Raw genomic sequence first — 115,343 nt, 5'->3', positions numbered from 1 at the left:
AGACCCGGTGTCTGAACCAGGAACGACTCGAATGAACAATAAGATCCAGGAACGATTCAACGCCTTGCTCAGCCATAAGGCTGTCGAGGCCGGAACTCCCCCCGTACTGACCGAGGCACTGGCCGGCCGGTTGCTCGACCGACTGGCACAGTTGCGCCTGTTTGCCCATGCCTACCCCTTGCTGACCAACCTGACCCACGGCCGTGTCACCCCTGGCGACCTGCTGGATTTTGCCTATCGCCACGAACTGCAGGGCCTGAGCCTGCACCTGCTCGACGGTGAGGAAAACAGCCTCAGTCAAATGACAACCGCGCAGCTTCTGGCGTTCGCTGCCAAGGCCAATGCACTGGGGCTGGATGTGCATCTGGAAATCAGCAGCACGCTGAAAAAAGATGTCGATCAAGTGATCGCCATTGCCAAGGCGCTGGGCACCCGCAACATCCGTGTCTACTCACGCTACGAAGGGGCGTTGTCCCGGGTCATGGACGTGATCGAGTCAGACCTGCACTACCTCGCGCAACAGGCAGACGAGCACGACCTGTTCTTCGACTTCGAACAGCATGAAGAACTCAAGAGCGCCGAAATCGCGCAACTGCTGAACCGGCTGAACCACCCTCGCCTGCACGCGCTGTTCGACTTCGGCAACATGATCAATGCCTGCGAGCAGCCCCTGGCGGCACTGCGCACCCTGGCGCCGCACATACGCCAGACCCACCTCAAGGGTGTGCGCATCGTGCCTGAACAAAACGGCTTCGGGCATTACGGTGTGCTGCAAGGCTGTGACGAAGACGACCTGCCCAACGCACGCATGTTGTTCGAATTGCTGATGCTCGGCGAATCATCCCCGCAAGTGATCGCCTTCATTCTGGAGCAGGAAAACCACTACGTCGCCCCGGCGTTCCGCCAGCTCGACGAAGCCGCCGACCCGTTCATTGCGTACCGGGAAATGAGTGAAACAGCGCTGCCGGAAGGCTTCTCGCTGGAGCGAATGCTGGCCGATGAGCACCGTTGGGCAAACAACCAGGTCGCCTACGTACGAGGTCTGCTGGCCGAGTTCCGCACCCTGGCCGAGTTGACCCTGGCCCATTGCGCTAACGCCTGAACCTGACGTGCCGACCGGCACTGCCTACCCAATAACGCCTGGAGAACAATAATGACATCCCATGACAAGGCCAAGTGGCTCAGATTCCTGATTCTCATCCTCGGTGGCGGCACCATCTACAAGCTGGCGAATCTCAAAGACGCCTTCTACATCCCCATGCAAGAATTCATGGGGCTGTCCCACACTGAAATCGGCGTGCTGCTGAGCGCCAACGCCATCATCGCCACCGCGCTGTTCGTGGTGGGCGGCATGCTTGCCGACCGGTACGACACGCGCAAGCTGATCCCCCTTGGCTTGATCGGTACCGGCGGCCTCGGGCTTTACCTGGCGACCTTCCCGCCCTTCAGCAATCTGCTGGTGGTGTTCTGCCTGCTGGCCGTGTGTGCCGACTGCCTCTTTTGGCCTTCGCTGCTCAAAGCCATCCGCAACCTTGGCGACGATAAGGAACAGGGTCGCCTGTTCGGCCTGCTCGAAGGCGGGCGTGGCGTCATCGATACCCTGGTCGCCTTCTCTGCGCTGGGCGTCTTCGTCGCCATGGGCTCCGGTGAAAACGGTCTGAAATCGGCGATCCTGTTCTACTCGGTCATCGACATTCTTGCCGGTACCCTGACCTGGCTGCTGCTCAAGAGCGGCAAAACCCAGTCGACCGCCAAGCCGAAGAACGGGTTGTCGAACCTGTTCGAGGCCATCAAGGTGCCGGGCATCTGGCTGGTCAGCCTCAACGTGTTCATGGTCTACATCGTGTACTGCGGCCTGACCTATTTCATTCCCTACCTCAAGGAAATGTACGAGCTGCCCGTGGCCCTGGTGGGCGCCTACGGCATCATCAACCAGTACTTCCTCAAGATCCTGGGCGGCCCTGCCGGTGGCTTCATTGCCGACAAACAGTTCAAGAGTTCCAGCCGCTATCTGAAGTGGGCATTCCTGGCGTTGTTGCCGCTGATGGGTGTCATCATGCTCATCCCGAAAAGCCCGGATTTCATCTACGCAGGCATGGCGGCCACCCTCTCCTTCGCGCTGATTGTCTTTTCCATGCGCGGCGTGTTCTGGGCACCCATGGGTGAAGTCGGCATTCCCCAGCACATCACCGGTTCAGCCTTCGGAATCGGTTGCCTGATCGGCTATGCGCCGGGCATGTTCGCCTACGTCATCTATGGCGCCATCCTTGATCACTTCCCGGGTCAGCAGGGCTACAACTACGTGTTCTCGTTGATGAGCGTATTGGCCATTGTCGGGTTCATGGTGTCCAGCCTGCTGTATCAAGCGGTCCGCAAGAATGCCACGATCACTGGCAAAGTCAGCGCCGCGCAAGCCTGAACATAGACGGTGCATGCAGTGCGGCGGTAACCGGAGTCTTTCGGTTACCGCCGCGCTGTGCTGCCATCAAAAGGCGAAATCGGCCTCGTCCATGGCCATCAGGCAATGGGCTCCGCCCCGCAGGCTTTCGCGGTGGCCACTGGCACGGGGCAGCACCCGGCGCCAGTAAAAATCCGCCGCTTGCAGCTTGGCCCGATAGAACCCGGGTTCGTCGGTACCAGCATCCAGTGCCGCTTGGGCACGCACAGCCGCCTGCAACCACAGTCCGCCCACCAGCACGTAAGCGCTGTACGCCAGGAAGTCCACCGACATGGCGCCGATTTCCTGCACATCACGCCGACACGCCTCGACCACCTCGGTACCCAGTTCACGCCACTCGGCGAGACGCTGCTGCATTGCCTCGGCCATTTGCCTCAGCGCTGCTTGCGAGCCGGCCGCGTCGACATGCACGACCAGCTCATCGATCAAGGCGCCCAGTTCCGTTGCGCCGTCGCCCAGCACCTTGCGCCGCAGCAGATCCAGCGCCTGGATACCGTTGGTACCTTCGTATAGCTGAGTGATGCGGCTGTCACGCATCAACTGCTCCATGCCCCACTCGCGGATGTAACCGTGGCCGCCGTACAACTGAACGCCCAGGCTGGCGACTTCCTGGCCGACGTCGGTAAAGAAGGCCTTGACGATCGGAATCAGCAGCGCTGCCCGACGACTCGCCTTCTGGCGAGCCTCGGGTTGCGGGTCGCCGTGTTCGAGGTCCAGTTGCAGGGCGGTGTAGGCCGCGAGCAAGCGGCAACCTTCGCTCAAGGTTTTTTGCGTCAGCAGCATACGCCGAACATCGGGGTGCACGATGATCGGGTCGGCGCTCTTGTCCGGCGCCACCGGGCCGCTTATGGCCCGCGATTGCAGGCGCTCACGGGCATAAGCGAGGCCACCCTGGAAGGCGGCCTCGGCGATGCCCAGTCCCTGCAAGGCAACCTGGAAGCGTGCATCGTTCATCATGGTGAACATACAGGCCAGCCCCTGATTCGCTTCACCGATCAACCAGCCTTGTGCGCCGTCGAAGTTCATCACGCAGGTGGACGCGCCCTTGATGCCCATCTTGTGTTCCAGTGCGCCACAGCTCAGCGAATTGCGCGGCCCCGGAGTTCCATCGGCAGCGGCAATGAACTTGGGAACCAGGAACAGGCTGATGCCCTTCACCCCGGCCGGTGCATCCGGCAAACGGGCAAGGACCAGATGAACGATGTTGGCGGTCAGGTCCTGCTCGCCACCACTGATGAAAATCTTGCTGCCGCTGACCTGATAGCTGCCGTCGGCTTGAGGTTGGGCACGGGTTCGCAGCAGGGCAAGGTCGGTACCGGCCTGGGGCTCGGTGAGGCACATGGTACCGGACCATTCACCGCTGACCATTTTCTCCAGGTAAGCCTGTTTGAGCGCCTCGCTGCCATGGTGATGCAGAGCCAGCACCGCGCCTTCGGTGAGGCCGGAATAAATGCGAAACGACAACGAGGCGGCCATCAGCATTTCGTGGAAGCTGGCCGAAATCAGCTGCGGGAAACCCTGGCCGGCGAACTCCAGCGGTCCGGTCATGCTCGCCCAGCCGTTATCAACGTACTGCCGGTAGGCGTCGCGAAATCCCTGGGGCGTTGTGACGTGGCCGTCGATCAACTGACAGCCCTGCTCGTCACTGTTGCGGTTCAGCGGCGCGACCACTTCGGCGGCGAAGCGGGCGGCTTCTTCGAGGACGCCGTCGATGGTTTCCCGGTCCAGCCCATTGTTCAACCGCGCGCAATGGCCGCTGACATCGAACAGTTCGTGCAGCACAAAACGCATGTCGCGCAGGGGAGCTTGATAATTCATGTCGGCCTCATGGGTTGGCGCAGTGGAAAAGATTGCCGTCACCCTAAGCAGGCGCCTACTATTTTTGAAATTTCATTTTTATATGCCTGGTATTTGTAATTTGAATTTAAAAAGCTTCGATCTGAATTTGCTCCGGGTGCTCGATATGCTGCTGCGCGAACAGAACGTGTCGCGAGCGGCCGAGCGCCTGGCCCTCAGTCAGCCCACCGTCAGCAACGCCCTCGCCCGCCTGCGTTCACTGTTCGACGATCCCTTGCTGGTGCGGGTTGGCCGCCACATGCAACCCACCTCCCGGGCGCTGGCGCTTGAAGGGCCGATTCGCGCGGCCCTGCAACAGATCGAACAGACACTCAATGCCGGGGAAACCTTCGACCCACGCCTGAGCCAGCAACAGGTGCGCATCGCACTGACCGACTTTGTCGAACAGCTGTGCATGCCGCCCTTGCTGGCACGCCTGGGAGAGCTGGCGCCAAACCTGCGTATCGACGTTGCTCACCTGGCCCCCAGCCTTCCTGCCGAGCTGCTGGATCGGGGTGAACTGGACATGGTTCTGGGACGCTTCGAAGAAGTGCCAGCGCGTTTCACCCGCCGGACCTGGCACAGCGAAACCCTGCGGCTGGCCGTGCGCAAGCAGCATCCGCTGGCACACGACACACTCACACTGGATGACTTTCTGGGGCTGCGCCATCTCTGGGTGAGTGGCGGCCAGTCGCGGGGCATGGTCGACCAATGGCTGGGCAAGCAAGGCCTGTCGCGCAAAATCGTCTACACCACGCCCAACTACCTGCAGGCGGCGCACCTGGTCGCCCATTCAGACTTGAGCGTCGTCCTGCCGACCCAATTGGCCAATCAATTCGCGCAGTTGCTACCGCTACAGGTGTTCGAACTGCCATTCGACGTCGGCTCGTTCCACCTCGAACTGGTGTATCTGGCGCAACGCCAACATGAGCCGGCGCTGGCATGGCTGATCGAGCAAATCCTGGCGGTGCGGCCGGCTTGAACGGACGCCCGGCATAACGCCTTGCCTGAGCCAACGCCTGGGGTTTGCCGAAGTGATTTTTCGGTTGCGCCAGACAACACCAGGAACAACGTCAAGAGCGACGAATTTCCAACGTAGCGCGTAACCCTCCAGGGCTGCGGTTCTCCAGTTTGATCTGCCCGCCAAAGCGATCGGCAATGGCCTTGACGATAGTCAGCCCCAACCCTGCACCCTGATGATTTCCGCTGCTGTAGAAACGCTCGAAAAGCCGTTCACGATCCTGCTCATTGATGCCCGGCCCCTCATCTTCGACAGTCAGTTCGTAGCTATTTTCCTTTTCTACGAGCCTGACGGTGATCACTCCGTGCCGGGGAGAGAAATTCGCCGCATTGGTCACCAGGTTGTTCAAGGCAATATCGATCGCAGCGGGGTCGACTCTGGCAAGACTGATGTCGTCCCTGACATCAAAAACCAGCTCAAGCCCCTTGCTCAGTAGCCAGGGCGTCAACTGAACCAGGCTTTCGCGAACGGTGCTGGCCAGATCAATAGGCACAGGCGCTTTAGTCCCTGCTGTAGGTTCTATACGAGCCATCGTCAGCAATTGGTTAACCAGTCGGCTGGTACGGTCCACGCCGGCAATCAAGAATTCGAGCGATGCGCGACGATCCGCTTCACTCCCCGCCGCCATCAGGTTTTCAGCGTGGATCCTGAGCACGGCCAGTGGTGTACGCATTTCGTGGGCGGCGTCGGCGATAAAGCGTCGCTCGCGCCCCATGACGTCCTGAATTTGCGCGAGCATACGATTGAGGGCGGCCTGCATGGGCTCAAGTTCAGTGGGTAGCGGCGTCAATTGCAAGGGTTCGAGTGAACCGGGATGCCGGGCCCGCAGCGTTGCAGCCATATTGACCAGTGGCTTGAGTCCCCAGCCGATGGCCAGCCAGATCATGGCGGCCAGCAACAAGCTCCCCAGGATATTGGGCCACAGTGTGTGGCGTACGATGCGGTCCACCAAGTCCATTCGCACGTCGTCCCGTTCGCCCACCCAGATGCGCAGGTTGTTCTCCTTGTCTACAAGCAGGAAGGCACGCCAATGCCGGTTGTTCAGGTCGACTACATCGCTGAAACCTGGTGTGACCGCGGGTGTGCTGAAGGACGGAGAACTGGCCGTATGTACCAGCACTTCGTTCCTGGCGTTCCAGACCTGAAACGCAATTTTCGTTTCATACGGATGCCCCTCGCCCCCGGGCGTCGCCTCGTTCAGGGCCTGGTTGAAAGCCTTGTACAGATCCGCGTGTTCCTTGCTCACCATGGGCATACGCATGACGCCTTGTAGCAGGCGAGCGTTCTGGGCCAGATGGGCATCATAGACTTCGGCGATTTCGTGGTTGCTGTCGTGCAGATTCAACACACTGATCACGGCCAGGCCAGCGAGCATCAGGCCGATGATCAGGACCAGGGTCCGACGCCGGATAGAGCTCATCGACGCTCCTCCACCAAGTAGCCGATACCACGGACGGTGCGGATCAGATCGGTGGAGAACTTCTTGCGCAGGTGATGGATGTGCACTTCCAGGGTGTTGCTTTCGGCCTCCTCGTTCCAGCCGTACAGCAACTGCATCAAATGATCGCGAGTCATTACCCGACCCGGTGGCGAGAGCAGTTCGTGGAGCAACTGGTACTCCTTAGGTGTCAGGGCCACTGGCTCGCCTTTGTAGCTGACTTGCTGGGTGCCGGGGTTCAGGCTGATACCTGCGTGCTCGATCAGCGATTGTCCACGCCCGGCACTGCGACGAAGCAACGCACGTATGCGCGCCTTCAATTCTGCCAGGTCGAAAGGCTTGATCAGGTAGTCATCGGCGCCGGCATCCAGACCCGCGATACGGTCTTCGGTGGCATCGCGCGCGGTCAGGATCAACACCGGCAGATTGGAACCGCTGTCACGCAAGCGCCTGAGCACTTCGAGACCGTCCATGCGTGGCAGGCCAAGGTCGAGCACCGCCAGATCGAAGATTTCACTGCGCAGCGAGTGCAAGGCGCTGTTGCCGTCCTGCAACCAGTCGACGGTATAACCTTCCCGGCTGAGGGCCTGATGAATACCCTCGCCGAGCGCCACGTCATCCTCTATGAGTAATAAGCGCACAGGGTCTCCTGTCAGCCGAGTTTCTTGTTCACATCCACCAACAGCGTCTCGATCTCCTTGCGGCGCCCGGCGTCAGCGCTCTCGCGGCCAGGACGAGGCGCAGCCTGCAAGGCTTTTTGCAGCGCTGCCCTGGCTTCAACATAACGCTTCTGACGGTAGAGGTGATCGCCCCAGAAGTACAGGCTGTCGATGCCGTTGGGGTTCATTTGCAATGCCAGCTTGAGCAACTGTTCGGCCTTGTCCGAATCGCCGAAACCGATGGGCCAGCCCGGTACGCGGTCATAGAGGGCCCCCAGACTGGTATAGGCTGAGCCTTGCAGGGCCTTGGGGTCCAGAGTCAAGGCTGTTTCCAGATCGGCTTTCGCATCCTTGACCTTGCTCAGCGCACCCAGCCCACCCTGTGCGCCCGCCCAGCTACTGGTGACGATGCCAGACCAGATCCAGGCCTCAGCCACCGTTTGGCGCTCCTGCTTGAAACTCGAAGCCTGAGCGGCCAGCTTTTCAAAAGCCGCGGTCCGTTGCCCCTCGGGCAACTCGTATTGAATGTGCGCCCAGCTTTGCTGGATACCGTTGAGGCGCTGCTGGTCGGCGGGGTCCAGCGCCCAGACGCTCTGGCTCATTGCGCCAAGCAGTAGGCAAGCGATGATCTTTCTCATGGTTTGACATTCTCCTGGTCGGGTTTCTGGCTCAGGCGGCGGATCAGGGGCAATTGTTTGCGCAACCCACGGTCCACCAGATGGGGCAAAAAGCTGTTCAGGCGTACAAAAAAACGTTCGGGCCAGCCCAGGTACAAGTCGCGACGGTCACCGGCAATGGCGTGAATCACTGCGGCCGCCACGGCTTGCGGATCGTCGACATTGGTCTTGAGCGCATCATTCAGCGCCTGGGCCGCCGGGCTGTTCATGCTGGTACGGGTCGCTCGCGGGGCGACGTAAAGCACACTGACCCGAGTGTCGGCCAGCTCCCGGCGCAGGGCCTCAGAGAACCCGCGCAGGGCAAACTTGGTGGCGCAGTAACTGGCGTAGCCGGGGTAGCCGATGGAGCCATAGGTCGAACCGACGTTTACCACCATGGCACTGGCGGCTTGCTTTAGCTGCGGCAACAAAAGTTTTGTCAGGCACATGGGCGCACTGATGTTCACCGCGAGCATCGAATTGATCTCGCTGTCGTCCAGCTGTTCGAGCATGGCGAAATGATTGACCCCGGCGGCATTGATCAGCAGGTTGATGCCACCGGTGCCCTGGGCCTGCGCCAACACCTGACGGCGGTCGGAGAGCAACGTCAGGTCCGCACGGACCCAACTCAGGTTACCGGGATAACGCTCAAGCAGCGGCACCAACGGTTCCCGATGCCGAGCCACGGCCAGCACCTGGGCACCACTGGCGCACAGTGCGGTGGCAATGGCCAGGCCGATGCCGCCGCTGGCACCGGTCAACACGACGCGAGCTTCAGACAGGCGCATGCAGATTCTCCCCGTTACGCGGCAAGCCACGAAACATATCGGTGTAGAGCCGGTACACCACTTTGGAGGCGTGAATGACGGCGGCCTGGTCGCCCGGGTCATCCAGACGGTTCATCAGTCGACGGTAGGTCTGCATATGTTCGATATCCAGTGAGCCGTGGGAACTGAGGTAGCTGAAGGCGCTTTCCGGCAAGTCCAGGCGCCGGCGAATGCTGCCGGCGGCGTGTGTGGCCAAGGCGATGCTCGTGCCTTCAAGTACGTTGACCATGCCGAACAGACCCACCGGATTGTCCCTGGCAATCAGATCGTAAAGGAAGCTGACCATCAATTCGATCGGCAATGACGGGCGTCCATCCCGTACAGCGGCTCTGTCACCGCCGCAGGCTTCAATATCATTGAGTACCCATTGTTCGTGGCCGTATTCGTCCTCGATGTATTCACATACCGCTTCGCGCAGCCATTCCAGACGTGATGCCAACCGCGCACCACAGGCCATCATCAACGGCACGGTATGGCGCACGTGGTAATAGGCCTGAGCCAGAAAGGCCCGGTAACTTTCCAGGCTGACGTCGCCCTCCAGCGCATCACGGATGATCGGCAGGTTGAACAACTCAATGCGTTCTTGCTCAGTGGCTTTTTGCAACGTGTCAAAAAAACTCATGGTGCGGATTCCTCGGAAAATGCAGATTCGCTCAATTGCCCCCGGTAGCGTTCGACGATGGCGTCACGGCGGGGCCGGCCATTGGCGGTGAGCAAGCCGTTGGTGGCAGTGAAGGGTTGGTCGAGCCGGCTCCAGTGGTGGACCTGGGCGTACTCGGGCAAAGCCTCGTTGGCCTGGGCCACGGCGGCGGCCAGTTGTTCGTCGGTGCAGTCCGGGCGATGGGGCCAGAGCAGCGCATGGTTGTGAGGCATGGCCTCGCCATAGACGAAGGCCTGGGCGACAGGCCCGCGCTGGGTCAATTCGGCTTCCACCCACTCGGGGTTCACGTTGCGCCCGAAACTGGTGACGAACTGATGTTTCTTGCGTCCCTTGAGGTAGAGAAAACCCTCGGCGTCGAACTCGCCGAGATCACCGCTGGGCCACCACTGGGCGGTGTGCGGCGCCTCTCCCAGATAGCCCAGCAAGGTTGAACCCTTGATCAGCACTTCGCCGTCCTCCGCCAGGCGAATCTCCACATGGGGCAATGGCCGTCCGACACTGCCGGGGCGCCGTGCTTGCGGGCGATTGAGGCACACGACCGACGCGCACTCCGACAGCCCATAACCTTCATGGACGGGGATGCGCACGCGTTGGGCGCGATGCAGTAGATCTTCGCTGACCCGGGCGCCGCCCACGGCGGCAAAACGCAGGTGCTGTGGGTCGAAAGCCTTTTGCTCGGCAGCGTTGACCAGCATCAGCAACAACTGCGGTACCAGAACCAGACTCTGGGGTGATCGGCTGGACAGGCAACTCAACAATGTCGGCACATCCACACCGCTGGCGCCTTCAATTCCCAGGGTTTTCGGGCCGGGCAGGCTCAAGGTAGCGCCGGCATACAGTGCGGCGTAACAACCGATGTTCTCCAGCAAAATGGCCAGCGGCAGCAGCGCCAGATGGTGTTGCGGATCGGTGGGTTTGCTGGCCAAGTCCAGCTCACGAGCGACCCGCAAAATGCTGTCTGCACTCAAGCACACGCCCTTGGGTGTGCCTGTGGTGCCCGAGGTAAAGGTCAACTTGGCGGTGCCTTCAGGCATCCGGTTCGAGCCACTGAACGTGCGGCGCCAGAACTCGCCGCACTTCTGATATCCAGCCGCTTGCAGTTCATCCTGCAGTTGCGGCTCGGCAATGACGAGCTCGGCCTGGCTTTGCTCCAGGCAATGCCTGCGTTGCCCCGGACTGAAAAAAGGCGGCAAGGCCACACAGGTCAAACCCTCGAACAACGCGGCCAGGTCCCAGAGCAGAGCCTCGACGCCATTGTCCAGCGTCAGGGCGACCACCCTGACCCGTTCATCGCGCAGGCGCTGCTGGCGAAAAATGACCTCGGCATACAGCGTGGCGTAGTCCAGCTTCAGATGATCGCCCCACAACGCAATGGCGTTGGTTTTTTGCTCAGCATGATTACGCAGGGTCTGTTTGAAGCGCTCCATTTCAGGCGACATGGCAGGCCCCTTCAATAGAGGTCGGCAAGCCCAGGCGACTGAACAGGCCAATGTTGCGCAAATGAATGAAACCGGAGCGAACATTGCCGAAATGAACCCACGGTTTGCTTTCGTAGTAACTGCCCCAGGCGTGGCGGTCCTCGCCCAGACGCGCCGGGTCGGCAGCACACAGGGTCACGGGCTTCAAGCCAAGGCGGTGAAAGCTATTGACCAGCCCCAGGTTCCCGGTGAAGGCAACCCATTCCAGCCCCCCCATGGCCAGCAGGTAGGTCATCGCGATGATGCTCATCCGTGCGCTGCCGGTGTCGCTGGCAGCCAGATTGCCTACCTCTACGATGGCTGAGCGGCTTACGGTCTGGTCGGCCGCGGCACTGATCAGCGGATCGATCGCATCGTCCAGGTAACCTTCCAGGTACAGCGGTCCGCTGCGCGCCAGACGCACGCCAATCACCGCGCAAAGCGCGCCGGACGCCTCGCTCATGCCAAACAGCTCCGGCATGAAGTGGCGAATATCGGCACCGTGGGCCTTACGAAAGCGTTGCTGGATAAAGGCTTCGAAGGCGCTTCGTTGCGGGGCGTCCGGCAAGGCCCTGACGAGATACATCTGCTGCGCTTCGGTCAGGCCAAAGTGCAGCGGCAACTGAACGTTCCAGTTGAAATCGGACATTGAAAACATCTCCCCCGGATCAATTGGGGAGAAGTATCAAAGGCATTTCTTAACGAAGTCTGAAGGTGAAAAAACGATTGTCGCCTTGGGTGACAGTCCGTAATGACATGCCATGGCCTGCTTCAGGAACGGACTTAGGCCAACAAATACAGGGGTTTAACCGGAGCCCCCGACTGGCTGGCCACAGTTACTCATGGCGCGGACGCTTATGCGCCTTCCAGTTGATCGCGCAAAAACTCGATGAAGCGCTGGGTTTTCGCCGGCAACAGGCGCGTCTCGGTCAGCGCATACACTGAAACCGAAGTGGCGTGCCATTGAGGCAAGACCTTAAGCAGCTTTCCATTGATCAGGTCTTGCTCAGCGATGCTCTCGGGCAGCAAAACGATACCCAGGTCCAGTGGTCAGTATCCCTGCCCTCACGCACTAGTCACTTCTGCCAACAGCGGCCGCCGATGAAGTCGGGACGAATGAAAGCAGCCGGTCATCGATACATTCAGAAAACAGCCACTTCTCCTGGCCCAGACGCCCCGCACAATCGCACCCTTTATTGGGGGATATTCCCCGTCATCGGGGTATTCATCCTGGCTGCTCATACGCCAGTTTGAAGCCCGCGGACAAGGGGAGCGTGGCGTAGAGCCATTAGTCACCTCCTGTCACTTTCGGCGGGAAATTTGCATCGTTCCCATCCCGGCTCGAAATCAAACGTTTCGCCAGCCGGGCCAGGAGCCGTGGCTCGTTGCTCATCTATTGCCACGCTCCGAGGAACCCGTCAGAGGTGTTTGCGATGAAACAGGACACCGGAAGGTTGAATCCTAGTCTTTTGTCCAAAACCAGGCTGGCGCTGAGTATCTCTGCTGCCGCGATCATGTTGGGGCTGGGCTTGTCCCAGACCCAGGCAGTCCCCCTCGACAACACCGATCCCCCGCCTCCTACCGACCCATCGGCGTTCACCAATCCGCCCGCCGACCCCAATGCCGCATTGAGGGACTTGCTCAAGCAGCCTCCCGCAAACGTCGGCGCCTTCGACTTACCCAATGGTGTGGCCGGTAACCGCCAGACCCCCTTGGTCGACAATGTGCTGCCACCCGATCTGCAACCCAGCTTCAATATCCCCACTAACGGTAATGCCAGCCCGGTGTTCGGGGTTCAACCGTTCACACAGAAGCTTGAGCTTTTCGAGGAGTTCGGCTCGAACAAACTGGATGCGGCCGACCCTCCATCACCTGTTCCGTTTCCGGTTCCGACGCTGGGGCCCGCACCGGCGCAGGATCCCTTGAAGGTGGCGCGTAGCGGCCCGTCGCCGGCTGCGCTGGATGCCTTTCTCAGGCAGCCAGCTTTGACGCCCTTCCCGACAGAGTTCTCCAATGTACTGGACCGCAACCCGTGGAAGGCGCAGATCGAGGATTTCCTCAATCGCCGAGTCGATTCGCCCGCAGAAGGCCGGCCACCGGGAAAAGGTTGGTCGCACCAGCGTTTCAATGAGTTTTTCCCGCGCAACGCCTTCAAGACTGTGCAAGCAGGCGCGCACGTCAACAGCGGCTTGCGTGATCGTATGCAACGGCATAACTACGCCGTGGGGGAATTTGCGCCAGGCGGGCTCTATCACAACACCAGCGGCAACCCGGCCAACGAGGGCACAACCAAGGGCATACAAGTGCAATTTCACGACAACTTCCCTGTCCAGGACCATAATGCGCTGTGGACATTCGACGGCACCTTTCCGCCCAAACTGCTGCAAGTACGCTATGGCCAGGCGATGCTGATGCGTCATTACGATGCCTTGCCCATTGACCCATCGGCCAACCGGGGCTTTGGCCTGCACACCATCACCACCCACGAGCATAACGGCCACTCGCCCGCGGAAAGCGATGGCTTTGCCAACGCGTTCTTCTTCCCGGGCCAGTACTACGACTATCGCTGGCCGATCCAGTTGGCCGGTTACGACAGCATCAACACCAGCGCTCAGGATCCGCGTGCGGCGTTCCCGTGCGACCCCGGTGAAAAGCTTTTCGTCAACGACGCCAACCCCGGCTTCAAGACTTGCGACCGCGGCACCATCAAGATCCGTGGCGACTGGCGCGAAACCATGAGCACCCACTGGTTCCACGACCACATGCTCGATTTTACCGCGCAGAATGTCTACAAGGGCAACGCCACGATGATGAACTACTACAGCGCCGTGGATCGTGGTAACGAGTCGGTCGACGACGGGGTCAACCTGCGCCTGCCCAGCGGTTCGGGGCTGGGGTGGGGTAACCGCGACTATGACGTCAACCTGACGATCGCCGACAAGGCCTGGGACAAGGCCGGCCAGTTGTGGTTCAACCCCTTCAATACCGACGGTTTTCTCGGTGATCAGGTCCTGACCAACTGGGAGTACAAGCCCTTCCTGGACGTGCGTGCCCGCCGCTACCGTTTGCGCATTCTCAACGGATCGGTTTCTCGCTACTTCAAGCTGGCGTTGGTGCGTCAGGTCAATGGTAATGGTGGCGAGTTTCCTGGCCCGAAAAGCTCCGGGGTTTCATACAACCGGGTGCCGTTCCACATGATTGCCAACGACGGCAATATCATGGAGCACGCGGTGCCGTTCGATGGCAGCCTGGACCTCGATGGCGACGGCGACACACAGGACCACAATGCCATTTTGCCGATACAGGGCATTGCCGAACGCTATGACATCGTCGTCGACTTCGCGAAAAACGGCATCAAGCCAGGCGACAGGATTTTCTTCGTCAACATCGAGGAGCATGAAAACGGCAAGCGTCCCGAACGTGACATTCCATTGGCGGATGTACTCTCCGGGAAGTACCTGCCCGTTGTCAGGCAAACCAGCCACGGGCCACAGTGGGTCAACGGTGACCCGGGCGTGGGCGTGTTCATGCAACTGAACGTCCAGCCTTACACCGGCCAGGATGTCAGCATGAATCCGGTCGACTTCGAGCCCGCCAAGCCTGGCAAGCCCGAGGGCAAGTTCATGATCCCCCTGCCCTTGCACCGTGATGACCCTGCCGATATCGCCCGGCTTGCCCAAGCGCGGCACCGCACCTTTATCTTTGGCCGCTCCAACGGCACGGATTTCAAGCCCTGGACGATCAAGACCGATGGCGGCGAAGGTTTCAACATGGACCCGCGCCGGATTTCAGCCGCGCCACAACTGGCCACTGGCCCGACACCGGCAGGGTTCAAGGGTGAAGGCACGCTGGAAATCTGGAAGATCGAAAACGGCGGCAACGGCTGGAGTCACCCGGTGCATGTGCACTTCGAGGAAGGGATCATTCTCACTCGAGGTGGCAAGACACCACCCGAATGGGAAAAAGGAGCGCGCAAAGATATCTACAATATAGGTCGTCATCCTGAGAGCCTCGACAATGTCGAAATGGCCATCCGCATCCGTGAGTTTGCCGGTACCTACATGGAGCACTGCCACAACACACAGCATGAGGACACGTCGATGCTGCTGCGCTGGGACTCTGAGCACCCGGGCCAGTTCCAATTGATGCCCACTCCATTGCCAAGCTGGGACGGCGTGAGATTCGTGGCCTCGGTTGCGTTACCGACATTCCGTACGGGAGATGGTGTGGGGCCACAGGTCGAGGTCGACAATAACCAGGAAGATGGCAGTGGCAGTGGCAGTGGCAGCGGCAGCAGTAGCAGTAGCGGTAGCGGTAGTAGCGGCAGCGGTGTTAGCGGAGGCAAAGGCTAGCGTCGTCTCTGCTCAACTACCTGAGCAATGCGGTGAAGTTGACCGAGCGTGGGCACATCCTGGTTAAGGTGTGCCTGCGTCAGGCCCGCTTGAAAGTCGACGGTGTGGACATGGTTGGCAGACTCCGACGGGTACTGGGCCGGCACAGTCTGCATGTTGATTTGCTGCACAGTTACCAGCCCCACAAGAGCCACTTGCTACAACGCGAGTTACTGGATGCAGTAGCTGTCCGTGACGCGATACCTGTTCGACGATGGTAATGACATGTTCATTCTTTGTAGTAAGCGCTAGCGTCGTCGAGTTTCAACTTCGCGGGTACCACTCGCTTCGCCGTATCGGATCCGGTCGACAGGGGTACGCTCTGCGTGACATTGGCCATCCGGGTGATTTCCACCTGCAGCTTATCCTTGCCGAGCAGGTAGTCGGCCAGCTTCTGGGAAAACGGCCAGTAGTTCAGATCGGCTGTCAGGGTCAGCGGTCCGACGGCGTCGGCCGGCACCAGGAAGGAGAACTCCCCGATATTGTAGCCCTTGGGCAGAATGCGATTGTCCGAGAGTATCTGCGTGGCATTCCAGACCTCGACGTCCAACGGATTGCCGTTCTTGTCGCCTATGTGCACTTTGAAATTTCGCGTGTTGACTTCGGTCTTGCCGTCCTTGATCGAACCCAGGCGATAGAGCTCGCGACCACTGGCATCCTGCACCCGAAAATCGATCCACATCTCCCGCCCCTCGGGAAAGCCGGTTGGCAGCTTGTGCCCTGCGCCGACGTTGGTCACTTTGACGGCTACCGAGGCGTATTGTCCGGGAATGATGGCGGCCGGCAGTTGCTGGAACGTTATTTGCGCCGCGCGCGCGAGCATGTCGCGTGCGCGTTGCGCGCCCTCCTCCTGACCAAGGTGCTTGAGCATCGTCGCGTTGGCTCCGCTGAACCAATGCGAGGCGACCTCCTTGCGGTCCGGCCCCATGATCGCGGCCTTGCCCGCAAAGCCCGGCATGTGGCAACTCTGGCAGGTCACATTGTTAAGGCTGTAGGTGCTCTCCTGCCATTCGTCATAAGTGCGCTCCACCGCCACGCTGCTGAACGGGTGCGTGACGTTGTGGCAGGTGCCGCAAAAGTCCGAGCGCGTGTGCAGAGCGGAATACACGGTGTCGTGATAAGGCGAAACGGCATCCTTGCGCGGGCCGAACTTGGTCGGTTTGCCGTGCGCTCGCGGGCTCAGAACATAGGCGCCGTTATCGAGGCCCGTGCGGGCACTGATGTTGTGGCAGGTGTCGCAATCGACCCCGGGCATCGGATGATTCTTCGCACTGTCTTCAATCGAGGAGCGGTTGACTTGCGAAGTGATCTGCCCGGTGGTGAGACCGATCGGGGTATGGCAGCCGGTGCAGAAGTTATCGACCTTGCCCTCGGTGGCCGCACTCGCACGCTTGAGCAAGGCCCGATAGATGGGCTCATCCCAGGCCTGGGACATCATCGACGAGCGCCACTGCCTGTAGATCTCCGTATGGCAAGCGCCACAGACCTGGGCATTGTCGAAGTCCTTCACATTCAAGACCAGGTTGCCGGTGGTATTGGCCCGATGCGGAAAGAACGGCATCGCGCCAATCACATGCATGAGCCTGGAGCGTGCCGGCTCCAGCCACTTCTCATTGTTTTGATTGTCATCGCCCTGAAGTTCGTCAGCCGCCACCAGCGTTACCGTCAGCAGGCAGGTTAGAAAGCACAACCGGTGCAGTGCTACCTGCGCACACGTATGTCTGGAGTGGCTCATAAGCATTTCCCCTGGACGGTTGCAGAGGATGACTGCAGTACTTCTATTGAGTAAGCCCGTTATTGAGAAGCCAGGGCTACTTCGTGATGCAAACCGATGGCTACAGGCAATCACTCAATGGAGTACTGACAGCTCCACAGCATCCCGGCCCTGCACCTTGCATGAACGGGACAAGCTCACTCAGCAATTACTCTGCCAGCGTTGTATAAAATAGGCGCGGTGACCTGAAAGATCCGCAAACATTGACCAGCGATTGAAGTAACCGGTTAATGAACATGCGAATACCGCTGAGCAATAGCCCCCATTAGTGGGGGGCTCACTCCGAATCGGGGGGTGTCAGACGGGAGGGCCAGGGTTTCTCTGCGGGGTGCGCCTCGCAAATCCGGGGCCACTCACTTTACTCGATACGACTTACTCTCTGTCCTTGGTCGATCGAATGAGATTGCCCCGTAACTTCACAATGGCCTTCTGCATCTGCACGAAGTCGTCGGGATCAAGACCGGTTTGCGGGAAGCCGTCTTCGGTGAGACCTTCGCGCAGTTTTCGTCCCTCTTTGGTCAGACTGATCCGCACCTGGCGTTCGTCTTCCGGGTCGCGCTGGCGCATTAAATAACCCATCGCTTCCAACTTCTTCAGGATCGGCGTGAGGGTATTGGATTCGAGAAACAGCTTTTCGCCGAGGCTGCCAACGGTCTGGTTGTCTTCCTCCCACAGCGCAACGAGGGTGATGTATTGCGTATAGGTCAGGCCGAGCCGTTCGAGCATCGGCTTGTAGGCCTTGCCGAAGGCCAGGTTGGTGGAATAGACCGCAAAACACAGGAAGTCGGTGAGTTTGAGATCCAGGGCGGATGTCTTGTCGGTGTTTTTCATGGGCGTTCTCCTGGCTCAATCTTGCGAGACCGAAACTATACGTCGTACGCGATGGTATCGGAAGTGCGTATAAACGCCGACGGCCAGCTCACCGGGGAAATCCCCGGTGAGCTGGCCGTGTAGTGGGTTATGCCGTCAGGACGTTGATGTCGACATCAATATTGCCGCGTGTGGCCTTGGAGTAAGGGCAGATTGCATCGGCGTTGTGGGCCAACTCGGTCGCCACTCCCTGGTCCAGCCCCGGCACCCGCAAGGTCAGTCGGGCCTGGAGGAAGTAAGCCGCGCCGGTCTGGCCCAGGTCCACTTCAATGTCGACGGCGGTGTCGGTCGGCAGTGTCACCTTCATCTGTTGGGCGGCCAGCCCCACCGCCGCGATGTAGCAGGCCGACCACGCTCCGGCGAACAGTTGCTCGGCTTTCGGGTGCGGCTGGACGGCGGTGAGCACGTGTGCCGGTGTATCGCTGCCGGGGGACGACAGCACGATATCGAGGTTGCCGTTATGACCGCGCGAGGTGTTGCCCGCGCTGTTATGAGTGGTGTGGGTTTTGCCGCTGGCCAGTACTTTTTCGATCTTGCTCATGATGATTCCCTCAGGATTACAGTGAGTTATGTTCGTGCACGCTTTTATCGCATGCGATGTTAGTGACGCATCCAGGCATCACGCCGTAATAACGTTCAGGGCAACGTCGATATTGCCGCGTGTGGCTTTGGAGTAAGGGCAGATGGAATCGGCAATGTGCGCCAGTTCGGTCGCGACATCGTGTGCCAGCCCTGGCACTCGCAGGGTCAGTCGGGCCTGAAGGAAATAGGCCAGACCAGTCTGGCCCAGGTCCACTTCGATGTCGACGGCCATATCCGTCGGCAACACGATATTGCGCTCCTGGGCCACCAGCCCCACTGCCGCGGTGTAGCAGGCAGACCAGGCACCGGCAAACAGTTGCTCGGCTTTCGGGTGCGGCTGTGTAGCGGTAAAGACGTGGGCCGGCTGGGCGGAACCCGGTGACGACAGTTCGATATCGAGGTTGCCGTTGTGACCGCCGACACCGCTGTGGGTGGTGTGGGTTTTGCCGGTTGCCAGTACTTTTTCGATCTTGCTCATGGGGACTTCCTCAGGACTTGATATTTCGTGCGATTATATCGCATGCGATATTAGTGATATTTAAAAAGACAACGTTCATCAATTGGCGTGTGCAATGATCCAGTTGTTGCCGTTTTGGCCATGGGAAGCGTGAGCGGTTGAGATAAACATTGTGCGGCGGCTTCCGGTGTTCATGGCTGAGTCTCCAAACGGCAGGGGTTGTCATTACTTTTAATCGCTACCGATTAAATCGTATGCGATGGATGAATATTCAACCAAAGCCCCAATGATGTCAAAGTTTATTTTGTGCCTTGCCGATGAGCGGTAGACGCGAGATCAACCTCGCTACCCTCTCCCTTGCGGAAAGGATGATTGGCTTCTCACCGTCCGGTCCTCCGGAGCCCCCGGTTACGCGCATCGGATCGCTTTCACCCATGACGATCAGCGCTTTGGCGCGGAAATGAAATGGACGTTTTTCACTCGAAAAAAAACCGGCCATTCGAGCCGGTTCTTTGATTTCCTGAGCCCCACACACAAAAAACCCCCTCACAAGGAGGGGGTCTGATGTTTGAAAGGTTCAGACAGGTTCACCCGTCTTTTCCTGGAGTCTCGTCAGTTCAGCGCAGCGCAGGAATACCCGCAAACAACCACGAAGTTTCTTGAACCGGAGTTGCTTCGTTGCGCTTACGCGCCCACTGGGTCAGCGCCACCATCATCGCAAAGCCGAGCACGATCAACACCGGATAGGCCATCAGCAACTCGGTGAGCGAATACTTCCAGGCCAACGGTCGACCGACACCGAGCATGGCGGCATACAACCAGGACACGCCCGACAGTGCGCCAGAGAACAGGGCAAACATTCGCACATTGATCTGTAGATCAAGCAGCGAACCGGCCTTCAGCATTGCCGGCAATACATAGCGGTGCAACAGCATGCCGTTGAACGTCAGCAACAATACAATAATAACTTTTGCTTGAAGTTTCGGATTGGCAAAATAGGTCATGCCTTTTTCAAGGTAATCAATACCTATAATCGCAGCTCCGGTGACCCACAAGAAGATCAACGCATTGGAAACAGACTTCTGAAGACTGGCCATATGTTCATTATCGTGCCCCGACGACACGCGACCTTTCAATAAGTCCTTTACCATTGCCGCGTCGCTGGCAAACACCAGGCCAATAGCTACGCAGCAAGCCAACAGGTGAACGTACACAACGCCTAAACGCAAAAACTCCATGGATTCTTTCTGGCCGATCAGGCCGATAATTGTACTAATATCCAAGATTACATCTCCACTTATTGCGGCAGTGCAAATTGACCATGCCCCAGGCATGCGAATTAATTAATTAATTGCGCCTGCACGATCAAGTTCGCATTGATTGAATCAACTAAATAATTTGGTATTACAAGAGAGAGCGACTCGCCCAGCAAGTCAGTGATGACGACATACTATCACTCCAGGTCTCAGGTAAAAAAAATCCCCATGCGCATTCCATTCAATGCAGATGAGGTATACGTCCATTTTATTAGTGAGTGCAGCGCGAACTATCAAAGGATCCGCCTGCCGGTAAATCAGAGCGAAGCATATCAAAATCGTTCACTTTTTGAGCAGTACGCTCGACAAACGGTACTAAATTCAACACCTGGAGGTACCTGTTTTCCTGGCTGAAACCTGCATAGCTACGGTGCTGAATCGATTCTCTTAGCATACCGAAAAAAAACCCGCTATTGCGCTGAACTTTCGTCGCCAGCCCCGACCAATGGCGAAAATTGCCTACTGGTCACCGGCAAATTCGAGTCGCCTGAAGGGGCCGTCGACGCGTCTCGCTCGACTCAGCCACACCCACGCTGAATCGAGGTTCTTTTTGGGCGGTGCCCCAGGCTTGCTCAAGCCAGCAATTGGGTGATCCACCGGGCCTGCCGAGCGATGTCCTGCACCGTCTCCTCGGGCACGGCCTGCTGCGCCAGGGCAAAGTGGCTCAGGGTCTTCTGTTTCTGGCGCAACTTGCGCTGCCACTTGACCAGGAACGCCGGGCTGCGGGTCTGCATCTGCAACGGGCCAAAGTACAGCTCCTGGGCGGTGTAGATCACCGGCCCTGCGCGTTCGGCGACGATGATTTCGTAGTCGAAACGATTTTCCCGCAGCACTTCTTCGCAGAGGATGCGATAGCCATTGTCCATCAGCCATTGGCGCAGTGGCTGCTCGCCGCCATTGGGCTGCAGGATCAGGCGCTCCTGACCGCTCAGGTACGCCTTGCCACTGTCGAGGATGTCACGGATGGTTTCGCCGCCCATGCCGCAGATGCTGACCGCTGTAATTCCGTCTCCCGGCTCGATCGCCGCCAGGCCGTTGGCCAGGCGCACGGTGACTTGCGAGTCCAGGCCGTTCTCGCGCACGGTGCGGTTGGCCGCGTGGAACGGCGTCAAGGCCACCTCGCCGGCCACTGCCGCCGCGATGGCGCCACGGCGCATCAAGGCCACCGGCAGGTAGCCGTGATCCGAGCCGATATCGGCCAGGCGCGCACCGGCTGGCACATAGGCGGCAACGCGCTCCAGGCGCATGGACAATGTCTGTTCGTTCAACTGCGGCCCCTTTTCACCACTAACGTCCGGCGACTTGGGCCGGATCGGGGCGTGATTCTGTCGAGCAATGCCGTGCATTTCAAATTTATGTGACCAGGGTCATGGCCCTTTTCACGCAATCACTTGCGCATACACCGATCTGTCGACGTTGCCACCGGAGAGAATCACCCCCACCCTTCTTCCCGACATGGCTTCACGCTCCGAGATGAGCGCTGCCAACGCCGACGCACCGGCCCCTTCGGCAAGGTTATGGGTATCGGTGTAATACACGCGCATGGCTTCGGCGATCTGGTCATCGCTGACCGATACGATCCGCGCAGCACCTGCCGCGTAGACGGCAAAGGCTTCAGGAATCGGCTTGCGCACGGCAAGGCCGTCGGCAAAGGTGTTGGCCGAGGCGGTTTCGCAGATTGCGCCAGCGTCAAACGATAACTGTGCAGCCGCCGCCTGCGTGGAAACCACGCCAACCACTTCTGTTTCCAGACCCAGCGCATCGCGGGCGGCGATCACCCCGCAAATCCCCGATCCACAGCCAATCGGTACATAAACGGTATCCAGGTCCGGTGCTGCGTTGAACAGCTCCAGCGCATAAATGGCGACGCCTTTGACCAGCTCGGTGTGAAACGGCGGAACCAGGAACAGGTCATGCGCGTGGGCCAGGCGGGCCGCCTCTTCACGGGCATCATCGAAATCGCGGCCATACTCGACCACTTCAGCGCCAAAGCCGCGCATGGCGTTGTTCTTTTCTACCGAGTTACCTTCCGGCACGACGATCAACGCCTGCAAACCCAGTGTGCGAGCCGCCAGTGCCAGGCTCTGGCCATGGTTGCCGCGGGTAGCGCTGACAATGCCCTTCGCGCCCGGGTGCTCGCGCTTGAGCCAGTGCATGAACGTGATACCGCCGCGCACTTTGAAGGCACCGGTAGGCGTGTGATTTTCGTGCTTGACCCACACCGTGCAACCCAACCGCTGAGCCAGCAAGGGCCAAGGGTACTGGGCTGTGGCGGGCATGACCTGGTAAACGTGGCGAGCGGCCTGTTCGATATCGTCGCGAGTCAGTGTGTGCATGAGAGGTCCCCCTGAGGTTTTGCCCAGTCTGAACAACGGCGCAGTACTCCGGCTTTCAAAAAACTGACCTGACTTTTGTCCCCCCTCTTCACTACTATGGTGTCCATGAGTCATCGAAATCGCCCGCCGCCACCACGCTTGTCCGAACCGGTCCGTCGTATCGAGGCCGGCCCTTGGGCAATCGAATTGCTCCCCGGCTGCGCCTACGCGACCCGCTATGTCGCGACCCAGGCGGGAATCGGCTTCGCCTTCGACAGCCAGCGAGGCCTGCACGCCATCGGCAGCGACCGAATACGCCCCTTCGATGCCGTGCCCAACGGCCTGGCGTTCGTCCCCGCCGGGTGTGACGTGTTGTCCGAATCCCCCCAAGGCGGCGAATACTTGCGGGTGATTCGCACCGATGGCATGGCGTTGATGGGGGATCGTGCCTTCAACAATCGCATCGACCGGCAGGCCACCGCTCTCGCGTGGCGTATGCGTGCGGCGCTGTTGCTGTCCTCTGTGGAGGACGATTGGGAGGCCTGGGCACTGGCATTGTCCGAACGGGCGACCGGTAGCGAAGCGGTGTCGACAACACCCCATGGCTCGATAACCGGCAGCCGGATGCGCTTGCTCGATGAGTTCATTGATGCAGGCCTCGAAGACCCGTTGAGCGTACCGGCAATGGCGGGCCTGCTTGGATTGTCCGAAGGGTATTTCATGCGGGCCTTCAAAAACGCCACCGGCAAAAGCCCGCACAGCTACCTGATCGACCGACGCCTCGCCAAGGCCCGTGCCCTGATGCGCGATTCGACCGCCACCCTGACGGAAATCGCCTACGCCTGCGGTTTCAATTCCCAGGCGCACATGGCGACCACCTTCAAGCAACGCCTTGGAGTGAGTCCGGCGCAGCTGCGTCAGTCTTTGGGGTTAGAGCAGATTGACAGCGAAGCCCACGCCAAAGCTGACCTGCTCGGCGTGGCCAAAAGAAACTGAGGAACCCAGGGAATCGTACGGTGTCGCAGCGGTCCAACACGCGGCAGCACAATGGGCGCGAGACGCCCAACGTATTGCCTGCCGACCGCCATTGCCCATGGGAGAACCCATTGCCAGCTATTTTTTGCGTCAAGTTTTCCGGTTAGCGATCGTGCTCTTTTGCGCTGGCACCTCGCCCTCGGTTTTCGCCTGCCCGGCCGGGCAGTATCAGGTCTGCATGGTCGCTTGTTTTTGTGCTCCAGGTTCCGAAGAGGAAGCTGGAACGATCTTCGACGACATGAACCAGATGGCGGCCTCTGGATTGCAGAACTGGATTGTGCAATCGCGCAACACCGCGGCAACCGGCGATATCCGGCCAATCCCGCTGAATATCCGGGCCCAGCTCGAACCCTACTATGACATTCAAGTGCTCGATTCGGTTCGCTACAAGGTAGGCGATGATGTGGAGCTGAACGCCGCACACACCATGCTGCAGAATCCCGATGTACGTGCGGTCACCCTTATCGACATCATCGTCTTTCGAAATCCCGAAGATGCACTTAACGATGTCGCGCTGTGGGCGCATGAGTTGAAGCACGTGCAGCAGTACCAGCAATGGGGCGATCGCGAGTTCGCCACTCGTTATACCCGTGATTACGAAGCCGTCGAGGCGCCTGCCTACGAGATTCAAGCCCAGGTCGCCAGAACGCTACGAGCCAGCCAGGCTCGGGCAGAATCGCCTCGGCTTCCTTGAGTTCAAAAGGTCAAGCCTGGTCAGGTCAACATGGAAAGGTGGCACCGCCCCTTCTCATGCGGATTGTCTGCGCCAGGTGCCGGGGGATGTGCCGAATTGGCGTTTGAATGCGCGACTGAACGCGGCTTCGGAGTCGTAGCCAACGGCAAAGCCGATTTGCGCCACATTGCCGCGACCTTCGCGCAACTGTTGAGCCGCCACGTGCATGCGCCACAGCGTCAGGTATTGCATCGGTGGCTGTCCGACCAATGCCGTGAAGCGCTCGGCGAACACCGAGCGCGACATGCCCACCTCAAGCGCCAGGGCTTCTGCCGTCCAGCCTTCGGTTGGACGGGCATGCAATAGCGCCAGTGCGCGGCCGATATGCGGATCCCGCAACCCCGACAGCCACCCACGCCGCTCAGCGGGAAGGCTGGCGACATACTGGCCGACGGCTTCGACGAATAGCAGCTCCGATAGCTTGGCGATGACCGTTGTCGAACCGACGCGGCCCGCCGCGATTTCACTGACAGCAAAACGAAAGGAGCTTTCGATCCAGGTGCCCGAAGCCGTCGCGCGCAAATCCAGCTTCAATAAGGAAGGCAACGACGAAAGCAACGGACTGAAGGGTGTTTCTGAACCGAGGAACCCGCACAGCAACTGCGTAGCCTCGCCGCCCCCGCCGTACTTGATCCGTGATATGCCGCCGACTTCTGGCGGCTGGATGACTTCTCTGGCTGGCATGGGCGCAATGCTCAGGTCGCTGCCAAAAGAATGTGCGTCGTTGCGAGGAAGCAAAACGAGTTCGCCTGCCCCTACCTCGATGGCGGCACCACCGTCGATTTGAATTTGCATGCGCCCGGCGGCGACAAAGTGCGACGCAATGATGTGTCGAGGTGCCACCAGGAACGGCTTGCAATCATCTGCCGAGATTCTGCCGTTGATGCACCAGGGCGCAGTGAGCTCCGCCTCGAGGAATACCCCTCCAGACAGCCGAATCACACGCAACACATCAGAAAGCGCATCCAGCACTTGACCGCCCTCCTTTCCGGAGTCCGGAGCAGGTTTTCAGGCGCACCGGTCATTCACCGCCTGAACTGCGACGCCTAGATTAGCACCAACGCGGAATCAGCGATCGAAACTGTCCCCAGAGGCTTCACCCAGGGTCATTGGCTCCGACGTCAACCGAAATTGCCCCATTCCAACGCCACCAGGGCAGCAGGAGATCCATATGAACAGCGTCGTTACCCTACCCGGTTCAGCGTCAGGCAACACCGCCCGTTATGCGCAAATGGTCAGGTCATCGAAAAAGTCCGAATGGCAGATCGATCGCGATCTGCTCCAGGACCGCAGTTTCGACTTCTCGCGCAAATTCCTCCCCGACGGACTGTCGCAGGTCGACCGCCTGACCTTTCTCGATGCGGCCCAGGCGCGCCTGCTCAGTCAGATCCAGGGCCGGACCTATGCGTACATCTTTGGCCTGGTCGAGCGTTTTATCAGTGCCAAGATGCTCGATCAGGGTCGGGCCCATGTATTTGACAATCAACTGGCCCTTGAAGCGCTGGTGCGTTTTTCCAACGACGAGATCAAGCACCAGGAGTTGTTTCGGCGCATGGAGACGATGATGAGTTCGAAGTTGCCTGCGGGATATCGTCAGGTTGCCGATCCAAACAAGGTGGCGCGCTCGGTACTGGCGGCCAGTACCTGGTCGGTGCTGGCGCTGACCTGTCACATCGAGCTGTTTGTTCAGGCGCACTACGTGCAAAGCATCGCCCCGCGCGAGGAACTGTGCCCGTTGTTCAAGGATGTCTTCAAATTCCACTGGAAGGATGAAAGCCGGCACGTCGTACTCGATGAGCTGGAATGGCAGGACGAGCACGCGAAACTCTCGTCGGCCGAGCACGACCAGGCAGTGAATGACCTGATTGCGCTGGTAGCGGCCGTCGATGCAATCCTGCAGGCACAATCGGCAGCCGATGCCGACTACTTCATCAGTCATGCTTCACGATCGTTCAGTGTCGATGAGACCGTGCAAATCAAGACCTGCGTGCTGAGCGCCTACCGCTGGCAATACATTATCTCGGGCGTACGGCATCCACACTTCGGTCGACTGCTGACGCAGATGACAACGCCAGCACAGATGTCCAGGATCCAGACCGCTCTGGCCCCCATCATGAGCAATTGACTGACAGTGCGCGACTGACTGCTCGTCGGTCGCGCTGCGGGACGACGTGCTGATAATGAACCATCGAGGATGGCGGCCATGACGATACCGATGTGGATGCTGCTTGGGTTTGCGACCTGGACCTTGCTGCTATTGATGGCAACCGTCGGGGTTTATCGCTGGGTCGCAATCCTGTTCTCGAGTGTTCCGATCGCCTCTTTCCGAAGCGATCGGCTCGAAGGCGAAGATTGGTATCGCCGCGGGACAAGGGCCCACGCCAACTGTGTGGAAAACCTGCCTGTGTTTGGCGTCATCGTGTTCGTGATTACAGCCCTTGATGTCAACGGCGCCGCAGTGAACTACTTGTCCACACTCGTCCTGATCGCTCGCGTGTGCCAGTCATTGGTTCACGTCTCCCATGAGCAAACCAATGCGTTCGTGGCAGTTCGGTTTGCCTTCTTTAGTGTTCAGTTGGTGTGTTTTCTCGCGCTCATTGTCATAGCCGCTTGTTATGGCATATGAATAGGCGCCCGCTAATCCTCAAATCGCCCCGTGCCGTCTCGATCGCGCTCGTAGTGTCGGGTGAGTGCAAACGCCGGCAACCAGGCCTCGCGCCGCACAGTCCAGCTCTCGTAGGTTGGCGTCAACTGGTCAGGGGCATCCAGAGATCCAAGGTTCACCTCGACTTCGTCTGCGCTGCGTGAGAACACCGACGAACCGCACTGCGGACAGAAGTGCCGCCCGGCGTAGTCACGCGTTTCGCCCTCGATTGTCACGGCATCCTGATGAAATATCGCGGACGCGTGGAACAGCGCCCCATGGTGCTTGCGGCAGTCGAGACAGTGACAAACGCCAACCCGGAACGGGCGCCCCGACGCGACAAGACGTACTTTGCCGCACAAACAACCGCCGGTGAATCGGTCCATGCGGTGCCTCCTTCAGGCCGTCCGAAACGGCGTATCAGCGTGGAAACAGGAACATCACGGCGATGCCAAAACCGGCGTTGCAAAGGGTTAGCGTAGGCAACTGTGATCGATGTGCAATTTGTCCCGACCGCGTGTTTAACAGTTTTTGAGAGTTATTGATTCGGATTATCCCGCCGCTACGGGCAGCATTCGGCCCGCATTGACCGGCGTGCAAGCACCTGCTTTGCGTAACCGACTGGCAAATACCAGTGCCTGAAAACAAGGCGCCCGGACTAATGCCCGGGGCCAGGTCGGAACCCGAATGACAACTTTCATCACTTGAGAACCAAACATATGGGCATGTCGAACAAATGGATTGCGGGTATTGCTTTGAGCTGTGTATTTCAGGTCGGCTGCGTCTCGCAAGTCGCGCAGCAAGAGCAATACTCGGGCTTCCTGGGCAATTACCAGGGCCTGGAGGAGCAAACTACGCCCAGTGAGCAGAAAGTATTGCGCTGGGTATCGCCAGGGTTCGATCCACGCGCGTATTCCACTGTGGTGTTCAGGCAGATGGAACTGTATCCATCGCCGCAGCCGACTGCTCGCGTCAGCCTGAAAACCCTGCAAGACCTGCAATTGATGGCCAGCAACAGCGTCAAGACCGCCTTTGCCCGCCGCTATGCGATCGTCCCTTATCCACAGTTGGCGCCAACCAATTCACGGTCGCTGATCCTGCAGGCGGCGATCACTCACGTCAGCGCCAACAACGAAGGCATGCACTGGTATGAAGTCGTACCAATCGGGGCGATTGTCGGGGCGACACAAGCAGCCACCGGGCACCGGGACCAGACCGCCGAGATGTACATCGAAGCCAACCTGATCGACGCCAAAACCGGTTTGCCGGTAGCGAAGATCGTGCGCAAGGTGTTCGGCGAGACCATCAAGAATGCCAAGCAGCCGATCGTTGCCAATGACTTCAAGGTTGCACTCAAAGGCATGTCAGACGATATGCAGGCCCTGCTCCTCAAGCACTGACGTTCAAGCAAACCCCATCGCAAGCGTGAAAGTGCCTGCCGTCCACCGGCATTGGATGGCATCGCAAGCAGACCGGCATGGGGTTTCAACGTGGCGCCACGCCGCGTTTTCCCTCTGACAAACCGTTAGCCGTGCCGACGCCTGACGCGAGACTCTATGATGAAAATTCTGGCCCATACCCTGGCGATCCTGATGCTGTTGCCGAGCACCAGCGCCCTGGCGGCGACCGTGATTCCCCTCAAAGGTCAGACCTCCCAGACCATCCAGCAGGACACCAGTGCCTGCCAATCCCAGGCCAACGCGCAGCATCCGGTACAAAGCACCGTGCCCTCCGGTGGTCGGGCCAAGGGCGCCGCAACCGCTGCGGTAGCAGGTGCGACGGCAGCGGAAGTTCGGGGCCGCCAACATGAAAACGTCTATGACCAGATCGACGACGATACCCGCCAAGACTATCGCCAGAACCACGCACGCAGTGCCGCGGCTGCCGGCGTCGTCGTGGGGGGCGCCAGGCAACGCCAGGCGCGCCGGGAGAATCTGAGTGAGAGCGAACAAAGCATCACCGCCAACAACTCCGTCTACAGCAGCTGCCTGCAACAACGTGGCTACGATGTTTTGCCTTGATCGATGACGACAACGGCGTGAAGAACCAAAAAAAAGCCCCGGGCCCTTCATGAAAGGACTCGGGGCAAAGCCGTAGAACGAGAGGTGAGGATCGTTGACGCCGCGACAAACAAACCGTGAACACGCAACGTTCCTCGAGATCCATTTAAATCGGTAACGTCCCTGGTTAAAAGCTAATAAGAATCAAAAATAATCTTTCACAAGCCAAGTGCACAAGAACACCATCATTGATTTGTATCCTGATAGTTCAGGCTGATACAGAAACCTGGCGCAACAGCGAGGTTAGTTCATTGAGGTGTGGCCGCGCGCCCCCCCTCCTGCCCGAGCTTGCAGTTTTCGGATAGCGCAGTTATTCCATTCCAAGCATTATTCATGGTGTCCAAATCGAAAACCATGGGTCATCCAGCGATGCTTTTCCTTTGTATGATTGAACGGATACCTCTGACAGACAGGGCTGTTTGCCGAACTGCACGCCTCTGAAACGAGCCAATCCAGCATCGTAAATGCAACACACAGTGCACCTTCCGCTGGGCCCTCATCTTCGTTCACTTCCCAGACCAGAATGTACCGAGCCAAATCCGGCCCCTATACTCAGGCCAGCACCGCCTGAACGGAAGATTTCTATGAGTTACACCTTCAAGTTGAAAAATGGCGCCGTCGCGGTGTTCGACCCGGACAGCGCCATGCTTTCCATTACAACACCCCATGGAGATGTACAGAATTCCACGCTAGGTAGAGCTGAGTCGCGCCTGTTGGACCTGCTGCTCATGGAGCCAGGTGTCACTAAAAGCCGCGATGAAATCATCGAATACACCTGGAATGACCGCGTGGTTGCCTCCGGCAGTTTGAATCAAACGGTTTTCTCACTACGCAATATTCTCAATGACAGCCGGGATCACGAGATCTTGATGACTGTTCCTCGACGAGGGTATTGCTTCAACCGGCAATGTGTCGTCGATGCACAAGCAGATGTACCGGCACCCCGGGAGGAAACAACGCAGCCCCCCGCCCCCATCGCTGAGCAACTACCGCCGGCTGGTAGTGACGGGCTGCTTGCACCCTCAGGTAAAACCAATGAATCCGCGCGCATTACAAAAGCCCAGCTGATCGCTTATATCGTTACGCTGGCAGTCGTTGCCTTTACTGTTTTTCAATTCGACTTCGACGCGCCAAAAATTGAAATTTCCAGTGCCGACAAGAATGGACTGGTCATACACGCCGTGGGCAGCGATCTTGCCGAGGCGCAAGCGCTGATGGAGTTGTCGGCCAAACAAACCGAACAGCTGCCACCAAACCTGAAGGGCCAGGTCTGGATCAACCTGTATAAAGCCAATTATTCCGTTTCGTGCATCCGCCAGGATCTAAGCACTGCAAATCTACAATTGAACAGCAGCGAAAGGGACCTCGCCTTGATGATTCGTCAATGTCTGGAAGTCACTTTATGAAATTTGAAATTTCGCAAGCGGTTCACTGGCCTCTTATAGGCTTGGTCAATGCACTGTGCATTTTCTCTTTCGTTTACTCACCTTCGCACTACATGGAAAATATCAGTTACCAGACAAAATCCCGACAATGGCTGGAAGATCTCAACCAACTCAACACCGAAGAGTACCTCACTATCGGGCATGGCAGGCTCACGGGGACCACACTGGAAAGCCTGAATGGGAAAATCCGCAACGCGACCATCTCAGCGAACATAATCGGAGAAACCAATAAACACGTCGAGATCAAAGTCAGCAACATCAAGCTCAGCCAGGACAATGAACTTTTTGCCATTGAAAAGACCCCTGACTTGTTCTTTAGACGTCAATACGTCTTGCAAGAAGGCGCCATTCTGAACTACGAGTTGATCCCGACCCAGGATAAAAACGCGGTGTGTTTTTACATCCATGAACTTGGCCGTTTGCGCTGCATGAACCATTAATCGGGCTCCCGAACGGGCTCGGCACCCGCCTGGCAAAGGTTCACATCAAAGATTTTCAAACAAAAATAATACTTATTGATTTGAATCAAACGTCTCCCCCGCCAAAAATCCCTCCTCGATAATCCTTGGAATCGAGCCCGCTTGATTCTCGTCCGGGACAATGCCCTACAGGGGGAATCAAGTGAACGCCATGCATTTCCTGCGAGCCCATAAATCGACGACTTTCAGATTCCTGGGGGTCTTGTTTCTGTCTGCCTTTCCACTTTATTCGTTGGCGCACGACGAGCACTCCGTCGAAAGCACGACCATTGAATATTATGAAGTTGAAACAAGCCCGGATGACAGCCAGAAACTATCGCACCTGAAGATTCACAGTGAGAATGAGTATCATGCAGACGAGCAGAGCAGTGATTCTACTCTCCCCGCCCCACCACAAAGTGACACAGGCATGAGCTACGCCAGTTCGCTCATACTTCTTTGAGGAGCGTGGTATTCACCGAGGCAAGTGCTGACTGGCCTCTTCTGACGGCCTGGCAAATATGAGTTATTGACTTTGGCAGGCACCATCGAAGTGAGATTATTTGCAGCCCAAGTCGTGGCAGAGATGCAGCTGACATTCTGCGCTGCCTGAATACACTGTTAATAAGGAATCGCCTCGATGCTACTGAAAAACTTCGTCACCGTGTCGTTTGGTTTATTGCTTTCTCTCAAGGCCATGGCCGACGACAAGGGTGTCTACAGTGCCAAATTAACGAGTGTCGAAACCAACAAAAAGGCCCCAACTACTGTGAAAACTGGCTATCAGGTAAAAAACGGTTATCGTATCGACGACTTTTACGCCTTTACAGCAGCAGCCATTGACCCGATGAAACCCCAATCGCAGATCTTCAGTTCGAAAATCGATCCGCGCAAGGTTCAACACATGGACGACTCACCGTTGGACAGCAAGTACGCATTTTCGGCGGAACTGGAACTGATCCGGGGACTCTGAAAACCCGTTCAAAGCCAGTGACAATGGGGTCGATCTCACGGACAGCAAGAACGCCCAATCGCGTATCTTCTCCATGACTGCCCGTCAGGCTTGCCCCTTATCATTTAACAGATGAGCCTTCAATTTCATGAGTATCGCACCGCCCGACGAGATCTTTCATTTGTCTTCTGCCCTGCCGAGCCAACTGAACAGAACAATAGGCAAATGGGAAATGAGCCTTATTCCGACCGAGCATGAAGCGCGCATTCGGCAACACAAACTCTTTCACAGTCCGCAACTGCAGTGCAGTCGCCTTGAGTTCGACTCATCCGTGACGCTGGTCAGTTCTGTCCCTGCCGGATTCGTCACATTCGCCATCTCCCAGGCACCGATTGGCCGCCCCGTCGTGAACAATCAAAAACTACGGCCTGACGAAGTCATCGTACTGCACAGTGATGAATCGGTGCATTACACCTGCGAACCGAATGAAACACTTTTCACCATCACCACGACACTGGAAAACTATGATCGGTGCCGTCAAAATCACTCTGTCATAGATATCCTTGCAAACAGAACACAACACAGCTTCCAGGTTGAAAACTTTCAATTCATACAATCGGCCATTCAAGCCATCAGCGCTTGCTGTGTCGACATCAACGACGCAGCTTCAGCACAGCGCAGCGAAACAGAGGGTTCGACGATTGAAAGTGCGGTACTCGCTTCTCTGTTGCAATCGTTGACGCCCGCTGGCCGCTTCATCCGCAAAGTCCCGACAAGAAGAAAGGTGGCGATACAAGCCATACAGTACATCCATGAAAACACAAAAAAAACGCTCACTATAAAATCGCTGGTAAGGCAACTGGAAACCACCACACGCACTTTGCATTTTGGCTTTATTGAAACGTTCGGGATATCGCCAATTGCTTATATCAGGAACTTGAGACTCGCAAGCGCCCGTCGCGACCTGATCAATAAAACGTGGCCTACCGTCACAGAAACCGCGATGTTTTGGAATTTTCACCATCTGGGCCGGTTTTCCAAGGCCTATCAACTGGCTTACGGAGAGACGCCGTCGGAAACGGCCAAGCGCAACTCGGCCAGGCCAAGGAACACGACAACATCTGTTTACAACCAGGTCGTCGGGGATAGAAATTATCGTTAACAGGCGTTTATCAAAGCCGCGAAAATGATGATTAATGATTTCCCTTGATTAACCACAAGTTTCCACAATTGCTTATTTGCCTACTCAAGGAGATAAGCATGCAACATCGAATAAACACACTTCCACTCAAGCAGAAAATCGCACTGTGTATTACCGTCTATGCCAGCGGCATCTTGTTGGCTTGGGTAATTGACTGGTACTGAAGTCGCTTAATCCGTGACTACAGAAAGCACAGCGAATTAATGATACCTCGGAGTTTTTCGATGGTTGCCGCATATAAAGCGTTACTTGGAAGGCACGCAGTCACTGTATGTCTGATTGCTGCAACAGGTTGGGCCGCATGGTTCTGTGCTGGAGGGTTGGCGGATCAATTCGTTGCACGGAAGTTGAATAATGTTTATGCCGATCTGCGTGCTGCTCAAGTGGAGCCCAATGCGCAGATCGACAAAGTACTGGAAACCCTCGGCGATCTCGATCGCTCGGGTCAGGAATGCTCCGTAGAGCAATACTCACAACTGGCTGACCTGGTCAAGAACCTGCGATTTGTTGATCAAGCGGCAATCCAGTTGCCCAATGGCAAGATCTGTTCCTCCTACGGACAAGCACCTCCCTCGATACTGGCCGATAGCGACAAGCGCAAGTTTTCCGTTGGAAAGCGAACCTACTGGGTGGATGCTGGCCACACGGTTTCTGCGGACTCCGATTTTATCATTGTGTCGGAACAGTCAACCTACGTCTGGGCAAACAAGAAGCTCCTGCTCGACAACTTGAAGTTTCCCAAGGACCTGCAACTGGACCTCATCGGCCCCGGCGGCGCAGTGCCCATTGCCTCTACGGGCCACAAACCGCTGACGGTGCAGAAACCGTTCCACCTGGAAGAACTGGTTACCTCGGCAGACAAGGTCCTCATCGCCTTTGCGGGCAACCGAAATGAACTGATCTCGGTCATTTCTCTTCCGTTGAGCTACCTGACGAGTCTCAAATTCAAATTATTCATTGGCCTTGTGTGCGTTTTCGCAGCGCTGTTTTTGCTCGCATGGTGTGTCAAACGGCATTACACCTCTACCGCCGTACGGCTTCGCAATGCCCTGAAAGCCAACAGGCTGGATGTTCACTACCAGCCTATCGTCAACCTGACGACGGGCTATCTGGTGGGCGCTGAATCACTTTCCCGCTGGAACGACAACGGCACCCAAGTGCCTGCGGATGTTTTCATTGCGGTGGCGGAAAAATCCGACTTGATCCGCGTACTTACACGTTCGGTGATTCGACAGGTGGCGGAGGATTACAGCACCTACCTTTGGGCGTGCAAGGACTTCTACATTACGGTCAATCTTTGCGCCCAGGATATCCAGGACCCAAGTTTTCCAGACTATGTGGCCAGCGTGCTGGCAACCTACAACATGCCAGTGTCCGCCATGGCTTTTGAAATCACCGAAAGGACCCTGATCGATCAGAAGCCTGCCGCCCTGCAATTGCGACGGCTTCGTGCGTGCGGACATCGTATTGCCGTGGACGACTTCGGTATCGGCTATTCCAACCTTTCGCTCCTCGATTCAGTGCCTTTCGACATTCTGAAATTAGATCGCTCATTCATCGCCGACGACAAGATCGCGGCCAAGGATGCCTTGTGGCGCCACATTGCCCAGTTGGCCAGGTCGCTGAGACTCAAGGTCGTGGCCGAAGGTGTCGAGACTCAGGAGCAACTGCCGCATCTGGTCTCGGAGGGGGTTTTATTGGCGCAAGGCTGGTTGTTCTCCAAAGCGCTGCCAATTCAAGCATTGGCAAGACGCTACTTTCAATGTCCGGAAAACATCCCGCCTTACGACTCAAAAATATCAATCAATGATTTTTATTAACCCTTCATGGCCCCTCAAATGCTCGCCGAACCCTAACACCAGACAAACCTGAACAAGGACTCCACCACCCATGCTACTTCGAAACCTTGGCTTCGCTTCACTGCTATCGCTGCTGTCTTTTCAGGCGCTCGCTGATGACAAAGGTTTATATCTTGGAGCTGGCGTAAGCAGCATACAGACCGACGAATCCAGATTGGACGACGACGACACCAGCTACAAGGTTTATGCCGGGTATCGCGTCAATAGCTACCTGGCCTTCGAGGGGGCCTACGTCGACCTGGGTCAATTCAAGGACAAGAATGTCGATTTCGATGGTAAATCGGCTCAGGCTGCCGCCCATGTCGGCTTTCCACTGGGCGATCGGTTGCGGGTATTCGGCAGTGTCGGTGCTCACGCCTGGGACGCCGACGGTAATGCCACCGACGACGATACCGGGGTTGACCTGACCTACGGTGTCGGCGTCGAGTTCGATGTCTTTCGCAACATCGGCGTGCGCGCTGAATACGAAGTTCTGGAGGTCGGAGAGATCGACCTGAATCAGACGACTGCATCCGCCTATATGCTTTTCTGACACCGCTACAACTGAGCGGCCTCCCCCGGGCCGCTCATCGCACTCTGTACAATGCTCGTCCTCGCCCTACCTACCCCACCCTGCCATTACTTCAACGTCTCCTTCGATTCCTGCGCAGGTGCCATGTACCACTTGTCCCTGGGCACCCATTTCTCTTGTTGCGGATCGCCCAGATAGTGCGGCGACATGATCTGCACACCGTACTCGTTGAACACGTCCTGGATGTTGGCGTGCAGCATGCTCAGCAGCACGGCGCGCGGTCGAGGCTGGCTGGGTATGGCCTGGGCCACCAGCCGGTATTCCGGGTAGAAGTCCGACAATGCCGTCTGGAACACCTGCGGCGGTGGGGTTTCGAGGACGCCGGGCGTGCGTCTGGCGGCTTCCAGCAACATCCCTTCGACCTGCCGCCAGGGGGTGTCATAACCGATGGTGACTACGGTATCGACCACATAACCGGGGCCTTGTACGACCCGTGAGTAGTTCTTGGTGACCGTGCCGGTGATCATCGAGTTGGGCAGGGTCAGCACTTCGCCCAGGCCGGTACGAATGCTCGTGGTGAACATGCCCAGCTCAGTGACCGTCCCTTCGTGCTCGCCAATGCGCACGAACTCACCGGGACGCAAGGTTCGGGTGTACGTCAGGATCAATCCGGCCGCCGCCTGCCCGACGACGCTGGAAGCACCCAGGGAGATCATCAGGCCGACCAGCACCGACAAGCCTTTGAACGCATCGGTACCCGCACCCGGCAAGTAGGGATAAGCCATGGCCAGGGCAAACAACCAGATCGCCAGCGAAGTCAGGCGCTGAGTCGGTTTCAGGGTTTCGTGGTTCAACCAGTTGAAGGTGCCGGGCGTGGCCATGCGCCGCAGTATCCGGCGAGAGAACGCTGTCGCGCCACGGGCAATGAAAAAGATCGCCAGCGCCACGCCGAGCCCGGGGATGGCCCCTAGAATCCCTTGCAGCAAATAGTCGGCGACTTCCAGCAGATAGTTGTTAAGGCTTTCACCCCAAGGCCGGGTATAGGGAAACCGCGACAGGACAAACCCCAACCACTCGTAAGAGAGCAGTAGCACGATGACCCAGCGCAGCAATTCCAGTACGCGGCTGACCAATGGATAAAGGAAGTTGGCGTCGATCAGCGGAACCTTTCCGACTTTCAGCGCCTGGGTGTGCCGATGCATCAGTTCAGGCAGTTTCTGCAGCACTCTGCGCCGCAGGTACGACATGCCGAACAGCAGCGCGATGTAAATGCCGGTGGCCAGCAACGCGGCGACGACGGAACGCAGGATCAACTGCAGGCTACGGGCTTCCCGGGTTTCGGCCACGACCTGGCGCAGCCTGTCGGCCGCGGATTCGGCGGCCAGTTGCACCGAGTCGAATTCGGTCTCGTCGACATCTGTGGGCGAAACGATAAAAGCACGGCGAGACCCCAGCAGCACCATGTAGCTTTTCATGATCGGGTCGAGGGTGACATTGAGGTCGTCGGCGTCATCCAGCGCCTCACCGATCACCGCTTTCGCCCGTTTGACCCGCGAGGCCGGGGCTTCACCGAGGATGGTCGCGCGAAACACCATGATGCTGCGGTTGGCCACTTTCAATTCAACGGGAGCATCGACCACTTTCGGTGCGTCTTCGGCCCACAGTTGCACCGACCAAAACATCCCGAAAACAGTAAACATTACAGCGAGCAGCCTGCTCCGCATGTGTCAGATCCTTACGTCACGAAATTCAAATCCAGAGTACGTATCGCAGCGTAGTTCACCGATGAACGGTTGTCAGATTGGAGCTACAGACCGTTTCCTTATCCGTCTGTTTTCTTGAAACAGCGAGCTCAAGCCCCGGACATTGTGCTCTTGACCGAATTCTCGAAACACTGAAGATCCCTCTGGAAGCGAGCCTGTTCGCGATAGCGGTGGGTCAGACACCTGGATGTCGAATGTGCCGCCGCCATCGCGAGCAAGCTCGCTCCCACAATGTGTTCCATACCTGATTCAAGGATTGACCTGATAACCCTTGCCCTGCAAACAGCTGGTGTAAGCCGTCGTGGTGTTCGCCTGGGTGGTTTTCGATTGCTCCCGGCGTTCCTGGCGCTGACGTGAAGCACCGACCACGGCGCCGGCCGCCGCCGTCTCCTTGGCGCGGTTCTGGCGATAGTCCTGTTTCCTGTCATCGTCGACACGATCATAAGCTTCGTCATGCTGATTGCCCCGCACCTGGGCCCCGACCGCGCCGGCGGCGGCCCCGGCAGCAGCACCCTTGATCCTCCCGCCGGAAGGCGTGGAAGCCGTCGAGGCGCTCTGGCTGGTGGCGATGCTGTTGCATTCGTTGATGTCGGCCTGGGTTTGTTGCGAACTTTGCCCTTTCATCGGCACCACCGATTGCGCCCAACCCGGGGCACTCAAAATCGACAATGCGATACACAGGCTGACCGGTGAAAATCGTTTCATGATGACCTCCGACAGGCTTGCCACATCGGGCAAGCCTTTGGGTCGACTGGCGGGCGGCAAGCGGCGCCATGCGTCGCCTGCCGATCGGGTGGAGCAACTGAAAAGTGTAGTTCAACGGCCCCGCACAGAAGGACTTCCGAACAAGCGGTGGACGTTGTGCAGGAGCGAGCCTGCTCGCGATTGCGGTGTATCAGGCACATAAATGTCGAATGTACGGCCGATATCGCGAGCAGGCTCGCTCCTGCAGGTCTATTGGTGAACTGCGGATGTGCGGTTACTCAGCCGGATCGAGCCGATCCAGCGCCCGATTCACTGCCAATACCAAACGAGGGGTGGTGGCCATACGCAGGTTGGTAGACCGGCCCAGGAACCCGGCGCATCCGAAGACGCCCTACGCATGACCACCATTAAGCAGAGACAAAATACTCTGCAAAGCGTGGTGCTCTGCGCCTGGATAACCGGGCTAGCAAACCCCATCGCTGTTGTTTTCCAGCGACCGGCAAACGATAGAACCCGGCTCCAAGACGCACAAACCGGCGGGTTCTGGCGTAGCTGTAGGCAATGACGCAAGCCGTCGTAGCTTGCTGGAAGTAACGCTGACAGCCGTTAAACAGATCCGGAACAGCAGGCTGCAGAATACCTGGCACACACCAAAAACCTGTGGGAGCGAGCTTGCTCGCGATGGCGGTGGCTCAGTCAACATGGATGTTGAAGCTGATGTCCTCATCGCGAGCAAGCTCGCTCCCACAGGGTTTAGGGTGTTAATCAGGCATTGGTTGTCAGCGGATAGAGCTTGTCATCAAACTCCGCCAACTTCGGAAACACCAGCGGCTGATCATCGCTCAGATGCTGCAGTCGCTGCCCGTAATCCACCAGAAACTGCTGGCGCGCCTCGTCACTGATGTACGGCACATGCCAGGCCACGAACGGCTCCAGCACATCAAAACCAACATAAGCCAGGGTGCCACGCAGGATCGGCCGCAGCATGTCCTCCAGCGGACCATGGATCGCACCTTCGCCGAACATGTGCTCACGCCCGCCCAGGGTCACGGTCACCAGCGCTTTCTTGCCGGCCAGGCCGCCCTGATCGTAAAAACGCTTGCCGCCATAGCAGATGCCCGACACCAGCACCCGGTCGATCCAGCCCTTGAGCATGGCCGGGGTGGAGAACCAGAAGATCGGGAAGTTGAGGATCAGCAGGTCGGCCCACAGCAGTTTGTCCAGCTCAGCCTGGATGTCCGCCGCCAGCGACTGGCTCTTCACGCCCAGGCGTTGTTCCAGGGCATAGACCAGGTATTCGGGGTTTTCCCGATTCGAGAAGTCCGCGTCGCTGGCCACCGGGTTCCAGTTCATTTTGTACAGGTCGCTGACCTGCACTTCGTGGCCCTGGGCTTCAAGCGTGGCGACAGCCTGGTCCCGCAGGGCGGCGGTGAAGGATTGTGGCTCCGGGTGAGCGTGGACGATCAGTACTTTCATGGTGGTTCCTTAGACTTGTTCCAGCGTATCGGTTGAAGGTGTGGAAGCGCGCGTGGCCAGCAACCGGTCGAGCCAGTCGGGGTCCATTTGCGGTTCGGAAGAAAACAGCAGCCCGGTGTAGTCCTGGTGCGGCGGGGTGAAGATCTGGCTGCGCGAGCCGTGGTCCACCACCCTGCCCCGTTGCATCACCAATACCTCATCGGCGATCGCCCGCACAGTAGCAACATCATGGGTGATGAACAGATAGCCGACACCCAGTTGCTGCTGGATGCGGTTGAGCAATTTCAGTACGCCTTCAGCCACCAGTTGGTCGAGGGCCGAGGTCACTTCATCGCAGATGATCAGTTGCGGCTCGGCCGCCAGGGCCCTGGCGATGCAGATGCGTTGCTTCTGCCCGCCGGACAGCTCCCGGGGCTGACGATCCATGAAGGTCGCAGGGTCGAGTTCGATCATCTCCAGCAGTTCGGCAACCCGGGCGCGCATGGCTTTACCCTTGAGGCCCAGATAAAACGTCAGCGGCCGGCCGATAATGTCGACGATGCGCTGGCGCGGATTCAGCGCGGTGTCGGGGATCTGGTAGATCATCTGGATGCGCCGCAGTTGCTCCTTGCTGCGTTGGCGAAAGTCTGCCGGCAAGGGTTCGCCGTCGTACAGCACCTGGCCGTAGGTCGGTGGCAGCAAACCGGTGATCAACCGCGCGGTGGAGCTTTTGCCACTGCCAGACTCACCGATCACCGCCAGGGTCTGACCACGGTAGAGCTTGAGGGAAACGTCGTGCAGCACCGGTTGCTGGCCATAATTGGCGCAACTGTTGCGCAGTTCCAGCAGCGGTTGTTCCTGCTGCGGACAGGCCTTGGGTTCGGTGCGGAAACTGCGCACCGCCCACAGCGACTTGGTGTAGTCCTCCTGCGGGTCACCGAGCATCTGCCGGGTTTCGGCTTCTTCCACCAGCTTGCCGTGGCGCAGCACCATGATGCGGTCGGCCATCTGCGCCACCACCGCCAGGTCGTGGCTGATGTAGATCGCCGCGCTGCCATAGGTCGCGACCGCGTCACGAATGGCTGCCAGCACCTCGATCTGGGTGGTGACGTCCAGCGCGGTGGTCGGTTCGTCGAAGATGATCAGGTCCGGATGGCAGGCCATCGCCATGGCGGTCATGACCCGCTGCAACTGGCCGCCGGAGACCTGATGCGGATAGCGCTGGCCGATGGTTTCGGGATTGGGCAAGCGCAGCACCCGGTACAACTCCACCGCCTCGCGCATGGCCTGCTCGCGGCTCATGCCGCCGTTTTTCACAGCGGTTTCGACGTGCTGGTCGATCAGGCGATGGGCCGGGTTGAACGAGGCTGCCGCGCTCTGTGCCACATAGGCAATACGCAGCCCCCGCAGTTTACGCAGGGCTTCAGGCTTGGCGTTGAGCAAGTCGATACCGTCGAAGTGCACCGAGCCGCCGGTGATCCGGCAGCCGTCGCGGGTGTAGCCCATGGCCGACAGGCCGAGGGTCGACTTGCCCGCGCCGGACTCGCCGATCAGGCCCAGCACCTCGCCCCGTTGCAGGGTCAGGTCGATGCCCTTGATCAGCGGATGCCAGGCATCTTCGTAATGGCCTTCGATGTGCAGGTTGCGGATTTCCAGCAAAGGTTTTGAGGTCGTCATGTTCAGCATTCCTTGAGGCCGCTGGATTTGTGCAGCATCCAGTCGACGACGAAATTGACGCTGACTGTGATCAAGGCCACGGCCAGGGCGGGCAGCAACGGGCTGATGTCGCCAAAGGTGATCAGCACCGCGTTGTCGCGCACCATGCTGCCCCAGTCGGCGGTGGGCGGCTGGATGCCCAGGCCGAGGAACGACAGCGCACTGATGAACAGGAACACGAAGCAGAAACGCAGGCCGAACTCGGCAATCAGCGGTGCCGCCGCGTTCGGCAACACCTCGCGGGTCACCAGCCACCACAGGCCTTCACCGCGCAGGCGTGCGGCTTCGACGAAATCCTGCACCACCACGTTCATCGCCACAGCACGAGACAGCCGAAACACCCGGGTCGCATCCAGTAGCGCAATCACCAGCACCAGCGACGTCGCCGTGGTGCCGACCACGCTGAGGATCAGCAAGGCGAAGATCAGTTGCGGAATGGCCATCAGGATGTCCACCACCCGGGACAATCCCTGGTCGACCCAACCGCCCTTGATCGCTGCGATCAGGCCGCTCAAGCCACCGAGCAGGAACGCCAGGACGGTGGTGAGGAAGGCAATGCCCAGGGTGTTGCGCGCGCCATAGACCAGGCGGCTGAACATGTCACGCCCCAGGTTATCGGTGCCCAACAGGAACTGCCCGCCCCAGGGGGCGAAGCCCTCGCCCACCACCTGGGTTTCGCCGAACGGTGCCAATACCGGCGCGAACACCGCCACCAGCACGTACAGCAGGATCATCAACAAACCGAACTTGGCGCTCAGGGGCGCCTGCCACACTTGTTTTAACAGGCTCATGGTCTACCCCTTCGGATGCATCAGGCGTGGGTTGCTGGCAATCGACAGCACATCGGCACTGGTGTTGAGCAGGATGTAGGTCGCGGCGAAGATCAGGCTGCAGGCCTGCACCACCGGGATGTCACGCTTGGCCACCGAGTCCACCAGCAACTGGCCGAGCCCCGGATAGACAAACACCACTTCGACCACCACCACGCCAACCACCAGGTACGCGAGGTTCAGCGCCACCACGTTGACGATGGGGGCCAGGGCATTGGGCAAGGCGTGACGGAAGATGATCCGCGACTGGCTGATGCCCTTGAGCCGGGCCATTTCGATGTAGGGGCTGGCCAGCAGGTTGATCAAGGATGCGCGGGTCATGCGCATCATCTGCGCGATGACCACCAGGCTCAGGGTCGCCACCGGCAACACCGAACGCTCCAGTACCGTGCCCAACGAGGCGTCCGGCGCCAGGTTGGAAATGCTAGGAAACCAGTTGAGCTTCACCGCGAACACCAGGATCAGGATGTAGGCGACGAAAAACTCGGGGAACGACACCGCGCTCAGCGCCGAGGTGTTGAGCAAACGGTCGAACCAGCTGTTGCGGTACAGCGCCGCGAGCATCCCCAGCAGCAAAGCCAGCGGCACCGACACCAGCGCTGCCAGCAATGCGAGGCTGAAGGTGTTGCCCAAACGCGTACCCACCAGTTCGGCGATCGGCCGCTGGTTGGCCAGCGACACACCGAGATCACCGTGCAGCAACTGCCAGATCCAGTGGCCAAAGCGGGACAATGGCGGCAGGTCCAGCCCCAGTTGCGCGCGGTAGGCGGCCACGGTTTCCGGAGTGGCCGACTGGCCCAGCATGGCCTGGGCGATATCGCCCGGGAGCATGCCGACGGCGAGGAAAATGATCACTGAGACGGCGAACAGCGAGAGCAGGCCTAGCGCCAGACGCTGTCCCAACAGCTTGAAAATACTTCTCATCGTGCAGTTCCTTGAAATTGGCACGCCTTTGAAGACTGCGATTTCCCCTGTGGGAGCGGGCTTGCTCGCGAAGAGGTTCTGTCAGCTGACATATGTGGCGACTGACACACCGCTTTCGCGAGCAAGCCCGCTCCCACAGTTGATCGTCATTGTTTGATCGATCCCGGCATCACGCCTGCCACCACCGCTCGATCACCCGCAGGCCATCCAGCTCGCCATAGGGCGCAGTCTGTGCGCCGTGAGCAACCTTGTTCGAGCGCGCCGCCACGGAACTGGCGAACAACGGCACGATCGCCCCGCCCTCGTCCCGGCACAGCGCCTGCATTTCGTTGTACATCTCGCGGCGCAGCGGGTCGTTCATTTCGCCGCGAGCGGCGTTGAGCAGTTGATTGAAGCGCGGGTTGTCCCAGTGGGTTTCGTTCCACGCCGCGCCCTTGGCGTAACCGATGCTGAACATGCGGTCGGCGGTCAGGCTGCTGTACCAGAACGAAGTGGTGAACGGTTGCTTCATCCACACGTTGGAGAAGAAGCCGTCCGCCGGTTCGCGCACCACGTCGATGTCGATCCCGGCGGCGCGAGCCTGTTCCTTGAACAGCACCGACGCATCCACGGCGCCGGTATAGGCAGCGTCAGAGGCTTGCAGGCGAACCTTGAGCGAATCCAGACCGGCCTTTTTCAGGTAGAAGCGCGACTTGTCCGGGTCGTAGGTGCGCTGCTCCAGCGCAGTGTTGATGAAGCGGCTGCCAGGCTGGATCGGATGGTCGTTGCCCACCAGGCCATAGCCATGCAGCACCGAAGCCAGCAGGGTTTCGCGGTTGATCGCATGCTTCATCGCCAGGCGCACGTCGTTGTTCTGGAACACCTGACTGTCGGTGAGCATCGGGAAGGTGTAGTGCTGGGCGCCTTTGGTTTCTTCGATGACCAGATTCGGGTTGCGCTTGAGCAGCGCGACGGTTTTCAGGTCGACCTTGTTGATCACATCCACTTGCCCGGTGACCAGCGCATTGACCCGCGCCGCGCCGTCGGCAATGGCAATCAGCTCGGCACTGGCGAAGTGTGCCCGGCCCGGTTTCCAGTAATCGGGGCTGCGTTCCAGGGTCATGCGCACGCCCGGCTCGAAGTCCTTGAGGCGATAGCCACCGGTGCCGGCGCCGGCCTGCCAGTCCGCCGCGCCATCCTTGCTCGGCATGATCGCCAGGTGGTAATCGGCGACCACATACGAGAAGTCGGCGTTGCCCGAGTGCAGTTCGAACACCACGCTGTCGCTGCCGTTGGCGCTGACCTTGGCCACGTCACCCAGCACGGTCTTGGCCGCCGAGGTGGATTTCTCGCCGAGGTGGTGCTGGATCGAAGCGACAACGTCGTCGGCGGTCAGGGTCTTGCCGTTGTGGAAGGTCACGCCCTGACGGATTTTGAAGGTCCAGATGCGCGCGTCCGGGGTCGAGATCCAGCTTTCCGCCAGTTCGGGGATCGCGGTGCCGTCGACGGCAATTTCGGTCAGGGTGTTATAGACCGCCGAGAAGCCGACGAAGGTGAAGGTGTCCGCCCAGGAGCCCGGATCCTTAGAGTCCGTGGTGCTGCCTCCGGCCAGGCCCAGACGCAGTACGCCGCCGGGTTTTGGCGTGGCGTCTTCGGCGAAGGCACCGAACGGCAGGCCCATGGAGAACGCCCCGGCCACCGCTGCGGCAGCGGCGCTGTACTTGAGGAAGTCTCTACGCGGAAAACTGAATTCATGGTTCGCTTGAGTAATCTTGTTTTTGTTATCGCTCATTGCATTGCCCCTGATCAAAAAGCTAATGAATTACCGGTTCAAAACCACGCAAGACACCGGGCCAGGGCCCGGTGCATACAACGTTTGAATCGCCAACCGTCACACCTGGATCGCCTTCACTTCGACGAACTCGTTCAGCCCCTCCTCACCCCATTCGCGACCGTTACCCGACTGTTTGTAGCCACCGAACGGCGCCTGATAATTGAACGCCGCACCGTTGAGGAAGCACTGACCGGCGCGCAGCTGACGCCCCAGTTGCAAGGCACGCTCGGCACTGCCGGCCCAGACGCCGCTGGACAGGCCGAACGGCGAGTCGTTGGCGATCTGGATCGCTTGCGCCTCATCGGCGTAGGGAATCAGGCACAGCACCGGGCCGAAGATTTCTTCCTGGGCAATGCGCATGCGGTTGTCGACATCGGCGAACAGTGTCGGGCTGACATAGAACCCGCGCTCGAACGTCGATGGCGTGTCACCGCCGCACAGCAACCGTGCGCCTTCCTGTTGGCCGACCTTGATGTAATCGAGCACGGTGCGTTTTTGCCCGGCCGAACACATCGGGCCGAGGAAGCTTTGCGGGTCGAGGGGATCGCCCATGCGCAGGCTCAACGTTTCCGCCAGCGCCAGTTCGACGGCCTCCGCGTAGCGGCTGGCCGGCAGCAGCATGCGGGTCAGCGCGGTGCAGGTCTGGCCGGAGTTGATCATCACGTCCTGCACGCCGTAGCGCACCGCCGCTGCCAGGTCGGCATCCTCGGCGATCAGCAACGGCGACTTGCCGCCCAGTTCCAGGCACACGCGCTTGACTGAAGGTGCCGCCGCTTGCGCGACCCGCACCCCGGCACCGGTGGAGCCGGTAAACGACACCATGTCCACGTCCGGGTGTTTGGCCAGCGCTTCGCCGACTTTCGAACCCGGACCGCTGACCAGGTTGAACACCCCGGCAGGCAGGCCGATGTCCTCGATCATCTGCGCCAGCAGGAAGGCATGCAGCGGGGTTTCCTGACTCGGCTTGACCACCACCGTGCAACCGGCGGCCAGTGCCGGGGCGAGTTTGCCGATCAACTGGTGCAGCGGGTAATTCCACGGATTGATGAACGCGCAGACACCCACGGCCTCGCGGATCACCAGCGAGTTGCCGACTTCGCGCACCTCGTCCATGAGATGCGCCAGTTCGACGTACTGCTCAAGGCCAGTGATCGGCCCGTCGACCTGCACCGAGCGGCACCATTGCACCGGCATGCCCAGTTCCGTTGTGATGACCGCGGCCATCTCATCGGCACGATTGCGCAGTTGATCGGCCAGTGCACGGATATAACCGGCACGCACGCTGGACGGCGTGCGCGACCATGAAGCGAAGGCCCGGCGAGCCGACGCCACGGCGTTTTCAACATCGAATTCATCACCCAGCGGAACGCTGCCGCAGACTTCCTCGGTGGCCGGGTTGATCACCTCGGCGATGCCCCGCCCCGACGGGGTTTGCCAGCGGCCATCAATGAACAGTGTCTTGTGATTAAGCATGAACCTGGGCCTCCATCAATTCCTGGGCACAACGGGCAATGCGCTGGCAGGCATCGCGCAGCGGTTCGGCACCGACCACCAGACCGAGGCGAATGTGCCCCGCCGCGCTCGGACCAAAGGCCTCGCCCGCCAGGACCGACACGCCGTGGCGATCCAGCAGACGGTCGGCAAACGCCTGGGCGCTGAGCCCGGTCTGGCGGATATCGAGCATCACGAACATCCCGCCATCGGGTTTCAACGCCCGCACGCCGGGGCAATCGGCCAGGCTGTCGCACACCAGATCGCGACGCTGGCGATAGGCTTCGCGCATGGCTTCGAGTTCCGGCAGGTCGCTTTCCAGGGCCACCACGGCGGCGTCCTGAATGAAATCCGGCGAGCCGTAGAGCATGCACAACGCGAGGTTTTCCAGGTGCGCGGCCAAAGATGGCGGCGCCACCACCCAGCCGACGCGCCAACCGGTCATGGCGTGGGATTTCGACAGACTGTTGAGGGTCGCGGTGCGCTCGGCCATGCCCGGCAGACTCGCCGGGCTGACGTGTTCGCCTTCGAACAGCAGTTCGCTGTAGACCTCATCGGAAATCAGCCACAGGTCATGGCCGATGCACAACTCAGCCAAGGCGGCCCAGGTGCTGCGCGGCAGGCTCGCGCCCGACGGGTTGTGCGGGCTGTTCAGTGCCAGTGCCCGGGTGCGTGGCGTGATGCGCGCGGCGACATCTTCGGGCAACACGCGAAAGCCGTTTTCCGAGCGTACGGGCACCGGCACCACCACGGCACCGCAAGCACCGAATACCGCTTCGTAGGTGACGTACATGGGCTCGGCGACGATCACTTCGTCACCCGGATTGAGTACGCATTGGGCCACGCTGAACAGCGCACATTGCGCCCCGGCCAGTACGGTGACCTGATCGGCCGAAACGTTTTGGCCGCTGCGTTGTTGATGACGCCTGGCGATGGCTTCACGCAGGGCACGCTTGCCGCGCACCTCGGCATAGTGCGTGTTGCCGTTCAGCAGGCTGTCGATCGCACCCTGCACGATGGGCTGTGGCGTGTCGAAATCCGGATCGCCCACGGACAACAGCAGAATGTCTTCGCCTTGCTCGCGCAGTGCCAGGGCCCGGTAGTGAATGTCCCACGCGGCGGCGCCGTCACCGGCGATACGTTGAGTCAGATCGGAAAAGCGCATGGCTTCATCCCCTTAAAATGCAGATCAATGCGCACAGGCATGCTTGAGTTCGATCAGGGTCACGCCGTTGCGCTTGAAGCCATGGCGCAAGTCGGTCTGCAACTCGGCGAGGCTTTGCGGCTGGGTCACGGTGCAGCCGAAGGCACGCGCAAGGGCGGCGAAATCCGGGTTGCGCGGCAAGACGCCGATGGGCTCGATGTCCAGGCCGAGCATGTCGTCGCGGATCTGCCCCAGCGCATCGTTGTTCCACAGCAGCACCACCAGCGGGCTGTCCAGTTCTTCCACGGCGGTGGCCAGTTCCTGGGCGGTGTAGAGGAAACCACCGTCGCCCACCAGCACCAGCCCAGGCCGCTGCGGCGCACCGAATTTGGCGCCGATCCCGGCCGGCAGGCCATATCCCAAGGTGCCGTAGCCGGTCGGGTGCAACCAACTGCGAATGGCGAGGCTGTCGAAGGCATAGTTGCCGGTATAGGCCAGTTGGGTCATGTCGGTGCTGATGAAAGCGTTGTCCGGCAGCTCCGCCGCAATGCGATCCAGGATCGACTGATGAATCGATTGCAACGGGCCATGGCTGGCCTTGACCGCTTTACGCAGTGCGGCGACCGAGGCAATCGCAGCGCTGGCCTCGCGCACGTCGGTTGGCAGGCGCTCAAGCAAGCCACTGAGGGTTTGTTGCGCATCGCCATGCAACGCCACCGCGCAGGGGTAGAAGTCGTTGAATTTGCGTGGGTCGATATCGACGCGCAGCAGTTCGCCATTGAGTGGCAGGCGTTCGCGCCAGAAGTCGGTGTCGGCCATTTCGGTGCCGACCGCCAGCACCACGTCGGCCTCGGCGATCAGGTTCCAGCCCGGCTCCACACACAGGGATGAGCCGGCGTTGAGCGGCGCGTCCGGCGGCAGCAGGCCTTTACCGGCGACGCTGGTGAACAGTGGCGCGGCCAGCCGGGTGCTGATTTCTTGCAGCTCAGAGGTGGCATTCAAGGCGCCACCACCGGCAATGATCATTGGTCGCTTGGCAGCGTTGAGTTTCGCCACGGCTTGATCAATTGCGGTGGTCGATGCCGGGCCACGACCCGGACGACGCACCACCTCATTACTCCAGTCACGGGCAATCGGCGCCGACAACACGTCCAGCGGCACCGAGATGTGCACCGGGCGCGGGCGCTCGCTGTCGAACACCGCGTAGGCACGGGCGATCAGTTCCGGCAGGTCTTCGGCAGTCAGTGCCACGGCCGAGAACGCAGTGATCGGCGCGGTCATTGCGCGCTGGTCCTGGCACTCGTGCAGGCTGCCCCAGCCCTTGCCCAGGCTGGCGCTGTGGTTGACGCTGGAAATCACCAGCATCGGAATCGAGTCGGCGTAGGCCTGGCCGATGCCGGTGGCGGCGTTGGTCACGCCGGGGCCGGTGATGACGAAGCACACGCCGGGTTTGCCGCTGACCCGGGCGTAGCCGTCGGCCATGAAACTGGCGCCCTGCTCATGACGAGTCAGCACATGACGGATGCCGCTGCCGGGCAAGCCGCGATACAGCTCCAAGGTGTGTACGCCGGGAATGCCGAACACGGTATCGACGCCGTAGTTGGCCAACAGGCGCACCAGGGCCTGGCCACCGGTCAATGTTTTGCTTTGCATGTTCATGTCCTCACTCGTGGCCGAAGCGAATCAACGCATCGACCGCAGTCGTGCCTTGGGCACTGACCAACAATGGGTTCACATCGAGTTCCAGCAACTGCGCGGCGTTTTCGCAGGCGTAATCGGCCACGGCGCGGATCGCGGCCACCAGGGCGTCCAGGTCAGCAGACTCGCGACCACGGAAACCTTGCAGTAGCGGTGCGCTGCGCAGACTGAGCAAGGCATTGCGGATCGCGCCGTCGGTGGTCGGCAGCAACAGACTGCGACTGTCCTTGAGCAACTCCACCAGAATGCCGCCGGCACCGATCACCAGGGCGAGGCCGAAATCGTTTTCGCGCTTGATGCCGACAATCAGCTCAGCCAGTGGCGGCTTGGCCATGGGTTCGAGCAACAGCTGATCGAACACGACGCCCGGGGCGTAAGCGGCAATGCTGGTGCGCATCTTCTCCAGTGCAGCGCTCAATGCCGCGCCGTCCTTGAGGTTCAGCGCCACGGCACCGGCCTCGGTCTTGTGTGGCAGTTGAGCGCTGACCGCTTTGAGTACCAGCGGATAGCCCAGGGTTTCTGCTGCCTTCAGGGCCTTGTCCGGCGTGCTCAATACGCCGTTGGGCGTCGGCAGGCCAAAGGCTTTTAACGCCTGTTTGGAATCCCATTCATTGAGCAAGCGTCCCTCGCCTTCCAGCGCCTGCGGGCACAACGGCACCAGCGCCGATTCCCCCAGCGCCAGCAAGGCATGGCGATTGCGCTGATAACCGGCGATGCGGCCCCACGCGGCCAACCCGTCTTCAACGCCCTGCAAGGCTGCGACGCCTTGGGCGTGCAGACGTTCACGGGCATGGGCCGGCAGCAATTCAGGGAAGGCCGAGGTGACAAAGCCGGTCTTGCCGTGACGTTGCAGTGCCGCGCAGTACAACTCCAGCAGCAGGTCGCATTCCTTGCGCTCGCCGGTGAACTCCGACGGATAGTCGAGCACCAGCATCGCCGCGTCGGCTTCGGTGCGCAGCGCGCTGTCGAGCATACGGTTCAAGGCTTCGCCGTCGCCCCAGATCGCCGTGGTGAAATCCAGCGGGTTGACCAGGTTGGCGTAGGTCGGCAGCACTTGCGCGAGTTCGCCGACCTGCCCTTGATCGAGTTTCGGCAGGCTCAGGTCGTTGCGTTCGGCATAGTCGGCAATCAGCCCGGCGTCGCCACCGGAACAGGCCAGCGCAATCAGGCTGTTGCCCGCCGGCAGATTGCCGCAGGCCGCGGCTTTGAGGGTTTCGACAAAACTCACCGGGCCGCTGACGCGAATCACCCCGAGACGGTCGAACAGCGCGTCATACAGCGCATCGGAGCCGGACAGCGAGCTGGTGTGACTCAAGGCCAGTTCGGCACCGATCTGCGACACGCCGGTTTTCAGGGCGATGATCGGAATGCCCTTCTCCAGTGCCTTGTGCGCAGCCCGGGCAAAACCTGGCACATTCTTCAGGCCTTCCAGGTGCAGGCCGATGGCGGTGACCCGAGGTTCGTCGAGCAACACGTCCATCAGTTCAGCCACGCCCAGTTGCGCCTGATTGCCCACCGAGGCCATGTAGGCCACCGGCAGCGAGCGGTCGCTCATGGACAGGTTGTAGGCGAAGTTGCCGCTCTGGGTCAGCACCGCCACGCCCTTCTCGACTGCCTTGCCGCCGTGGGCCACCGGCCACAGAGCGGAGCTGTGCAGGTAGTCGAGCAGGCCGTAGCAGTTGGGGCCGAGCAAGGCCATGTCGCCAGCGGCCTTGAGCAGTTGCTGTTGCAAGTCCTGGCCTTCGGCACCGGTCTCGGCGAAGCCGGAGGCGTAGCAGATCGCGCCGCCTGCGCCGATGGCGGCCAGTTCGGCCACGCAAGTCAGGGTCAACTCACGGTTGGTCGCAATAAATACCGCGTCCGGGCCGCAAGGCAGCTCGGCAACGCTGCGCACGCAAGGAACGCCTTCGAGGCTGTCGTGCTGCGGATTGACCAGCCACATTTGCCCTTGGTAGCCACCCTCGGCACAGCGCTTGAGGGCGCGGGCCATGCTGCGGCCGCCGACGAACGCCACGTGTTGCGGCGCGAGCATGCGTTTGAGGTTGTCACGAATAGTTTGGGACATGGGAGTTCTCCGGGCCGATCAGCGCAGCAGCGGCCGCAGCAGCTCGCGGGAAATGATGTGGCGCTGGATTTCCGAAGTGCCTTCCCAGATCCGTTCGATCCGCGCGTTACGCCAGATGCGCTCCACCGGACCTTCGTCCATCAGGCCCATGCCGCCGAAGATCTGCACCGCTTCGTCGGCGGTACGGCCGAGCACTTCACTGGCAAACAGCTTGGCCATGCCGGCCTCGCCATCGGTCATGGTGCCCTGGTCCATTTTCCAGGCGGTGTGCAGGGTCAGCAGTTCGGCGGCGCGGATTTGCGTGGCCATGTCCGCCAGCTTGAAAGACACGCCTTGATAGGTGCCGATCGGCTGGCCGAATTGCTTGCGGTCCGCCGCCCATTGCAAGGACACGTCCAGTGCGCGCTGGGCCTGACCGACACAGTTGGCCGCGACCATCACGCGCCCGGCGGTCAGCCAGGCGTTGGCCACGTCCCAACCCTTGCCGACTTCGCCCAGCACTTTGCTGGCCGGCACGCGGCAGTCGTCGAAGAACATTTCGAAGGTGTGATAACCACGGTTGCTCACGCACTTCGGCCCACGGCGGATGGTCATGCCCGGGGTGTTGCGGTCGACCAGGAACGAGGTCACGGCGTTGCGCTTCTTGCCGTTGTGTTCGTAGGTGTCGGTGACGGCGAAGACGATGGCGAAATCGGCGTGGCCGGCGTGGCTAATGAAGTGCTTGCTGCCGTTGAGAATGAAGTCGTCGCCTTCACGCACCGCGCGGGTCTTGATCGCATTGGCATCGGAGCCGGCACCCGGTTCGGTCAAGGCGAAGCAGTCGATTTTTTCGCCCTGGATACACGGCAACAGGTAGTCGTTGATCTGTTCGCCCTTGCAAGCCATGAGGATTTTCGACGGCCGTGCGACAAACACGTGCAGCGCCCAGGACACCTTGGACAGCTCGCGCTCGATCAGCGCCTGGGACAGGTAATCCAGGCCACCGCCACCCACTTCTTCGGGCATGTTGAACGCATAGAAACCGGCGGCAATCGCCTTGCCGCGTATCTGCGCTGCCAGTTCCGGGGAAACCTCGTCGGCGCGGTCGACTTGCTCTTCATAGGGCAGCAGTTCCTTCTCGACGAAGCTGCGTACCGAGTCCACCAACATTTCTTGTTCTTGGGTCAGTTGGAAATTCATGGTGCTACCTGTTGTTCGTGTTCTGGGAGATGGAGAGGAATCAACGACCGATGAAGCGTGCCGGGCGTTTTTCCATGGCGGCACGCAGGGCTTCGTTGCCGTCTTCGCTGCGACCGCAGAGCAGGCCGGCGGCGAGTTCGGCTTGCAGTTGTTCGGCCAGGCTGCGTTCGGCGCCTTCACGCATGAGTTTCTTCGTCTGGGCGAAGGCAAAGGTCGGGCCAGCGGCCAGGCGTGCGGCCAGTTCGCTGGTAACCGTCAGCAATTGATCGTCGGCACAGACATCGCCGACCAGACCGGCGTCGAGGGCACGGTCGGCGCCCCACAATTCGTCCAGGAACAGCAGACGCTTGGCCTGTTCGCTGCCGATCAGGCGCGGCAAGTGCCAACTGGCGCCGGCGTCCGGCGAGTACGCCATGCTGGTGTAGCCGGCCTTGAAGCGTGCCGATTGCCCGGCGATGCGCAGGTCGCAGCACAGGGTCAGGTCCATCCCGGCGCCGACGGCGGTGCCGTTGATGGCGGCGATGGTCGGTTTTTCCAGGCTGTGCAGGCGGGTCATCAAGGCGTGGGCGGTTTCGGTCCAGCCGTAGGTTTCCAACGCCCCCCGGGCTTCGGCATCGGCCCATTCATCAAGGTCCGCGCCGGCGCAGAAACTGCGGCCGCTACCGGTGAGCACCACCACGCGCACCGCTGGATCGGCGTTGAAACCGTCGAGCAAGCCGTGCAGGTTTTTCAGCGTCGGAATGTCCAGCGCATTGCGCTGGGCCGTGCGATTGAGGGTGATCCAGGCAACGCCTGCTTCGACCTGACTGAGCAGCGACGATTGAGTGGTCATGGGAATCCTCGAATTATTGTGTTTGGTCTGAGGTGATGCGACTTGAGGCCATACTAAACGAGTGTTCAGTAAGGCGGCAATTGGGAAGGAAATGGGCTGTAACAAGCCGCCACTGTCGCCAAGTCATTGGTTTTATTAGGTATTATTCGGATTGCGAGGGATGTGCCGATGGTGCTGTTACAACTTCGAACAACTGATCACAGAGGACTAAGTCGCAGATCGACTGCCCACCACAAAACCAATGTGGGAGCGGGCTTGCTCGCGAAGGCGGCATCACATTCAACATCTCTGTCGACTGATCTACCGCTTTCGCGAGCAAGCCCGCTCCCACAGAGGGATGTGCTTGCTTCAAGGAATCAGGCAGTCGGCAAGCTCGGCGCCAATACCCCCTGACGCTTGCGATGGATCAGGAAGTACGCGCCATAGCACAGCGCAATGAATCCAAAGCCCCAATACAGCGACGGACGCTGGGTTTCATCCAGGGCCAGGAACACGAACAGCGAGCAGCACAATGTGATGCACATCAGCGGCAGCACCGGGAACCACGGCGCGCGGTATTTCAGGTCGCTGAGTTTGCCGCCGTCACGCAAATACGCCTTGCGGAACTTGTACTGCGCCAGCGCGATGACAATCCAGGTCACGGTGCCGGACATGCCGCTCACCGCCATCAACACCATGAACAAGGTGTCGGCGGCGACGAAGCTGGTCATCAGCGACACCAACGCGAAGCACAAAGTGATGCTCAAGGCACGCAGCGGCACGCCACGTTTGCTCAGCGGCGACAGGCTCTTGGGCGCCATGCCGGTTTTCGACATTGCCCACAGGATGCGCGTCGAGGCATACAGGCCGGAGTTGCCCACCGACAGGATCGCGGTAAGGATCACGAAGTTCATCAGGTCGGCCGCATAGGGAATGCCGACCATGTCGAACACCTGCACGAACGGGCTTTCCATCAGGCCCGCCTGCTGCCAGGGCACGATGGCCGACAGCACGATGATCGCCAGCACGTAGAAGATCAGCACGCGGAACACCACGTTGCGCACGGCGCGGGGAATGCTTTTTTCCGGCTGATCGGTTTCACCGGCAGCCACGCCCATGATCTCGCAACCCTGGAACGCGTAGACCACGGTCATCATCACCGCGAACACGGCTGACAGGCCGTTGGGGAACAACGAATCGCCGATCAGGTTGGTCGCCATCGGCGCCGGTGCGCCGCTGCTCAGGGGCATCACGCCGAAGATCACCAGCACACCGACCACGATGAAACCGAGAATCGCCGCAACCTTGATCCCCGAAAACCAGTATTCGGCTTCACCAAAGGCGCGGGTCGCCATGGCATTGATACCGAACAGCACCACCACGAACAGCGCCGACCAGTACCAGATTGGCACCTCCGGGAACCAACGGGTCATCAGCATGCCGGCGGCGGTGAACTCCAGACCCACGGTGGTGGCCCAGCTCATCCAGTACACCCAGCCGATCATGAACCCGGTGGCCGGGCCGATGTATTTTGTGGCGTGGGTCTGGAACGAACCGGACACCGGCATCTGCACCGACAGTTCACCCAGGCAGACCATCACCAGGTACATCAGGAAGCCCGCGACCAGGTAAGCCAGGATCGCCCCCACCGGGCCGCCCTGGTTGATGGTCACGCCAGAGCCCATGAACAACCCGGTGCCGATGACGCCGCCCAGGGACAGCATGAAGATGTGCCGGCTTTTCAGGGCACGGGTCAGTTGAATGCCTTTGCGATCAGTATTTTCGTTCATGTCCACACCTCAGCAGTCGATGAGGTGCGCAGCGCGCGACAGGACGTCACGGCGCAGGGAGGGATCAGCTTTACGGCAATTCATTATTATTATCTCCAATAAGCTTCGAAGACCGCGCTGCGGCGGTTGCGTCGATTATTGGAAAGCCATGTAAGTTCGCGTTGACCGTAAAGATCGAAGTTGTACAAAGTCGTAACAAACTTGTACGTCAGCTCTGCAACAGGCCTTTGAGGGTATCGAGCGAATGCTGCATTTGCTCATCGAGCGTGAGGCTCATGCGGCGGATCGCCGATTCATCGTTCGCCAGCGCCAAGGTCTCCAGCGCCCTTAACGTGCTGGCCAAACCCCGAAAACCCAGGGAATCGCAGCTACCGGCCAGGCGGTGAGCCAGTTGCGCGACCTCTGTGCAGTCATCGGCGGCCATGGCTTCATTCAGCGCCTCGCGGTGCTGCAGGATCGAGTCACGCAGAACCGCCAGCAGACCCTGGACCTTTTGCGCACCGAGCAGGCTGCGATGGGTCTGTAACAGCGGCCAGTCCATTGCCTCATCGCTGAGCAGCGATTCGACCACAGGCACATGCCCTTCCAGCACCTGGCGCAGGTTTTCCAGTTTCAAGGGCTTGGCCAGGACACCGTCCATGCCGGCCTCCAGATAACCGCGTACCAGTGCCGGTTGCACGCTGGCGGTCAGGGCGAAAATACGGGTATGGCGGTTCGCCCCGTCGCTGTGGCGGATCTGGCGGCATAACTCGACACCACTAATGCCCGGCAGATGCACGTCCAGCAGGATCAGGTCGAACACCTGCGCCGCGCAGTGTTGCAGCGCCTGATCCGCTTCTTCGGCGAGCCACACCCGGTGGCCGTCCCGTAGCAGCAAGCCCTGGACCACTTCGCGGTTGAGCGCCACGTCTTCGACCACCAGGATGTTCAGTGCCGGCCCCGCCGCCCGAACCGGCGGGGCCTCAGCCACGCCGCTGGCCGGCTGCAAGGACAACTCGAACCAGAAGCAACTGCCGCGCCCCTCTTCACTGTCCACGCCGATGCAACCCCCCATCTGCTCCACCAGGTGTTTGCAGATCGCCAACCCCAACCCCGTGCCCCCAAAACGTTGCGCGACTTCTTCGCTGGCCTGGGTGAAACGCTCGAAAATCTTTTCCTGCATCTGCGGGGCAATGCCGATGCCGTCATCCGTGACACAGACCCGCAGCCGCTGTCCCAACTGCTCGCCAGTTTCGCCAAGAAGCCCCACCTCGACGCTGACTTCGCCGCCTTCGGTGAACTTGATCGCGTTGGCCAGCAGGTTGCTCAGCACTTGGCGCAGGAACTGCTCGGCGCCGTGGTGATGCTCGGCAATCCGCCGGTCGACGCGGCAACTGAGGATCGTGTCGTTGTTCAGCGCTCGCGGTTCCAACAGAGTCAGTACCTCGTCGAGCAACTGGCGCAGCGAGAAATCCACCGGTTCGGGATGGCTCACGCCCTCCTCCAGCTTGGCGAAATACAGCACTTCGTTGAGGATTGTCAGCAAGCCTTCGCCGGCCTTGTGCAGGGCATCCAGGCGTTTGCCGTCCTGGGCATCCAGCCGAGCGCCGCGCAGCAATTCGGCCATGCCGAGAATGCCATTGAGGGGTGTGCGCAGTTCGTGGCTCATGGTCGCCAGGAACCGCGACTTGGCAAGGTTGGCCGCTTCCGCTTCGTCCTTGGCGCGCATCAGGCTGGCGGTGCGGCGCTCGACCATTTTCAGCAACTCGTCACGGTTGTCCTGCAAGGCCAGCCGATCGGTTTCCCGGCGCTCGATGTCCCGCAGGATCGCCCGGCGCATGTCGTCCAGCGCATGGGCCACGGTGTCGATTTCGTCACTGCCGCGGCGCTTGTCCAGGTGCAAGGGTTCCTGCCATTCACCGGCGGCGATACGCCGGGCAAACTCGGCCATGACTTTCAGGTGTCGGGTCACCAGTCGATAAAACAAGCCCGACAGGGCAACGGCCAGACCGCAGAGAAACACCGCCATCCACAACAGGCTGGTCAAACCGGTGGCGTAGAGTCGCTGGTACACCGCCCCCAGATCGGTGCTGACTTCCAGTTCACCCAAGTTGCGCAAAGGGCCGGACGGCGGCTGATAGTCCAGGGCAAAGCGTTCGATGCGCAGCGGTCCCGCAGGGGCCGGATTGCCCTGTACCAGGTCGAAGTCGGCGCTGGTCAAGTGCACCCGCGCGACGTCGGAGAAGTCCACCAGCCCGCGCAACTGCACATTCAACTGCTCTTGGTTCAAGTCCCAGAGGCTGCGTTCCAGGCTGGCCAGGTACCCGGCGCGGATCAGTTCCATGCGCGAATCGATGTCGCGCATTTCCCGTCGATACTCGATGTACAGTTGCACGCTGCTGGCGAGCACGGTGAAGCACAGGCTAAACAACAGAATGAACAGCAACAGGCGTCGCAACAGTCCACCGGGACGGGCGCGAATCATTGCGCATCCGCCGGCAGGTTGATCATGTCGCGGTAGGTCACTTCGCTTTCGTTGAGCCAGCGCTCGATGTCACCGGCATCGATCATGCGCTGCAACTGCGCATTGATCTCGGGCATGCGAGTGGCCAAAGGCGAGCGCCGCGACACGGCAACCCGCAGGTAGTCCACGTTCAACGCCTTGGGCAAGGCGACGATGTCCTGGCCGCCGGGCAGGTTTTCCACGTACAGCTGGCCGGTGCGCCGCTCCTGAGTGATGAAGTCGATGCGCCCGCGAATCAGCTTGCCGAAGTTCTGGTGGCTGTCGGAAACCCATTCGATATTGTTGTTGCGCGCAACCATGCGATCGAACTCCACGCCGTAGCTCTCACCGAACAACAGGCCACCGCGGTAACGGGCCAGGTCGTCCAGTTGTTCGAATTTCACCGGATGCTGGCGGTTGACGAACAACGCCACTTCTTCACGCAATACCGGCACCGTCGAGAACAGCATGCTCTGCTCCCGTTGCGCGGTGCTGTAGGCCAGTACCACATCGACCCGGCCTTCGGCGGCGTCCAGCAGGCAGCGTTTCCAGTTGCCCAGCACGACCATCTCGACTTCATATCCCAGTTGACCGAACAAGTGCTTCACCACGCTGGGCGCCAGGCCGCGCACCTGCTTGCCATCACTCCAGGAGATCGGCGGGTACACCGGGTAATCGCAGTAACGCACCTTGTCCGCTGCGACGGCATGGCCGGCCACCAGTATCGCCAGCAGGCAAAGCCATCGCGTCATCAGCTTCAGGCCGCCACGCTGGCGGTGAACAGGTAACCGGCGCCGTGAATGGTGATGATCAACTGGGGTTCGGCCGGATCGTCATGCAACTTGCGGCGCAGGCGCCCGACCAGCACGTCGATGGAGCGGTCGTTGGGCACCCATTCGCGGTTGCGGATCTGGTCCATCAATTGATCGCGGCTGAGGGTGTGGCCGCTGTTGCGCAGGAACACGCTGAGCAACTGGTATTCGCCGTGGGTCAGCAGGGTTTCACTGCCGGACGGATCGATCAGGCGACGGCGGTCGGTGTCCAGCGCCCAGTCGGCAAACTGCTTGACCGGTTTGGCCGCCGCGATGGCGGGCGCTGGCGTTTGCGCATGACGTACCCGGCGAATCAGGTTTTTCGCCCGGGACACCAGCTCCCTTGGATTGAGGGGTTTGATCACGTAGTCATCGGCGCCGCATTCGAGGCCGACGATGCGGTCGATTTCATCGTTGCGCCCGGTGATCAGGATGATCCCGACCTCCGAACGTACCCGCAACTCGCGGGTCAGGGTCAGGCCGTCCTTGCCCGGCAGGCGGATGTCGAGCATCACCAGGTCGACGGTCTGGCTAGCGAGGAAGGTTTCCGCCAGTTCCGCCGTAGCGGCGCAATGGACGTCGTAACCTTCCTGGGACAGGTAGGCGTGCAGCAGATCGCGAATCAGCGGATCGTCATCGACGATCAATACCCGAGGAGTCATCGCTTGGTGTCCGGCATAGGCCCGAGGGCCAGTTTCTTATTAGAGTGTTTTCCTGCGTCGGCGCCAGAGAGTATCGATTGCTGAACGACTGATCAACAGTCGCTCGTCTGCACGCAAAAGCGCTGTCGTCCGCCGGCCTGCAAACCATCGACCCAGGCCTCGCAAATCTGGATGCCCTGCTCCGGGGTGAAGGTGCCGGGGTTCAGCCCGGACTCCAGCCACAAGCCGTCGAGCAAGGCGCTGAGGCTGATGGCGGCGAGGTCGGCGTCGAAGTTTTCCCAGCCTTCCTCCTGGGCCAGTTCCGCCAGCACCTTGCGCAGGATGCCGCGATACTCGCCATAGGAATGATCGTGGGCCTGGTTGATGGCCTCGGCGGTTTTCACTGCGCCCCAGAACGCCAGCCACGCATCGATCAGTTGCGGATCGAGCAGCTCGGCGGAGAACGATCCGCGGAAAAACGCCGACAAGCGTTCCCGGGCATTCGGCGCGGCTTGCTCCATGGCGTCACGCAGCAAGGTCATGACCCGCCCGGTGATCGCCATGTAAGCCTCGGCCACCAGTTCATCCTTGCCGGAATAGTGATGGCTGATCAGCCCCACCGAGACCCCGGCCTCGGCGGAAATCTTGCGGATCGACGCGCCCTGGAAGCCATGACGCTTGAGGCACACCAGCGTCGCCTCGATCAGGTTGGCTTTGCGTAACTCCGGTTCCATGCGGGAAAAACGGGCTTCCTGATTCATGGGCGACACGCTCCTTGGTTCGATCGTTTAGGCCCGCGCGGGGTAGCGGCGGGCTGAACGAATGTACAGCAAGAGCGGGCTACTTCTCCAGTCAGTTGCCAGTCTGGTAGAACGTGGCGCCTGCTTCGCGAGCAAGCCCGCTCCCACAGGGTTTTGTGTTGGTCACAGATTTTGCGTACACCCACCTACCCCTGTGGGAGCGGGCTTGCTCGCGAAGGGGCCAGCTCAAACAACACAGAACCCGGATCAGTCGCGGTAACCCGGCGCCACTCGACCCAGCATTCTCAACAACGCAGCCCAGGCCAGTTGCATGGCATCCGGATCAGCCAGCTGACCCTCCTCCAACGGCCGCCCCGGATCATTGAACTGCCGCTCGGTATGCGCGCAGACCTCGTCCGACGGCAGTACAACCTCACCGGCGGCCTGGGCGGCCAACTGGATTTCACAGGCCTTTTCCAGGTAGTACATGCGCAGGAACGCCTGGCTCACCGTCTCACCGACGGTCAGCAAACCATGGTTACGCAGCATCAGTACCGATTTGTCGCCCAGGTCCGCCACCAGCCTTTTTTGCTCGCTCAAATCCAGCGCCACGCCCTCATAGTCGTGGTAGGCAACACGGCCGTAGAACTCCATGGAAATCTGGTTCACCGGCAACAGCCCGCACTTCAACGCCGCCACCGCGCAACCGGATTTGGTGTGGGTGTGCAGCACGCATTGCGCATCTTCGCGGGCGCCATGAATAGCGCTGTGGATCACAAAGCCAGCCGGATTCACCGGGTACGGCGACGGTTCCACGGCGTGGCCATCAAGGTCGATCTTCACCAGGTTGGACGCGGTGATCTCATCGAACATCAGCCCGTAAGGGTTGATCAGAAAGTGATGCTCCGGCCCCGGAATGCGCACCGAGATGTGGGTGAAGATCAAATCGGTCATGCGAAAGTGCGCAACCAGGCGGTAACAGGCCGCCAGTTCCTCACGAAGGCGCTGCTCGGTGGCGCTGCGTTCGGGTGCCAGGTGTGTGGCGATGTTGTTCATTCTTGTGGTTCTCCAGGCTGATCGGCTGGGGCCGACAGTAAGGCTGGACGCTCGGACACGTCCAGCCATCGGCAGTTATTTGCTGGCCCAGGCGTTGAAGCGCTCTTCGAGCTCTTCGCCATGATCGACCCAGAAACCGACGTTCATCGACAGTGCGCCCTTGAGGTTCTGCGGCGCGGTGGGCACCCATTGCGCCAGTTTATCGTCCAGCCGTGCGGCGGCCTGGGTGTTGGTCGGGCCGTAGGGGATCTGTTGCACGTAGTTGACCTGGGCGTCCGGTTGATTGGCGAAGGCAATGAATCGCTTGGCCTGATCCACATGTTTGGACCCTTTGATGATCGCCCAGTAATCCATGCCGTACAGGCTGCCGGGCCAGACCAGCCCCAGGTGGCTGCCTTTCTGCGCGGCGTCGGCGATGCGCCCGCTGTAGGTCGAGGTCATTACCACATCGCCGGCGGTCAGCCATTGCGGCGGTTGCGCGCCCGCCTCCCACCACTGGATGTAAGGCTTGAGTTCAGTGAGTTTCGCGAATGCCCGGTCCACGCCCTGCGGGGTGCTGAGTACCTTGTAGACGTCATCGGTCTTGACCCCGTCCGCCAGCAAGGCGAATTCCAGGTTGTACACCGCGCGTTTACGCAGCCCACGCTTGCCGGGGGTTTTCTTCACGTCCCAAAAGTCTGCCCACGAGGTCGGAGCCTGGGCCAGTTTGTCGGTGTCGTAGGCAATGGCCACGCTCCACACCAGCGCAGCGGAGCCGCACTCCTGTGCCGCTTCGGGGATCAACTGGTCGGCATGGCCCAGGCGGGTCCAGTCCAGGCGCTCGTACATGCCTTCCTCGCAACCGCGCATCAGGTCCGGGCCTTCGATCTGCACTACGTCCCAGTCGACGTTGCCGGTATCGACCATCACTTTGATTTTGGCCATTTCGCCGTTGTATTCGCTCTGGATCACTTTGCTTTGATCCACGGCGGCGAAGGGTTGAAAGAACGCCACGTCCTGGGCTTTTTGTCCGGCTCCGCCGTATCCGACCACCACCATGTCCGATGCTGCCTGAGCGCTGCCCAGGCCTATGGCCACGGACAACACCAAGGGATAAAAACCGTGCTTGAGCGTGTGCGATTTCATCAGTGGTTCCTCTTGCAGGTGCCACGGGACCCAAGGCCCGCGCAGCCCTTTTTTATTGTTGTGAGGTTTGGCCCTGGAGCGGGCTCGAGACGAAACTACTGCAAGGCATAGTAAAAAAACAAGTTGATTTTTTACTGAAGGTAAATTTCTATAGATAAAAATAACAACACCGAAAACCTTATGCCTCTGTAGGAGCGAGCTTGCTCGCGATGGACCTGAGGGCGACGCGTTCATCCGGACAACACGCGTTATCGTTAACGACCATCGCGAGCAAGCTCGCTCCTACAGGTCAGCCTGCCAGGAGTACCCGCCACATGACGACCTCGACACCCGCCTTCGCGCACCTGTTCGAACCCCTGGAGATCCGTGGCAAGCGCCTGAAGAACCGCATCATGTCCAGTGGTCACGACACCTCGATGCCCACCGACAACCTGGTCAATGAACAATTGATCGCCTATCACCGGGCACGGGCCGAAGGCGGAGCCGGGCTGATCGTGCTGCAAGTGGCCGGGGTACATGACAGTGCGCGCTACACCTCCCACGTGCTGATGGCCACCGACGATGCGTGCATCGAGGGCTACCGCAAACTGGCGCAAACCTGCCATGCCCACGGCACCCTGGTGTTGTCCCAGGTGTTCCATCCGGGGCGGGAGATCATGGAGTCCAGCGATGGCCTGCTGGCGGTGGCCTATTCCGCATCGTCGGTGCCCAACGAACGTTTCCGGGTGATGCCCCGCGCGCTGGACCAGGCAATGATCGACGAGATCGTCGCCGGTTATGCCGCTGCCGCCCGCCGCCTGCATCAGGCAGGCATTGATGGCGTCGAGGTCGTGGCCAGCCACGGTTACCTGCCGGCACAGTTCATCAATCCGCGGGTCAACCGGCGTACCGATGGCTACAACGGTGAGCTGGACCAGCGTTTGCGTTTTCTGCGCGAGGTCATCGCCGCCGTGCGCGCGGCGACCGACGAGCAGTTCATCATCGGCCTGCGCATTTCCGCCGACGAGCGCGACCCGGAAGGCCTGACCGAGGACGAATCCCTGGCCGCCGTGCAGTCACTGCAAGCGCAGCTCGATTACGTGCATATCGTCGCCGGCACCTCGGCTTCCCTTGGCGGCGCGGTGCATATCGTGCCGCCCATGGCGATCGAAGCCGCGTACCTGGCCAAGGAAGCCGGAACGTTCAAGGCCAGTTTGAACATTCCGTTGTTCGTCACCGGACGCATCAACCAACCCCAGGAAGCCGAGCTGATCCTGGCTCGTGGCCAGGCCGATGTGTGCGGCATGACCCGGGCACTGATCTGCGATCCGCAAATGCCCAACAAGACCGACACCGGCCGCGTCGAAGACGTGCGGGCGTGCATTGCCTGCAATCAGGCGTGCATCGGCCACTTCCACAAGGGCTTGCCGATTTCCTGTATCCAGCACCCGGAAACCGGTCGCGAACTGATCTTCGGCGAACGGCGACAAGCGCCACAGCGCAAACGCATCATGATCGCCGGCGGTGGCCCGGCCGGAATGAAAGCCGCCACCGTCGCGGCCCAGCGCGGCCATGAGGTGACGTTGTACGAATCCAGTTCGCAACTGGGCGGTCAGGTGTTGCTCGCGCAATTGCTGCCCCGGCGCAGCGAGTTCGGCGGTGCCAGCACCAACCTGCAGCGGGAAATGGAACTGGCCGGCGTGCGCGTAGTGCGCAATACCCGAGTCGACCGGGCACTGGTGGAACAGGAAAAACCGGACATGGTGATCGTCGCTACCGGTGCCGAGCCCTACTGGCCACCCTTCGAGCGCGGTGGTGAGTTGCAGGTGGTGGACGCCTGGCAGGTATTGCGCGATGAAGTACGGATCGGCCGTTCGGTGGTGGTGGTCGACTGGCGCTGCGACTGGATCGGCCCCGGCATCGCCGAACGCCTGGTTCGCGCCGGGCACCAGGTACAACTGGCGGTCAACGGCACCCATTGCGGGGAAAACCTGCCGTTGTACGTGCGCGATCAACTGGCCGGCGAGCTGCATAAACTGGGCGTGCCGATCACGCCATATGCGCGGTTGTATGGCTGCGATGACAACACGGTTTACCTGCAACACACCGCCAGTGGCGAACCGATGCTGATGGAGAACATCGACACCCTGGTGCTGTGCCAGGGGCATCAGCCGGTCGATACCCTGGGCGCCGAGCTGCAAGGGCTGGTGGAGTTTCGCCGGATCGGTGACTGCCTGGCGCCGCGCACCGCCGAAGAAGCAATTTATGAAGGCCTTAAAGTCGCGTGGGAGCTTTAAGGCTGTTTATACTCCGGGGCTTAGACGGCTAACACCAACCCTGTAGGAGCGAGCTCTGCTCGCGATTAACCCGAGAACACCGCTGGGTGTCAGGCTTCCAGCGTTATCGTTGGTGACCATCGCGAGCAGAGCTCGCTCCTACGGGGATTTGCGCCACTCCTCCCGGTTCGGATTTGACCATGAGCAACAGCAGCACCACACAGCCCGCACCCGGCAGCGCCGAACCGCACTTTCTCGGCACGCGCATTCGCGGCCTGCGCAAGCGTCGGGGCATGACCCTGACGGAACTGGCGCAACAGAGCGAACTCACCGCCGGCTACATCAGCCAGCTGGAACGCAACCTCGCCTACCCGTCGATTCCGGCGCTGTTCAACATTGCCCGCAGCCTCGGCGTCACCATCCAGTGGTTCTTCGCCAGTGAAGCGGTCACCGCACCCGAAGACGATGGCATCGTGGTGCGCAAGAACAGCCGCCTGAACGTGCATTACGAAGACGGCATCGTCGACCAGTTGCTGACACCGCAAGCCAACCGCCAACTGGAAATGCTCCACTCGCGTTTCCCGCCCGGCACCTACAGCCAGCAAAGCTACAGCCACGACGGTGAAGAAGCCGGCTACTTGCTCTCGGGGAGTTTCGAGTTGTGGGTGGGCGAGCGCCATTTCCAGCTCAATGAAGGCGACAGCTTCAGCTTTTCCAGCCAGGAACCGCACCGCTATGGCAACCCCGGCGATGTCGATGCGGTGGTGATCTGGGTGATTACACCGCCGACGTTCTAACGTCGGCCGCGACCAGGGGACGGCGTGACACTCGCACGCTTGAGGGTGTCGCTCGGCAACTCCTTGAACAGCGCACGATAGCTGCTGGAAAACCGCCCCAGATGCCAGAACGACCAACGCATCGCCACTTCAGCCACGGTGGTTTGCGTCGGCGTGCGACTCAGCAATTCGCGGTGGGCACTGTTGAGTCGGCGCAGGCGCAGCCACTGGGTCGGCGACATGCCAGTGTAGGTCTTGAACGCATGCTGCAACTGACGCAGTGAAAACCCCGCGATCTGGGACAATTCCAGCAGATTGAGATGTTCTTCCGGGGTGTCCGCGGCCCATTCCCCTACCCGTTTCATGATCGAGCGCTCCCCGGCACGACGCTGCAAGGCGCCCTGGTCGAGGCCGACACACGCGTTGTCGAGGATGAACAGGCAATCTTCCAGCAGTTGCTGGGTCAGCGCTTCGCGGCTCGGTGGATCGAAGGTCTGCGACAGCCGCGTCAAGGTTCCGCTGAGCCAACGGCAAAACAGCGCGTTCTGCTGGGCGTTGAGCGGTGCCATGAACAACCCTTCAAGCCTGGCGATGTCCAGGCTGTGGCGCTTTACAAACTCCGGCCCGAACACCACGGCGATTTCCTGGTAGTTCTCCGGAGTGATCCAGATGTTGCGGCTTTCGCCATTCAACACGTACAGCGCGTTGTCACCGCGATCGAAACAGAACGATAACGAACCCTGGGGCGCGCTGAAATTCTGCTCGACCCGGGTGTTCATCGACTCTTCGTAAATCTCCACGCCCTGCAGATCCAGATAACGCACCCGACCCGCGAAGTGCCCCGGCGACATCTGCTGGTATTGCTGCACCCAGCCCGGCGTGGCGCGGATTTGCTCGGCGACATCGGCGGTGTTGAACGCTTGGACCTGTAGGGAACTGGAACCTGTCATGGGGTGACCTTACGCACTCTTTTGGTGCGTTTTGTGCTGCTTAAAGTGGATAGATGGAACCGCAAGGCTCGCACAAGATAGTCGTCAACGCGCTACAGGGGAAGTGTCCGGCGGATGAAACCGGTCTCTCCTGGCGTTAATAAAACCAATAACGAGGTCTTTATGAATGTCCCTTTCGATCAGCTGTTCACTTGGCTGAAAGATCACAAGATTACCGAAGTCGAGTGCGTCGTCAGCGATCTGACCGGCATTGCACGCGGCAAAATTGCACCGACCAACAAGTTCCTGCATGAGCGAGGCATGCGCCTGCCGGAAAGTGTCCTTCTGCAAACGGTAACCGGGGACTTTGTCGACGACGACATCTACTACGACCTGCTCGACCCGGCCGATATCGACATGGTCTGCAAGCCGGACGCCGACGCCGTCTACGTGGTGCCATGGGCCATCGAGCCGACCGCCATCGTGATCCACGACACCTTCGACAAGTTCGGCAACCCGATCGAACTGTCGCCGCGCAATGTGTTGAAGAAAGTCCTGCAGTTGTACACCGATAAAGGCTGGCGGCCGATTGTCGCGCCGGAAATGGAGTTCTACCTGACCCAGCGCTGCGAAGACCCGGACCTGCCGCTCAAGGCGCCGATGGGCCGTTCGGGCCGCGCCGAAAGCGGTCGTCAGTCGTTCTCCATCGACGCGGCCAACGAATTCGACCCGCTGTTCGAAGACGTCTACGACTGGTGCGAACTGCAAGGTCTGGACCTCGACACGCTGATCCACGAAGACGGCCCGGCGCAGATGGAAATCAACTTCCGTCATGGCAACGCCCTGGACCTGGCCGACCAGATCACCGTGTTCAAGCGCACCATGCGTGAAGCGGCGCTCAAGCACAACGTGGCGGCAACCTTCATGGCCAAGCCGGTCGGCGACGAGCCTGGCAGCGCCATGCACCTTCACCAGAGCGTGGTGGACATTGCCACCGGCCAGCCGATCTTCGCCGATGCCGATGGCAACATGAGCGAGCTGTTCCTGCATCACATTGGCGGCCTGCAGAAGTACATCCCGAAAGTGCTGCCGATGTTCGCGCCGAACGTCAACTCCTTCCGCCGCTTCCTGCCGGACACCTCGGCACCGGTGAACGTCGAGTGGGGCGAAGAAAACCGCACTGTCGGCCTGCGCGTGCCGACCTCCAGCCCCGACGCCATGCGTGTCGAGAACCGCCTGCCGGGCGCTGACGCCAACCCGTACCTGGCCATCGCCGCCAGCCTGCTGTGCGGTTACCTGGGCATGGTCGAACGCATCGAGCCAAGCGCTGCGGTACAGGGCCGCGCCTATGAGCGCCGCAACCTGCGCCTGCCGATCACCATCGAGGACGCCCTGACCCAGATGGAAGAGTGCGACACCATTGGCCGTTACCTGGGCAGCAAGTTCGTGCGGGGCTATGTCGCGGTCAAACGCGCCGAGCACGAGAACTTCAAACGGGTGATCAGCTCCTGGGAGCGTGAGTTCCTGATGCTCAGCGTCTAAAAACCTCGCTCCCCAAGGGATCACATATCCCCTGTGGGAGCGGGTTTGCTCGCGAAGGCGGCCTGTCAGTCAACGAAGATGTTGAATGTACCGGCCTCTTCGCGAGCAAGCCCGCTCCCACAGGAGGCACGTGAATACCAAGCAAATCACCTGAAGAATCCAATAATTCCAAGAAGGTATCGATATGCGTCTATTGAAATCCATGGTCCCGACCGCACTCGCGGTCTTGTTCAGCGCCGTTGCCCAGGCTCAGCCACAGGTCAGCGTCTACAACTGGACCGACTACATCGGCGAAACCACCCTCGCCGACTTCCAGGCCAAGACCGGGATCAAGGTGATCTACGACGTATTCGATTCCAACGAAACCCTGGAAGGCAAACTGCTTGCCGGTCGTACCGGGTATGACGTGGTGGTGCCGTCCAACCACTTCCTCGCCCGCCAGGTGAAGGCCGGCGCGTTCCTCAAGCTCGATCGCGAGCAACTGCCGAATTTCAAGAACCTCGACCCGAAATTGCTGGCGCTGCTGGAGAAAAACGATCCGGGCAACGCACACTCGGTGCCGTACCTGTGGGGCACCAACGGCATCGGCTATAACGTCGACAAGGTCAAGGCTGTGCTGGGCATCGACAAGATCGACTCCTGGGCCGTGCTGTTCGAACCGGAGAACATCAAGAAGCTCAGCGCCTGCGGAGTGTCGATGATGGACTCGGCGGACGAAGTGTTCCCGGCGATGCTCAACTACATGGGCATGGACCCGCGCAGCGAAAACCCCGAGGACTTCAAGAGGGCCGAAGCCAAGCTGCTGCAGATCCGCCCCTACATCACCTACTTCCACTCCTCCAAGTACGTGTCGGACCTGGCCAACGGCGATATCTGCGTAGCGTTCGGATACTCGGGTGACGTGTTCCAGGCCGCCAACCGCGCCAAGGAAGCCGGCAACGGCGTGAACATCGCCTACGCCATTCCCAAGGAAGGCGCCAACCTGTGGTTCGACCTGCTGGCCATCCCCGCCGACGCCAGCAACCCGAAGGAAGCTCATGCCTTCATCAACTACCTGCTGGACCCGCAAGTGATTGCCAAGGTCAGTGAGTCGGTCGGCTACGCCAACCCGAACCCGGCCGCCAAGCAGTACATGGACCCTGAGCTGGTCAGCAACCCCGAGGTTTATCCGTCCCAGGAAGTCCTCGACAAACTCTACATCTCCACCACGCCGCCGCAGTCGATCATGCGCCTGATGACCCGTTCGTGGAGCAAAGTGAAGTCCAACAAATGAATCAGTACACCAAGGAACACACCCACTCCTATTACGCAGCGTCCGCCAAGGGCATGAGGCAGCGCCCCGCGCTGGCCTCGGACCTGGTGGCCGATGTCTGTGTGGTCGGCGCGGGTTTCACCGGCATCAACACCGCCATCGAGCTGGCCCAGCGTGGGCTCTCGGTAGTCCTGCTGGAGGCCCGACGGATCGGCTGGGGCGCCAGCGGGCGCAACGGCGGCCAGTTGATTCGTGGTATCGGCCATGACGTCAGCGGTTTCGCCAAGCACATCGGCGCCGATGGCGTGCAATACCTGGAACACGCCGGGAACGAGTCGGTGCAAGTCGTGGCCAATCGCATCCGCGAGCACGGCATCGATTGCGACCTGAGCTGGGGCTTCTGCGAACTGGCCAATACCCCGGCCCAGTTCAAGGCGCTCAAGGCCGAGCAGGTGCAACTGATTGAATCCGGCTACGCCTTTGAAACCCGCCTGGTGGCGCCAGAACAAATCCGTGAACAGGTGGTGAACTCCGGTGTGTACGCCGGCGGCCTGGTGGACATGGGCTCGGGGCATTTGCATCCGCTGAACCTGGTCCTTGGCGAAGCGCAAGTTGCCGAGTCCCTTGGGGTGCGGATTTTCGAGCAGAGCCCGGTGCTGGAGTTGATCCATGGCAGCACGGTGCAAGTGCGCTGCGCCGGTGGCACTGTGAGTGCAGGCACGTTGGTGCTTGCTTGCAATGCCCATCTGGAAGAGCTCGAACCGAAGCTCAGCGGCAAAGTACTCCCGGCAGGCAGCTACATCATCGCCACCGAACCCTTGTCGCAAGAGGCCGCTGCAAAACTGATCCCGCACAATGTTGCGCTGTGCGACCAGAAGGTCGGCCTGGATTACTACCGGCTCTCGGCTGACCGGCGCTTGTTGTTCGGTGGTGCCTGCCATTACTCCGGGCGCGATCCTTCGGACATCAGCGCCTACATGCGCCCGCAGATGCTCAAGGTGTTCCCCCAACTGGCCGATGTGCGCATCGACTATCAGTGGGGCGGCAAGATCGGCATCTCGGCCAACCGCTTCCCCCAGGTCGGGCGCCTGAGCCAGCACCCGAACGTGTTCTACGCCCAGGGCTATTCAGGCCATGGCCTGAACGTGACCCACTGGTGCGCGAAGTTGTTGGGCGAAGCGATCCATGCCGGCCACAGCAAAGGCTTCGACGTGTTCAGCGCCGTGCCGCACATGACCTTCCCCGGCGGACGCGCCCTGCGTTCACCCTTGCTGGCCCTTGGCATGTTCTGGTATCGGATGCGGGAAATGCTGGGCTGACGTAGGCCTGCCGGGCGCCTGCTAACCACTGTGGGAGCGAGCTTGCTCGCGATAGCGACCTGAAATCCAATGATTGGGTTGTCTGGCACACCGCTATCGCGAGCAAGCTCGCTCCCACACTGTTTTACGTATTCCCTCTTCTACCATCCCCTTGTTTCGACTTTCGATTTGCTCAATTGCGAGTCACTTCTATATTGAGGGAGTGCTCTGAACTTCCTGCCTTCTGTCGAGCTTGACCCATGGCGACTACTGATCAGCTGATCATCTGCGAGCACTGCGACAGCGTGTACCAAAAAGTAACGCTCGCCAAACATCAAAAAACCCTGTGTACACGCTGCGGCGGCGTGCTTCAGCGCTATAACGGCCTCACGGTGGAGCAGCGGCTTGCGTTGACCTTCACCGCGTTGATGCTCTGGATATTCGCCAATTTCTATCCGGTAATGAGCATCAACCTCAAAGGCGTGAAGAACAGCGCAACGCTCTGGGACTCGGTGCTGGCCCTGAGCCTGGGGCCTATCACCTTCATTGCCATGGTGGCGGCAATCGCCATGATCATCGCGCCGATTTTCCAGTTGCTGCTGCTGATCTGGGTGCTGGGCTTCGCACTCGGCGGGCGACGCTCGCCCGGATTCAAATTCTGCATGCGCTGGCTCGAAACCCTGAGGCCCTGGAGCATGCTCGAAGTCTGCCTGCTGGGCGCCATGGTCGCGGTGATCAAGCTCGCCGGACTGCTCGATGTGCTGCCCGGCATAGGGTTGTTTGCCCTGGCGGCACTGAGCCTGATGATGATCCGCATCGCCGGGCGCGACATCCGCGAACTATGGGACATTGTATGAGCACGCCTCCTTACGCCGACGAGCTCAACCTGTGCCTGTGCCACACCTGCGGCCTGGCCTGCGACATGACTTGCGAGCCCCACGAATGCGAGCGTTGCGGTGCACCGCTGCACCGGCGCAAAGCCAATTCTCTGGCCCGCACCTGGGCCTACATGATCGCGGCCCTGGTGTTCTACATCCCGGCCAACCTGTTGCCGGTGATGAACACCGAGATGGTCGGCAACGGCGCCGACAGCACGATCATGAGCGGCGTGCTGGAGTTCTGGGAAGCCGGGGCCTGGGATATCGCCCTGATCATATTCATTGCCAGTATCGCGGTGCCGGGAATCAAGTTCGTCGCCATCACATTGCTGCTGGTCACCGTGCAACGCGACAGCGAGTGGGCACGCAAGGAGCGGTCGACGCTGTACCGCTTCGTCGAAGTCATCGGTTACTGGTCGATGCTCGATGTGATCGTGGTCGCCCTGGTGGCCTCGCTGGTGAAATTCCAGGCCCTGGCCGACATCGAACCGCGCCCGGGCATTCTGTTCTTTGGTCTGGTAGTGGTGTTCACCATGCTTTCGGCAATGAGTTTCGATCCCCGCATGATCTGGGATAAAGAACGGAAAAACCCACACAATGAGGAGGTCACTGATGAAGTCACAAGCCACTGACGGGCCACAAGCTCCCGGGCAGGCTCCGATCAAGACCCGCCGTTTCAGCGTTTCGCTGGTCTGGATCGTCCCGATCGTCGCGGTGCTGGTGGGTATTTCGCTGGTGGTCCACAGCATTTTGCAGCAGGGCCCGACCATCGTTGTCACGTTCAAGACCGGTAACGGCCTGACCGCGAACAAGACCGAGGTCAAATACCGCAATGTCGTGATTGGTCATGTCTCCGATGTGGAGCTCAGCGGTGACCAGAAAAGCGTCAATGCCACCATCAAACTGGAAAAGCAGGCCGAAAGCTTTACCCGCGAAGATTCGCAGTTCTGGGTTGTGCGGCCGCGCATTGGCGCGGGCGGTGTATCGGGGATCGATACGCTGCTGTCGGGCGATTACATCGGGGCCGATATCGGCCAGGCCAACGGCCGGGCAAAAAACTTCATCGGACTGGAGAATCCGCCACCCATCACCTACGGCGAACCGGGCAAGCGTTTTACGCTGTTCACCCAGGACCTGGGATCGCTGGACATCGGTTCTCCGGTCTACTACCGCAAGATCCCCGTGGGCCAGGTGGTGGCCTACGCGCTGGACCCGGATGGCAAGGGCGTGAACATTGAACTGTTCATCCATGCACCCCATGACAAGTACGTCACCGAAAACACCCGTTTCTGGAACGCAAGCGGCATTGACGTGAACGTCGGCGCCAATGGCTTTGCGGTCAAGACCGAGTCGTTGTCTTCCTTGCTGGTGGGCGGCATAGCCTTCCGCGCGCCCGACTACAGCCCCAACGACAAGCCGGCTGCCGCAGAGTACGCCTACGAATTGTTCGACGACCAACAAACCGCCCTGGCCCCGCCAAACGGCAAGCCGCAGTATCTGGCCATGCGTTTCGACCAGGCACTGCGCGGGCTCAAGGTCGATGCCCCGGTGGAGTTCCTCGGTGTGGAAATCGGCAAGGTAGTGGCGGTCAATCTGGATTACGACGAGAAAAAGCGCTCCTTTCCGGTCAACGTCGGTATCGTGATCTACCCGCAGCGCCTGGGCCAGGCCCATGTCAAAATGCTCAAGGCGCTCAATCATGACCCTGATAACGAAGCCGCTGGCGTACGCTTGATCGGTACCTTTATCGAAAACGGCCTGCGTGCCCAGGCCCGCACCGGCAACTTCCTGACCGGCCAGTTGTACATTGCCCTGGACTTCTACCCCAAGACCGACAAGGTCGCCTTCGATGTAAACGCACGCCCGGTCATGATTCCGACCATTCCCGGCAGCCTCGAGCAATTGCAGGAAAAACTCGAATCCATGGTCGACAAGATCAACAAACTGCCGATCGAGCGTATTGCCGGCAATCTCGATGGCAATCTCGTCGAACTGCGCAAAGGCATGATGCAATTCAACGGAAAGATCTTGCCTGGCGTGCAAACCACTTTGTCGGATGTCAGCAAGACGCTGGAAACGGCCAATTCGACCCTGCAGTCGGCCAGTTCGACCTTGGCCGAGGATTCGCCGCAACGGGAAAAACTGGGGCTAACCCTGGATGAACTGGGACGCACGTCCAGATCCTTGCGTGATCTTTCGGATTACCTGGGACGGCATCCGGAATCGCTGCTTCGCGGCCGCCCGAATAATGCCGCCCCCATGGATCTGCAAGGGCCTCCGCGCAATTGAACACAGGAGCAACACCCATGGCTTTACCGCTGAAGTTAACTCTGGTCACCACGATGTTGCTGCTCGCCGCCTGCCGCAGCGACCCGATTCAATTCCATACCCTGACCCCGGCCCAGGAGGGCAATCACTCAAGGACCACCGTCGGCGTGATCCAGATCGAGTCGATCAGCGTGCCGCCCCAGGTCGATCGTGCGCAGATCGTCATTCGCGAGGGCAACAGTGGCCTGGCGATCCTGGAAACCCAATGGTGGGGCGCGACCCTGGTGGACGAACTGCGCAGTGCGTTGGTCGATCAACTGAGCAACAGTCCTGTACAAGGCCGACACTCGGTGCGGGTCGATGTGCAGCGTTTCGACTCGGTGCCCGGCCAGTACGCCTTGATGGACGTGGAATGGCGCCTGCGCAGCGCCAGCACCGGCGACACGGCACGGTTGATTTGCCGCAGCACCTTGCAAACGCCCTCGGGTGCGAGCATCGATGACCTGGTGCTTGCCCAGCAAAACAACGTCAAACGCCTGGCCGCGCTGATCAGCCAGGCTGCCGTCAGACCACAGGCAAGCTGCCCTGCGCCCTGAATGTATTCCTCCCCAGGATCAACGGCGACAGGTTCGCCGTTAATCCGTCCTTCCTGTTTCCTGCTGTCATTCCCCGAGAGAGGCGGCCCGCAGCAACTGGCAACGTCAAATACGCCGAGGCACACGACAAAAAGGCAGCCGGGGCAGCGTCATATTCTGATCGGCGGCATCGTTTGATCGACGAGTCGAAACACAGCGGGCACAGTGCTGCTAATCTGAATGAAAATTACATGTATTAACGGTTTTTTTGACGTTATTTTCTCATTTGGATCTCTACATTTCCCGCACTTCAAAAACATGCAAATGATTCGCATTGGTTAACTGGCGTTTGAATGCGCATGACTTTCAAAAAATGCACCAGGAGCAGCCCGCAGAATGATTCCAAAAATCCCTTCGTTCTTGAAAAAAGCCCTGCTGGCCACCGCTTTGCTGAGCGCTGGCCAGGCCTATGCAGCCGACTCCGTCGGCATCGTGGTGTACAACGCGCAACACGCAGGCCTGACCAAGGCCTGGGTCGAGGGCTTTACCCAGGAGACCGGTATTCCCGTTACCTTGCGCAACGGCGATGACACCGAAATGGGCAACCAGATCGTGCAGGAAGGCGCGGCTTCGCCGGCGGACGTATTCCTGACCGAGAACTCCCCGGCCATGGTCCTGGTCGACAACGCCGGGCTGTTTGCGCCTGTCGATAAGGCCACGCTGGAGCAGATTGACTCCGCCTACCGTCCGGCCCACGGCAAATGGGTAGGCATTGCCGCGCGCTCCACGGTGTTCGTCTACAACCCGAGCAAACTGCCAGAAGCCGACCTGCCGAAATCGATCATGGACCTGGCTTCACCGAGCTGGAAGGGTCGCTGGGGTGCATCGCCCGGTGGTGCTGACTTCCAGGCCATCGTCGCTGCCATCCTCCAACAAAAGGGTGAAGCCGCCACGCTGGATTGGCTCAAGGCGATGAAAACCAACTATGCCAACTACCGTGGCAACAGCTCGGTACTCAAGGCCGTGAATGCCGGGCAGATCGACAGCGGCGTGATTTACCACTATTACAGCCTGGTGGATCAGTCCAAGACCGGCGAAAACAGCAAGAACACCGCCCTGCACTATTTCAGGCACAAAGACCCGGGCGCTTTTGTTAGCATCTCCGGCGGCGGCGTCCTCGCTTCCAGTAAACACCAGGAGCAAGCCCAGGCGTTCCTCAAGTACATTACCGGCAAGGATGGCCAGGCTGTCCTGAAGAACGGCAAGTCGTTTGAATACGCCGTGGGCAAAGGCGCTGAATCCAACCCTAAACTAGTGCCTCTGAATCAACTCGATGCGCCGACTGTCGATGCGTCAAAACTCGACAGTAAAAAAGCCGTGGAGCTGATGACACAGGCCGGACTGCTCTAATTGATGCCAGAAACCCTGCCTGCGGAGGTCGCTGAGGCGACACCCGCACATTTGCGTCGACGTTCCCGCGGAGTTTTTGCGGGACGTGGCGGTGTATGGGTGATCGGTTTGTCGGTGCTGGTTTCATTACTGGCACTGCTACCGATCGCCTACGTTATTGGTGTGTCCCTGCAAACCGGCTGGTCAACCGTTGTGGCCCTGGTGTTCCGCCCTCGGGTCGGTGAACTGCTGGCCAACACCGTGCTGCTGGTGCTGCTGACGATTCCCTTGTGCGTCGCGCTGGGGGTGACGCTGGCCTGGCTCACGGAACGCACGAATCTGCCGGGGCGGCGCTGGTGGTCGTTGCTGGCCACCGCGCCGCTGGCAGTGCCTGCGTTCGTTCACAGCTACGCCTGGGTCAGCCTGGTGCCACCGATTCACGGCTTGTTTGCCGGTGTCCTGGTCTCGGTCATCGCCTACTTCCCGTTCCTGTATTTGCCGGTAGCGGCCACTTTGCGCCGGCTCGATCCGGCCATCGAAGACGTCGCCGAGTCCATGGGGCTCAAACCCTGGAAAGTGTTTTTCCGCGTTGTGTTGCCGCAATTGCGCTTGGCGATCTGCGGCGGCGCCTTGCTGGTCGGCCTGCACCTGCTGGCCGAATATGGCCTGTACGCCATGATCCGCTTCGACACCTTTACCACCGCGATCTTCGATCAGTTCAAATCGACCTTCAACGGCGCAGCGGCGCACATGCTGGCCAGTGTGCTGGCGCTGTGTTGCCTGTTGCTGTTGACGGCCGAATCCGCCGCCCGGGGTTCGGCGCGTTACGCCCGCGTCGGTTCGGGAAGCGCCCGGGAGCAACGGGTTGTACGCCTGAAACCGGTATCCACCCTGCTCTCGCTGACGCTGCAGATCATGACCTGCGCCCTGGCCCTTGGCGTGCCCTTGATCACCCTGGGCAAGTGGCTCATCGCCGGAGGCGTGGAAGTCTGGGACATGGCCGAATTGTTGCCTGCACTGGAGCAAACCCTGTTGCTGGGCATCGGGGGGGCGGCGCTGACCACCTGCGCGGCGATCCCGATTGCCTGGCTGTCGATCCGCTACCCCGGTCGATTGCAACGGGTGCTGGAAAGCTGCAACTACATCACCAGTTCCTTGCCCGGCATTATCGTGGCGCTGGCACTGGTGACCGTCACGATCCACTTTGCCCGGCCGATATACCAGACCACCTTCACCGTGCTGCTGGCGTACCTGTTGATGTTCTTGCCCCGTGCCCTGGTGAGCCTGCGCGCGGGCATTGCCCAGGCCCCGGTGGAACTGGAAAACATTGCCCGCAGCCTTGGCCGCTCGCCAGCCCGGGCACTGTGGCTGATCACCTTGCGCCTTGCTGCCCCGGGGGCGGCCGCCGGCGCGGCGCTGGTGTTCCTGGCGATCACCAACGAACTGACCGCCACACTGCTGCTGGCCCCGAACGGCACGCGCACCCTGGCGACCGGGTTCTGGGCCTTGACCAGCGAAATCGATTACGCAGCCGCCGCACCCTACGCCTTATTGATGGTTGTGCTGTCGCTTCCGTTGACCGGACTTCTTTATCACCAATCGAAAAAAACGGCTGGCCGATGAACACTCTTGAATTGAATGCCCTCTACAAGTCCTATGGTGCCCATTGCGCCCTGGACAACGTCAGCCTCTCGGTGCCCAGCGGCAGTCGCACGGTCATCGTAGGCCCCTCCGGCTCGGGCAAGACCACGTTGCTGCGGATGATTGCCGGTTTCGAGTTCCCCGATTCCGGACGCCTGTCGCTCAATGGCCAGACCCTGGTCGACGGCACCCACGAAGTGCCGGCCCATCAACGCCTGATCGGCTACGTGCCACAGGACGGCGCACTGTTCCCGCACATGACCGTGGCAGCGAACATCGGTTTCGGCCTGGCGACCAAGGGCACAGAAAAACAGCAGCGCGTTGCCGAACTGATGGACAGCGTGGCGCTGGACGCGAAGATGGCCGAGCGCTGGCCCCATGAATTGTCCGGTGGCCAGCAACAGCGCGTGGCCCTGGCCCGGGCCTTGGCGCAACAGCCACGACTGATGCTGCTGGACGAGCCGTTCTCGGCGCTCGACACCGGATTGCGCGCCGCCATGCGCAAGATGGTTGCACGGCTGCTGGAGGACGCGGGCGTCACCACCATTCTGGTCACCCATGACCAGAGCGAAGCCCTGTCGTTCGCCGACCAGTTGGCGGTGATGCGTCATGGCCGACTGGTCCAGTCAGGGCATCCGCTGGACCTTTACCGCTATCCCGAAGACGAGCAAACCGCGCTGTTCCTGGGGGATGCCGTGGTGATGCCCGCACGCATCGAGGCTGGTTGGGCCCATTGCGACCTGGGCCGGATCCCCGTCAACAACCACCGCAACAACAGTTCGGCGCAGATCATGCTGCGCCCCGAACAACTGCAACTGGCCAGCATCCTCCCCAGCGACCCGGAAGCCAGCGGTTGCCGGGCCGTGGTCACCGATCGGGATTTCAGCGGCAACACCTGCACGCTGACGGTGGAACTGCAGCCATTGACCCGCAACGCGCAGTCGGGCCGATCACTGCTGGTGCGCAGCTCAGGCATGTATGCACCACCCGCCGGCAGCTCGGTTCAAGTCTCGACCATCGGCCATGCCCATGTACTGAGCGAGGTGTGATCGTTCACAGATCGAATCGATCCACCGCCCGACGCCGCTCGTTGTCATCGCGCACATCGTAGTTGGCCGTGGTCTGGATATTGCTGTGGTGCGCCAGCTTCTGCGCAATCGACAAGTCATGCTCTTCGATCACCCGGGTGATGAATGAACGCCGGAAGTCGTGGGGCATGATTTTCACCCCGACCTGCGCGCCCCGTTGCCGGGCGATGTAGTAAATCGCGTGTTTGGTGATGCGCTCCCGGGTGATGTGGCTGCCACGGCGGATGCGGTTGAACAGGAACGGGTCGTCCGACTCGCCGTCCTTGAGCATCGAACGGCGCAGCTCGAGCCAGGCTTCAAGCTTGGCGAAGGCCCAGGCCGGTGCGTACTTGATCAACTGTTTGTTGCCCTTGGCTGTCACCCGCAGGCTGCGCTCGGTGAAATCGACCTGGTTCAGCTCCAGGTTCACCGATTCGGATTTGCGCATCCCGGAACCGTACAAAATCCCGATGATCGCGGCATCCCGCAGGCCTTGCGGCCGCGGATCGGCAGCGCAGACCGCCATCAGTTCCTGGATCAGCGTACGCCTGAGATTGCGCCCCTGGGACAGCCGTGTACCGGCCATGCCCTTCACCGTACGCATCTTCAACAGATGCTCCTGAGAGATCAGGCTCATACGCCACGCTTCGTTCATCACCCCACGCACTGCGTTGACATAGAGCGAAGACGTGTTCGGCGCATAGCCGTCCGAACGCAAGGTGGCCACCAACGCAATGACGTCCTCTGGCTGCAGATTGTGCCAGGGAATTTCCTCGATATCGTGGTCTTCGAAGCCCAGGCGGTCGGCGGCATCCTGCAGCACATAACGCATGGTCAGTTGGCTGGACGGCGCCAGTCGCGCCAGATACAGGGTCAGTGGATTGGTGAGGGGTGTGCGTGAATCAGATACAGGTAAGTCAATCAAACGAAACGGCCTTGAATTAAAACAGTTAAGTGAAACAACTAATAAGTAAAAAAACAATGATGTAAAGGCTATTTACGTTTACAGCCCCGGGGCTGCCCAAGAGTCAGGCATTTCTCCCTTTTTCCCGACACGGTATCGGCGACGAGGAAATCGCTGCCGTAGAGCATGCCGCGGTTCTTCAGGCCTTGCGCCCGTTGCACTACTGGGCAGCGTCGGCATTGTCCTGACGGTTGAAACGGCCGGATGTGGCTTTTTTCAACACGATAGACAAATTGAAATATGACCTTGCCTATCCTGACTCGGTTTTGATTATTCCTCAGGCGGCACCATGAGCCTGCAATTGCTGCTGGTCGCCTGTCTGCTGACCCGTCTGGAAAAGCCTTGGCGTGGCATTGCTCATCCTCGGCGTCATAACCATCAATATCCCGACCTGCTCGTCCGCCTGAATCAAGGAGTGACCCATGAAAATCAGTGTATTTGGTAGCGGATATGTCGGCCTGGTGCAGGCAGCGGTATTGGCGGAAGTCGGCCACGACGTGGTCTGCATGGACGTTGACGAAAATAAAGTCGAACTGCTCCAGCAGGGCCACGTGAGTATATTCGAACCCGGGCTGGCCAGCCTGGTACGCGAAGGCCTTGACGCCAGGCGATTGCAGTTCACCAGCGACGAAAAATTCGCCGTCCAGCACGGGCAGGTGCTGTTCATCGCGGTTGGCACCCCGTCCCGGGACGACGGCTCGGCGGACTTGCGCTACGTGATGTCGGTGGGCGACGCCGTGGCCCGTCATCGCGAGCAACCGGCGATCCTGGTGGAGAAATCCACCGTCCCGGTCGGCACCGGCGATGCCTTGCGTGCACACATCGACAAATGCCTGATCAGCGTCGGGCGCGTATTGCAGTTCGATATCGTCTCCAATCCGGAATTCTTGAAAGAAGGTTCGGCCGTGGCCGACTGCCGACGCCCCGACCGTATCGTCATCGGCTGTGAACGCGAAGAAGTGCGTGAGGTGATGCGTGATCTGTACTCGCCCTTCAACCGCAACCATGAGCGCATCATGTTCATGGACCTGCGCAGCGCCGAGCTGACCAAGTACGCCGCCAACTGCATGCTGGCGACCAAGATCAGCTTCATCAACCAGATCGCAGAACTGGCCGAACACCTGGGTGCCGACATCGAATCGATACGCCTGGGCATCGGCGCCGACTCCCGCATCGGCTACCACTTCATCTATCCCGGTTGCGGCTACGGTGGCTCATGTTTCCCCAAGGACATGCGCGCCCTGATCCACAGCGCTGAACAGGCCCATTGCTCCAGTGACCTGCTGCAAGCGGTGGAAGCCATCAACGAGCGGCAGAAATACAAGCTGTTCGAGCGCATCAACGCGTTCTACAAGGGCGACTTGCGTGGCAGGACCTTTGCTCTGTGGGGCCTGGCATTCAAACCAAACACCGACGACATGCGCGATGCGCCGAGCCGGGTGTTGCTCGAATCCTTGTGGGCCGCCGGAGCGAATGTCCGTGCGTTCGATCCGGAAGCCATGCAGGAAACCCAGAAGCTGTATCCCGATGAATCGAAGCTGATGCTCATGGGTACACCCGAGTCGGTCTTGTCCGGTGCCGATGCACTGATCATCTGCACCGAATGGCAACAGTTCAAGGCGCCGGACTTTCAACTGATCCGACAGCGGCTCAACGCACCGCTGATCTTCGATGGCCGCAACCTTTACGACACAGACCGTCTGGCACGCATCGGTTTCACCTACTTCCCGATAGGTCGGGGAGAGTCGAGCAAATTGCCTATTCCGTACCAGCAATGGTTTGCCGAGTCAGTGGTCGCCTGAACAGCCTGTTCCCTCACATCCGCCAACAGTCTCCCGCGCTGGCTCTGCACGGCCGTCGGTGCATTGCCGCCAGTGCTGGGCGGGCGGTTCGACAAGAATGATTTTGTGCTGCGGCACCTCAAGCAAATCCCGTAGCAACGACCGCGTGTCTGACTGCTAGAGTAGCGCTCACGATCGGGCTGATGCCGGCCCGATCGAATAAGGATATTCGCGCCGTGACCAGCTACTCCCCCCTCATCCGCCGCCTGTTGATCTGCTCGCTGACCATCGTCGTCAGCCGCGCCATCACCAGCCCTTTGCTCACGCTATTCGTCAGCGACAAGCTGGGGCTCAACCAGCAGGACGTTGGCTTGCTGCTCGGCATTGCGGTGTTCGTCGCCACCCTGCTCTCCCTGTATGGCGGCTACATCATCGATCGCTTCGAAAAGCGCCGGTTGCTGATTCTCTCGATGGCGTCCAGCGCTGTCGGCCTGGTGTTGCTGACCTTTGCTGAAAACCTCTACCTGACGACCATCACCCTGATCGTCACCGAAACCGCTTCATCGCTGTTCCTCATTGGTTCGAAAGCGATCCTCAGCGACAACCTCCCGGTGGGTCAACGCGCCAAGGCGTTTTCCCTGAGCTATACGCTGACCAACATTGGCTACGCTGTCGGGCCGATGCTCGGTGTGCTGATTGCCGGAGCCTTTGCCAGTGCCCCCTTCCTGATCGCTGCGGCCATCGCTTTTTTCAGTATTTTCCTGATGACCGGGATCGCGAAGGACCCGGCGCGCTCGCCTGTCGGCGGCCAGGGGCAGAGTTTCCTCAAAACCCTGATCACCCTGAAAAACGACCGCACCCTGATCCTGTTCACCGCCGGCTGCCTGCTCAGCACCGTGGTGCACGGGCGATTTACCTTTTACCTGTCGCAGTACCTGCTGGTGACCAGTAATCCCCAACACACCATGGAAATCATGGCCGCCCTGCTCGCCTGCAACGCCATCAGTGTGATCTTGTTGCAATACCAGATCGGGCGTTTTCTCAAGCGCGAGCAACTGCGCCAATGGATCGTGGCCGGCACCGGCCTGTTCATCCTCGGGCTGATCGGTTTCAGCCTGGCGGACAGCCTGGTGAGCTGGTGCGTGGCGATGTTCATCTTCACCCTCGGTGAAATCATCATTTACCCGGCCGAGTTTCTCTTCGTCGACACCCTGGCACCGGAAGAACTGCGGGGCAGCTACTACGGCGCGCAAAACCTTGCTGCCCTTGGCGGTGCGTTGAGCCCGGTGATTTGCGGCTTCATGCTGATGCACACCCCGGCGCCGACGATGTTTTATGCCTTGAGCGCACTCGCGGCCCTGGGTGGTTTGCTGTGCTACACAAGCGGTCGACGGAGCAAATTACAGCAAAATTAATGCACTGAAAGCTCATTAATATGAATTTGTCAGTAGCAGGATTGGACGGCACACTGTGCGCGTTCCTCCCCCAACAGTTGGAACAACTTCAAGGGCTTTCTGGGTTCCCCAGCCAAGCCCTTTTTTTTGCCTGGATTTTCTGCCGGAGTCTTCTCGAAATGCTTGCTCGCTGGTTGCCCGCTGCCATCAACACCCGCCCCACCGAATGGAGCCGCGCCGCCATCGGCATGGCCCTGGGGACACTGATGAGCGTGTGGCTCTGTAGCCAGGTGTTCGGCATTGAGGTGGCCCAGCACCTGATCGGCCCGCTGGGGGCGTCGGCGGTGCTGTTGTTTGCCGTGTCTTCGGGCGCGCTCGCCCAGCCCTGGTCGATTCTCGGTGGTTACTTGAGCGCCGGTGTGATTGCCCTGCTGGTGGCCCATGTGTTGGGCCGGACCCTGGGTAGCGCTTGCCTGGCGGCGGGCATGGCGTTGATCCTGATGTGCTGGCTGCGGTGCCTGCATCCACCGGCCGGTGCGTTGGCCCTGACCCTGGTGCTGGCCGACCCGGCAACCATTGCCATGGACTGGAAAGCCATTGGACCGGTGATGCTCAGCGCGGCGACGATGCTGCTGTGCGCCCTGGCCTACAACAACCTGACCCGCGTTCGTTACCCCAAGAGCGCCAGCGAGCCCGCGGCCAGGATTCCTGCCGATCACCCGCCGGTCGACCGTCAGGCCATCACCGCCGAAGACCTGAAACTGGCGTTGGCCGACATGGAAGCGTTCTATGACGTGACCCCCGAAGACCTTGAACAGTTGATCCAGGCCAGCCAACTGCACGCCAAACGCCGCAGCGTTGGCGAAGTGCTCGCCCCACGACTGTAAGTCGCTGTTCTGGAGGTTCTTTTGCCGTGGCCGGGCGGTTCTGGCATCCTGCGCCTCCATTTTCTGACCCGGCCCGCCTTCTGGCACGCAAACCACCATGACCGCCTCCGAAAAAGCCCCCGTTCCACGCCTCAGCGACCTGATCTACGGCCTCGATGACCGCCCGCATCTGACCGCTACCGTCTTCGCCGCCCTGCAACACGTGCTGGCAAGTTTCGTCGGCATCATCACCCCGACGCTGATCATGGGCAGCGCCCTGGGCCTGCAAAGTGAAATTCCTTACTTGATCAGCATGGCGCTGTTCGTCTCCGGCCTGGGTACCTTCGTGCAGGCGCGGCGCTTCGGCCCGGTGGGCTCTGGCCTGTTGTGCCTGCAAGGCACCAGTTTCTCGTTCATCAGTGTGATTCTCAGCGCCGGCTTCATGGTCAAGGCTCGTGGTGGCGGTACCGATGAGATTCTCTCGACCATTTTCGGCGTGTGCTTTTTTGCCGCGTTCATCGAGGTGGTGTTGAGCCAGTTCATTGGCAAATTGCGCATGCTGATCACCCCGGTGGTGACCGGCACCATCATCACGCTGATGGGCTTGTCGCTGATCAAGGTGGCGATGACCGACATCGCCGGCGGCTTCGGCGCCCCGGACCTGGGGGCGGCCAGTCACCTGGCCCTGGCGGCGCTGGTGCTGGGAACCATCGTAGTGTTGAACCGGGTGGATGAGCCGTTTCTGCGCCTGGGGGCGATTGTCATCGGCCTGACCCTGGGCTACGGGGTGGCATGGCTCATGGGCCAGGTGGATTTCAACAGCCTGCCCGAAGTGCCGCTGATGAGCGTACCGGTGCCGTTCAAATACGGGTTCTCCTTCGATTGGGTGGCGTTCATTCCGGTGGCGGTGATTTTCCTCGTGTCGCCGCTGGAGGCCGCCGGTGACCTCACCGCCAACTCGATGATCTCCCGGCAACCGGTCAAGGGCCCGGTGTACATTCGCCGGATCAAGTCCGGCCTGCTCGCCGATGGCCTCAACTCGGCCATGGCCGCGGTGTTCAACAGCATGCCGATGGTGACCTTCGCCCAGAACAACGGAGTGATCCAGCTCACCGGCGTGGCCAGCCGCTACGTGGCGTTTTTCATTGCCGGATTGCTGGTGGTGCTTGGCCTGTTCCCGATGATCGGCGCGGTACTGCAACTGATGCCGAAACCGGTGCTCGGTGGTGCGGAACTGGTGATGTTCGGCACCGTCGCCGTGGCCGGGATCAAGATTCTCGCCGAGGCGGGCCTGCATCGTCGCAACATGCTGATCGTGGCGATTTCCATCGGCATGGGCCTGGGCGTGGCCGCCGTGCCGGAAGTCTTGCGTGAACTGCCCAAGGCCCTGCACAACATTTTCGAATCGCCCATCACCGTCGGCGCGCTGTGCGCTATCGTTCTTAATATCTTCCTGCCCGAGGAGTTCATCGAGCTGGAGGAGGACGAATTCGATCCGGAAGCCTCCGTGCTTCAGGTGATGCAGAACCCCGATGTGACCGCCAGGGATGAACCCGCAAAGGCTGCGGTGGTTGCACAGTCGAACCACTAGGCGGGCTCAAGGGCTGAGCCGCTGGCGGTTCAGCCTTTTTCAGATGAGAACACGTCCATGCGCAGCCTCCACGCGGTCCTGATTTCCCTCCTGCTTTGTCTGAGCGCCTGTTCCTCGCTGCCCAATCGAGACCCGTTGAAAATCAACGTCGTGGATGTCGAACCCCTGCAAGGCGAAGGCATGGAAGTGCGCTTTGCCGTGAGAATCCGCGTGCAGAACCCCAATGACTACACCCTCACCTACAGCGGCGTTGCCCTGGACCTGGACATCAACGGCCAGCCCTTCGCCTCTGGCGTCACCGATGAGAGGGGTACGATCGGGCGCTTTTCCGACACCATCGTCAGCGTACCGGTCAGCGTTTCGGCGTTTTCGGTGATCCGCCAGACCTATGGCATCAGCCAGATGGAAACCCTCAACAACATGCCTTATGTCCTTCGCGGCAAGCTCTCGGGTGGGGTGTTCAACACGAAGCGTTTCGTGGACAGTGGCACGCTCAATCTGCCTGGACCGACCACTGGCAGCCGTTAAACGCCTTGGATGAATAGGCTGTTGCGCCGCTGAAGTCACTCGGTGTCATTGAGAATCAGGCTGCGGTAATGCCCCGGATTTGACCCCGACCATTTGCGAAACGCCTTGTAGAACGAACTGACGTCAGCGAACCCGAGCCGCGTGGCGATTTCGCTGAAGCTGATCGTGGGTTCCGCCAGCCAGACAATCGCCAACTCCTTGCGCACGCTGTCCTTGAGGCCTTGATAGGTTTGCCCTTCTTCGGCCAGTCGGCGGCGCAAGGTTGAAGCCGACATGCACAGGCGTTGTGCCAGGGCTTCGGTTTCCGGCCAGTGTTCGGCCGGCAGGTGGCGCAGGTCGTGTTTGATGCGGCTGGCCAGGCTCTGCGGATCGCGGTACTTCACCAGAATGTTCGCCGGCGCACGGGCCAGGAATCGCTCGAGTTCTTCAGGGCTGCGCTTGATGGGCAGGTCCAGGCAATCGGCGGAGAAAATCATCCGGGTGCGTGGGCGGTCGAAGCGCAGGTTCTCGGAAAACATCACCTGATAGTCATCGCAGAAATCCGGCCTGGAACAGCGCAGCTCGATGGCAAGGATCGGAATCCGCCGTCCTGCCAGCCAGCAGGCAACGCCGTGCACGATCATCCAGTAAGTGAAATAAGTGAAGGCCCGGCGCGGGTCCTTGTCGTCCTCCAGCAGGACGATTTCCGCCAGGCTTTGCTGACGTACCAGCTGCGCCGGCAAGTATTCGAGGATCAACGACAGAAACGCCAGGCCGCTGGCCACTCCCGCCGCCACGTTGGGCTGGAGCATGGCGCTGCGGCACAGGAACGCAAAGCTGCCGGACTTGAGTTTGCGTGGGTCCATGCCAAAGAACTCATCATCCCCGCGCCGTGCCAGCAACCGCCACAGGCGCGCATAAGCCGTGGCCGGAACGCGGGCGTCGGTGCTGCCCAACAGTTGCGGGTCGATGCCGACCTTGATCAACACCTCATCTGTGGCGATTCCTGGCGCGCAGCTTTGCAACAGTGCTTCACGCACCAGTTGAATGGAGATGGTGTCTTTTTCCGACATGGATCGCGGCAAGCTCTGTTCTTGTTCGAGTGGGGGGCATATTAGCTGAAACAGTATCCCTGTTGATTGATCCGCCGCTATCGCGAGCAAGCTCGCTCCCACACTGGATCTGCGTTGTTCACAAATGCTGTGAACACCCGGATTCCTGTGGGAGCGAGCTTGCTCGCGATGGCTTTTCTGAATTCACAGAATGCGGTAGAGCAACCGTTCGATCCGCACACGACTCACACGCTTGAGGAACTTGGCCACGCCCGCCGGGTATTCGGCCAGGGTTTCCAGGTTCTGGAAGTGCTCGATTCGCCGGGTGTGCTGGAAGATCTCCGCCAGCTCTTTGCCACGCGGTTCCAGCAGTTCGCCATGGGGATCATCGAGCAACAAGGCGTTTTCCAGATCGAGTCGAAACGCCCGCGGGTTGAGGTTGTTACCGGTCAGCAAGGTATAGCGCCGGTCGACCCACATGCCCTTGAGGTGGTAGGTGTTGTCACCGTCGCGCCACAGGTGCAGGTTCAACTGCCCGCTGTCGATGTTGCGCTGATGACGCTTGGCAAACCGGCGCAAGCTGATTTCGTACAGGTACGGCAGCGCCGAAATGACCCGGAACGGTTCGCTCGGCGGAATGTAGAAGTCGTTGGCCGTCTTGTCGCCGACCACGATGTCGATCTTCACCCCGCGGGCCAGCGCGCGGTTGATCTCGCGGATGATCGCCAGCGGCAGGTTGAAGTACGGTGTGCAAATGGTCAGTTGCTGCTGGGCGCTGGCGATCAGTTCGCAGATCACCCGGTTCAGCGGATTGTTCTTGCCGACGCCAAGCAGCGGGCTGACGGACAAACCGGTCCTGTCGGTGGTGCCCTGCGTGGTGTCGTACGCCGCGTGCTTGAGGCGGCTGCGCAGGTCACCGATGTCATTGCGCAGGCTGCGGGTGGTCGGCAGGTTTGGCAGGTCGAGGCGGTGCACCGCTTTGGAAGCCACCAGGCCGTGCTGCACCAGGTGCTGCATCGAATCGGCCAGTTCACGATTGTGCAGCAGGTGATAGCGGTCGTAACGGTACTTGTCGAACTTGTGCAGATACACGTTGTTCAGGCTCGCACCGCTGTAGATCACGCAGTCATCGATCACGAAGCCTTTAAGGTGCAACACACCGAACAGTTCGCGGGTTTGTACCGGGACGCCGTAGATCGGCACTTCGCTGGCATGGGTGCGGGTCATTTCCTGATACCAGGCGGAGTTGCCCGGTTGCTTGCCGGCACCGATCAGGCCGCGCTGGGCGCGCAGCCAGTCGACGACCACCACCACGTCCAGTTCCGGACGCGCCAGTTTGGCGGCGTGCAAGGCATCGAGAATTTCCTGGCCGGCTTCATCCTGTTGCAGATACAGCGCAACGATGTAGATGCGCCGGGTCGCGCTGGCGATTTTCTCCAGCAGGCAACGACGGAATTCGGCAGCGCCGCAGAGGATGCCAACGGCATCGGCCGTCAGCGGAAAACTGCGCAACTTGGGCAGCAGGGAGCGTTTGAAAAGCGACGGCATAGGGCTCGCAATGGGTCGAATCCGAAGAATCCAAGAGCTTACACCATCGATGGGTTCGGGTCTTGTTACTGTCTGTAATGCCCTCTTCGCGAGCAAGCTCGCTCCCACAGGGGAACGCATTTCAAATGTGGGAGCGGGCTTGCTCGCGAAGACCATTTGTCAAACGCCACAAAAAACCGATTGACCAAGGAGAACGATCGTTCTACTGTTTGCAGCATGAACGAAACCACTAGCAACGACACACGCGACATCATTCTGGATGTCACCGAAAAGTTGATCTACAAAAGTGGCATAGCCGCCACTGGCATGGATCTTCTGGTGAAAACCGCCGGCGTCTCCAGAAAAAGCATCTACCGCTACTTCGCCAACAAGGACGAACTGGTGGTGGCCGCCCTGCAACGCCGGGACCAGCGCTGGATGCACTGGTACAGAGGCGCAGTCGGCCAGGCACAAACCCCGGCCGAGCGACTGCTCAACCTGTTTACCGTACTCAAATCGTGGTTCGCCTCCGACGGTTTCCGCGGCTGCGCGTTCATCAACACCAGTGGCGAAACCGGCGACCCGCAAGACCCGGTGCGCCTGCTCGCCAAAGAGCATAAACAAAAGCTGCTCGACTACGTGTGCGAGCTGTGTACCGAACATGGCGCCGAGGATCCGCAGTTGCTGGCCAAACAGCTGCTGATCCTGATCGACGGTGCCATTACCGTGGCGCTTGTCATGGGTGATCACAGTGCCGCCGATAATGCGCAATGCATGGCGCGAAAGTTATTGGACCTGTAGCAACCTGATCAAGCTCGACTGTTGTTTTAACTTTAACTTGATACGGAGACTTTAAATGTCTAATGCCGAAGTTCGTCCGCCATTACCCCCTTTCACCCGTGAATCGGCTATTGAAAAAGTTCGCCTGGCCGAAGACGGCTGGAACTCCCGGGACCCGGAGCGTGTGTCCCTGGCCTATACCCTGGACACTAAGTGGCGCAATCGCGCCGAGTTCGCCTATAACCGCGAAGAAGCCAAAGGCTTCCTGACCCGCAAGTGGGCCAAGGAGCTTGATTATCGGTTGATCAAGGAGCTGTGGGCGTTCACCGATAACCGAATTGCCGTGCGTTATGCCTATGAATGGCATGACGACTCGGGCAACTGGTTCCGCTCCTACGGCAACGAAAACTGGGAGTTCAACGAGGACGGCCTGATGGCCCGCCGCTTCGCCTGCATCAACGACATGCCGATCAAGGAAAGCGAGCGCAAGTTCCACTGGCCGCTGGGCCGTCGCCCTGACGATCATCCGGGGCTATCGGATCTGAGCCTGTAAACACTGAGCAAAATGTGGGAGCGGCGGTGCGGCGATCCGACTTGCTCGCGAAAGTGGTGTGTCAGCCAACATTTATGCTGGATCTGACGGCCTCTTCGCGAGCAAGCCCGCTCCCACAATGGTTTTGTGGTGTGCAGGTGGTTAAGATGCTGCCCTTCCCCGCAGCCTCTTTCTGCACTCGCCGAATAAGCCGATCCCATGCCTTTCGAACTCAGCGTTGACCTCTCCACCCTGGCCATCCTGGCCTTAGTCGCTTTTGTTGCCGGTTTCATCGACGCCATCGCCGGTGGCGGTGGGCTGTTGACCACCCCGGCCTTGTTGACCGCCGGCCTGCCGCCGCATCTGGTGCTGGGCACCAACAAACTCAGCTCGACCTTCGGCTCGGCCATCGCCAGCTTCACCTTCTACCGCCGCAAGCTGTTCCACCCCGCGCAATGGATTCATGCCATCGTCGGCACCCTGGTCGGTGCGCTGACCGGTGCCGTGGTCGCGCATTACCTGCCGGCGGAATGGCTGAACAAGATGCTGCCGGTGATCGTCTTCGCTTGCGGTGTCTATCTATTGTTTGGCGGCACGCCAAAAGCGCCACTGGACAGCGAGGCACCGATCAAGAAAAAGTGGCAGTCGACCCAAGGCTTCAGCCTCGGCTTCTATGACGGTGTGGCGGGTCCCGGCACGGGCGCGTTCTGGACCGTGAGCAGCCTGCTGCTCTACCCCATCGATCTGGTGAAAGCCAGCGGTGTGGCACGCAGCATGAACTTCGTCAGCAACGCGGCGGCGCTGTCGATCTTCATCTTTTCCGGTCAGGTGGACTGGATCATCGGCCTGTGCATGGGCTTGTCGTTGATGGTCGGCGCCTTCTTCGGCGCCCGCACCGCCATCAGCGGCGGCGCGAAATTCATTCGTCCGGTGTTCATCACCGTGGTGCTGGGCCTGACCGTGCGCCTAGCCTGGCAGCACTGGTTCAGCGTGACCTAAGCGTCGCGCCACGTAGACGTCGATCAGGTAACGGGCAATCGAGCGTGACGCCGGCAACGGCGGCAGCTCGTGCACGTTGAACCACTGGGCGTCCTCGATCTCGTCTTCCTGACAGACGATCTCGCCACCGGCATATTCGGCGTGAAAGCCGAGCATCATCGAGTGCGGGAACGGCCAGCACTGGCTGCCCATGTACTGGATGTTCCTGACCTCGATGCTCACCTCTTCGCGAACTTCGCGAATCAGGCAGTCCTCGGCCGATTCGCCCGGCTCGGCAAACCCGGCCAGGGTGCTGTAGACACCGCTGACAAAACGCGGTGAGCGCGCCAACAGCACTTCATCGCCTCGGGTCACCAGTACGATCATGCTCGGCGAAATCCGTGGGTAGCTGCGCAGATCGCACGGCTGACAATACATCGCCCGTTCGCGTGGCACCTGGGTCATGGCCTGACCGCAGTTACCGCAATAGCGGTGTTCACGGGCCCAGGTGCCGATCTGTGCGGCGTAACCGAGCACCTTGTAGAGCGTGTGATCGCCCTCGAGCATGAACGCCCGCAGGCCTTTCCAGTTGCAACCCGACACTTCGCTGTGACTGCGCAACTCCAGCAGATAGACCGGCTCGCCATCGAGATGACCGATGCCATGCTCGGCAAGAATCGACAGGTCCTGGCGCTTGAGCCATTCGCGAGCGAACAGTGCGCCGTTGTCATCGAACAGAAAGCCTTCGGGGCTGCGCGCGATGGCCCAGCCGCCGGGTTGATCGGTGTCCAGTACTGCGGTGGTCCAGCGAGGAATCATGGTTAATCAATCCAGAAATTCGGGTTTCTGTTTGCTCATATGGGCGGCCATGGCCACGCGCAGATCGGTGGATTGCAGCATGGCGGCGTTCCAGGTGGCGATGTATTCGAGGCCGTCATCGATGCGATGGTCGCGCATGTAGCTGATCATTTCCTTGGTGCCGGTGACGGCGATCGGCGACTTGCTGGCGATTGCGTAGGCAATGCCCATGACGCCGTCGAGCAGGCTGGCGTTGTCGCTGTAGACGCGATTGACCAAGCCCATGCCTCGCGCTTCGTCGGCGCCGAAGGTGCGACCAGTGTAAGCCAGTTCGCGCAGCATGCCGTCACCGATGATCCGCGGCAAGCGTTGCAGCGTGCCAACGTCGGCGGCCATGCCGATGTCGATTTCCTTGATCGAAAACTGTGCGTCCTCGGCGGCATAACGCATGTCGCACGCGGCAATCAGGTCGATGGCGCCCCCCAGGCAGTAACCCTGAATGGCCGCAAGCACCGGTTTGCGGCAGTTATCGACTGCATTGAACGACGCTTGCAGGGTGAGGATCTTGCGCCGCAACAGGCGCGCATTGCGTCCGACGTCCTTGCCCAGCTCATTGGCCACGCCGGCCAGCATCATCAGGTCGATCCCCGAGGAGAAATGCTTGCCTGCCCCGCTGAGGACCACCACGCGCACTTCATCGGTGTCGTCGATCCACTGGAAGATCTCGACGATCTCGCTCCAGAACGCCGCGTTCATCGAGTTGATCTTCTCCGGGCGGTTGATCTGTACGTGGGCGATTTTATCGACCAGCTCGACGTTGAACGCGCTGTATTGAGACATGCCAATGATCCTTTTGCGGGCAAAAATGAGGCCCGAACTATAACAAGGCATCAAGGTGGGCAGTAAGGCAGCGGTTCGGCCAAATGCGGGACTCAAACCAGCGCACCAGAACAGTGCACTCCTGATAAATCACGTCGCACACTTGTGTGACTGCCCAGTGACTTTTTGAGGCCAAAACGCAAAAAAACCTGCACTTCGTCGGGGCGTTTGCACCTCTATCAGGCACGTTCGTACCGCTACAAACCGATTGTCGAACAATTTTGCCATCTGGCCTTTACCGCTCTAAGTTCTGGCCTAGACTCATTTTCTTGAGGCGAAACCGGTCGGTCACAAAGTGGAAAAATAGTCGAAACTTTTTCCAATCCCGATCGGTCCTCTGACAAGAAGGTGCGTTGCGACTGGTGCAATCCTTGCAATGGCTCATTCACCCCTTTTGCTTCGACGCATTGGGCAGCGCTTGCTCACTGATGCGTAGCGCGATTGCGCCCGGCCACAGCAATTGGCCATGAAACACCGTTTGCCAGACCTAAGAATTAGATCAACAACACGGGAGATTCATATGATCAGTACGGCTTTGGAAATACAGGGAGAGCGTGCTCATCAGGTCGGCGAATCGAGCGCCGTAACTGCCGCAAACACCCAACCCGTCGGCGTTCCTGGCACCAGGACGCTGACTCCGGCAGCCAACCAGAATCCGAACCGTAAAAAAGTGTTGTTCGTCACCTCGGAAATTGCCGACCTGGTGAAGACCGGTGGCCTGGGCGACGTTTCTGCAGCGCTGCCACGGGCCATGGCCCATCTGCACGATGTGCGGGTACTGATCCCGGGTTACCCGCAGGTGCTGAACAGCGAAAATCCGATCCATATCATTGGCGAGCTTGGCGGTCATGCTGCGCTGCCACCGTGCAAGATCGGGCGCATGGACATGCCCGACGGTCTGGTCATTTACGTACTGATTTGCCCCGAACTCTACGAGCGCGAAGGTTCGCCCTACGGCGCCAACAACGGCCGCGACTGGCCGGACAACCATATCCGTTTCGCCCGTCTGGGCCTGGCGGCGGCCGATATTGCCGCCAACCTCGCGCAGATCCATTGGTGCCCGGACCTGGTGCACGCCCACGACTGGCCGGCCGGCCTGGCCCCGGCCTACATGCACTGGCGTGGGCAGCGCACGCCGACGCTGTTCACCATTCACAACCTGGCCTATCAAGGCGTGACCAGCCTGGGCTCGTGCCCCGAACTGGGCATTCCCCATCACGCGCTGCAACAGGAAGGCATGGAGTTCTACGGCAAGATGTCGTTCCTCAAGGCCGGCATGGCCTATTCGAGCCACATCACCACCGTCAGCGCGACCTACGCCCAGGAAATCACCACCCCGGATTTCGGCTGCGGCCTGGACGGTTTCCTCGCCGCCAAGACCCAGCAAGGCCTGCTCAGCGGCATTCCCAACGGCATCGATGAAAGCTGGGATGCGGCGACCGATCCGCACCTGTTCTGCCCGTTCAGCATCGGCGACTGGGATGGCAAGGCCGTGAACGCCGCCCATGTCCGCGAGCTGTTCGGCCTGCAAGACTCCCAAGGGCCGCTGTTCGCCGTGGTTTCGCGCCTGGTCTACCAGAAAGGCCTGGACCTGACCGAAGCGGTCTCCGAATACATCGTCAAATCCGGCGGCCAGATCGCGATCATCGGCCGTGGCGAGCCGGAAGAGGAACAGTCGATGCGCGAACTGGCCCTGCGCTTCCCCGGGCAGATCGGCGTACGCATCGGCTTCAACGAAACCGACGCCCGGCGCATGTTCGCCGGCAGCGACTTCCTGCTGATGCCTTCGCGTTACGAGCCATGCGGCCTGAGCCAGATGTACGCCCAGCGCTTCGGTTCGTTGCCGGTGGCGCGCAACACCGGTGGCCTGGCCGACACCATCGAAAACGGCGTGACCGGTTTCCTGTTCGATGAGTCCACGGTGCAGAGCTACCAGGAAGCCCTGAGCCGCGCGTTCAAGGTGTTCGCCTTTCCCGACCTGCTGCACGCCATGCGCTGCCGGGCCATGGCGGCGCCGTTCAACTGGTGCAAGGCGGTCGAACCCTACGCCGAGCTCTACGAACAGCTTGTGGCTAAGGCATTGGGGAAATCGCACAAACAGTAAGAGGCTTTCAAGATGCCGTTACGGACCCTTGAGACCTGGCCCCACGGCGCAATCATGCTGGACGCAGAGCACACGCGATTCGCGTTGTGGGCGCCAGATGCGTTCTACGTCAGTGTCGAACTGGAAAATGGACAGTCCTTGCCGTTGCTGCCCCAGGCCGACGGCTGGTTCGTGAGCAACATCCGATGCGCGGCGGGCACGCGTTACCGCTACAGCATCGACGGCGAACTGGAAGTGCCCGACCCGGCCTCCCGCGCTCAGGCCGGCGATATCGACCGGCACAGTGTGGTGGTCGATCCGCTGGTCTATGCCTGGCAACACAGTGCCTGGCAGGGACGGCCATGGAACGAAGCGGTGATCTACGAACTGCATGTCGGTGCGCTCGGCGGCTTCAGTGCCGTCGAGCAGCATCTGGCGCGGCTGGTCGAACTGGGTGTCACCGCGATCGAACTGATGCCCGTCGCGCAGTTTCCCGGTGAGCGCAATTGGGGTTATGACGGCGTCCTGCCCTACGCGCCCCAGGCGTCATACGGCTCCCCCGAGCAGCTCAAGCACTTGATCGACACCGCCCACGGCCACGGCCTGGCGGTGATTCTCGACGTGGTCTACAACCACTTCGGCCCGGATGGCAATTACCTGCATCGTTATGCCAAGGGCTTTTTTCGCGAAGACAAACACACGCCGTGGGGCGCGGCCATCGACTTGCGCCGCCGCGAAGTACGGGACTTCTTCATCGAAAACGCCTTGATGTGGCTGCTGGAATACCGTTTCGACGGTTTGCGCCTGGACGCGGTGCATGCCATCGAAGACCCGGATTTCCTCCGGGAACTGGCACGACGGGTGCGCCAGCAGACGGGGCCGGCGCGGCATGTGTGGCTGATGGTGGAGAACGAACACAACCAGGCCAGCCTGCTCGAACAGGGTTACGACGCGCAGTGGAACGATGACGGCCACAACGCCCTGCATGTGTTGCTGACCGGGGAAACCGACGCCTATTACGCCGATTACGCGCAAAACCCCACCGAGCAACTGGCGCGCTGCCTGAGCCAGGGCTTCGTGTTCCAGGGCCATCTCAACCGCCATGGTGTGGCGCGGGGTGAACCCAGCGGGCATCTGCCGCCCAGTGCATTCATCCTGTTTTTGCAGAACCATGACCAGATCGGCAACCGGGCCTTCGGCGAGCGCCTGCATCAACTCGCCCACCCGCAAGCGCTGCGGGCCGCCACGGTGCTGCTGCTGTTATCGCCGATGATTCCGTTGCTGTTCATGGGCGACGAATTTGCGGTCGAGCAGCCCTTCCTGTTTTTCACCAGCCATCATGGTGAATTGGCCAAGCAGGTTCGCGACGGCCGGCGCAGCGAGTTCGCGGCGCTCAGCGCCTTTGCCGACCCGATCCTGCGCGAACACATTCCGGACCCGAATGATCCGCAGACGTTTGCAGCGTCCCGCCCGGTCCTGCCATCGACCGGCCATTGCGAGATGCACGACCTGTATTGCCGCCTGTTGCAGATCCGTCACCGGCACATCATCCCGCGCCTGCCGGGCGCCCAGGCACTGGGAACCGATGTGCTGGGCGAAGGCGCGGTCAGTGCATCCTGGCGCTTGGGCGATGGCAGCCAGCTGCGCATTGACCTGAACCTCAGCGCCAGGCCTGTAGTCCATACCTCACAGACCGATGCCATGCGCTTGTTCGAATACCCGCCACAGAACCCCGACCTGCCGGCTACAAACACTCTTGCCCCGTATTGCGCGCTCGTCAGCCTTGCCGCCGCAGTCCCCTTTGCTACCTCGTTTGGAGAGCGTCCATGAGTGATGCGCAACTGGAAATCCTGGCCAGCCGTGCCGGCCTCGCCGTCGACTGGATCGACGCCAACGGCCGCCCGCAAAAAGTCGCGCCATCCGTGTTGCGCAACGTGCTGGCCGGCCTGGGCCACCCGGCCGGCAGTGCCCAGGAAATCGACGCCAGCCTGCTGGAACTGCAAGAGGCGCAACAGACCCATCACTTGCCGCCATTGATCACCGCCGATGCGGGGATGGGCCTGGACCTGGCGCGTTTTTTCGAGCCCGGGACCCCTTGCGAAATCCACCTGGAGGACGGTTCGCGGCTCAACCTGAAACTGGACGCCAACGCGGTGCTGCCGGGGCTGGTACCGGTCGGCTATCAACAGATCAGTATGGACGGACAAAACTTCACTCTCGCCGTGGCCCCGGCCCGTTGCTACAGCGTGGCCGATGCCGTGGACAACCCGATCCCCCGAGCCTGGGGCCTGAGCGTGCAGTTGTATGGCCTGCGCCGCCCCGGCGACGGCGGGTTTGGTGACACCCAGGCGCTGGAGGACCTCGCCCGGGTAGCCGGCGAGCGTGGTGCCGAGGCGCTGGCGATCAGCCCGCTGCATGCGATGTTTTCCAGTGACACCCAACGCTACAGCCCGTATTCGCCGTCCAGCCGTTTGTTTCTCAACAGCCTTTACTGCGCCCCCGGCACCATTCTCGGCGAACGCGCGCTGCGTACCGCCATCGATGCAACCGGGCTGGCCATTGAACTCAAGGCGCTGGAAGAGCGTCCCCTGATTGACTGGCCGGCCGCCGCCGAAGCCAAGCATCGGCTGTTGCAGTCGCTGTACGAAGGTTTCGTCCAGGGTGAACACCCCTTGCACGAAGACTTCAGCAGCTTTCGTCACGCCGCTGGCGAAGCGCTGGAAAACCACTGCCGCTTCGAGGCCATCCAGGAGGCGCGCGCCGCCCGGGGTGAACACCTCGACTGGCGGCAGTGGCCCGAACCCTGGCGCAACCCGCGCAGCGCCGAACTGGCGGCATTCGCCGAAGAGAATGCCGGGCGCATCGGCTTCTTCGCCTTCTGCCAGTGGCTGATCACGCGCTGCCTGGAGCGCGCGCAAACCGCCGCCCGCGCCAGCGGCATGAGTATCGGCCTGATCGCCGACCTGGCCGTTGGCGCCGATGGCGGCGGCAGCCAGGCCTGGAGCCGTCAGGACGAACTGCTCGCGTCCCTCACCGTCGGCGCGCCACCGGATATTCTCAACCGCACCGGCCAGGGCTGGGGGATTTCCGCGTTCTCCCCTGAAGGCCTGGTGCGCAATGGTTTCCGTGCCTTCATCGAAATGTTGCGGGCCAACTTCGCCCACTGCGGCGGCTTGCGCATCGATCACGTCATGGGCTTGCAGCGTTTGTGGGTCATCCCCAACGGATCGCCGCCGGCCGACGGCGCTTACCTGTACTACCCGGTGGACGATCTGCTGCGTTTGCTGACCCTGGAATCCCATCGTCACCAGGCCATCGTCCTCGGCGAAGACCTCGGCACCGTGCCGGACGGCCTGCGGGAAAAACTCATCGCCCGTTCGATGCTGGGCATGCGGGTATTGCTGTTCGAACAGGACAACACGCACTTCAAGCCGATCCTCGACTGGCCGGACAACGCCCTGGCCACCACCAGCACCCATGACCTGCCGACCCTCAACGGCTGGTGGCATGGTCGCGATATCGACTGGAATGCCCGGCTCGGCATGGTCGATGCCAGCGGTGAAATCGAATGGCGCCAGCACCGCGAACGCGAGCGCGAAGGCCTGCGCCGAGCGTTGAGCCAGGACCCGCAGAACTTTCGCGAAGAGTCCCACGAAACCGACCAGGTGCTCGATGCCAGCGTGCGCTTCCTCGGTCATACCCGGGCACCTTTGGTGCTGCTGCCCCTGGAAGATGCCCTTGGCGTCGAACAGCAGGCCAACCTGCCCGGCACCACCGACACCCACCCCAACTGGTCGCGGCGTTTGCCCGGTTACAGCGAAGCCCTGCTCGATGGAGCGGATGCCGCACGACGCCTGGAACTGCTCGCCTGCGCGCGGCTCCAGGCGGCCGAGCGTGATCGATGACCCAGGTGCCGACCCGACCACTGCGCGCCACCTTGCGCCTGCAATTTCACAAAGGCTTTACGCTTGAAGATGCGGTGCCACTGGTGCCGTATTTCGCCCGCCTCGGCATCAGCCATGTCTACGCCTCCCCGCTGTTGCGCGCCCGCGCCGGGTCGATGCATGGCTACGACGTGGTGGATCCGACCAGGGTCAATCCGGAACTGGGCGGTGAGGCGGCGCTGAACTGCCTGGTCAGAGCCCTGCATGGGCACAACATGGGGTTGATCCTCGACGTTGTCTCCAACCACATGGCGGTCGGCGGCAACGATAATCCCTGGTGGCTGGATTTGCTGGAGTGGGGACGCCTGAGTCCTTACGGAGAGTTTTTCGATATCCAGTGGCACTCATCCGACCCGTTGATGGAAGGCCAGTTGCTCCTGCCGTTTCTGGGCAGCGACTACGGCGTCGCGTTGCAGGACGGCACCCTGCCCCTGCGATTCGATGCCTGGCACGGCACCTTCCATGTCGAGCACTACGAACACCGCTTTCCCATTTGCCCCAGCGATTACGGGGAGCTGCTCAGGACCGATGCACCGCTCGATACGCAACAGGCCGAACAACTTAAAAACCTGGCCGATCGCTTCAGCACCCTGAGCTACCAGACCGACGCCCACAGCCTGGCCCTGCCATTGAAAGCAGAACTTCGCGATCTGGTCAGCGATCCGGCCATTGCCCAAGCCATTGAGCAGCACCTGAACAACTACGTCTCACTGACCGGCGAAGGCTTCCAGCGCCTGCACAACCTGCTGGAACGCCAGAGCTATCGCCTTGCCAGCTGGCGCACCGCCGCCGATGACATCAACTGGCGGCGCTTCTTCGATATCAATGAGTTGGGCGGACTGCGCGTCGAGCGTCCCGCCGTGTTCGAAGCCACCCACGCGAAGATTTTCCAGCTGGTGGCACAAGGGCTGATCGACGGGCTGCGCATCGACCACATCGACGGCCTCGCCGACCCGCGGGGCTACTGCCGAAAATTGCGCCGCCGGGTCGACAGCCTGTCAGCGGGCCGCCACCTGCCCATCTATGTGGAAAAGATCCTCGGCGAAGGGGAAACCCTGCATCGCGACTGGTCGGTGGACGGCACCACCGGCTACGAATTCATGAACCAGTTGTCACTGTTGCAACAGGATCCACGGGGCGCGCAGACACTGGCCGAACTCTGGCACCGTCACAGCGAGCGGCCCGCCGACTTCTGCCAGGAAGCACAACTGGCCCGTCAGCAAATCCTCGGTGGTTCCCTGGCCGGGGATTTTGAAAGCGTCGCCCAGGCCCTGCTGCAAGTGGCCCGGGACAACCTCATGACCCGCGACCTGACCCTGGGCGCCATTCGCCGGGCCTTGCAGGCGCTGATCGTGCATTTCCCGGTGTACCGCACCTACATAGGCCCCCTTGGCCGTTCGGCCCGGGACGAGGCGTTTTTCCGCCAGGCCATGGACGGTGCCCGCGAAATCCTGGGCGAAGCGGACTGGCCGGTGCTCGACTGCCTGGCCGGCTGGCTCGGCGGTGAACCCTGGCGTTCGCGCCCGGCCGGGCGTGAACGCAAGCGTCTGAAGCACGCCTGCGTACGTTTCCAGCAACTGACCTCGCCGGCGGCGGCGAAATCGGTGGAAGACACCGCGCTCTATCGATCGGCCGTTCTGCTCTCGCGCAATGACGTTGGCTTCAACACCGAACAGTTCAGCGCACCGGCCGCCGACTTTCATCAGGCCTGCATCGAGCGCCTCGACACCTTCCCGGACAATCTGCTGGCCAGCGCCACCCACGACCACAAGCGCGGCGAAGATTCACGGGCGCGGCTGGCGGTACTGAGCGAGCGCAGCGCCTGGTACGCCGACCAGATCGGCCTGTGGCGCGCCCTCGCCCGGCCCTTGCGCAACGACGATCAAATGCCATCGTCGGGCGATGAAATGATTCTGTACCAGACGATTCTCGGCAGTTGGCCGCTGGAGTTGGGGATCGATCATCCGCCGTCCCTCGAGGACTACGCAAAACGTATCTGGCAGTGGCAACGCAAGGCCCTGCGTGAAGCCAAACTGCAAAGCAGCTGGAGCGCGCCCAATGACCCTTACGAGCAAGCGACAGAGGACTTCATCCAGCGCCTGTTGCTCAGCCCCGAAGGTGAGCTGTTGCGTACGGCCCTGGCCAAGGCTGCCCGTTCGATTGCCGCCCCCGGCGCACTCAATGGTTTGGCGCAAACCTTGCTGCGCATGACCGTGCCCGGCGTGCCGGATTTGTATCAGGGCAACGATTTCTGGGACTTCAGCCTGGTCGACCCGGACAACCGTCGTCCCGTGGATTACGCCAGCCGCCAGCAGGCGTTGCAGCAAGCGGTGGATCTGCCGGACTTGTTGCAGAACTGGCGTGACGGGCGCATCAAGCAAACCTTGATTGCGCGCACCCTGAGCCTGCGCGCCGAGCATGCCGAGCTATTTCGGCGTGGCACCTACCAGGCCCTGGAAGTGGTGGGCAGCGAGGCCCATCGAGTGCTGGGATTTATCCGTGAACGGGAGGGGAAACGCGCCATTGTGATTGTGCCGATACATTGTGCCGATCTGCTGGAAAACGGTGCCGAACCACAGGTCCACGCGCCGCGGTGGGGCGAAACCCGGGTCAGACTGCCCTTCGCCGTCCCTGACGAACATCTGCAGGGACTTTTTTCCGGCATCACAGTCACAAAACACAGGGAGCTGTTGATCAGCGCCGCGCTGGGGGATTTCCCGGTCAATCTCATTATTCAAACTACCCACACTTGAGTTCAGTTCAGGAGCATTGCGATGAGTACCGACGAAAAACGCATCCGCGAATTTGCCTATCAGATCTGGGAATCCGAAGGAAAACCCGAAGGCCAGGAAGCCCGCCACTGGGAGATGGCGTGCAAACTGGCGGACGCCGAAGCCCTGGCCCCGAAAAAACCGGCCAAGGCTGCCCCGAAAACCCCGGTCAGCAAAACGGCCAATGGCAAGGCTGGCGAAGCCAAGGTCGCCGCGCCAAAAACCAAGGCCAAACCGGCGGCGGCTTCGAAGGTAATCCCACCGGGGGAAAAGGCCGTCGCGAAAAAACCCCGGGCTGCGCGAAAACCGCCAGCGGTTTGAATATGTCTTGAGGCCCCTTCGCGGGCAAGTCGGACCGCCGCACCGCCGCTCCCACAGTGTTTGAAGGTGTGGCTGCAATCTGTGGCAACTCACAATACCTGTGGGAGCGGGCTTGCCCGCGAAGAGGCCATCACTTCCAGCATTGATGTTGCCTGACACACCGTTTTCGTCGGAGCGCCGCCCGGAGCAAGCTCGCTCCTACAGGTAACCCCCGTTTACAGGAGTACCTATGACCAGTCCGAAGAAAGCCGCCGCGCCAGCCCCTCGTGCCGAAACCACACGAATCCGCGAAGGCCTGCCCTTTCCGCTGGGTGCCACCTGGGATGGACTGGGAGTCAACTTCGCCCTGTTTTCCGCCCACGCCACCAAGGTTGAACTGTGCCTGTTCGACGACGCCGGCGAAGTGGAACTCGAACGCATCGAACTGCCCGAATACACCGACGAGATTTACCACGGCTACCTGCCCGACGCCCATCCGGGGTTGGTTTATGGCTATCGCGTCTACGGTCCGTACGACCCGGCCAACGGCCATCGCTTCAACCCCAACAAACTGCTGATCGACCCATACGCCAAACAACTGGTGGGCAAGTTGAAATGGTCCGAAGCGCTGTTCGGCTACACCATCGGCCACCCCGACGCCGACCTCAGCTTCGATGAGCGGGACAGTGCGCCCTTCGTGCCCAAATGCAAGGTCATCGACCCGGCGCACACCTGGGGCCACGATCATCGTGTCAGCGTGCCGTGGGACAGGACGATCATCTATGAAACCCATGTGCGCGGCTTCAGCATGCGCCACCCTGCCGTCCCCGAAAATCTGCGCGGCACCTTTGCCGGGTTGATGGTCGATGAAGTGGTCGAGCACATCCGCAAACTCGGTGTGTCGACCGTGGAGCTGCTGCCGATCCATGCGTTCGTCAACGACCAGCATTTGCTGCACAAGGGCATGACCAATTACTGGGGCTACAACAGCATTGCGTTCTTCGCCCCCGACCCGCGGTACCTGGCCAGTGGCAAGATTGCCGAATTCAAGGAAATGGTCGCGCACCTGCACGAAGCCAATCTGGAGGTGATCCTCGACGTGGTCTACAACCACACCGCCGAGGGCAACGAACAAGGCCCGACCCTGTCCATGCGCGGCATCGACAATGCGTCCTACTACCGCCTGATGCCCGAGGACAAACGCTTCTATATCAACGATTCCGGCACCGGCAATACCCTGGATCTGAGCCACCCGTGCGTGCTGCAAATGGTCACCGACTCCCTGCGCTACTGGGCCACGGAAATGCACGTGGACGGCTTTCGCTTTGACCTCGCAACCATCCTTGGGCGCTATCACGACGGTTTCGACGAGCGCCACAGTTTCCTGGTGGCCTGCCGCCAGGACCCGGTACTGCGCCAGGTCAAACTGATCGCCGAGTCATGGGACTGCGGCCCCGGCGGTTATCAGGTCGGCAATTTTCCGCCGGGCTGGGTCGAGTGGAACGACAAGTTCCGCGACACCGTGCGCGCCTTCTGGAAAGGCGACGACGGGCAACTGGCGGACTTTGCCAACCGCCTGACCGCTTCGGGCGAAATGTTCAACCAACGTGGCCGGCGGCCTTACTCATCGGTCAATTTCGTCACCGCCCACGACGGTTTCACCCTCAACGACCTGGTGTCCTACAACGACAAGCACAACGAAGCCAACGACGAAAACAATCAAGACGGCAGCAACAACAACCTGTCCTGGAACCACGGCGTCGAAGGCCCCACCGACGATCCCGAGATCAACGCGCTGCGCCATCGGCAGATGCGCAATTTCTTCGCCACCCTGCTGCTGGCCCAAGGCACGCCGATGCTGGTGGCCGGCGACGAGTTCGCCCGCACCCAGGACGGCAACAACAATGCGTACTGCCAGGACAGCGAGACCGGCTGGGTCAACTGGGACCTCAGCGACGACGGCAAGGCCCTGCTCAAGTTCGTCAAACGCCTGATCAAATTGCGCCTGACCTACCCGGTCCTGCGGCGCGGGCGTTTCCTGGTGGGCAATTACAACGAGGACATCGGCGTCAAGGACGTGACCTGGCTGGCACCGGACGGTACGGAAATGACCACCGAGCATTGGCACGATGCGCACAATCGATGCCTGGGCATGCTGCTCGATGGCCGCGCCCAGGAAACCGGCATTCGCCGCAAAGGCGTCGACGCGACATTAATGCTGGTGGTCAACGCACATCACGACATCGTCAATTTCCGGCTGCCTGAAGTGCCTGACGGCGGTTTCTGGACATGCATGATCGACACCAACCAACCGTCGATCCGCGGCCAGGAGCGCTTTGAGTTTGGCCACGAGTACTCGGTCACCGGCCGTTCGTTGCTGCTGTTCGAATTGCAGCATGAGGAAGAAGAGTAAAAGAGACGCCAGGTATTCATGGCCGTAACACCGCAGGGCGGAAATATCATTGCGGATAACTTCACGACGCGACGAATAGCGTTACATGAGCAATACTCGATTCGCGGCAATCCAGGGTTTGGCTTGTCGCGCCGCTATCCACCAGCCCTCACGGGTCTGCCGGGCTTGTCCCGTGCACGACTGAAGGCGACGCAGAACAAGGACGTATCCACCATGAAACCCGTTTCCCTGAGCGAAGTCAGCCTGCCCTCACAGATCTGGAACAGCGCCCCGCAACTGGACAGCATTCCGGTCATCAACACCCAATCCCTGGTACCCACCGGCGCACGCGCGGTGCTCATTGCCCCGCACCCCGGCGATGAAGTCGTGACCTGCGGCGGCCTGCTGCAATTGCTCAGTAACCTGGGCCACCCGCTGCAATTGATCTCGATCACCGACGGCAGCGCCAGCCATCCGGGGTCACAGCAGTGGTCGGAAAAACGCCTCAGCGTATTTCGTCCCCAGGAAAGCGTGGAAGCCATACGTCGACTCGGGTTGCCAATGCACAGCCTGAAGTGGATTCGTGGCGGGTTTACCGATAACGCGCTGGCGGAGCAGGAAGATCAGATCGCCCGATTCATCACGCGCTACCTGCGCCCAGGTGATGTGGTGTTCAGCACCTGGCGCCAGGACGGCAATGTCGACCACGACACGGTTGGCCGCGCGAGCGCCAGGGCGGCGGCCAATATCGGGGCCACCTACAACGACGTACCGTTCTGGGCCTGGCACTGGCCGGCACGGGACCGGGAGCTGATTCCCTGGCACCGTGCCCGCAAGGTGCGCCTCGATACCTGGACCGTCGCCCGCAAGAGTCACGCCACCCATGCCTACGCCAGCCAACTGGACGGCGAACCGGCCATCGGCCTCGCGCCGTTGCTGCCCCGGCCGCTGCTGGAGCGTATCCGTTTGCCTTATGAAATTGTGCTGGTTTGAAAACGCAGCCCATTGGACTGAACTGCCTGCTATCGCATCAGTCGCATACATAAGCAGCCCTGAGTCAGAGGAGTGCATGTGGCCAGTCATTCAAAACCGCAGGTAACCGAATCAATGCCATTGAACACGCCCCCGGCGATTCATCGGCTTCGCGTGCTGACGGTCAACACCCATAAGGGTTTTACCGCACTCAACCGGCGCTTCATCCTTCCTGAATTGCGTGAAGCGGTGCGCAGTACGTCGGCAGACCTGGTGTTCCTGCAAGAAGTCGTCGGTGAGCACGACCGCCACTCCTCCCGTTACAACGATTGGCCACAAACCTCGCAATATGAATTCCTCGCCGACAGCATGTGGAGCGACTTCGCCTATGGGCGCAATGCCGTCTATCCCGACGGTCACCATGGCAATGCCCTGCTGTCGAAATATCCGATCCGCGAGTATCGAAACCTGGATGTTTCCATTACCGGCCCGGAACGCCGTGGTTTGTTGCACTGCGTGCTGGACGTGCCGGGTCATCGCGAAGTGCATGCGATCTGCGTTCACCTCAGCCTGCTGGAAAGCCATCGTCAGCTGCAGTTGCAGTTGCTCTGTCAGCTCCTCGAGTCCCTGCCGGATGATGCGCCGGTGATCATTGCCGGCGACTTCAACGACTGGCAGATGCAGGGCAATGCCACCCTTGTCCGCCGCGATTACTTGCACGAAGCCTTCGAACGCCACCTGGGTCGTCCTGCCAAAACCTACCCCGCGCGGTTTCCCTTGCTGCGCCTGGACCGCGTCTACCTGCGCAACGCCAGCAGCCATGAGCCGCAAATACTGGGAAACAAGCCGTGGACGCACCTGTCTGACCATTTGCCGCTGGCGGTGGAAGTGCATCTCTGAATCACGGCCATTCATTGCCAGATGTCGGCGTCGATAGCACCGGCCCCTTCGCGAGCAGGCTCGCTCCCACATTGGATTGGCGTCGTACTCAAAACCAGTGTGGGAGCGGGCTTGCTCGCGAATTGCAGCACCGCCGACTTCGGATCAGCCCTGCGGCCGCAACATCAACACCGCCAACGGCGGCAAATTCAACACCAGCGACAACGCCTGGCCATGGCTCGGCGTTTCCTCGGCAACCGCCCCGCCACTGTTGCCGTAGTTGGAACCGGCATAGATGGACGAGTCGCTGTTGAGCACCTCGTTCCACTGCCCGGCAAACGGCACCCCAACGCGATAAGCCTCGCGTGGCACGGGCGTAAAGTTGGCCACCACCAGCACCGGTTCGCCGTCCTTGCTCCAGCGCAACCACGCATAAACGCTGTTGATCGCGTCATCGCCGATCAGCCATTGGAAACCCTGCGGCACGTCGTCCTGCTCATGCAGCGCCGGCTCTTCGCGGTACACGCGGTTGAGGTCGGCCACCAGTTTCTGCACCCCCTGGTGCTCTGGGTATTGCAACAGGTACCAGTCCAGTTGCTGGTCATGGTTCCACTCGCGCCACTGGCCGAACTCGCAGCCCATGAACAGCAGTTTCTTGCCCGGATGCGCCCACATGAAACTCAGGTAGGCCCGCAGGTTGGCGAATTTCTGCCAGCGGTCGCCGGGCATCTTGTCGATCAACGAGTGTTTGCCGTGCACCACTTCATCGTGGGAGATCGGCAGGATGAAGCGCTCGGACCACGCATACACCAGGCCGAAACTCAGTTCGTTGTGGTGATGGGCGCGGTACACCGGGTCCTGCTGGATGTAATGCAGCGAGTCGTGCATCCAGCCCATGTTCCATTTGTAGGCAAAGCCCAGGCCGCCCTGTTGCGTGCCCTGGCTGACACCGGGCCATGCGGTGGATTCCTCGGCGATCACCAGCGCACCGGGCGCTTCGAGGGCCACCACGTCATTGAGGTGACGCAGGAAGTCGATGGCTTCCAGGTTCTCCCGCCCGCCATGGCGGTTCGGCACCCACTCGCCGGCCTTGCGCGAGTAGTCGCGGTAGAGCATCGAGGCCACTGCATCGACCCGCAGGCCGTCGACGTGGAAATGCTTGAGCCAGTGCAGCGCCGACGCCAGCATGTAACCATGCACTTCGGTGCGACCCAGGTTGTAGATCAGGGTGTCCCAGTCCTGATGGAAACCTTCCTGCGGGTTGCCGTACTCGTACAGCGCCGTGCCGTCGAACTGGGCCAGGCCGTGGGTATCGGTGGGGAAATGCGCCGGCACCCAATCGAGAATCACCCCGAGTTCGGCCTGGTGGCAGGCGTTGATGAACGCGGCGAACTCGTCCGGTGTGCCATACCGCGCACTCGGCGCGAATTGCGACAACAACTGATAACCCCACGAGCCGCCGAACGGGTGCTCCATGATCGGCATCAGTTCGATGTGGGTGAAACCGAGGTCTTTGACATAGGGAATCAGCCGCTCGGTCAACTCGGGCCAGGTGTACTGGCGGGCCACTTCGCCCAGATCGTCCAGCTCGCATTGCCACGAGCCGGCGTGCAATTCGTAGATCGACAACGGCGCCGTCACCCGCTGGCGGTCGCCCCGGGACATCATCCAGTCCTGATCCTGCCAGTCGATGTTCAAGGGTGAAGCGACTTTCGAGGCGGTGTCCGGTGGCAGGCTGGTGGCCAACGCCACGGGATCGGCCTTCAACGGCAGGATGCCGTGGGCGCCGAGAATCTCGTATTTGTAGGTGTCCCCGGCTTGCAGGCGCGGGATGAACAATTCCCAGACGCCTGTGGGGTGACGCAGGCGCATCGGGTGTCGGCGCCCGTCCCAGACGTTGAAATCACCGACCACCGACACCCGCCGGGCATTCGGCGCCCACACGGCGAAACGCACGCCGTCGATGCCGTCCACGGTTGTCAGTTGCGCGCCCAGGCACCCGCTGAGGTCGCGGTGATTGCCTTCGGCAAACAGATACAAATCCATTTCGCCCAACAACGGACCGAAGCTGTAAGGATCTTCTGCCGTTTGCTCGCCGCCGGCCCAACGGGTGCGCAGCAGATACACTTGCGCACGTTCGAAATGCCCGACAAACAATCCCGGCGTCTCCGTGGCTTCAAGTTGGCCGAGCTCTTGTCCGGTATCCCTGGCCAGCACCTGCACACTCAAGGCACCCGGCAGATACGCGCGAATGAATTGCCCGCCAGCGCCATCAGCGTGGGGGCCAAGAATCGCAAAAGGATCGATATGCTCGGCGCGCACCAATGCGTCGATATCCCGTGCTCTGGGCAGCAGCGCTTCTCTGTGATGACCCTGTTCCTTGTTCGAGACACTCATGACTACTCTCCATCAAGATCGGAAAAGGGTTTAAGCCCACTCAATAATCCATATAAACCGTGCAACGGCACGGGCAACCAGGCGGGGCGATTTTCCGCCTCATAAGCCACTTCATACGCCGCCTTCTCCAGACCGAACAACGCCAGCGCGGCATCCTCGCCTTCGGGATCTTGCCATGCATGGGCAAGACTAGCTGCCGCCAGCCGATAAGCGTCGACAAATGCTTGCCGCGCCTCGCTCAAGTAGCGATCGGTGACCCGCAAGCGCGCGGCATCGGCCGCTGCGGTGTTATCGACGCTCTGCACGTTGATCGCCATCGCCGCCGCATAGTCGAAGGACCGCAGCACGCCGCTGACATCCTTGTACGGGCTGTGTTTGCCCCGTCGTTCATGCAATGGCCGGGCCGGTTCGCCTTCGAAGTCGATCAGGTAGGCATCGCCCTTGATCACCAGCACCTGCCCCAGGTGCAGGTCGCCGTGCACACGAATGCGCAAGCCGCCCGCGGTCTTTTTGCCCAACGCCTGTACATGGCCGAGGATGGCTTTCTTGTTGTCCAGTAAACGGCCGACCAGGGTCTGGTCCGCCGGGTCAAGTTGATTTTTATGCTGCTTGAGCAAGTTCAGCGCGCGCTCGATTTGCGCCGCGACATCCTTGGCCGAGGTCAGCGCCTCCTTCTGCGTAGTGACCTGGGGCAAGAAGTCCGGGTTGGCACTCGGCGCCGCCAGCACCTGGTGCATTTCCCCCAGACGCTGACCAAGCATAGCGGCGAAATCTTTCAGTTCGCCGAGCGCGTTGTAATGCTGTTCCTGCTCGGACACGGCATCGGCCAGTTCATCACGAAGCGCCCGTTCGAGGTTGTTCTGGGTCCATTCCCAGGCGTCGCCCTGATTGCTCAGGTAGCCTTGGGCGATCATCAGCAAATTATCTTCACCCGCCCCGTCCCGGCGCACCACGGCCCCCAGCAATGGTGAAATATTGCTGAACCCGGCTTGCGTCAGGTACGCGCTCATTTCCAGCTCAGGATGCACGCCGCAGGCGACCTTGCGGATCAGCTTCAGCACCAGGCTGTTGCCGATCACCACCGAGCTGTTGGACTGTTCGGCCGAAAGGTAACGCACCGGCGACTCGGCATTGAGGCCGAGTTTTTCCAGTTCGGCGGTGGACTCGAAGCGAATGTCGCCATCGCTGGAGGCCAATACGGTGCCGGCCTGAATGCCCTGCAATACGGCATGCACAAAGGTGTCCAGGCTGAAGGCGTCGGTGATCAGGCCCACCTGGCGCCCACGCCGTACCCGCGACAATGCCAATTGCTGCGGCAAGGGAGTACCGACCTGATCTTCCGAGATAAAACCGAACGGCAACTGGTAGCGGCTGCTCTGGCCACCGCTGGTGACATTGATCTCGCTGAACAGCACCGGGTGCTGCGGATCGCCGAATCGCACGCCATAGGCCAGTTCGACCTGTTCGATGGCGGCGTCCTTACCCGCAAACCAGCGGCGGTTCTGCAACCAGTTGGGCAGGATGCTTTGCTCCAGCGTGGTGCGTGACGGTGCTTCGAGCAGTTCTTCCATGCGTTTTTTCAGCACCAGCGTGGTGAAGTCCGGCAGGCTCTGTGCAGGCTCCACGTGCCAGCTCGGCATCTGGTTTTCCGCGGCGAGGCCGAACCAGTAGAAGCCGTAAGGCGCCAGCGTCAGGAGGAAGTTCAGCTGGCCGATGGGGGGGAATGCGTTACCCCCGAGCATCTCCACCGGCACCATGCCGACGTAGGCCGACAGATCCAGCTCGGCGGCCTGGGCGCTGCGCGACACGTTGGCCACGCACAGAATGACTTCGTGCTTGCCGTCCGCCCCGGTGTATTCACGGGTGTAGGCCAGAATCCGCCGGTTGCTCGGCGACAGCATCTTCAACGTACCGCGCCCGAAGGCCTTGGATTGCTTGCGCACGGCGAGCATGCGCCGGGTCCAGTTCAATAGCGAATGCGGGTCGCCAGCCTGGGTTTCGACGTTGACCGACAGATAGCCATATTGCGGATCCATGATCGGCGGCAGCACCAGGCTTGCCGGGTCGGCGCGGGAGAAACCGCCGTTGCGGTCGATGGACCATTGCATGGGCGTGCGCACACCGTCGCGGTCGCCGAGGTAGATGTTGTCGCCCATGCCGATCTCATCGCCGTAATACAGGGTCGGCGTGCCAGGCATGGACAGCAGCAGGCTGTTGAGCAGCTCGACCCGACGGCGGTCGCGTTCCATCAGCGGCGCCAGGCGGCGGCGAATCCCCAGGTTGATCCGGGCGCGACGGTCGGCGGCGTAATAATTCCACAGGTAGTCGCGTTCCTTGTCGGTGACCATCTCCAGGGTCAGCTCATCGTGGTTGCGCAGGAAGATCGCCCATTGGCAGTTGGCGGGTATATCCGGGGTCTGGCGCAGAATGTCGGTAATCGGGAAACGATCTTCCTGGGCCAGCGCCATATACATGCGCGGCATCAACGGGAAGTGGAAGGCCATGTGGCATTCATCGCCGTTCAGGCCTTTCTTGTCGGTGTCGCCGAAGTACAACTGAGTATCCTCCGGCCACTGATTGGCCTCGGCCAGCAACATGCGGTCGGGGTAGTTGGCGTCGATTTCCGCACGGATCTTTTTCAGGACGTCGTGGGTTTCCGGCAAGTTCTCATTGTTGGTGCCGTCGCGCTCGATCAGGTAGGGAATCGCGTCCAGGCGCAAGCCGTCGATGCCCATGTCGAGCCAGTAACGCATCACCGACAGCACCGCTTTCATGACTTGCGGGTTATCGAAGTTCAGGTCCGGTTGGTGGGAGTAGAAACGGTGCCAGAAGTATTGGCCGGCGACCGGGTCCCAGGTCCAGTTGGACTTCTCTGTATCGAGAAAGATGATGCGCGTGCCATCGTATTTTTGATCGTCATCGGACCACACATAGAAGTCCCGCGCCGCCGATCCGGGTTTGGCCTTGCGCGCCCGCTGGAACCACGGGTGCTGGTCGGAGGTGTGGTTGATGACCAGTTCGGTGATCACCCGCAGGCCGCGTTTGTGCGCCTCGGCAATGAAGCGCCTGGCATCGGCCATGGTGCCGTAGTCGCTGTGTACGCCACGGTATTCGGCGATGTCGTAGCCGTCATCGCGCCGTGGCGAGGGATAGAACGGCAACAGCCAGATGGTGTTGACGCCCAGGTCGGCGATGTAATCGAGCTTGGCGATGAGGCCGGGAAAGTCGCCAATCCCGTCGTTGTTGGAGTCGAAATACGATTTGACGTGGACTTGATAGATCACCGCGTCCTTGTACCAGAGCGGGTCCTTGATGAACGTGGCTGCCTTGGGTTTCTTCGCCATGTGCAACTCCTGGTGAATTCGACTTGGCCACAGGCTGAGAATCCCCTGTGGTGAGGATGCTTACCTGTGGCGAGGGGGCTTGCCCCCGTTCGGCTGCGAAGCAGTCGTCAATCCAGAGACTCGGTTTCGCTGAAAGAAAAAGCGGGGCCGCTTCGCGACCCAACGGGGGCAAGCCCCCTCGCCACAGGCAGCCCCCTCGCCACAGGCAAGCTCACTCCCACAGGTTCAGCGTCTACGCGGTAATGCGCCAAATCCCGAACGGCTGATACGCCGGGTCGATCCGCATGAACTGCTGCTTGCCGTGCCAGGTCCAGCGATGACCATTCATCAAATCTTCGCCCTGGGTGCTGGCGTAGTCAGGCAAGCCCATGTCCCACAACGGCAACTCGAAGTTCGCTTCCTGCACGTTGTGCGGATCGAGACTGACCGCCACCAGAATGAAATTGCCTCCATCGGCGCTGCGCTTGCCGAAGTACAGGATGTTGTCGTTCCAGGCGTTGTAGACCTTCAGGCCCAGATGCGTGTGCAACGCCGGGTTCTGCCGTCGGATACGGTTGAGCTGGGCGATCTCGGCAATGATGTTGCCCGGCGCGTTGAAGTCCCGCGGGCGGATCTCATACTTCTCGGAATCGAGGTATTCCTCCTTACCCGGTACCGGAGCCGACTCGCACAACTCGAAACCCGAATACATGCCCCACAGGCCCGAGCCCATGGTCGCCAGCACGGCGCGAATGAGAAACCCGGGACGCCCGGATTCGTGGAGGAACGCCGGGTTGATGTCCGGTGTATTGACGAAAAAATTCGGCCGGTAGCATTCTCGCCACGGCGACTCGTTGAGTTCGGTGAAGTAGGTCGCCAGTTCGGCCTTGGTGTTGCGCCAGGTGAAATAGGTATAGCTCTGGGAGTAACCGACCTTGCCCAGGCGCGCCATCATTGCCGGGGTGGTAAAGGCTTCGGCGAGGAAGATCACCTCGGGGTACAGCGCCCGTACATCGGCGATCAGCCATTGCCAGAACGGCAACGGCTTGGTGTGCGGATTATCGACGCGAAAGATCTTCACGCCCTCCTCGACCCAGCCCACCACGATGTCGCGCAATTCCACCCACAGGCTCGGAATCGCCTCGGGGGCATAGAAGTCGACGTTGACGATGTCCTGGTATTTCTTCGGTGGGTTCTCGGCATACTTGATCGTGCCGTCCGGCCGCCAGTTGAACCAGCCGGGGTGTTGCTTGAGCCATGGATGGTCCTGGGAACACTGGATGGCAAAATCCAGGGCGATTTCCAGGCCATGGGCCGCGGCGGCCGCCACCAGTCGGCGGAAGTCTTCGCGGGTACCCAATTGCGAGTGAATCGCCTCGTGCCCGCCTTCCTCGCTACCAATCGCATAGGGGCTGCCCGGATCATCGGGACCCGCCGTCAGCGAGTTGTTCGGGCCTTTGCGGTAGCTGCGCCCGATCGGGTGGATCGGCGGGAAATACAGCACATCGAAACCCATGTCCTGGATCATCGCCAGCCGCGAATGCACGTCATTGAAGGTGCCATGGCGCGTCGGGCTGTCGGTGATCGAGCGCGGGAACAATTCATACCAGCTGGCGAACTGCGCCAGTTCGCGCTCGACATCCACCGGGTACTCCGGGCTCAGGCTCAGGTAGGCGCGATGATTGACGCGGGCCATGAGGTCGGCGCTACGGGGGTGCAAAAACAGTGCGACCTGCTCGGTTTCGAGCAGTCCTGACAGTTCATGGTGCAAGGCCGCCAGTTGCTCGCTGAGTAGCCCTTCGCTACGTTCGGCAGCCTGCTGGACATGAATCCGCCCTTCCTGCAATTCCAGACTGACGGGCACTGCCGCCGCATGCTTCTTTTCCAGCTCATGGCAAAAACTGGCGAACTGATCGATCCAGGCTTCGATACAGAACAGATAACGGCCCTGGCTGTCGACCCGGAACTGCCCTTGCCAGCCGTTATTGCCCAGGTCGTTCATGGCCGCGCTTTGCCAGGCGTCCTCGTCCTCGGCCCGCCAGCGCACGCGCACCGCCAGCTTGTCATGCCCGTCGGCGAAGACCTTGGCCGTCACCACCACGTCCTGCCCCACCACGGCCTTGACGGCGAATTGTCCGCCTTCAAGGATCGGCATGATGTTTTCAATGACGATACGCGGCAGCAACAACGCCTGCGACAGCGGCATGTGCGGGTTGTAGCTCAACTCAGTCGGTTTTTCAGCCGTCATCGAGCCTCTCTCCTTACGCCCCATGGACGCGCTTGTGTCTGGTCGCCACCCCGCCGGGCAATCCGCCCCGGGATGCACTCACTTAGGTTCCGAGCGACAGCCGCCGGGAAAGTTTCATCGGCAATTCCCGGAATCAAGTCCTTCGCGCTGCGGTCAACCAATCAGTCCACCTACTTAAGCACGACTCACGCCATGTGCCACCGGAGGCTTGAACAATGAACAATCCATTCCCGGCTGAAACCCCCGATCCCAACATCGACAACCCGGTGATCCCACCCAGCGATCCGCAACCGGTGCCCGAACAGGATCCGCCCGGCACGAACCCGCCACCAAGGGAAGAACCGCCAACGACGATGCCGCCGGTGATTGTGCCCCCTGAATGACGACAGTTGATCGCTTCCATACTGCCGGGGAACGATCTCATTGGTGATCCTTGTCGATCAGTTTCACAATCCCCGGCATCACACTGAACACGCCCAGCGCCAACAACGTACTGAACACCGCCGTCGCCTCCCGGCCCAGCCCGGCCGCGACGCCGATGGCGGCGGTCATCCACAGGCCGGCGGCGGTGGTCAGGCCCTTGACGTGCCCCTCATCGCCGTCGCGATTTTTCAGGATAGTGCCAGCCCCCAGGAAGCCGATCCCGGCAATCACGCCCTGCACCACCCGGCTCATGGCATCGGGCTGTGAGCCGGACATCTGCGGCACCAACACGAACAGCGCCGCCCCCATTGCCACCAGCATGTGGGTGCGCACGCCGGCGGCCTTGCCCTGGTGTTCACGCTCGAACCCGAGAATCCCGCCCAGCACCGCGGCCATCAACAGGCGCACGGTCACTCGCGTCAATTGCGAGGCATCGCCGATGTCGGCGAACTCGCCTTGCAGCGTCACCCAGACTTCGTGCCACCAAGTGTTCATGGGATTGTCCTTGTGAGGGGCCATGGACGGTGGACCGCAGCGACCATTAATCGGTTGCACAGAACGATGACCGGCGGTTGCGGCCTGAAACTTTAGTTTCCACTGAAAAAAGGATCCCGCCATGACCGTACGCATCGAGAACCAGACTTGCTTTTTCACCACTGAAAATGGCGAACTCATTCGTCTGTGTCCCGACGTGACCATCATCACCGACGGTGCCATGGCCATGTCGGCGGTGGACATCGAAGGCGAGCGCATCTACATCACGGAAGCCGAGGCCGACGCCTTGACCGTCGCAGGCGCGGTGGATGGACGCCGGCACCTGAAAGCTACCGACAGTGGTTCGGTGATTTGACCGGGATTGATCCGCACTTGCCGCCGCTGTTTTGCAACGCCCCATGGACCCCACAGCGTCGGCTGCTTCAAGTTGTCGCAGTTCGTGCAAACACGGCCATCTGATCCGCTTTTTAATGCAATACCTGAGTCTGTTATGCAAACAGATCGCCGCTCATAGTGCTCATGCCTGATGGAGGCTGATGAGCGAAAGACCATGAGCGAAAGAATCCCCGTCCGAACCGTAGAAACATTCGAGCCTTCGCGCCCCAAGATGAAGGCCAAATCCAGCGACAACCTGATCCACACCCGCAGCTTCACCGGGTTGTTCCGCAACCTGCGCATCAGCGGCGCCGGTTTTCTGTTTGTGCTGTTTTTCGGCACCGTGTGGCTGAACTGGGGCGGCCGCCAGGCGGTGCTCTGGGATCTTTCGCAAAGCAAGTTCCATATCTTCGGCGCGACCTTCTGGCCACAGGATTTCATCCTGCTCTCGGCGCTGCTGATCATCGCCGCGTTCGGCCTGTTTGCAATCACCGTGTTCGCGGGCCGGGTCTGGTGCGGCTACGCCTGCCCACAAAGTTCATGGACCTGGATCTTCATGTGGTGCGAGAAGATCACCGAAGGCGAACGCAACCAGCGGATCAAGTTGCAAGCCGCGCCGTGGGGCCTGAACAAGCTGATGCGTCGCGCGGCCAAGCACACCTTGTGGCTGGCCATCAGCCTGCTGACCGGCCTGACCTTCGTCGGCTACTTCACGCCGATCCGGCCGTTGGCCGAAGAGCTGCTGACCTTCCAGATGAGTGGCGTCAGCCTGTTCTGGGTGCTGTTTTTCACCGGCGCCACGTACATCAATGCCGGTTGGCTGCGTGAAGCGGTGTGCATGCACATGTGTCCCTACGCGCGGTTCCAGAGCGTGATGTTCGACAAGGACACCCTGACCATTTCCTACGACGTGGCCCGTGGCGAGAATCGTGGCCCACGCAAGCGCGAAGTCAAACCGGCCGAGGTCGGGCTGGGTGATTGCATCGACTGCCAGCTGTGCGTACAGGTCTGCCCCACCGGCATCGATATCCGCGACGGCTTGCAGATGGAATGTATCGGTTGTGCGGCGTGCATCGACGCCTGTGACTCGATCATGGACAAAATGGGCTACGCCCCAGGGTTGATCAGCTACACCTCCGAGCATCAGTTGCAGGGTGGCAAGACACACCTGCTGCGCCCACGCCTGATCGGCTACACCGCCGTGCTGCTGGTGATGATCGCTGCCCTGGTGATGGCGCTGGTGGAACGACCGATGGTGTCCCTTGATGTCAGCAAGGACCGGGGCCTGTTCCGCGAGAACAGCCAGGGGCAGATCGAGAACATCTACAGTCTGAAGGTGATCAACAAAACCCAGCAGCGTCAGGAC

At 60.4% G+C, this 115,343-nt stretch carries 96 protein-coding genes and 1 pseudogene (1 of these 97 running past the window's edge); 48 read left to right on the top strand and 49 right to left on the bottom strand.

Annotated elements, in window-relative coordinates:
- The first annotated feature begins 31 nt into the window (after positions 1 to 31).
- Together PspS34_RS13400 and PspS34_RS13395 are read left to right on the top strand one after the other, a co-directional pair.
- The gene (locus tag PspS34_RS13400) at positions 32 to 1,102 is read left to right on the top strand and encodes a TIM barrel protein (protein ID WP_159389900.1); all 1,071 of its coding nucleotides are present in this window, start codon (positions 32 to 34) and stop codon (positions 1,100 to 1,102) included.
- 51 nt (positions 1,103 to 1,153) lie between these two features.
- Complete coding sequence (locus PspS34_RS13395) at positions 1,154 to 2,419, top strand: MFS transporter (RefSeq protein ID WP_159389899.1); 1,266 nt, start codon at positions 1,154 to 1,156, stop codon at positions 2,417 to 2,419.
- A gap of 66 nt (positions 2,420 to 2,485) precedes the next feature.
- Here PspS34_RS13395 and PspS34_RS13390 read toward each other — a convergent pair whose 3' ends face one another.
- A complete protein-coding gene (locus PspS34_RS13390) occupies positions 2,486 to 4,276 on the bottom strand; it encodes an acyl-CoA dehydrogenase C-terminal domain-containing protein (protein WP_159389898.1) in 1,791 nt (596 codons plus the stop codon).
- Positions 4,277 to 4,358: 82 nt separating this feature from the next.
- Here PspS34_RS13390 and PspS34_RS13385 point away from each other — a divergent pair, with 82 nt between their 5' ends.
- Positions 4,359 to 5,276: a LysR family transcriptional regulator gene (locus PspS34_RS13385; RefSeq protein WP_154909017.1), complete on the top strand. Its 918-nt coding sequence runs from the start codon at positions 4,359 to 4,361 to the stop codon at positions 5,274 to 5,276.
- Between the two features lie 91 nt (positions 5,277 to 5,367).
- On the opposite strand, the gene PspS34_RS13380 is transcribed toward PspS34_RS13385, so the two are convergent.
- The 8 genes and pseudogenes from PspS34_RS13380 to PspS34_RS13345 all read right to left on the bottom strand — a co-directional run.
- Positions 5,368 to 6,735, bottom strand: a complete 1,368-nt coding sequence (locus tag PspS34_RS13380; RefSeq protein WP_150813186.1) for an ATP-binding protein — start codon at positions 6,733 to 6,735, stop codon at positions 5,368 to 5,370.
- Complete coding sequence (locus PspS34_RS13375; RefSeq protein WP_057714885.1) at positions 6,732 to 7,394, bottom strand: response regulator; 663 nt, start codon at positions 7,392 to 7,394, stop codon at positions 6,732 to 6,734. The genes PspS34_RS13380 and PspS34_RS13375 overlap by 4 nt, the downstream gene beginning before the upstream one ends.
- Positions 7,395 to 7,405: 11 nt before the next feature.
- Positions 7,406 to 8,050 carry a tetratricopeptide repeat protein gene (locus PspS34_RS13370; RefSeq protein ID WP_154909016.1) on the bottom strand — a complete coding sequence of 215 codons (645 nt, stop codon included), beginning with the start codon at positions 8,048 to 8,050 and terminating at the stop codon, positions 7,406 to 7,408.
- Entirely contained in the window at positions 8,047 to 8,856 is an 810-nt protein-coding gene (locus tag PspS34_RS13365) for an SDR family oxidoreductase (protein ID WP_159389897.1), read from the bottom strand. Before PspS34_RS13365 ends, PspS34_RS13370 begins: the two co-directional genes overlap by 4 nt.
- Complete coding sequence (locus tag PspS34_RS13360; RefSeq protein WP_090455124.1) at positions 8,843 to 9,517, bottom strand: iron-containing redox enzyme family protein; 675 nt, start codon at positions 9,515 to 9,517, stop codon at positions 8,843 to 8,845. Before PspS34_RS13360 ends, PspS34_RS13365 begins: the two co-directional genes overlap by 14 nt.
- The gene (locus PspS34_RS13355; protein ID WP_159389896.1) at positions 9,514 to 10,995 is read right to left on the bottom strand and encodes an AMP-binding protein; all 1,482 of its coding nucleotides are present in this window, start codon (positions 10,993 to 10,995) and stop codon (positions 9,514 to 9,516) included. Before PspS34_RS13355 ends, PspS34_RS13360 begins: the two co-directional genes overlap by 4 nt.
- Positions 10,985 to 11,662, bottom strand: a complete 678-nt coding sequence (locus PspS34_RS13350) for a thermostable hemolysin (RefSeq protein WP_159389895.1) — start codon at positions 11,660 to 11,662, stop codon at positions 10,985 to 10,987. Before PspS34_RS13350 ends, PspS34_RS13355 begins: the two co-directional genes overlap by 11 nt.
- A gap of 206 nt (positions 11,663 to 11,868) precedes the next feature.
- Positions 11,869 to 12,060 (bottom strand): annotated as a pseudogene (locus PspS34_RS13345) (LysR substrate-binding domain-containing protein); the annotation flags it as partial.
- Between the two features lie 386 nt (positions 12,061 to 12,446).
- On the opposite strand from PspS34_RS13345, the gene PspS34_RS13340 reads away from it, so the two are divergent.
- Positions 12,447 to 15,365, top strand: a complete 2,919-nt coding sequence (locus tag PspS34_RS13340; RefSeq protein ID WP_159389894.1) for a multicopper oxidase domain-containing protein — start codon at positions 12,447 to 12,449, stop codon at positions 15,363 to 15,365.
- Positions 15,366 to 15,633: 268 nt separating this feature from the next.
- Here the strand turns inward: PspS34_RS13340 and PspS34_RS13335 are convergent, their stop codons facing one another.
- From PspS34_RS13335 to PspS34_RS13300, 8 genes are all read right to left on the bottom strand, one after another.
- Positions 15,634 to 17,139 carry a multiheme c-type cytochrome gene (locus PspS34_RS13335; RefSeq protein ID WP_057714892.1) on the bottom strand — a complete coding sequence of 502 codons (1,506 nt, stop codon included), beginning with the start codon at positions 17,137 to 17,139 and terminating at the stop codon, positions 15,634 to 15,636.
- Positions 17,140 to 17,550: 411 nt separating this feature from the next.
- The gene (locus tag PspS34_RS13330) at positions 17,551 to 18,009 is read right to left on the bottom strand and encodes a MarR family transcriptional regulator (RefSeq protein ID WP_057714893.1); all 459 of its coding nucleotides are present in this window, start codon (positions 18,007 to 18,009) and stop codon (positions 17,551 to 17,553) included.
- 127 nt (positions 18,010 to 18,136) lie between these two features.
- The gene (locus tag PspS34_RS13325) at positions 18,137 to 18,589 is read right to left on the bottom strand and encodes an Ohr family peroxiredoxin (protein WP_057714894.1); all 453 of its coding nucleotides are present in this window, start codon (positions 18,587 to 18,589) and stop codon (positions 18,137 to 18,139) included.
- A gap of 78 nt (positions 18,590 to 18,667) precedes the next feature.
- Complete coding sequence (locus PspS34_RS13320) at positions 18,668 to 19,108, bottom strand: Ohr family peroxiredoxin (RefSeq protein ID WP_150813192.1); 441 nt, start codon at positions 19,106 to 19,108, stop codon at positions 18,668 to 18,670.
- Positions 19,109 to 19,379: 271 nt separating this feature from the next.
- On the bottom strand, positions 19,380 to 19,586 hold the full coding sequence (locus PspS34_RS13315) for a hypothetical protein (RefSeq protein ID WP_159389893.1): 207 nt from the start codon (positions 19,584 to 19,586) through the stop codon (positions 19,380 to 19,382).
- 118 nt (positions 19,587 to 19,704) lie between these two features.
- Complete coding sequence (locus PspS34_RS13310) at positions 19,705 to 20,325, bottom strand: hypothetical protein (RefSeq protein WP_057716608.1); 621 nt, start codon at positions 20,323 to 20,325, stop codon at positions 19,705 to 19,707.
- 650 nt (positions 20,326 to 20,975) lie between these two features.
- Complete coding sequence (locus PspS34_RS13305) at positions 20,976 to 21,671, bottom strand: tRNA (adenine(22)-N(1))-methyltransferase TrmK (protein ID WP_305734407.1); 696 nt, start codon at positions 21,669 to 21,671, stop codon at positions 20,976 to 20,978.
- Positions 21,672 to 21,782: 111 nt separating this feature from the next.
- Positions 21,783 to 22,739, bottom strand: coding sequence for a threonine dehydratase (locus PspS34_RS13300; protein WP_159389892.1), 957 nt, complete (start codon positions 22,737 to 22,739; stop codon positions 21,783 to 21,785).
- A gap of 96 nt (positions 22,740 to 22,835) precedes the next feature.
- On the opposite strand from PspS34_RS13300, the gene PspS34_RS13295 reads away from it, so the two are divergent.
- Entirely contained in the window at positions 22,836 to 23,714 is an 879-nt protein-coding gene (locus tag PspS34_RS13295) for an AraC family transcriptional regulator (protein ID WP_238786608.1), read from the top strand.
- Positions 23,715 to 23,811: 97 nt separating this feature from the next.
- A complete protein-coding gene (locus tag PspS34_RS13290; RefSeq protein WP_238786600.1) occupies positions 23,812 to 24,447 on the top strand; it encodes a DUF4157 domain-containing protein in 636 nt (211 codons plus the stop codon).
- A gap of 54 nt (positions 24,448 to 24,501) precedes the next feature.
- Here PspS34_RS13290 and PspS34_RS13285 read toward each other — a convergent pair whose 3' ends face one another.
- Positions 24,502 to 25,458, bottom strand: coding sequence for an AraC family transcriptional regulator (locus PspS34_RS13285; RefSeq protein ID WP_159389891.1), 957 nt, complete (start codon positions 25,456 to 25,458; stop codon positions 24,502 to 24,504).
- A 199-nt stretch (positions 25,459 to 25,657) separates the two neighbouring features.
- Between PspS34_RS13285 and PspS34_RS13280 the strand changes: the two genes are divergently transcribed.
- Positions 25,658 to 26,611 (top strand): diiron oxygenase, encoded by a 954-nt coding sequence (locus tag PspS34_RS13280; protein WP_159389890.1) that lies wholly within the window; start codon positions 25,658 to 25,660, stop codon positions 26,609 to 26,611.
- A gap of 78 nt (positions 26,612 to 26,689) precedes the next feature.
- Positions 26,690 to 27,112, top strand: coding sequence for an MAPEG family protein (locus PspS34_RS13275; RefSeq protein ID WP_057716609.1), 423 nt, complete (start codon positions 26,690 to 26,692; stop codon positions 27,110 to 27,112).
- Between the two features lie 11 nt (positions 27,113 to 27,123).
- Here PspS34_RS13275 and PspS34_RS13270 read toward each other — a convergent pair whose 3' ends face one another.
- Positions 27,124 to 27,516 (bottom strand): GFA family protein, encoded by a 393-nt coding sequence (locus PspS34_RS13270; RefSeq protein WP_057714901.1) that lies wholly within the window; start codon positions 27,514 to 27,516, stop codon positions 27,124 to 27,126.
- A 333-nt stretch (positions 27,517 to 27,849) separates the two neighbouring features.
- Here PspS34_RS13270 and PspS34_RS13265 point away from each other — a divergent pair, with 333 nt between their 5' ends.
- From PspS34_RS13265 to PspS34_RS13230, 8 genes are all read left to right on the top strand, one after another.
- Positions 27,850 to 28,530: a DUF3313 domain-containing protein gene (locus PspS34_RS13265; protein ID WP_057714902.1), complete on the top strand. Its 681-nt coding sequence runs from the start codon at positions 27,850 to 27,852 to the stop codon at positions 28,528 to 28,530.
- A gap of 159 nt (positions 28,531 to 28,689) precedes the next feature.
- Positions 28,690 to 29,151, top strand: a complete 462-nt coding sequence (locus tag PspS34_RS13260; protein WP_079246826.1) for a hypothetical protein — start codon at positions 28,690 to 28,692, stop codon at positions 29,149 to 29,151.
- A gap of 623 nt (positions 29,152 to 29,774) precedes the next feature.
- Positions 29,775 to 30,596, top strand: a complete 822-nt coding sequence (locus tag PspS34_RS13255; RefSeq protein ID WP_159389889.1) for a winged helix-turn-helix domain-containing protein — start codon at positions 29,775 to 29,777, stop codon at positions 30,594 to 30,596.
- Entirely contained in the window at positions 30,593 to 31,075 is a 483-nt protein-coding gene (locus PspS34_RS13250) for a hypothetical protein (protein WP_154909009.1), read from the top strand. Before PspS34_RS13255 ends, PspS34_RS13250 begins: the two co-directional genes overlap by 4 nt.
- 658 nt (positions 31,076 to 31,733) lie before the next feature.
- Positions 31,734 to 32,066: a hypothetical protein gene (locus PspS34_RS13245; protein WP_154909008.1), complete on the top strand. Its 333-nt coding sequence runs from the start codon at positions 31,734 to 31,736 to the stop codon at positions 32,064 to 32,066.
- Between the two features lie 127 nt (positions 32,067 to 32,193).
- Positions 32,194 to 33,207 carry a helix-turn-helix domain-containing protein gene (locus PspS34_RS13240; protein ID WP_159389888.1) on the top strand — a complete coding sequence of 338 codons (1,014 nt, stop codon included), beginning with the start codon at positions 32,194 to 32,196 and terminating at the stop codon, positions 33,205 to 33,207.
- Positions 33,208 to 33,470: 263 nt separating this feature from the next.
- Complete coding sequence (locus PspS34_RS13235) at positions 33,471 to 35,066, top strand: EAL domain-containing protein (RefSeq protein WP_154909006.1); 1,596 nt, start codon at positions 33,471 to 33,473, stop codon at positions 35,064 to 35,066.
- A gap of 70 nt (positions 35,067 to 35,136) precedes the next feature.
- Positions 35,137 to 35,637 (top strand): outer membrane beta-barrel protein, encoded by a 501-nt coding sequence (locus tag PspS34_RS13230; RefSeq protein WP_154909005.1) that lies wholly within the window; start codon positions 35,137 to 35,139, stop codon positions 35,635 to 35,637.
- A gap of 86 nt (positions 35,638 to 35,723) precedes the next feature.
- On the opposite strand, the gene PspS34_RS13225 is transcribed toward PspS34_RS13230, so the two are convergent.
- The 20 genes from PspS34_RS13225 to PspS34_RS13130 all read right to left on the bottom strand — a co-directional run bounded on the left by PspS34_RS13225 (position 35,724) and on the right by PspS34_RS13130 (position 61,856).
- Positions 35,724 to 37,340, bottom strand: a complete 1,617-nt coding sequence (locus PspS34_RS13225) for a mechanosensitive ion channel domain-containing protein (RefSeq protein WP_154909004.1) — start codon at positions 37,338 to 37,340, stop codon at positions 35,724 to 35,726.
- A gap of 288 nt (positions 37,341 to 37,628) precedes the next feature.
- A complete protein-coding gene (locus PspS34_RS13220) occupies positions 37,629 to 38,084 on the bottom strand; it encodes a YMGG-like glycine zipper-containing protein (RefSeq protein WP_150813201.1) in 456 nt (151 codons plus the stop codon).
- Positions 38,085 to 38,849: 765 nt separating this feature from the next.
- The gene (locus PspS34_RS13215; RefSeq protein WP_057714912.1) at positions 38,850 to 39,560 is read right to left on the bottom strand and encodes an NAD(P)H-dependent oxidoreductase; all 711 of its coding nucleotides are present in this window, start codon (positions 39,558 to 39,560) and stop codon (positions 38,850 to 38,852) included.
- A 9-nt stretch (positions 39,561 to 39,569) separates the two neighbouring features.
- Entirely contained in the window at positions 39,570 to 41,216 is a 1,647-nt protein-coding gene (locus tag PspS34_RS13210; RefSeq protein WP_150813202.1) for an ABC transporter ATP-binding protein, read from the bottom strand.
- 2 nt (positions 41,217 to 41,218) lie between these two features.
- Positions 41,219 to 42,046, bottom strand: a complete 828-nt coding sequence (locus tag PspS34_RS13205; RefSeq protein WP_057714914.1) for an ABC transporter permease — start codon at positions 42,044 to 42,046, stop codon at positions 41,219 to 41,221.
- Positions 42,047 to 42,049: 3 nt separating this feature from the next.
- Positions 42,050 to 43,009: an ABC transporter permease gene (locus PspS34_RS13200; RefSeq protein WP_057714915.1), complete on the bottom strand. Its 960-nt coding sequence runs from the start codon at positions 43,007 to 43,009 to the stop codon at positions 42,050 to 42,052.
- A gap of 169 nt (positions 43,010 to 43,178) precedes the next feature.
- Positions 43,179 to 44,780, bottom strand: coding sequence for an ABC transporter substrate-binding protein (locus PspS34_RS13195; RefSeq protein WP_154909003.1), 1,602 nt, complete (start codon positions 44,778 to 44,780; stop codon positions 43,179 to 43,181).
- A 99-nt stretch (positions 44,781 to 44,879) separates the two neighbouring features.
- Positions 44,880 to 46,295, bottom strand: coding sequence for an aldehyde dehydrogenase family protein (locus PspS34_RS13190; protein WP_159389887.1), 1,416 nt, complete (start codon positions 46,293 to 46,295; stop codon positions 44,880 to 44,882).
- Positions 46,288 to 47,478, bottom strand: a complete 1,191-nt coding sequence (locus PspS34_RS13185; protein ID WP_159389886.1) for a pyridoxal phosphate-dependent aminotransferase — start codon at positions 47,476 to 47,478, stop codon at positions 46,288 to 46,290. The genes PspS34_RS13190 and PspS34_RS13185 overlap by 8 nt, the downstream gene beginning before the upstream one ends.
- A 24-nt stretch (positions 47,479 to 47,502) precedes the next feature.
- Positions 47,503 to 49,110 carry a 5-guanidino-2-oxopentanoate decarboxylase gene (locus PspS34_RS13180; protein WP_159389885.1) on the bottom strand — a complete coding sequence of 536 codons (1,608 nt, stop codon included), beginning with the start codon at positions 49,108 to 49,110 and terminating at the stop codon, positions 47,503 to 47,505.
- Between the two features lie 10 nt (positions 49,111 to 49,120).
- Entirely contained in the window at positions 49,121 to 51,220 is a 2,100-nt protein-coding gene (locus PspS34_RS13175; protein ID WP_159389884.1) for an acetate--CoA ligase family protein, read from the bottom strand.
- An 18-nt stretch (positions 51,221 to 51,238) separates the two neighbouring features.
- Positions 51,239 to 52,399: an acyl-CoA dehydrogenase family protein gene (locus tag PspS34_RS13170; protein ID WP_008021395.1), complete on the bottom strand. Its 1,161-nt coding sequence runs from the start codon at positions 52,397 to 52,399 to the stop codon at positions 51,239 to 51,241.
- Positions 52,400 to 52,439: 40 nt separating this feature from the next.
- The gene (locus PspS34_RS13165; protein WP_150813208.1) at positions 52,440 to 53,231 is read right to left on the bottom strand and encodes an enoyl-CoA hydratase-related protein; all 792 of its coding nucleotides are present in this window, start codon (positions 53,229 to 53,231) and stop codon (positions 52,440 to 52,442) included.
- 356 nt (positions 53,232 to 53,587) lie between these two features.
- On the bottom strand, positions 53,588 to 55,000 hold the full coding sequence (locus PspS34_RS13160) for an amino acid permease (RefSeq protein ID WP_154946393.1): 1,413 nt from the start codon (positions 54,998 to 55,000) through the stop codon (positions 53,588 to 53,590).
- Between the two features lie 208 nt (positions 55,001 to 55,208).
- Positions 55,209 to 57,464 (bottom strand): ATP-binding protein, encoded by a 2,256-nt coding sequence (locus PspS34_RS13155; RefSeq protein ID WP_159389883.1) that lies wholly within the window; start codon positions 57,462 to 57,464, stop codon positions 55,209 to 55,211.
- A complete protein-coding gene (locus tag PspS34_RS13150) occupies positions 57,461 to 58,234 on the bottom strand; it encodes a transporter substrate-binding domain-containing protein (RefSeq protein WP_154908994.1) in 774 nt (257 codons plus the stop codon). The genes PspS34_RS13155 and PspS34_RS13150 overlap by 4 nt, the downstream gene beginning before the upstream one ends.
- Before the next feature lie 5 nt (positions 58,235 to 58,239).
- Entirely contained in the window at positions 58,240 to 58,956 is a 717-nt protein-coding gene (locus tag PspS34_RS13145; RefSeq protein ID WP_057714926.1) for a response regulator, read from the bottom strand.
- A gap of 92 nt (positions 58,957 to 59,048) precedes the next feature.
- Positions 59,049 to 59,696, bottom strand: coding sequence for a TetR family transcriptional regulator C-terminal domain-containing protein (locus PspS34_RS13140; protein WP_007981565.1), 648 nt, complete (start codon positions 59,694 to 59,696; stop codon positions 59,049 to 59,051).
- Between the two features lie 246 nt (positions 59,697 to 59,942).
- Entirely contained in the window at positions 59,943 to 60,731 is a 789-nt protein-coding gene (locus tag PspS34_RS13135) for a class II aldolase/adducin family protein (protein ID WP_159389882.1), read from the bottom strand.
- 75 nt (positions 60,732 to 60,806) lie between these two features.
- Positions 60,807 to 61,856, bottom strand: coding sequence for an ABC transporter substrate-binding protein (locus PspS34_RS13130; RefSeq protein WP_154946389.1), 1,050 nt, complete (start codon positions 61,854 to 61,856; stop codon positions 60,807 to 60,809).
- A gap of 314 nt (positions 61,857 to 62,170) precedes the next feature.
- On the opposite strand from PspS34_RS13130, the gene PspS34_RS13125 reads away from it, so the two are divergent.
- Together PspS34_RS13125 and PspS34_RS13120 are read left to right on the top strand one after the other, a co-directional pair.
- On the top strand, positions 62,171 to 64,132 hold the full coding sequence (locus tag PspS34_RS13125) for an FAD-dependent oxidoreductase (protein WP_159389881.1): 1,962 nt from the start codon (positions 62,171 to 62,173) through the stop codon (positions 64,130 to 64,132).
- Between the two features lie 179 nt (positions 64,133 to 64,311).
- Entirely contained in the window at positions 64,312 to 64,908 is a 597-nt protein-coding gene (locus tag PspS34_RS13120) for a cupin domain-containing protein (protein WP_057714930.1), read from the top strand.
- Here the strand turns inward: PspS34_RS13120 and PspS34_RS13115 are convergent.
- Positions 64,905 to 65,837 carry a helix-turn-helix domain-containing protein gene (locus tag PspS34_RS13115; protein WP_057714931.1) on the bottom strand — a complete coding sequence of 311 codons (933 nt, stop codon included), beginning with the start codon at positions 65,835 to 65,837 and terminating at the stop codon, positions 64,905 to 64,907. The two genes, PspS34_RS13120 and PspS34_RS13115, sit on opposite strands and share 4 nt — an antisense overlap.
- A gap of 162 nt (positions 65,838 to 65,999) precedes the next feature.
- On the opposite strand from PspS34_RS13115, the gene PspS34_RS13110 reads away from it, so the two are divergent.
- From PspS34_RS13110 to PspS34_RS13065, 10 genes are all read left to right on the top strand, one after another.
- Entirely contained in the window at positions 66,000 to 67,358 is a 1,359-nt protein-coding gene (locus tag PspS34_RS13110; RefSeq protein WP_150813217.1) for a glutamine synthetase family protein, read from the top strand.
- 184 nt (positions 67,359 to 67,542) lie between these two features.
- A complete protein-coding gene (locus PspS34_RS13105) occupies positions 67,543 to 68,631 on the top strand; it encodes a polyamine ABC transporter substrate-binding protein (RefSeq protein ID WP_159389880.1) in 1,089 nt (362 codons plus the stop codon).
- Positions 68,628 to 69,929 (top strand): FAD-binding oxidoreductase, encoded by a 1,302-nt coding sequence (locus tag PspS34_RS13100; RefSeq protein WP_057714934.1) that lies wholly within the window; start codon positions 68,628 to 68,630, stop codon positions 69,927 to 69,929. The genes PspS34_RS13105 and PspS34_RS13100 overlap by 4 nt, the downstream gene beginning before the upstream one ends.
- 239 nt (positions 69,930 to 70,168) lie before the next feature.
- Positions 70,169 to 70,765 (top strand): paraquat-inducible protein A, encoded by a 597-nt coding sequence (locus PspS34_RS13095; protein ID WP_057714935.1) that lies wholly within the window; start codon positions 70,169 to 70,171, stop codon positions 70,763 to 70,765.
- On the top strand, positions 70,762 to 71,418 hold the full coding sequence (locus PspS34_RS13090) for a paraquat-inducible protein A (protein WP_150813220.1): 657 nt from the start codon (positions 70,762 to 70,764) through the stop codon (positions 71,416 to 71,418). Before PspS34_RS13095 ends, PspS34_RS13090 begins: the two co-directional genes overlap by 4 nt.
- Positions 71,399 to 73,075 carry an MlaD family protein gene (locus PspS34_RS13085; protein WP_150813221.1) on the top strand — a complete coding sequence of 559 codons (1,677 nt, stop codon included), beginning with the start codon at positions 71,399 to 71,401 and terminating at the stop codon, positions 73,073 to 73,075. The genes PspS34_RS13090 and PspS34_RS13085 overlap by 20 nt, the downstream gene beginning before the upstream one ends.
- 17 nt (positions 73,076 to 73,092) lie before the next feature.
- Positions 73,093 to 73,650 carry a PqiC family protein gene (locus PspS34_RS13080; protein ID WP_150813222.1) on the top strand — a complete coding sequence of 186 codons (558 nt, stop codon included), beginning with the start codon at positions 73,093 to 73,095 and terminating at the stop codon, positions 73,648 to 73,650.
- 375 nt (positions 73,651 to 74,025) lie between these two features.
- The gene (locus tag PspS34_RS13075) at positions 74,026 to 75,039 is read left to right on the top strand and encodes an iron ABC transporter substrate-binding protein (protein ID WP_150813223.1); all 1,014 of its coding nucleotides are present in this window, start codon (positions 74,026 to 74,028) and stop codon (positions 75,037 to 75,039) included.
- 3 nt (positions 75,040 to 75,042) lie between these two features.
- The gene (locus PspS34_RS13070; protein ID WP_150813224.1) at positions 75,043 to 76,641 is read left to right on the top strand and encodes an iron ABC transporter permease; all 1,599 of its coding nucleotides are present in this window, start codon (positions 75,043 to 75,045) and stop codon (positions 76,639 to 76,641) included.
- The gene (locus PspS34_RS13065) at positions 76,638 to 77,708 is read left to right on the top strand and encodes an ABC transporter ATP-binding protein (protein ID WP_057714941.1); all 1,071 of its coding nucleotides are present in this window, start codon (positions 76,638 to 76,640) and stop codon (positions 77,706 to 77,708) included. The genes PspS34_RS13070 and PspS34_RS13065 overlap by 4 nt, the downstream gene beginning before the upstream one ends.
- A 4-nt stretch (positions 77,709 to 77,712) precedes the next feature.
- Here the strand turns inward: PspS34_RS13065 and PspS34_RS13060 are convergent, their stop codons facing one another.
- Complete coding sequence (locus PspS34_RS13060) at positions 77,713 to 78,651, bottom strand: tyrosine-type recombinase/integrase (protein WP_057714942.1); 939 nt, start codon at positions 78,649 to 78,651, stop codon at positions 77,713 to 77,715.
- A gap of 328 nt (positions 78,652 to 78,979) precedes the next feature.
- On the opposite strand from PspS34_RS13060, the gene PspS34_RS13055 reads away from it, so the two are divergent.
- From PspS34_RS13055 to PspS34_RS13030, 6 genes are all read left to right on the top strand, one after another.
- Positions 78,980 to 79,135 (top strand): hypothetical protein, encoded by a 156-nt coding sequence (locus PspS34_RS13055; RefSeq protein WP_159389879.1) that lies wholly within the window; start codon positions 78,980 to 78,982, stop codon positions 79,133 to 79,135.
- Positions 79,113 to 80,492, top strand: coding sequence for a UDP-glucose/GDP-mannose dehydrogenase family protein (locus PspS34_RS13050; RefSeq protein WP_057714943.1), 1,380 nt, complete (start codon positions 79,113 to 79,115; stop codon positions 80,490 to 80,492). The genes PspS34_RS13055 and PspS34_RS13050 overlap by 23 nt, the downstream gene beginning before the upstream one ends.
- A 215-nt stretch (positions 80,493 to 80,707) precedes the next feature.
- Positions 80,708 to 81,886 (top strand): MFS transporter, encoded by a 1,179-nt coding sequence (locus PspS34_RS13045; RefSeq protein WP_159389878.1) that lies wholly within the window; start codon positions 80,708 to 80,710, stop codon positions 81,884 to 81,886.
- A 158-nt stretch (positions 81,887 to 82,044) separates the two neighbouring features.
- Positions 82,045 to 82,752: an HPP family protein gene (locus tag PspS34_RS13040; protein ID WP_154908981.1), complete on the top strand. Its 708-nt coding sequence runs from the start codon at positions 82,045 to 82,047 to the stop codon at positions 82,750 to 82,752.
- Between the two features lie 97 nt (positions 82,753 to 82,849).
- Positions 82,850 to 84,322: a nucleobase:cation symporter-2 family protein gene (locus PspS34_RS13035; RefSeq protein WP_159389877.1), complete on the top strand. Its 1,473-nt coding sequence runs from the start codon at positions 82,850 to 82,852 to the stop codon at positions 84,320 to 84,322.
- Positions 84,323 to 84,379: 57 nt separating this feature from the next.
- Entirely contained in the window at positions 84,380 to 84,850 is a 471-nt protein-coding gene (locus PspS34_RS13030) for an LEA type 2 family protein (protein WP_154908980.1), read from the top strand.
- A 35-nt stretch (positions 84,851 to 84,885) separates the two neighbouring features.
- Here PspS34_RS13030 and PspS34_RS13025 read toward each other — a convergent pair whose 3' ends face one another.
- Together PspS34_RS13025 and pssA are read right to left on the bottom strand one after the other, a co-directional pair.
- Positions 84,886 to 85,902 carry an AraC family transcriptional regulator gene (locus PspS34_RS13025; protein ID WP_150813258.1) on the bottom strand — a complete coding sequence of 339 codons (1,017 nt, stop codon included), beginning with the start codon at positions 85,900 to 85,902 and terminating at the stop codon, positions 84,886 to 84,888.
- A 183-nt stretch (positions 85,903 to 86,085) separates the two neighbouring features.
- Positions 86,086 to 87,429, bottom strand: coding sequence for a CDP-diacylglycerol--serine O-phosphatidyltransferase (pssA, locus tag PspS34_RS13020; protein ID WP_154860069.1), 1,344 nt, complete (start codon positions 87,427 to 87,429; stop codon positions 86,086 to 86,088).
- 216 nt (positions 87,430 to 87,645) lie between these two features.
- On the opposite strand from pssA, the gene PspS34_RS13015 reads away from it, so the two are divergent.
- From PspS34_RS13015 to PspS34_RS13005, 3 genes are all read left to right on the top strand, one after another.
- Entirely contained in the window at positions 87,646 to 88,209 is a 564-nt protein-coding gene (locus PspS34_RS13015) for a TetR/AcrR family transcriptional regulator (RefSeq protein WP_159389876.1), read from the top strand.
- Between the two features lie 55 nt (positions 88,210 to 88,264).
- A complete protein-coding gene (locus PspS34_RS13010) occupies positions 88,265 to 88,741 on the top strand; it encodes a nuclear transport factor 2 family protein (RefSeq protein ID WP_159389875.1) in 477 nt (158 codons plus the stop codon).
- 198 nt (positions 88,742 to 88,939) lie between these two features.
- Positions 88,940 to 89,719 carry a TSUP family transporter gene (locus PspS34_RS13005; RefSeq protein ID WP_159389874.1) on the top strand — a complete coding sequence of 260 codons (780 nt, stop codon included), beginning with the start codon at positions 88,940 to 88,942 and terminating at the stop codon, positions 89,717 to 89,719.
- Here PspS34_RS13005 and nudC read toward each other — a convergent pair.
- Together nudC and PspS34_RS12995 are read right to left on the bottom strand one after the other, a co-directional pair.
- A complete protein-coding gene (gene nudC, locus PspS34_RS13000; RefSeq protein WP_057714951.1) occupies positions 89,687 to 90,517 on the bottom strand; it encodes an NAD(+) diphosphatase in 831 nt (276 codons plus the stop codon). The genes PspS34_RS13005 and nudC overlap by 33 nt on opposite strands.
- Before the next feature lie 6 nt (positions 90,518 to 90,523).
- On the bottom strand, positions 90,524 to 91,336 hold the full coding sequence (locus PspS34_RS12995; RefSeq protein WP_057714952.1) for a crotonase/enoyl-CoA hydratase family protein: 813 nt from the start codon (positions 91,334 to 91,336) through the stop codon (positions 90,524 to 90,526).
- Positions 91,337 to 91,895: 559 nt separating this feature from the next.
- Between PspS34_RS12995 and glgA the strand changes: the two genes are divergently transcribed.
- The 8 genes from glgA (at position 91,896) to PspS34_RS12955 (ending at position 104,737) form a co-directional block, all read left to right on the top strand.
- On the top strand, positions 91,896 to 93,479 hold the full coding sequence (gene glgA / locus PspS34_RS12990) for a glycogen synthase GlgA (RefSeq protein WP_154946377.1): 1,584 nt from the start codon (positions 91,896 to 91,898) through the stop codon (positions 93,477 to 93,479).
- A 12-nt stretch (positions 93,480 to 93,491) separates the two neighbouring features.
- Complete coding sequence (gene treZ, locus PspS34_RS12985; protein WP_159389873.1) at positions 93,492 to 95,288, top strand: malto-oligosyltrehalose trehalohydrolase; 1,797 nt, start codon at positions 93,492 to 93,494, stop codon at positions 95,286 to 95,288.
- The gene (gene malQ, locus PspS34_RS12980; protein WP_159389872.1) at positions 95,285 to 97,363 is read left to right on the top strand and encodes a 4-alpha-glucanotransferase; all 2,079 of its coding nucleotides are present in this window, start codon (positions 95,285 to 95,287) and stop codon (positions 97,361 to 97,363) included. Before treZ ends, malQ begins: the two co-directional genes overlap by 4 nt.
- On the top strand, positions 97,360 to 100,155 hold the full coding sequence (locus tag PspS34_RS12975; RefSeq protein WP_159389871.1) for a malto-oligosyltrehalose synthase: 2,796 nt from the start codon (positions 97,360 to 97,362) through the stop codon (positions 100,153 to 100,155). Before malQ ends, PspS34_RS12975 begins: the two co-directional genes overlap by 4 nt.
- A gap of 21 nt (positions 100,156 to 100,176) precedes the next feature.
- Positions 100,177 to 100,494, top strand: a complete 318-nt coding sequence (locus PspS34_RS12970; protein ID WP_159389870.1) for a DUF2934 domain-containing protein — start codon at positions 100,177 to 100,179, stop codon at positions 100,492 to 100,494.
- A gap of 229 nt (positions 100,495 to 100,723) precedes the next feature.
- Positions 100,724 to 102,886 carry a glycogen debranching protein GlgX gene (glgX, locus tag PspS34_RS12965; protein WP_159389869.1) on the top strand — a complete coding sequence of 721 codons (2,163 nt, stop codon included), beginning with the start codon at positions 100,724 to 100,726 and terminating at the stop codon, positions 102,884 to 102,886.
- Between the two features lie 213 nt (positions 102,887 to 103,099).
- On the top strand, positions 103,100 to 103,858 hold the full coding sequence (locus tag PspS34_RS12960; protein WP_150813236.1) for a PIG-L family deacetylase: 759 nt from the start codon (positions 103,100 to 103,102) through the stop codon (positions 103,856 to 103,858).
- A 114-nt stretch (positions 103,859 to 103,972) separates the two neighbouring features.
- Complete coding sequence (locus PspS34_RS12955) at positions 103,973 to 104,737, top strand: endonuclease/exonuclease/phosphatase family protein (protein WP_150813237.1); 765 nt, start codon at positions 103,973 to 103,975, stop codon at positions 104,735 to 104,737.
- Positions 104,738 to 104,881: 144 nt separating this feature from the next.
- Here the strand turns inward: PspS34_RS12955 and glgB are convergent, their stop codons facing one another.
- The 3 genes from glgB to PspS34_RS12940 all read right to left on the bottom strand — a co-directional run bounded on the left by glgB (position 104,882) and on the right by PspS34_RS12940 (position 112,684).
- On the bottom strand, positions 104,882 to 107,113 hold the full coding sequence (glgB, locus tag PspS34_RS12950) for a 1,4-alpha-glucan branching protein GlgB (RefSeq protein ID WP_154946371.1): 2,232 nt from the start codon (positions 107,111 to 107,113) through the stop codon (positions 104,882 to 104,884).
- A gap of 2 nt (positions 107,114 to 107,115) precedes the next feature.
- Positions 107,116 to 110,457, bottom strand: coding sequence for a maltose alpha-D-glucosyltransferase (gene treS / locus PspS34_RS12945; RefSeq protein ID WP_159389868.1), 3,342 nt, complete (start codon positions 110,455 to 110,457; stop codon positions 107,116 to 107,118).
- Between the two features lie 232 nt (positions 110,458 to 110,689).
- Complete coding sequence (locus tag PspS34_RS12940) at positions 110,690 to 112,684, bottom strand: alpha-1,4-glucan--maltose-1-phosphate maltosyltransferase (RefSeq protein WP_159389867.1); 1,995 nt, start codon at positions 112,682 to 112,684, stop codon at positions 110,690 to 110,692.
- A gap of 215 nt (positions 112,685 to 112,899) precedes the next feature.
- On the opposite strand from PspS34_RS12940, the gene PspS34_RS28285 reads away from it, so the two are divergent.
- Positions 112,900 to 113,067: a hypothetical protein gene (locus PspS34_RS28285; RefSeq protein ID WP_167362862.1), complete on the top strand. Its 168-nt coding sequence runs from the start codon at positions 112,900 to 112,902 to the stop codon at positions 113,065 to 113,067.
- Between the two features lie 37 nt (positions 113,068 to 113,104).
- Here the strand turns inward: PspS34_RS28285 and PspS34_RS12935 are convergent, their stop codons facing one another.
- The gene (locus PspS34_RS12935; RefSeq protein ID WP_154908971.1) at positions 113,105 to 113,602 is read right to left on the bottom strand and encodes an MgtC/SapB family protein; all 498 of its coding nucleotides are present in this window, start codon (positions 113,600 to 113,602) and stop codon (positions 113,105 to 113,107) included.
- Positions 113,603 to 113,723: 121 nt separating this feature from the next.
- On the opposite strand from PspS34_RS12935, the gene PspS34_RS12930 reads away from it, so the two are divergent.
- Both PspS34_RS12930 and ccoG read left to right on the top strand, forming a co-directional pair.
- Positions 113,724 to 113,957: a DUF3203 family protein gene (locus PspS34_RS12930; protein ID WP_057714965.1), complete on the top strand. Its 234-nt coding sequence runs from the start codon at positions 113,724 to 113,726 to the stop codon at positions 113,955 to 113,957.
- A gap of 195 nt (positions 113,958 to 114,152) precedes the next feature.
- Positions 114,153 to 115,343, top strand: the 5' portion of a protein-coding gene (ccoG, locus tag PspS34_RS12925; protein WP_159389866.1) for a cytochrome c oxidase accessory protein CcoG. It continues 222 nt past the right edge of the window; 1,191 of the gene's 1,413 nt are visible here — the first part of the coding sequence; the start codon lies at positions 114,153 to 114,155; its stop codon lies beyond the right edge, outside the window.

Source organism: Pseudomonas sp. S34, from assembly GCF_009866745.1.
Classification (GTDB): Bacteria; Pseudomonadota; Gammaproteobacteria; order Pseudomonadales; family Pseudomonadaceae; genus Aquipseudomonas; species Aquipseudomonas jessenii.
The sequence above is the reverse complement of the archived record's forward strand: the minus strand, read 5'-3'. Positions and strand labels throughout refer to the sequence as shown.

Coding starts and splice junctions, on each gene's coding strand:
- PspS34_RS12960 (WP_150813236.1), top strand. CDS start 103,100: ATGAAACCCGTTTCCCTGAGCGAAGTCAGCCTGCCCTCACAGATCTGG.
- PspS34_RS13145 (WP_057714926.1), bottom strand. CDS start 58,956: ATGACTCCTCGGGTATTGATCGTCGATGACGATCCGCTGATTCGCGAT.
- PspS34_RS13175 (WP_159389884.1), bottom strand. CDS start 51,220: ATGTCCCAAACTATTCGTGACAACCTCAAACGCATGCTCGCGCCGCAA.
- PspS34_RS13290 (WP_238786600.1), top strand. CDS start 23,812: ATGGGAGAACCCATTGCCAGCTATTTTTTGCGTCAAGTTTTCCGGTTA.
- PspS34_RS13360 (WP_090455124.1), bottom strand. CDS start 9,517: ATGAGTTTTTTTGACACGTTGCAAAAAGCCACTGAGCAAGAACGCATT.
- PspS34_RS13180 (WP_159389885.1), bottom strand. CDS start 49,110: ATGCAAAGCAAAACATTGACCGGTGGCCAGGCCCTGGTGCGCCTGTTG.
- PspS34_RS13225 (WP_154909004.1), bottom strand. CDS start 37,340: ATGCGGAGCAGGCTGCTCGCTGTAATGTTTACTGTTTTCGGGATGTTT.
- PspS34_RS13115 (WP_057714931.1), bottom strand. CDS start 65,837: ATGACAGGTTCCAGTTCCCTACAGGTCCAAGCGTTCAACACCGCCGAT.
- PspS34_RS13390 (WP_159389898.1), bottom strand. CDS start 4,276: ATGAATTATCAAGCTCCCCTGCGCGACATGCGTTTTGTGCTGCACGAA.
- PspS34_RS13240 (WP_159389888.1), top strand. CDS start 32,194: ATGAGTATCGCACCGCCCGACGAGATCTTTCATTTGTCTTCTGCCCTG.
- nudC (WP_057714951.1), bottom strand. CDS start 90,517: ATGATTCCTCGCTGGACCACCGCAGTACTGGACACCGATCAACCCGGC.
- PspS34_RS13050 (WP_057714943.1), top strand. CDS start 79,113: ATGAAAATCAGTGTATTTGGTAGCGGATATGTCGGCCTGGTGCAGGCA.
- glgX (WP_159389869.1), top strand. CDS start 100,724: ATGACCAGTCCGAAGAAAGCCGCCGCGCCAGCCCCTCGTGCCGAAACC.
- PspS34_RS12940 (WP_159389867.1), bottom strand. CDS start 112,684: ATGACGGCTGAAAAACCGACTGAGTTGAGCTACAACCCGCACATGCCG.
- PspS34_RS13220 (WP_150813201.1), bottom strand. CDS start 38,084: ATGAAACGATTTTCACCGGTCAGCCTGTGTATCGCATTGTCGATTTTG.
- PspS34_RS13025 (WP_150813258.1), bottom strand. CDS start 85,902: ATGTCGGAAAAAGACACCATCTCCATTCAACTGGTGCGTGAAGCACTG.
- PspS34_RS13400 (WP_159389900.1), top strand. CDS start 32: ATGAACAATAAGATCCAGGAACGATTCAACGCCTTGCTCAGCCATAAG.
- PspS34_RS13055 (WP_159389879.1), top strand. CDS start 78,980: ATGAGCCTGCAATTGCTGCTGGTCGCCTGTCTGCTGACCCGTCTGGAA.
- PspS34_RS13100 (WP_057714934.1), top strand. CDS start 68,628: ATGAATCAGTACACCAAGGAACACACCCACTCCTATTACGCAGCGTCC.
- PspS34_RS13065 (WP_057714941.1), top strand. CDS start 76,638: ATGAACACTCTTGAATTGAATGCCCTCTACAAGTCCTATGGTGCCCAT.
- PspS34_RS13185 (WP_159389886.1), bottom strand. CDS start 47,478: ATGCGCTTTTCCGATCTGACTCAACGTATCGCCGGTGACGGCGCCGCC.
- PspS34_RS13325 (WP_057714894.1), bottom strand. CDS start 18,589: ATGAGCAAGATCGAAAAAGTACTGGCCAGCGGCAAAACCCACACCACT.
- glgA (WP_154946377.1), top strand. CDS start 91,896: ATGATCAGTACGGCTTTGGAAATACAGGGAGAGCGTGCTCATCAGGTC.
- PspS34_RS12935 (WP_154908971.1), bottom strand. CDS start 113,602: ATGAACACTTGGTGGCACGAAGTCTGGGTGACGCTGCAAGGCGAGTTC.
- PspS34_RS13320 (WP_150813192.1), bottom strand. CDS start 19,108: ATGAGCAAGATCGAAAAAGTACTGGCAACCGGCAAAACCCACACCACC.
- PspS34_RS13095 (WP_057714935.1), top strand. CDS start 70,169: ATGGCGACTACTGATCAGCTGATCATCTGCGAGCACTGCGACAGCGTG.
- PspS34_RS13210 (WP_150813202.1), bottom strand. CDS start 41,216: ATGACGACCTCAAAACCTTTGCTGGAAATCCGCAACCTGCACATCGAA.
- PspS34_RS13265 (WP_057714902.1), top strand. CDS start 27,850: ATGGGCATGTCGAACAAATGGATTGCGGGTATTGCTTTGAGCTGTGTA.
- PspS34_RS13160 (WP_154946393.1), bottom strand. CDS start 55,000: ATGAACGAAAATACTGATCGCAAAGGCATTCAACTGACCCGTGCCCTG.
- PspS34_RS13315 (WP_159389893.1), bottom strand. CDS start 19,586: ATGGCCGGTTTTTTTTCGAGTGAAAAACGTCCATTTCATTTCCGCGCC.
- PspS34_RS13125 (WP_159389881.1), top strand. CDS start 62,171: ATGACGACCTCGACACCCGCCTTCGCGCACCTGTTCGAACCCCTGGAG.
- PspS34_RS13330 (WP_057714893.1), bottom strand. CDS start 18,009: ATGAAAAACACCGACAAGACATCCGCCCTGGATCTCAAACTCACCGAC.
- PspS34_RS13170 (WP_008021395.1), bottom strand. CDS start 52,399: ATGAATTTCCAACTGACCCAAGAACAAGAAATGTTGGTGGACTCGGTA.
- PspS34_RS13215 (WP_057714912.1), bottom strand. CDS start 39,560: ATGAAAGTACTGATCGTCCACGCTCACCCGGAGCCACAATCCTTCACC.
- PspS34_RS13090 (WP_150813220.1), top strand. CDS start 70,762: ATGAGCACGCCTCCTTACGCCGACGAGCTCAACCTGTGCCTGTGCCAC.
- PspS34_RS13140 (WP_007981565.1), bottom strand. CDS start 59,696: ATGAATCAGGAAGCCCGTTTTTCCCGCATGGAACCGGAGTTACGCAAA.
- PspS34_RS13300 (WP_159389892.1), bottom strand. CDS start 22,739: ATGCACACACTGACTCGCGACGATATCGAACAGGCCGCTCGCCACGTT.
- PspS34_RS13010 (WP_159389875.1), top strand. CDS start 88,265: ATGTCTAATGCCGAAGTTCGTCCGCCATTACCCCCTTTCACCCGTGAA.
- PspS34_RS13235 (WP_154909006.1), top strand. CDS start 33,471: ATGGTTGCCGCATATAAAGCGTTACTTGGAAGGCACGCAGTCACTGTA.
- PspS34_RS13335 (WP_057714892.1), bottom strand. CDS start 17,139: ATGAGCCACTCCAGACATACGTGTGCGCAGGTAGCACTGCACCGGTTG.
- PspS34_RS28285 (WP_167362862.1), top strand. CDS start 112,900: ATGAACAATCCATTCCCGGCTGAAACCCCCGATCCCAACATCGACAAC.
- PspS34_RS13275 (WP_057716609.1), top strand. CDS start 26,690: ATGACGATACCGATGTGGATGCTGCTTGGGTTTGCGACCTGGACCTTG.
- PspS34_RS13070 (WP_150813224.1), top strand. CDS start 75,043: ATGCCAGAAACCCTGCCTGCGGAGGTCGCTGAGGCGACACCCGCACAT.
- PspS34_RS13135 (WP_159389882.1), bottom strand. CDS start 60,731: ATGAACAACATCGCCACACACCTGGCACCCGAACGCAGCGCCACCGAG.
- PspS34_RS13200 (WP_057714915.1), bottom strand. CDS start 43,009: ATGAGAAGTATTTTCAAGCTGTTGGGACAGCGTCTGGCGCTAGGCCTG.
- PspS34_RS13030 (WP_154908980.1), top strand. CDS start 84,380: ATGCGCAGCCTCCACGCGGTCCTGATTTCCCTCCTGCTTTGTCTGAGC.
- PspS34_RS13295 (WP_238786608.1), top strand. CDS start 22,836: ATGGTGTCCATGAGTCATCGAAATCGCCCGCCGCCACCACGCTTGTCC.
- PspS34_RS13080 (WP_150813222.1), top strand. CDS start 73,093: ATGGCTTTACCGCTGAAGTTAACTCTGGTCACCACGATGTTGCTGCTC.
- PspS34_RS13105 (WP_159389880.1), top strand. CDS start 67,543: ATGCGTCTATTGAAATCCATGGTCCCGACCGCACTCGCGGTCTTGTTC.
- PspS34_RS13280 (WP_159389890.1), top strand. CDS start 25,658: ATGAACAGCGTCGTTACCCTACCCGGTTCAGCGTCAGGCAACACCGCC.
- treS (WP_159389868.1), bottom strand. CDS start 110,457: ATGGCGAAGAAACCCAAGGCAGCCACGTTCATCAAGGACCCGCTCTGG.
- PspS34_RS12955 (WP_150813237.1), top strand. CDS start 103,973: ATGCCATTGAACACGCCCCCGGCGATTCATCGGCTTCGCGTGCTGACG.
- PspS34_RS13075 (WP_150813223.1), top strand. CDS start 74,026: ATGATTCCAAAAATCCCTTCGTTCTTGAAAAAAGCCCTGCTGGCCACC.
- PspS34_RS13155 (WP_159389883.1), bottom strand. CDS start 57,464: ATGATTCGCGCCCGTCCCGGTGGACTGTTGCGACGCCTGTTGCTGTTC.
- malQ (WP_159389872.1), top strand. CDS start 95,285: ATGAGTGATGCGCAACTGGAAATCCTGGCCAGCCGTGCCGGCCTCGCC.
- PspS34_RS12970 (WP_159389870.1), top strand. CDS start 100,177: ATGAGTACCGACGAAAAACGCATCCGCGAATTTGCCTATCAGATCTGG.
- PspS34_RS13385 (WP_154909017.1), top strand. CDS start 4,359: ATGCCTGGTATTTGTAATTTGAATTTAAAAAGCTTCGATCTGAATTTG.
- PspS34_RS13035 (WP_159389877.1), top strand. CDS start 82,850: ATGACCGCCTCCGAAAAAGCCCCCGTTCCACGCCTCAGCGACCTGATC.
- PspS34_RS13040 (WP_154908981.1), top strand. CDS start 82,045: ATGCTTGCTCGCTGGTTGCCCGCTGCCATCAACACCCGCCCCACCGAA.
- glgB (WP_154946371.1), bottom strand. CDS start 107,113: ATGAGTGTCTCGAACAAGGAACAGGGTCATCACAGAGAAGCGCTGCTG.
- PspS34_RS13370 (WP_154909016.1), bottom strand. CDS start 8,050: ATGAGAAAGATCATCGCTTGCCTACTGCTTGGCGCAATGAGCCAGAGC.
- PspS34_RS12995 (WP_057714952.1), bottom strand. CDS start 91,336: ATGTCTCAATACAGCGCGTTCAACGTCGAGCTGGTCGATAAAATCGCC.
- PspS34_RS12975 (WP_159389871.1), top strand. CDS start 97,360: ATGACCCAGGTGCCGACCCGACCACTGCGCGCCACCTTGCGCCTGCAA.
- PspS34_RS13245 (WP_154909008.1), top strand. CDS start 31,734: ATGCTACTGAAAAACTTCGTCACCGTGTCGTTTGGTTTATTGCTTTCT.
- PspS34_RS13250 (WP_154909009.1), top strand. CDS start 30,593: ATGAAATTTGAAATTTCGCAAGCGGTTCACTGGCCTCTTATAGGCTTG.
- PspS34_RS13255 (WP_159389889.1), top strand. CDS start 29,775: ATGAGTTACACCTTCAAGTTGAAAAATGGCGCCGTCGCGGTGTTCGAC.
- PspS34_RS13205 (WP_057714914.1), bottom strand. CDS start 42,046: ATGAGCCTGTTAAAACAAGTGTGGCAGGCGCCCCTGAGCGCCAAGTTC.
- PspS34_RS13355 (WP_159389896.1), bottom strand. CDS start 10,995: ATGTCGCCTGAAATGGAGCGCTTCAAACAGACCCTGCGTAATCATGCT.
- PspS34_RS13165 (WP_150813208.1), bottom strand. CDS start 53,231: ATGACCACTCAATCGTCGCTGCTCAGTCAGGTCGAAGCAGGCGTTGCC.
- PspS34_RS13015 (WP_159389876.1), top strand. CDS start 87,646: ATGAACGAAACCACTAGCAACGACACACGCGACATCATTCTGGATGTC.
- PspS34_RS12930 (WP_057714965.1), top strand. CDS start 113,724: ATGACCGTACGCATCGAGAACCAGACTTGCTTTTTCACCACTGAAAAT.
- pssA (WP_154860069.1), bottom strand. CDS start 87,429: ATGCCGTCGCTTTTCAAACGCTCCCTGCTGCCCAAGTTGCGCAGTTTT.
- PspS34_RS13260 (WP_079246826.1), top strand. CDS start 28,690: ATGAAAATTCTGGCCCATACCCTGGCGATCCTGATGCTGTTGCCGAGC.
- PspS34_RS13150 (WP_154908994.1), bottom strand. CDS start 58,234: ATGACGCGATGGCTTTGCCTGCTGGCGATACTGGTGGCCGGCCATGCC.
- PspS34_RS13230 (WP_154909005.1), top strand. CDS start 35,137: ATGCTACTTCGAAACCTTGGCTTCGCTTCACTGCTATCGCTGCTGTCT.
- PspS34_RS13195 (WP_154909003.1), bottom strand. CDS start 44,780: ATGAGCGATAACAAAAACAAGATTACTCAAGCGAACCATGAATTCAGT.
- PspS34_RS13270 (WP_057714901.1), bottom strand. CDS start 27,516: ATGGACCGATTCACCGGCGGTTGTTTGTGCGGCAAAGTACGTCTTGTC.
- PspS34_RS13110 (WP_150813217.1), top strand. CDS start 66,000: ATGAATGTCCCTTTCGATCAGCTGTTCACTTGGCTGAAAGATCACAAG.
- PspS34_RS13190 (WP_159389887.1), bottom strand. CDS start 46,295: ATGCTTAATCACAAGACACTGTTCATTGATGGCCGCTGGCAAACCCCG.
- PspS34_RS13395 (WP_159389899.1), top strand. CDS start 1,154: ATGACATCCCATGACAAGGCCAAGTGGCTCAGATTCCTGATTCTCATC.
- PspS34_RS13380 (WP_150813186.1), bottom strand. CDS start 6,735: ATGAGCTCTATCCGGCGTCGGACCCTGGTCCTGATCATCGGCCTGATG.
- PspS34_RS13130 (WP_154946389.1), bottom strand. CDS start 61,856: ATGAAATCGCACACGCTCAAGCACGGTTTTTATCCCTTGGTGTTGTCC.
- treZ (WP_159389873.1), top strand. CDS start 93,492: ATGCCGTTACGGACCCTTGAGACCTGGCCCCACGGCGCAATCATGCTG.
- PspS34_RS13340 (WP_159389894.1), top strand. CDS start 12,447: ATGAAACAGGACACCGGAAGGTTGAATCCTAGTCTTTTGTCCAAAACC.
- PspS34_RS13350 (WP_159389895.1), bottom strand. CDS start 11,662: ATGTCCGATTTCAACTGGAACGTTCAGTTGCCGCTGCACTTTGGCCTG.
- PspS34_RS13085 (WP_150813221.1), top strand. CDS start 71,399: ATGAAGTCACAAGCCACTGACGGGCCACAAGCTCCCGGGCAGGCTCCG.
- PspS34_RS13310 (WP_057716608.1), bottom strand. CDS start 20,325: ATGGAGTTTTTGCGTTTAGGCGTTGTGTACGTTCACCTGTTGGCTTGC.
- PspS34_RS13365 (WP_159389897.1), bottom strand. CDS start 8,856: ATGCGCCTGTCTGAAGCTCGCGTCGTGTTGACCGGTGCCAGCGGCGGC.
- PspS34_RS13005 (WP_159389874.1), top strand. CDS start 88,940: ATGCCTTTCGAACTCAGCGTTGACCTCTCCACCCTGGCCATCCTGGCC.
- PspS34_RS13120 (WP_057714930.1), top strand. CDS start 64,312: ATGAGCAACAGCAGCACCACACAGCCCGCACCCGGCAGCGCCGAACCG.